The sequence below is a fragment of the Vibrio sp. Vb1554 genome, assembly GCF_033344235.1.
This window is the reverse complement of record NZ_JAWPOJ010000009.1, coordinates 1-115,343: the sequence shown is the minus strand read 5'-3', so window position 1 is coordinate 115,343 and position 115,343 is coordinate 1. Positions and strand designations below refer to the sequence as shown.

At 44.3% G+C, this 115,343-nt stretch carries 99 protein-coding genes (1 of these 99 running past the window's edge); 47 read left to right on the top strand and 52 right to left on the bottom strand.

Features of this window, described 5'->3' with window-relative positions:
• Positions 1 to 22, top strand: partial view of an extracellular solute-binding protein gene (locus tag R8N28_RS10005; RefSeq protein WP_025766646.1) — the 3' portion only. 1,016 nt of this gene lie to the left of the window's left edge; the window shows 22 of its 1,038 coding nt (coding positions 1,017–1,038); its start codon lies off the left edge, out of view; its stop codon occupies positions 20 to 22.
• Positions 23 to 110: 88 nt separating this feature from the next.
• Here R8N28_RS10005 and cobB read toward each other — a convergent pair whose 3' ends face one another.
• Positions 111 to 842 carry a Sir2 family NAD+-dependent deacetylase gene (gene cobB, locus R8N28_RS10000; RefSeq protein WP_065274535.1) on the bottom strand — a complete coding sequence of 244 codons (732 nt, stop codon included), beginning with the start codon at positions 840 to 842 and terminating at the stop codon, positions 111 to 113.
• A 118-nt stretch (positions 843 to 960) separates the two neighbouring features.
• On the opposite strand from cobB, the gene R8N28_RS09995 reads away from it, so the two are divergent.
• Complete coding sequence (locus R8N28_RS09995) at positions 961 to 1,134, top strand: hypothetical protein (protein WP_005377524.1); 174 nt, start codon at positions 961 to 963, stop codon at positions 1,132 to 1,134.
• Positions 1,135 to 1,166: 32 nt separating this feature from the next.
• Here R8N28_RS09995 and R8N28_RS09990 read toward each other — a convergent pair whose 3' ends face one another.
• From R8N28_RS09990 to R8N28_RS09935, 12 genes are all read right to left on the bottom strand, one after another.
• Complete coding sequence (locus R8N28_RS09990; RefSeq protein WP_053307100.1) at positions 1,167 to 2,387, bottom strand: ammonium transporter; 1,221 nt, start codon at positions 2,385 to 2,387, stop codon at positions 1,167 to 1,169.
• A gap of 322 nt (positions 2,388 to 2,709) precedes the next feature.
• On the bottom strand, positions 2,710 to 3,591 hold the full coding sequence (locus R8N28_RS09985; protein WP_065274534.1) for an immunity 49 family protein: 882 nt from the start codon (positions 3,589 to 3,591) through the stop codon (positions 2,710 to 2,712).
• A gap of 16 nt (positions 3,592 to 3,607) precedes the next feature.
• Entirely contained in the window at positions 3,608 to 7,987 is a 4,380-nt protein-coding gene (locus tag R8N28_RS09980) for an RHS repeat-associated core domain-containing protein (RefSeq protein ID WP_318183352.1), read from the bottom strand.
• 423 nt (positions 7,988 to 8,410) lie between these two features.
• On the bottom strand, positions 8,411 to 8,827 hold the full coding sequence (locus R8N28_RS09975; protein WP_005377532.1) for a membrane protein: 417 nt from the start codon (positions 8,825 to 8,827) through the stop codon (positions 8,411 to 8,413).
• Positions 8,811 to 9,863 (bottom strand): formate dehydrogenase subunit gamma, encoded by a 1,053-nt coding sequence (locus R8N28_RS09970; protein WP_065274532.1) that lies wholly within the window; start codon positions 9,861 to 9,863, stop codon positions 8,811 to 8,813. Before R8N28_RS09970 ends, R8N28_RS09975 begins: the two co-directional genes overlap by 17 nt.
• A gap of 14 nt (positions 9,864 to 9,877) precedes the next feature.
• Entirely contained in the window at positions 9,878 to 10,486 is a 609-nt protein-coding gene (gene fdh3B / locus R8N28_RS09965; RefSeq protein WP_005377536.1) for a formate dehydrogenase FDH3 subunit beta, read from the bottom strand.
• 11 nt (positions 10,487 to 10,497) lie between these two features.
• Positions 10,498 to 13,353, bottom strand: a complete 2,856-nt coding sequence (locus R8N28_RS09960) for a formate dehydrogenase subunit alpha (protein WP_065274531.1) — start codon at positions 13,351 to 13,353, stop codon at positions 10,498 to 10,500.
• A gap of 10 nt (positions 13,354 to 13,363) precedes the next feature.
• Positions 13,364 to 13,564 carry a twin-arginine translocation signal domain-containing protein gene (locus tag R8N28_RS09955; RefSeq protein WP_005377542.1) on the bottom strand — a complete coding sequence of 67 codons (201 nt, stop codon included), beginning with the start codon at positions 13,562 to 13,564 and terminating at the stop codon, positions 13,364 to 13,366.
• Between the two features lie 73 nt (positions 13,565 to 13,637).
• Positions 13,638 to 14,264: a molecular chaperone gene (locus R8N28_RS09950; RefSeq protein WP_017820684.1), complete on the bottom strand. Its 627-nt coding sequence runs from the start codon at positions 14,262 to 14,264 to the stop codon at positions 13,638 to 13,640.
• Between the two features lie 9 nt (positions 14,265 to 14,273).
• Positions 14,274 to 15,935 (bottom strand): 4Fe-4S dicluster domain-containing protein, encoded by a 1,662-nt coding sequence (locus R8N28_RS09945; RefSeq protein ID WP_005389512.1) that lies wholly within the window; start codon positions 15,933 to 15,935, stop codon positions 14,274 to 14,276.
• A gap of 308 nt (positions 15,936 to 16,243) precedes the next feature.
• Positions 16,244 to 16,873 carry a DUF3306 domain-containing protein gene (locus R8N28_RS09940; RefSeq protein WP_005389513.1) on the bottom strand — a complete coding sequence of 210 codons (630 nt, stop codon included), beginning with the start codon at positions 16,871 to 16,873 and terminating at the stop codon, positions 16,244 to 16,246.
• The gene (locus tag R8N28_RS09935; RefSeq protein ID WP_005389514.1) at positions 16,863 to 17,327 is read right to left on the bottom strand and encodes a DUF3305 domain-containing protein; all 465 of its coding nucleotides are present in this window, start codon (positions 17,325 to 17,327) and stop codon (positions 16,863 to 16,865) included. The genes R8N28_RS09940 and R8N28_RS09935 overlap by 11 nt, the downstream gene beginning before the upstream one ends.
• Before the next feature lie 323 nt (positions 17,328 to 17,650).
• On the opposite strand from R8N28_RS09935, the gene R8N28_RS09930 reads away from it, so the two are divergent.
• Positions 17,651 to 18,475, top strand: a complete 825-nt coding sequence (locus R8N28_RS09930; RefSeq protein ID WP_005377552.1) for a formate dehydrogenase accessory sulfurtransferase FdhD — start codon at positions 17,651 to 17,653, stop codon at positions 18,473 to 18,475.
• Positions 18,476 to 18,715: 240 nt separating this feature from the next.
• On the opposite strand, the gene R8N28_RS09925 is transcribed toward R8N28_RS09930, so the two are convergent.
• The 3 genes from R8N28_RS09925 to R8N28_RS09915 all read right to left on the bottom strand — a co-directional run bounded on the left by R8N28_RS09925 (position 18,716) and on the right by R8N28_RS09915 (position 24,005).
• Positions 18,716 to 20,308, bottom strand: a complete 1,593-nt coding sequence (locus tag R8N28_RS09925) for an ABC-F family ATPase (protein ID WP_025766654.1) — start codon at positions 20,306 to 20,308, stop codon at positions 18,716 to 18,718.
• A gap of 216 nt (positions 20,309 to 20,524) precedes the next feature.
• Positions 20,525 to 22,564: a cache domain-containing protein gene (locus R8N28_RS09920; RefSeq protein WP_017634912.1), complete on the bottom strand. Its 2,040-nt coding sequence runs from the start codon at positions 22,562 to 22,564 to the stop codon at positions 20,525 to 20,527.
• The gene (locus R8N28_RS09915; protein WP_017820677.1) at positions 22,554 to 24,005 is read right to left on the bottom strand and encodes a sigma-54-dependent transcriptional regulator; all 1,452 of its coding nucleotides are present in this window, start codon (positions 24,003 to 24,005) and stop codon (positions 22,554 to 22,556) included. The genes R8N28_RS09920 and R8N28_RS09915 overlap by 11 nt, the downstream gene beginning before the upstream one ends.
• A gap of 334 nt (positions 24,006 to 24,339) precedes the next feature.
• On the opposite strand from R8N28_RS09915, the gene R8N28_RS09910 reads away from it, so the two are divergent.
• The 6 genes from R8N28_RS09910 (at position 24,340) to R8N28_RS09885 (ending at position 29,314) form a co-directional block, all read left to right on the top strand.
• Positions 24,340 to 25,158, top strand: a complete 819-nt coding sequence (locus R8N28_RS09910) for a substrate-binding domain-containing protein (RefSeq protein WP_005389522.1) — start codon at positions 24,340 to 24,342, stop codon at positions 25,156 to 25,158.
• A 6-nt stretch (positions 25,159 to 25,164) separates the two neighbouring features.
• A complete protein-coding gene (locus R8N28_RS09905; protein WP_005389524.1) occupies positions 25,165 to 25,863 on the top strand; it encodes an ABC transporter permease in 699 nt (232 codons plus the stop codon).
• A 50-nt stretch (positions 25,864 to 25,913) separates the two neighbouring features.
• Positions 25,914 to 26,633 (top strand): energy-coupling factor ABC transporter ATP-binding protein, encoded by a 720-nt coding sequence (locus R8N28_RS09900; protein WP_065274530.1) that lies wholly within the window; start codon positions 25,914 to 25,916, stop codon positions 26,631 to 26,633.
• Positions 26,611 to 27,198: a molybdenum cofactor guanylyltransferase MobA gene (gene mobA, locus R8N28_RS09895; RefSeq protein ID WP_065274529.1), complete on the top strand. Its 588-nt coding sequence runs from the start codon at positions 26,611 to 26,613 to the stop codon at positions 27,196 to 27,198. Before R8N28_RS09900 ends, mobA begins: the two co-directional genes overlap by 23 nt.
• Positions 27,195 to 28,973 carry a bifunctional molybdopterin-guanine dinucleotide biosynthesis adaptor protein MobB/molybdopterin molybdotransferase MoeA gene (locus R8N28_RS09890; RefSeq protein ID WP_065274528.1) on the top strand — a complete coding sequence of 593 codons (1,779 nt, stop codon included), beginning with the start codon at positions 27,195 to 27,197 and terminating at the stop codon, positions 28,971 to 28,973. The genes mobA and R8N28_RS09890 overlap by 4 nt, the downstream gene beginning before the upstream one ends.
• Positions 28,974 to 29,047: 74 nt before the next feature.
• Entirely contained in the window at positions 29,048 to 29,314 is a 267-nt protein-coding gene (locus R8N28_RS09885) for a DUF2960 domain-containing protein (protein WP_005441547.1), read from the top strand.
• A 226-nt stretch (positions 29,315 to 29,540) separates the two neighbouring features.
• Here R8N28_RS09885 and nagK read toward each other — a convergent pair whose 3' ends face one another.
• Together nagK and R8N28_RS09875 are read right to left on the bottom strand one after the other, a co-directional pair.
• Positions 29,541 to 30,449, bottom strand: a complete 909-nt coding sequence (nagK, locus tag R8N28_RS09880; RefSeq protein ID WP_005377586.1) for an N-acetylglucosamine kinase — start codon at positions 30,447 to 30,449, stop codon at positions 29,541 to 29,543.
• 175 nt (positions 30,450 to 30,624) lie between these two features.
• Positions 30,625 to 31,374 (bottom strand): tRNA-uridine aminocarboxypropyltransferase, encoded by a 750-nt coding sequence (locus R8N28_RS09875; protein WP_005389532.1) that lies wholly within the window; start codon positions 31,372 to 31,374, stop codon positions 30,625 to 30,627.
• Positions 31,375 to 31,514: 140 nt separating this feature from the next.
• Here R8N28_RS09875 and R8N28_RS09870 point away from each other — a divergent pair, with 140 nt between their 5' ends.
• On the top strand, positions 31,515 to 32,330 hold the full coding sequence (locus R8N28_RS09870; RefSeq protein WP_318183351.1) for a sterol desaturase family protein: 816 nt from the start codon (positions 31,515 to 31,517) through the stop codon (positions 32,328 to 32,330).
• Positions 32,331 to 32,433: 103 nt separating this feature from the next.
• Here R8N28_RS09870 and R8N28_RS09865 read toward each other — a convergent pair whose 3' ends face one another.
• The 4 genes from R8N28_RS09865 to R8N28_RS09850 form a co-directional block, all read right to left on the bottom strand.
• Positions 32,434 to 32,652, bottom strand: a complete 219-nt coding sequence (locus R8N28_RS09865) for a hypothetical protein (protein ID WP_005389537.1) — start codon at positions 32,650 to 32,652, stop codon at positions 32,434 to 32,436.
• A gap of 48 nt (positions 32,653 to 32,700) precedes the next feature.
• Complete coding sequence (locus tag R8N28_RS09860) at positions 32,701 to 33,081, bottom strand: hypothetical protein (RefSeq protein WP_053303078.1); 381 nt, start codon at positions 33,079 to 33,081, stop codon at positions 32,701 to 32,703.
• Positions 33,082 to 33,291: 210 nt separating this feature from the next.
• Complete coding sequence (locus R8N28_RS09855) at positions 33,292 to 33,705, bottom strand: NUDIX hydrolase (protein ID WP_025766662.1); 414 nt, start codon at positions 33,703 to 33,705, stop codon at positions 33,292 to 33,294.
• A gap of 270 nt (positions 33,706 to 33,975) precedes the next feature.
• The gene (locus tag R8N28_RS09850; protein WP_065274527.1) at positions 33,976 to 35,994 is read right to left on the bottom strand and encodes a methyl-accepting chemotaxis protein; all 2,019 of its coding nucleotides are present in this window, start codon (positions 35,992 to 35,994) and stop codon (positions 33,976 to 33,978) included.
• 134 nt (positions 35,995 to 36,128) lie between these two features.
• Between R8N28_RS09850 and R8N28_RS09845 the strand changes: the two genes are divergently transcribed.
• Positions 36,129 to 36,623, top strand: coding sequence for an NlpC/P60 family protein (locus tag R8N28_RS09845; RefSeq protein WP_054579488.1), 495 nt, complete (start codon positions 36,129 to 36,131; stop codon positions 36,621 to 36,623).
• 45 nt (positions 36,624 to 36,668) lie between these two features.
• On the opposite strand, the gene R8N28_RS09840 is transcribed toward R8N28_RS09845, so the two are convergent.
• The 3 genes from R8N28_RS09840 to R8N28_RS09830 form a co-directional block, all read right to left on the bottom strand.
• Positions 36,669 to 37,013 (bottom strand): DUF3802 family protein, encoded by a 345-nt coding sequence (locus R8N28_RS09840; RefSeq protein ID WP_005377620.1) that lies wholly within the window; start codon positions 37,011 to 37,013, stop codon positions 36,669 to 36,671.
• A gap of 190 nt (positions 37,014 to 37,203) precedes the next feature.
• Positions 37,204 to 38,166: a GGDEF domain-containing protein gene (locus R8N28_RS09835; protein WP_017634922.1), complete on the bottom strand. Its 963-nt coding sequence runs from the start codon at positions 38,164 to 38,166 to the stop codon at positions 37,204 to 37,206.
• Positions 38,166 to 39,140, bottom strand: a complete 975-nt coding sequence (locus tag R8N28_RS09830) for a response regulator (protein WP_021033872.1) — start codon at positions 39,138 to 39,140, stop codon at positions 38,166 to 38,168. Before R8N28_RS09830 ends, R8N28_RS09835 begins: the two co-directional genes overlap by 1 nt.
• Before the next feature lie 224 nt (positions 39,141 to 39,364).
• On the opposite strand from R8N28_RS09830, the gene R8N28_RS09825 reads away from it, so the two are divergent.
• Complete coding sequence (locus R8N28_RS09825) at positions 39,365 to 40,231, top strand: fructosamine kinase family protein (protein WP_005377623.1); 867 nt, start codon at positions 39,365 to 39,367, stop codon at positions 40,229 to 40,231.
• 253 nt (positions 40,232 to 40,484) lie between these two features.
• Positions 40,485 to 40,679 (top strand): CPXCG motif-containing cysteine-rich protein, encoded by a 195-nt coding sequence (locus R8N28_RS09820; RefSeq protein WP_017634925.1) that lies wholly within the window; start codon positions 40,485 to 40,487, stop codon positions 40,677 to 40,679.
• 75 nt (positions 40,680 to 40,754) lie between these two features.
• Here the strand turns inward: R8N28_RS09820 and R8N28_RS09815 are convergent, their stop codons facing one another.
• Positions 40,755 to 41,366: a riboflavin synthase gene (locus tag R8N28_RS09815; RefSeq protein WP_065274526.1), complete on the bottom strand. Its 612-nt coding sequence runs from the start codon at positions 41,364 to 41,366 to the stop codon at positions 40,755 to 40,757.
• 392 nt (positions 41,367 to 41,758) lie between these two features.
• Here R8N28_RS09815 and R8N28_RS09810 point away from each other — a divergent pair, with 392 nt between their 5' ends.
• A complete protein-coding gene (locus R8N28_RS09810; RefSeq protein ID WP_005377626.1) occupies positions 41,759 to 43,129 on the top strand; it encodes an MATE family efflux transporter in 1,371 nt (456 codons plus the stop codon).
• A gap of 134 nt (positions 43,130 to 43,263) precedes the next feature.
• The gene (locus R8N28_RS09805; RefSeq protein ID WP_065274525.1) at positions 43,264 to 44,262 is read left to right on the top strand and encodes a DUF3080 domain-containing protein; all 999 of its coding nucleotides are present in this window, start codon (positions 43,264 to 43,266) and stop codon (positions 44,260 to 44,262) included.
• 15 nt (positions 44,263 to 44,277) lie between these two features.
• On the opposite strand, the gene R8N28_RS09800 is transcribed toward R8N28_RS09805, so the two are convergent.
• Positions 44,278 to 45,123: a DNA ligase gene (locus R8N28_RS09800; protein WP_053307085.1), complete on the bottom strand. Its 846-nt coding sequence runs from the start codon at positions 45,121 to 45,123 to the stop codon at positions 44,278 to 44,280.
• Between the two features lie 423 nt (positions 45,124 to 45,546).
• On the opposite strand from R8N28_RS09800, the gene R8N28_RS09795 reads away from it, so the two are divergent.
• The 16 genes from R8N28_RS09795 to R8N28_RS09720 all read left to right on the top strand — a co-directional run bounded on the left by R8N28_RS09795 (position 45,547) and on the right by R8N28_RS09720 (position 63,956).
• The gene (locus R8N28_RS09795; protein ID WP_017634929.1) at positions 45,547 to 45,867 is read left to right on the top strand and encodes an STAS domain-containing protein; all 321 of its coding nucleotides are present in this window, start codon (positions 45,547 to 45,549) and stop codon (positions 45,865 to 45,867) included.
• A 26-nt stretch (positions 45,868 to 45,893) separates the two neighbouring features.
• The gene (locus R8N28_RS09790; RefSeq protein ID WP_065274524.1) at positions 45,894 to 46,760 is read left to right on the top strand and encodes an OmpA family protein; all 867 of its coding nucleotides are present in this window, start codon (positions 45,894 to 45,896) and stop codon (positions 46,758 to 46,760) included.
• Positions 46,757 to 48,859, top strand: coding sequence for an SLBB domain-containing protein (locus tag R8N28_RS09785; protein WP_065274523.1), 2,103 nt, complete (start codon positions 46,757 to 46,759; stop codon positions 48,857 to 48,859). The genes R8N28_RS09790 and R8N28_RS09785 overlap by 4 nt, the downstream gene beginning before the upstream one ends.
• Positions 48,859 to 49,545, top strand: coding sequence for an AAA family ATPase (locus tag R8N28_RS09780; RefSeq protein ID WP_005377635.1), 687 nt, complete (start codon positions 48,859 to 48,861; stop codon positions 49,543 to 49,545). The genes R8N28_RS09785 and R8N28_RS09780 overlap by 1 nt, the downstream gene beginning before the upstream one ends.
• Before the next feature lie 11 nt (positions 49,546 to 49,556).
• Positions 49,557 to 49,937, top strand: coding sequence for an Hpt domain-containing protein (locus R8N28_RS09775; protein ID WP_065274522.1), 381 nt, complete (start codon positions 49,557 to 49,559; stop codon positions 49,935 to 49,937).
• A 308-nt stretch (positions 49,938 to 50,245) separates the two neighbouring features.
• Positions 50,246 to 51,772 carry a sigma-54-dependent transcriptional regulator gene (locus R8N28_RS09770; protein ID WP_065274521.1) on the top strand — a complete coding sequence of 509 codons (1,527 nt, stop codon included), beginning with the start codon at positions 50,246 to 50,248 and terminating at the stop codon, positions 51,770 to 51,772.
• On the top strand, positions 51,747 to 52,817 hold the full coding sequence (locus R8N28_RS09765) for a glycosyltransferase family 4 protein (RefSeq protein WP_193837381.1): 1,071 nt from the start codon (positions 51,747 to 51,749) through the stop codon (positions 52,815 to 52,817). The genes R8N28_RS09770 and R8N28_RS09765 overlap by 26 nt, the downstream gene beginning before the upstream one ends.
• 144 nt (positions 52,818 to 52,961) lie before the next feature.
• Positions 52,962 to 54,146 carry a glycosyltransferase gene (locus R8N28_RS09760; RefSeq protein WP_065274519.1) on the top strand — a complete coding sequence of 395 codons (1,185 nt, stop codon included), beginning with the start codon at positions 52,962 to 52,964 and terminating at the stop codon, positions 54,144 to 54,146.
• Positions 54,147 to 54,157: 11 nt separating this feature from the next.
• Positions 54,158 to 55,330: a glycosyltransferase gene (locus R8N28_RS09755; protein ID WP_042522932.1), complete on the top strand. Its 1,173-nt coding sequence runs from the start codon at positions 54,158 to 54,160 to the stop codon at positions 55,328 to 55,330.
• Entirely contained in the window at positions 55,323 to 56,753 is a 1,431-nt protein-coding gene (locus R8N28_RS09750; RefSeq protein WP_065274518.1) for a lipopolysaccharide biosynthesis protein, read from the top strand. Before R8N28_RS09755 ends, R8N28_RS09750 begins: the two co-directional genes overlap by 8 nt.
• On the top strand, positions 56,750 to 58,114 hold the full coding sequence (locus R8N28_RS09745) for an O-antigen ligase family protein (protein WP_005377645.1): 1,365 nt from the start codon (positions 56,750 to 56,752) through the stop codon (positions 58,112 to 58,114). Before R8N28_RS09750 ends, R8N28_RS09745 begins: the two co-directional genes overlap by 4 nt.
• A 115-nt stretch (positions 58,115 to 58,229) precedes the next feature.
• Positions 58,230 to 59,354, top strand: coding sequence for a glycosyltransferase (locus R8N28_RS09740; RefSeq protein ID WP_065274517.1), 1,125 nt, complete (start codon positions 58,230 to 58,232; stop codon positions 59,352 to 59,354).
• Positions 59,351 to 60,784 (top strand): GumC family protein, encoded by a 1,434-nt coding sequence (locus R8N28_RS09735; protein ID WP_065274516.1) that lies wholly within the window; start codon positions 59,351 to 59,353, stop codon positions 60,782 to 60,784. Before R8N28_RS09740 ends, R8N28_RS09735 begins: the two co-directional genes overlap by 4 nt.
• A 221-nt stretch (positions 60,785 to 61,005) precedes the next feature.
• A complete protein-coding gene (locus R8N28_RS09730; RefSeq protein WP_065274515.1) occupies positions 61,006 to 62,124 on the top strand; it encodes a glycosyltransferase in 1,119 nt (372 codons plus the stop codon).
• Positions 62,117 to 63,307, top strand: a complete 1,191-nt coding sequence (locus tag R8N28_RS09725) for a glycosyltransferase family 2 protein (RefSeq protein ID WP_065274514.1) — start codon at positions 62,117 to 62,119, stop codon at positions 63,305 to 63,307. Before R8N28_RS09730 ends, R8N28_RS09725 begins: the two co-directional genes overlap by 8 nt.
• A gap of 10 nt (positions 63,308 to 63,317) precedes the next feature.
• Positions 63,318 to 63,956, top strand: a complete 639-nt coding sequence (locus R8N28_RS09720) for a sugar transferase (protein WP_005377654.1) — start codon at positions 63,318 to 63,320, stop codon at positions 63,954 to 63,956.
• 19 nt (positions 63,957 to 63,975) lie between these two features.
• On the opposite strand, the gene R8N28_RS09715 is transcribed toward R8N28_RS09720, so the two are convergent.
• From R8N28_RS09715 to hrpA, 5 genes are all read right to left on the bottom strand, one after another.
• Positions 63,976 to 64,365 carry an AAA family ATPase gene (locus R8N28_RS09715; RefSeq protein WP_065274513.1) on the bottom strand — a complete coding sequence of 130 codons (390 nt, stop codon included), beginning with the start codon at positions 64,363 to 64,365 and terminating at the stop codon, positions 63,976 to 63,978.
• Between the two features lie 126 nt (positions 64,366 to 64,491).
• Positions 64,492 to 66,072, bottom strand: coding sequence for a BCCT family transporter (locus tag R8N28_RS09710; protein WP_005377659.1), 1,581 nt, complete (start codon positions 66,070 to 66,072; stop codon positions 64,492 to 64,494).
• 362 nt (positions 66,073 to 66,434) lie between these two features.
• Positions 66,435 to 66,950, bottom strand: a complete 516-nt coding sequence (locus tag R8N28_RS09705; RefSeq protein ID WP_065274512.1) for an outer membrane beta-barrel protein — start codon at positions 66,948 to 66,950, stop codon at positions 66,435 to 66,437.
• Between the two features lie 199 nt (positions 66,951 to 67,149).
• Complete coding sequence (locus R8N28_RS09700; protein WP_021033871.1) at positions 67,150 to 67,629, bottom strand: outer membrane beta-barrel protein; 480 nt, start codon at positions 67,627 to 67,629, stop codon at positions 67,150 to 67,152.
• A gap of 182 nt (positions 67,630 to 67,811) precedes the next feature.
• Entirely contained in the window at positions 67,812 to 71,798 is a 3,987-nt protein-coding gene (hrpA, locus tag R8N28_RS09695; RefSeq protein WP_169628671.1) for an ATP-dependent RNA helicase HrpA, read from the bottom strand.
• Between the two features lie 185 nt (positions 71,799 to 71,983).
• Here hrpA and R8N28_RS09690 point away from each other — a divergent pair, with 185 nt between their 5' ends.
• Entirely contained in the window at positions 71,984 to 72,568 is a 585-nt protein-coding gene (locus R8N28_RS09690) for an FMN-dependent NADH-azoreductase (RefSeq protein ID WP_025766683.1), read from the top strand.
• Between the two features lie 94 nt (positions 72,569 to 72,662).
• On the opposite strand, the gene R8N28_RS09685 is transcribed toward R8N28_RS09690, so the two are convergent.
• Both R8N28_RS09685 and R8N28_RS09680 read right to left on the bottom strand, forming a co-directional pair.
• Positions 72,663 to 73,037: a hypothetical protein gene (locus tag R8N28_RS09685; protein WP_031781337.1), complete on the bottom strand. Its 375-nt coding sequence runs from the start codon at positions 73,035 to 73,037 to the stop codon at positions 72,663 to 72,665.
• 77 nt (positions 73,038 to 73,114) lie between these two features.
• Positions 73,115 to 74,419, bottom strand: coding sequence for a MipA/OmpV family protein (locus R8N28_RS09680; protein WP_065275072.1), 1,305 nt, complete (start codon positions 74,417 to 74,419; stop codon positions 73,115 to 73,117).
• Between the two features lie 235 nt (positions 74,420 to 74,654).
• Here R8N28_RS09680 and R8N28_RS09675 point away from each other — a divergent pair, with 235 nt between their 5' ends.
• The 3 genes from R8N28_RS09675 (at position 74,655) to R8N28_RS09665 (ending at position 77,586) form a co-directional block, all read left to right on the top strand.
• Positions 74,655 to 75,005 carry a hypothetical protein gene (locus R8N28_RS09675; RefSeq protein WP_005377676.1) on the top strand — a complete coding sequence of 117 codons (351 nt, stop codon included), beginning with the start codon at positions 74,655 to 74,657 and terminating at the stop codon, positions 75,003 to 75,005.
• Positions 75,006 to 75,014: 9 nt separating this feature from the next.
• A complete protein-coding gene (locus R8N28_RS09670) occupies positions 75,015 to 76,955 on the top strand; it encodes an alkaline phosphatase D family protein (protein ID WP_025766686.1) in 1,941 nt (646 codons plus the stop codon).
• A gap of 190 nt (positions 76,956 to 77,145) precedes the next feature.
• Complete coding sequence (locus R8N28_RS09665) at positions 77,146 to 77,586, top strand: TerB family tellurite resistance protein (protein ID WP_017820644.1); 441 nt, start codon at positions 77,146 to 77,148, stop codon at positions 77,584 to 77,586.
• Positions 77,587 to 77,827: 241 nt separating this feature from the next.
• Here the strand turns inward: R8N28_RS09665 and R8N28_RS09660 are convergent, their stop codons facing one another.
• Together R8N28_RS09660 and R8N28_RS09655 are read right to left on the bottom strand one after the other, a co-directional pair.
• Positions 77,828 to 78,358 (bottom strand): 3'-5' exonuclease, encoded by a 531-nt coding sequence (locus R8N28_RS09660; RefSeq protein WP_005377684.1) that lies wholly within the window; start codon positions 78,356 to 78,358, stop codon positions 77,828 to 77,830.
• An 83-nt stretch (positions 78,359 to 78,441) separates the two neighbouring features.
• Positions 78,442 to 79,983, bottom strand: a complete 1,542-nt coding sequence (locus R8N28_RS09655) for a sensor domain-containing diguanylate cyclase (RefSeq protein WP_005377686.1) — start codon at positions 79,981 to 79,983, stop codon at positions 78,442 to 78,444.
• Positions 79,984 to 80,274: 291 nt separating this feature from the next.
• On the opposite strand from R8N28_RS09655, the gene R8N28_RS09650 reads away from it, so the two are divergent.
• Genes R8N28_RS09650 through R8N28_RS09640 form a run of 3 tightly spaced genes read left to right on the top strand, consistent with a single transcriptional unit; the run spans position 80,275 to position 85,737 of the window.
• The gene (locus R8N28_RS09650; protein WP_005389474.1) at positions 80,275 to 80,907 is read left to right on the top strand and encodes a DUF2760 domain-containing protein; all 633 of its coding nucleotides are present in this window, start codon (positions 80,275 to 80,277) and stop codon (positions 80,905 to 80,907) included.
• Complete coding sequence (locus R8N28_RS09645) at positions 80,907 to 82,871, top strand: Hsp70 family protein (RefSeq protein ID WP_065274511.1); 1,965 nt, start codon at positions 80,907 to 80,909, stop codon at positions 82,869 to 82,871. Before R8N28_RS09650 ends, R8N28_RS09645 begins: the two co-directional genes overlap by 1 nt.
• A gap of 55 nt (positions 82,872 to 82,926) precedes the next feature.
• Positions 82,927 to 85,737, top strand: coding sequence for an Hsp70 family protein (locus tag R8N28_RS09640; RefSeq protein ID WP_065274510.1), 2,811 nt, complete (start codon positions 82,927 to 82,929; stop codon positions 85,735 to 85,737).
• 85 nt (positions 85,738 to 85,822) lie between these two features.
• On the opposite strand, the gene R8N28_RS09635 is transcribed toward R8N28_RS09640, so the two are convergent.
• Positions 85,823 to 86,017 carry a hypothetical protein gene (locus tag R8N28_RS09635; RefSeq protein ID WP_005377692.1) on the bottom strand — a complete coding sequence of 65 codons (195 nt, stop codon included), beginning with the start codon at positions 86,015 to 86,017 and terminating at the stop codon, positions 85,823 to 85,825.
• A gap of 86 nt (positions 86,018 to 86,103) precedes the next feature.
• Here R8N28_RS09635 and R8N28_RS09630 point away from each other — a divergent pair, with 86 nt between their 5' ends.
• The gene (locus tag R8N28_RS09630) at positions 86,104 to 86,790 is read left to right on the top strand and encodes a DNA-3-methyladenine glycosylase I (protein ID WP_005377694.1); all 687 of its coding nucleotides are present in this window, start codon (positions 86,104 to 86,106) and stop codon (positions 86,788 to 86,790) included.
• An 84-nt stretch (positions 86,791 to 86,874) separates the two neighbouring features.
• Here the strand turns inward: R8N28_RS09630 and R8N28_RS09625 are convergent, their stop codons facing one another.
• Complete coding sequence (locus R8N28_RS09625; protein WP_065274509.1) at positions 86,875 to 87,852, bottom strand: Gfo/Idh/MocA family protein; 978 nt, start codon at positions 87,850 to 87,852, stop codon at positions 86,875 to 86,877.
• Positions 87,853 to 87,863: 11 nt separating this feature from the next.
• Entirely contained in the window at positions 87,864 to 88,151 is a 288-nt protein-coding gene (locus R8N28_RS09620) for a putative quinol monooxygenase (RefSeq protein WP_065274508.1), read from the bottom strand.
• A 103-nt stretch (positions 88,152 to 88,254) separates the two neighbouring features.
• On the opposite strand from R8N28_RS09620, the gene R8N28_RS09615 reads away from it, so the two are divergent.
• The 6 genes from R8N28_RS09615 (at position 88,255) to R8N28_RS09590 (ending at position 96,189) form a co-directional block, all read left to right on the top strand.
• Positions 88,255 to 89,133, top strand: a complete 879-nt coding sequence (locus R8N28_RS09615) for a LysR family transcriptional regulator (protein WP_053350570.1) — start codon at positions 88,255 to 88,257, stop codon at positions 89,131 to 89,133.
• A 426-nt stretch (positions 89,134 to 89,559) separates the two neighbouring features.
• Positions 89,560 to 90,903, top strand: a complete 1,344-nt coding sequence (locus R8N28_RS09610; protein WP_065274507.1) for a sodium/glutamate symporter — start codon at positions 89,560 to 89,562, stop codon at positions 90,901 to 90,903.
• Positions 90,904 to 91,107: 204 nt separating this feature from the next.
• A complete protein-coding gene (locus tag R8N28_RS09605) occupies positions 91,108 to 91,599 on the top strand; it encodes a prepilin-type N-terminal cleavage/methylation domain-containing protein (RefSeq protein ID WP_065274506.1) in 492 nt (163 codons plus the stop codon).
• 271 nt (positions 91,600 to 91,870) lie between these two features.
• Positions 91,871 to 93,610, top strand: a complete 1,740-nt coding sequence (locus tag R8N28_RS09600) for an ABC transporter transmembrane domain-containing protein (protein ID WP_065274505.1) — start codon at positions 91,871 to 91,873, stop codon at positions 93,608 to 93,610.
• 3 nt (positions 93,611 to 93,613) lie between these two features.
• The gene (locus R8N28_RS09595) at positions 93,614 to 95,389 is read left to right on the top strand and encodes an ABC transporter transmembrane domain-containing protein (protein WP_065274504.1); all 1,776 of its coding nucleotides are present in this window, start codon (positions 93,614 to 93,616) and stop codon (positions 95,387 to 95,389) included.
• 251 nt (positions 95,390 to 95,640) lie between these two features.
• Positions 95,641 to 96,189, top strand: coding sequence for a hypothetical protein (locus tag R8N28_RS09590; RefSeq protein ID WP_005377712.1), 549 nt, complete (start codon positions 95,641 to 95,643; stop codon positions 96,187 to 96,189).
• Positions 96,190 to 96,231: 42 nt separating this feature from the next.
• Here the strand turns inward: R8N28_RS09590 and R8N28_RS09585 are convergent, their stop codons facing one another.
• The 8 genes from R8N28_RS09585 to R8N28_RS09550 form a co-directional block, all read right to left on the bottom strand.
• The gene (locus R8N28_RS09585) at positions 96,232 to 98,454 is read right to left on the bottom strand and encodes a TonB-dependent siderophore receptor (RefSeq protein ID WP_318183350.1); all 2,223 of its coding nucleotides are present in this window, start codon (positions 98,452 to 98,454) and stop codon (positions 96,232 to 96,234) included.
• A gap of 200 nt (positions 98,455 to 98,654) precedes the next feature.
• Positions 98,655 to 100,631, bottom strand: coding sequence for a Fe(3+)-hydroxamate ABC transporter permease FhuB (gene fhuB / locus R8N28_RS09580; protein WP_065274502.1), 1,977 nt, complete (start codon positions 100,629 to 100,631; stop codon positions 98,655 to 98,657).
• On the bottom strand, positions 100,628 to 101,512 hold the full coding sequence (locus tag R8N28_RS09575; RefSeq protein WP_005377718.1) for an iron-siderophore ABC transporter substrate-binding protein: 885 nt from the start codon (positions 101,510 to 101,512) through the stop codon (positions 100,628 to 100,630). The genes fhuB and R8N28_RS09575 overlap by 4 nt, the downstream gene beginning before the upstream one ends.
• A gap of 11 nt (positions 101,513 to 101,523) precedes the next feature.
• Positions 101,524 to 102,288 (bottom strand): ABC transporter ATP-binding protein, encoded by a 765-nt coding sequence (locus R8N28_RS09570; RefSeq protein ID WP_005377721.1) that lies wholly within the window; start codon positions 102,286 to 102,288, stop codon positions 101,524 to 101,526.
• A 324-nt stretch (positions 102,289 to 102,612) separates the two neighbouring features.
• On the bottom strand, positions 102,613 to 102,831 hold the full coding sequence (locus R8N28_RS09565; RefSeq protein ID WP_005377723.1) for a hypothetical protein: 219 nt from the start codon (positions 102,829 to 102,831) through the stop codon (positions 102,613 to 102,615).
• Between the two features lie 87 nt (positions 102,832 to 102,918).
• Entirely contained in the window at positions 102,919 to 104,043 is a 1,125-nt protein-coding gene (locus R8N28_RS09560) for an HD-GYP domain-containing protein (protein WP_053303104.1), read from the bottom strand.
• 274 nt (positions 104,044 to 104,317) lie between these two features.
• Positions 104,318 to 105,523 carry an aromatic amino acid transport family protein gene (locus tag R8N28_RS09555; RefSeq protein ID WP_033905238.1) on the bottom strand — a complete coding sequence of 402 codons (1,206 nt, stop codon included), beginning with the start codon at positions 105,521 to 105,523 and terminating at the stop codon, positions 104,318 to 104,320.
• Positions 105,524 to 105,684: 161 nt separating this feature from the next.
• Positions 105,685 to 106,878 carry an iron-containing alcohol dehydrogenase gene (locus R8N28_RS09550; protein WP_065274501.1) on the bottom strand — a complete coding sequence of 398 codons (1,194 nt, stop codon included), beginning with the start codon at positions 106,876 to 106,878 and terminating at the stop codon, positions 105,685 to 105,687.
• A gap of 629 nt (positions 106,879 to 107,507) precedes the next feature.
• Between R8N28_RS09550 and R8N28_RS09545 the strand changes: the two genes are divergently transcribed.
• The gene (locus R8N28_RS09545; protein ID WP_065274500.1) at positions 107,508 to 108,773 is read left to right on the top strand and encodes an HD domain-containing phosphohydrolase; all 1,266 of its coding nucleotides are present in this window, start codon (positions 107,508 to 107,510) and stop codon (positions 108,771 to 108,773) included.
• 54 nt (positions 108,774 to 108,827) lie between these two features.
• On the opposite strand, the gene R8N28_RS09540 is transcribed toward R8N28_RS09545, so the two are convergent.
• Both R8N28_RS09540 and R8N28_RS09535 read right to left on the bottom strand, forming a co-directional pair.
• Positions 108,828 to 109,430, bottom strand: a complete 603-nt coding sequence (locus R8N28_RS09540) for a 2OG-Fe(II) oxygenase (protein ID WP_065274499.1) — start codon at positions 109,428 to 109,430, stop codon at positions 108,828 to 108,830.
• A gap of 160 nt (positions 109,431 to 109,590) precedes the next feature.
• Positions 109,591 to 110,361, bottom strand: a complete 771-nt coding sequence (locus tag R8N28_RS09535) for a TerC family protein (RefSeq protein WP_065274498.1) — start codon at positions 110,359 to 110,361, stop codon at positions 109,591 to 109,593.
• A 411-nt stretch (positions 110,362 to 110,772) separates the two neighbouring features.
• Here R8N28_RS09535 and R8N28_RS09530 point away from each other — a divergent pair, with 411 nt between their 5' ends.
• A complete protein-coding gene (locus tag R8N28_RS09530) occupies positions 110,773 to 111,711 on the top strand; it encodes a LysR family transcriptional regulator (RefSeq protein WP_005377737.1) in 939 nt (312 codons plus the stop codon).
• Positions 111,712 to 111,730: 19 nt separating this feature from the next.
• Here the strand turns inward: R8N28_RS09530 and R8N28_RS09525 are convergent, their stop codons facing one another.
• The 3 genes from R8N28_RS09525 to R8N28_RS09515 form a co-directional block, all read right to left on the bottom strand.
• Entirely contained in the window at positions 111,731 to 112,612 is an 882-nt protein-coding gene (locus tag R8N28_RS09525) for a YjjW family glycine radical enzyme activase (RefSeq protein WP_065274497.1), read from the bottom strand.
• Between the two features lie 22 nt (positions 112,613 to 112,634).
• The gene (locus R8N28_RS09520) at positions 112,635 to 114,179 is read right to left on the bottom strand and encodes a YjjI family glycine radical enzyme (protein WP_065274496.1); all 1,545 of its coding nucleotides are present in this window, start codon (positions 114,177 to 114,179) and stop codon (positions 112,635 to 112,637) included.
• A gap of 211 nt (positions 114,180 to 114,390) precedes the next feature.
• On the bottom strand, positions 114,391 to 115,014 hold the full coding sequence (locus R8N28_RS09515) for a LysE family translocator (protein ID WP_005377741.1): 624 nt from the start codon (positions 115,012 to 115,014) through the stop codon (positions 114,391 to 114,393).
• Positions 115,015 to 115,343 lie beyond the last annotated feature (329 nt).

Genomic DNA, 115,343 nt, shown 5'->3' with positions numbered 1-115,343 from the left:
AAAGCTAAAAGTGAACAACTAATTCGTTAGTTTTAAAGATATGAAAAAGCGGCTCATGAGCCGCTTTTTTGTTCTTAATGACAAGACAAAAACTCTTCCTGTTGAAGTTATTACGCTCTTTCTTTTCCTTCTAGAGCCAGTATCTCGTCAACTAATTTTGGAACCTCAACGCTTGCTTTTCCGTAGCGTTTTTCCTCAAATTCACTTTCTACCGCACTAGGTTCTAGGTTAATTTCAATGGTATGTGCGCCGTGCATTTTTGCATCATGAACAAAACCTGCTGCGGGATACACAACGCCAGAAGTCCCAATAGAAATAAACAAATCTGCTTCTTCTAATGACGCGTAGATATCACCCATTCGCAGTGGCATTTCACCAAACCAAACAATATGTGGTCGCATTTGTGAAGGGATCTGACAACAGTGACAAAGTTCGCCTGTCTTAATGTCCTCATTGTGCTCTACTACTTGGTTAGATTCACTACAGCGCGCCTTGAGCAACTCACCATGCATGTGAATCACATTCTGACTGCCGCCTCTTTCGTGAAGGTTGTCTATATTTTGAGTGATGACCGTCACTTTACCTTCTAACTCAGCCTCTAAACGACCTAATGCTTCATGCGCTGCATTAGGCTTTATCGCATTATCTTGAAGTTTCTTGCGGCGTTGGTTGTAAAAGTCTTGAACAAGGTCCGGATCGTGAGCAAACCCTTCAGGCGTTGCTACATCTTCGATACGGTGATTCTCCCATAGGCCATCTTGCGCACGAAATGTTTGAATACCAGATTCGGCCGAGATACCTGCACCAGTAAGTACTACAATATTTCTATAAGGGAAATTCATAACTCATCCTTGCTGTTTTTTCATTAGCTTAACACTGAAAGAATAGCAACAGTAGTAATATGGATTAGACCATAGTCGTAATGGTCACTATTAGAATTACAATTTAAGAGGAACAGCAATGAGACAAGTATCTCTAACGTTTACATTGCTTCTGACTTTGGCAGGCTGTCAACTTACCAATGTTGAAGGCGAAGTCGATGATGTAAAGGTAAGAGTCAGCACCAATGATGATGACCATCGAGGTAATGGTAATTTCTGTCCTCCGGGCCAAGCCAAGAAAGACAATTGCTAAAAGAGCGGCTTTATGCCGCTCCCATATTGGCCTCAATCCTCGTTGGTCGAAGATATTTTATGAATGGCTAGGTCAGCGCCATTGAATTCGTCTTCTTCTGAAAGCCTCAGTCCCATACTGGTATTAATCGCACCGTAGACTACAAGTGCACCAAGCGCTGCGATGGAAAGGCCCAAAAGCGTTCCTAGAAGCTGAACGATAATGCTCACGCCACCTAGCCCACCCAATGCGCTTTGACCAAAAATCCCAGCGGCAATACCACCCCAAGCGCCACATACACCGTGTAAAGGCCAGACACCCAGCACATCATCAATCTTGGTTTTGTTTTGTAGGTGGGTAAAAAGATAAACAAATAGCACGCCAGCAATCGCACCTGTCACTAAAGCACCGATAGGATGCATTAAGTCTGAGCCCGCACATACAGCAACCAAGCCAGCCAGTGGGCCGTTATGAATAAAGCCAGGGTCATTCTTACCAGCCAACAATGACGCGACAATGCCTCCGACCATTGCCATCAATGAGTTCATAGCCACCAAGCCACTTATGCCTGACACAGTTTGAGCTGACATGACGTTGAAGCCAAACCACCCCACACATAAGATCCAAGCTCCCAAGGCCAAAAATGGAATATTCGAAGGTGCAAAGTTGGTGTGCTTTCCTGCTCGAACTCTGCCTTTTCTCATGCCCAAAAACACGACGGCAACAAGCGCTATCCAGCCGCCAACACCATGCACAACGACTGAACCTGCAAAATCGTGGAAGCCATAACCAAAGGTATTTTCAAACCAAGCTTGAACACCAAAGTTTCCGTTCCAGATCATTCCCTCAAATAACGGGTATACGATGCCGACAGTGAAAAATGTTGCGATTAGAATCGGATAAAAACGAGCTCGTTCTGCAATACCACCAGAAACAATAGCAGGAATCGCTGCAGCGAAAGTCAGCAAGAAAAAGAACTTCACCAACTCGTAACCATTGCCTTGAGATAACGTCTCTGCATCGGCAAAGAAGGTGCCGCCATAAGCGACCCAGTATCCAATGAAAAAATACGCAATGGCGGAAATACCGAAATCGGCCAAGATTTTAACTAAAGCATTAACTTGGTTCTTTTGGCGCACGGTTCCTACTTCAAGAAAAGCAAAACCAGCATGCATCAAAAAAACCATGATTGCGCCAAGTAGTAAGAAAAGTGTGTCGGAACTTTGCGTGAGAGTTTGTACAGCGCCGTGTACCTGATTGGCAGTTACACTCATTATGATTGTCTCCGTTGATCTGTAGCGCACTTATCCTGTGCATCAAAGTTAGGCTCATCACCAATTTGGTGAACTTAATTTATAGAGCGTCTAACAGAGCAATTCTCATTCCACAATTTACATTTCTAACACTTACACTTTAATTTATTGTTTTGTATGAACTTTAATAAAACTACGCATTCTTGAAATGGTGCTTAACACGCTAATAAGTGCACCAATATGGTTTTAGTGCACCAACATAATGCGCACCATATAGCTCAACAAAACGTAAAAGCCACCTCATGAGAGGTGGCTTATATACTGAATTGCTAACTAAAGGGGTTTATCGAGTGATCTTCCCTGCTTTTACATCTTCTAACCAACGTCCTTCGACAAGATAGGGAGGAAGCCAACCAGTTTCAACAGATAGACGGTTGCCTTTGTCGTACCACATGCAAGCCATGCCAAGCAGAGGGAAGTTGATAAAAGTTCTGATGCCTATCCTATCTGGTCCTAATTCTCTAAGATGATATTTCTCTTGGAACTGTAGGTTTTTAACGAGCGCTTCCTCAAAATCATAACCAATATTAGTAGTGAGCGCTGCGAAGGTTTCTAGGATCCCCATCGCAATTTCCAACGCCCAGTTATCTCCTTGAGCTACCGCCGCGTCCATTGCTGAAACCAGCTTATCAGGATAATCTGATGTGCGATTGTGGAACGACTGAATGACGTCTACTAGCATATAAGACAGCTCACCCGCTTTGGTAGAGCTCTGTCTCATCAAAGAAATAGGAAAGTTTGCCAATACGTCCATGCTAGCTTTGTCACGAACGATGACAGAGGTAAAATACGCATCTAGCCACATTGAGGGGCAAATGAAACCTGTTTTTAAAATACCTTCGCCTTTCCAAGTTATTTCAGGATGATCAGGTACCTTAACCGTCAAAGAGCTTTCAGGTTTTTGAGCCAGTCGATGATAGCTAGCTTGCATTATCGAGGCTTCAAATAGACGCAGCGTTCCTATTCGGTCATTTAGTTCAGACACTGGAAATAAAGTATATAACCTAACTTGCTCCCAAACCCCGTCTGTTAGATATATCAAGTTTTCTCGCTTTATTGTGATACGATGTTTTCTTTTCTCTAAGTTTTTTTCTATTTGTTTTGTATAGTAATTAAGTTCCTCAGTATTCAACTCGTAGGCTGCTTTTCTATTTATCTTTTTCATACTAACTTTACTTCCCTTAACCTAATTCTTCGAGGCTAATATCAAACTCTTTTACATTCACTTTAGATACGCCATCTGAAGCATCAATTTCTGCTTGGGTATGTAAATACCTGACTGGAATATCATCTTGCACTGCTGATGTAATTTCGTCTGCAGCAGCTCTTTCTGTTGTACCAGCTTTTTGTTCAGACATTAATTTAACGATTTCCGCCGCATATTTGCTTGTCCCTTGTTGATATGCTTCATTGCCAATTTTACGGCTACCGAGCGAACTGCTGCCACCTTTAGCCTCAACAATTATAATTTCGCCTGGTGGTGGCTCTTCCACCTTGTAAACCATATCAAAGTCGCCCGGCTTCGAAATTGAGGTTCCAATATCTTTGGGATGAAGCAGCTTAGCATTAGGACGTTTACTCCGGACAAAGTCATCCGCGGCCAACTCACCTATTTTTGCAGACTGTTGGTTAATATTACCAGTTTGAGCGTTATATCCCTCTTCGCCAGATCGAGCGTCCATTGCCTCTTGACGCTCTTTCAAGCATTCATCAATTTTTGCTTTGTTTCTTTCTGTTAGCTCATAATCACTCATATTGAGTTCTGAGTTTTCTTTATACTCTGCTTTATTCAGCACAAGATCTTCAGTGAAGATCGTGCAACCTTCCTCTCCACCAACTTTCTCTGAGTCAAAAACATGCGCATTTACAAACTCCTCAATCCCAACAACATACTGCACTTCGTGTCTGGTGCCATCTGAATGATTGATATGACGATAAAAAGTAATCTCGTTTCTCTCGCAATCAATATGGTCTAAATCGTATTCATATCGAATATGATTTTTACCTTTGGGTTTTCGGATTTTGACTTGCGATCGAACGCCATCTTCTCCGACGGATGACTCTTTTGCTGCTTCTAAAATCTGATCGCAAACCTCTTGGGGAACATCGCTTTGCGCCTGATACTCTGCCAACATTTGACCCAAGCGTTTTAGCCCTTCTTCACAAAGGAAACCTGTTGGATCAATCCACTGGATAGGGTTGACTGCATATTGGTAATGATTAATACCACCAGCAATAGATATCGGATCTTGTTGGATAAAACGTCCTAGTTTAGGATCGTAATACCGAGCGAGGTTGTAATGTAAGTTGGTTTCTTGATCGAAGTACTGTCCTTGAAAACGCAGTGGATTTGCTACATTTTCAATATGTACATGAGCAAAGCCGTTAGCATCGTAGCTGGCACTCCATACAACATTCCCTTCGCAATCGATCAGTCGCTCTGGTTTACCAACTTGATCGCACTGGTACCAATAAGTAACGTCATTTTCTAGCAGTGCCACTGGCGTGTAAGTTTCGGGTTGATATAGGTACCAACGGAAAGCACCTGAAGAGCGTTCACCAATTAAACGTTCACCTTCCCACAGGAACTCCGTAACGCCTTTTTGTGTAATTTTTTTCGTTCTGCGCCCTAATGCATCATATTCATATTGACTGATACCATCGTCGGTGTGAACTTCAATGAGCTGATTTAACGCATCAAATACGCGAGTCTGAACGTGTCCTTGCCCCTCACGTTTTGTCTGGTTTCCTTGCGCGTCATATTTGAACCTGACACCATCGTGTACTTCAATACGATCAGCGAATACCTCTGAAGTTGGCAAAGTAGGATTGCCAAAACTATCGTATTCAAATTTAGTCACATCTCCGGAAGCATTGACTCGTTTAAGTTGCCCTAAGGCATCGTACTGATAGTGTGTTGCTCCTGCCGTATTATCAATGATTGATGAAATACGGTTTTGCGCATTGTAAACGTACTTTTTCTCTCTATCTGGCCAATGCTGTTCAACCAAACGACCAACACCATCATAAATGATGCGCTCATTAAAATATGCCGTTTCAATTTGGGAAACTCGTCCCATTTCATCGTAATGAAATTTGATTTGAGGTAAATCTAGGTTTCCAAACCGAATCGCTGAAAAACGCCCATATCGATCATAAGAGAAGTTCAGCTCCGTATTATCTGGCAGTACCTGAGATACGCGTTGGCCAACTCTGTTAAACTCCTGCGTTATCTCAAACTGGCCTTGAATGCGCTTTGTTAAATGCCCGAATGAAGAGTATTGGTATTGCAATGTGTGATGGCGATTGGATGCGAAAGTAAGTCGCCCACCAAGCGTATAATTGAAGTGGTTCTCTACAATACTGCTACCATTTCCTGCTTTGACGTGCTTGAGATAACCCGCAGCGTCATAGCGATACAGCACCGTCCTATCGGCGACTTGCTTACGATGGATTCGCCCCATATGATCATAATCAAATTGGCTTTGTAGATTATCAAACCCGACAGTTCCTGACAGCTGGCCTTCATCGTCATACAGGAATTCGAACTCTAAGCCGTCACTCCGAACTAATTTAGTCAGGTTACGTTGTTGATCGTATTCGTAAGAAATATGGCTGCCATCGGGAAAGATGACTGCTTCTTGTTGCGCGAGTGCTCCCCATTGATACGAGGTAATGCCTGCTGGCGTTCGAATCTGAGCAACACGGCTGTGCTCATCGTAAGAATATTCTTCGCTATAACCGACTTTGTCTTCGTCGTTAAAATAACGAACTGATGTACGCCTGCCAAATTGATCATAAGCGAGTTGAGCAATACACCCATCGGGATAAGCAACGCCATTCACTAAATCTTCTTCATTGTAGCTATAACGAAGTAATGTACCGTCTATTTCATTCGCGATAAGTCTTTGTTGTTCATCCCACCACCACTGACTTTTCTTACCATCTTCAGACTCTTTTTTGACGACTTGCCCGTGTTTATCGTAATCATATTCCGTGACACAGCCAAACTGGTCGGTATCCCAAACTCTTTGACCGAGGCTATTGTAGTAAGCCTTCTCGATATCCCCATCTGGCGAAACCGTTTTAACTAACTTACCTAAGCCGTCATAACCATATTGAATTTCTTTGCCAGAGGAATGAAACTTAGAAACTAATTGACCATGCTGATTATATTGATAATTGACCGTTGACTGATCAGGATAGATAGCTTGCGCTTTTCGCCCTAATTCATCATATTGCCATCGCCAAGTTTTACCTGTGGGGCTTATTTTCTCGAGTAAGTTACCCTGCTCGTCATGCAAGAAAGACCATTGATGATCTAACGAGTCAGAATAAGAAGAGTGATTTCCTTGATAATGGAAGCGATAGTCATAAATTCCTGCGTCCCCAACGTTTCTGATGCATTTCGCTTTTGCACCTTCGCCATCCCATTCAAAATAATGAGTAAAGCCAGTTGGTCGTACACGTTTAACAATTAAATGCCCGCGGTATTGATACTGTTCCTTTAAGCCTAAATGATTAGTTGCACTGACCAAATCATCGTGCTCATCATAGGTATAAGTTGTCAGAACTTTTTGGGACTTTGCATTTAGCAGTTCTACAAGGCGTCCTTGCTTATCATATTGACATTCAAGAACCGGACGCTTGTTGTATGCAATCTCGATCAATCGATGGTTTCGAGAATACTGCAGTTGAAACGTTGAAAACGTGCCATTTCTGACTTGTTTAACAACCCAACGATCATCTTTCTGTTCAAATCGATATTGATGCCCATTCGCGAGCGTTACAATCCGAGTTGTTGAGCTCAGGAAATAACAGCTCGCACCAGCGTATATTTGATAACTTGTTGCTCCAATATCTACTGGCTCAAATTCTGTGATATCGGCCTTATCGTCAACAAACTCCCAAGCGATAACATTGTCTTTCTCGTTCGTCTTTTCGCGTAATTCAAACTGAAATGCATGTCGCCAACCAAAGCCCATTCCATGATTTACATCCGACTGCGAAGAGCGGTAAGTACGCTGCCAAGTAGTACCTTGTTGTAGCTCGATATCATAGAGTTCGAGAATTTCTTCACCCGTCACAAGTGATACAGGATCACCGGCTTTCTCATGTTTTTCGCTGCTTTGTTGCTGAGGCTTGGCGGATGCGGCACTTCTGCCACTCTTTTTATTCGACTTCCCCTTTCCCTTCGATGGTTTTGCATTGACGGTATTTTGAGTCGGTGGAGGCGTAACCGCTGACGAGAGTGCGTAGTTTTCGCCGGTAGGTACAATTCGAGCGACACGCAAGTCACCGTTCACCAAAGCATTGGCAAACGTTGAATTATAGTGCTGGGAAGTAAGCTCACCGTCAGGTATGTTTGGCTTGAATTGACCAATCGCATAGAACAAGTCCTCGACAGAGCGAAGGTCAAGCTCACCAAAGCTCTCAAGAAACTCTATTGCCTCTTGTTTGGTCACGAATGTTTTAGGTTCGCCGCTAGTAAGTAACTGACCAGAGAAGTGATAACTTTCGCCAAAGCGATTCGTGATAGGAATGACGAATTGAGGGATCATAGCCGTAACGTGTTTGTCCTTTTCTTACCTTGCCGCATCATTTAATGCTCGTTTCGCTCTTTTTATTTGTGAGAGCAAGATGCCTTAATCAAACATCCTCCGATAGAGATTCCTCTGTATGCGTAGACTGAATGTATTGATGGCAATTTTCACGTATGCAACTCTTTGAATTTCTGAGCGCAGCGTACTTTAACGGGACGATGAATCCTGAGTAAATGAACAATAGCGTGAGTGAGACTAATGTCTCATCGTGACGCGATTTTTTTACATGTTTCTTACTTAACTATGATTTTCTGCCCAGTTACGTAAATTCACTCAATAAGTTGCATCAAGTATCACCACTGCGACTCAACGCTTCATATTTGAGACAAAACAGCAACAAAAAAACCGCCTATTACGGCGGTTTTGCTTAAAGAATACTGATTAAAGGTTTGGACCTGTCGATGGTCTGTGTGGTTGGTTATTGAGCAGTTGCTGCATCCCTTGAAACATTCGCATAAACCACACCAAGATGGCTAATGCAGCAAACACCATCCCTACCCAAGGAATAAAGTAAGCGATGGTTTCAAGCAAAGTACTATGCAACCAATAATCACTCACGCCAACGAGTACACCGTTAGAAGTCGCGACGGTGACGATCAACACAACAAAAAACGTCAGGTAGAGAAAGAAGGTGCGAATTAAACCGTAGTAATGAGAAATCACTACGTCGCTGTCTTCTCCCTTATCTAATCGGTAACCCGCATAGATAATTGCGATAACGCCTGAGATCAGAAACGTAAACGGGGTCAGACAGCTCAGGATGTACGCAACCCAAATCCCGTTATGAGGTTTGTTCATTCGCTTTCGCTCCTTTTACTTCCGTTTGTGCCGTATCTGTTTCACCCATCGCTTCTTTGGACTTCACTTCCTCATACCAAAGATCGTGATGCTCTTTCGCCCATGTTTCATCAACTTCACCTGTCACCATGCCTTCTAGCGCACCTTCCATTCCGAATAGACCAATATAGATGTGGAAGATAAAGCCACAGATTAGAATCAGCGCCGAAATCGCATGAACTAAGTTAGAAAGCTCCATGTCACGGCGAGTTTGGCCAAAGATAGGAAAGTCCAGAACTAAGCCACTCACTGCCGCGATAGCACCAAAGAAGATTAACAACCAATAGATTGCCTTCTCACCACCGTTTGAGAAACCAGCTGACGGATGTGTGCCTTTGTGTTTACCAACCATACCGCCCATTTTCATGAACCAACGAACATCAGTCATGTTTGGAATCGACTTGCGCCACCATTTAAAGAGCACGAGCATCAGCAAAATGAAGAACAATGGTCCCATGTAATTGTGGTACTGCTTCGCCAACATGACGATAAAGCCCCAGAACTCAGTAGGAACGTACGGTTTTAAGAAGTGCTTACCGTAAACCAGCATCAAACCACTGAATGCCAACGTTAAGAATGTAAACGCCATACTCCAGTGAAGCGCGCGGTCTAAACGAGACCAACGCTTCATCTTTTTACCAGTACGCGGCTTGCTAAGCATCAAAGGACCAACGAATACGTAAGCCATGATAACCATCGCGATACTGCCGAAAATCGCGACAGCACCAGCAGGAGACATCCATTTCTCTTTTAGAATGTACCAAGTCTCACCAGGTTTACTGATCAATACGCCATGTTCTGGCGATTGGGACGTGGTGTAGCCTTCTTGCCCCTCTCTGACTTCGCGCCAATAGTCTGCCCCGGCGAGTTGCGTGATCTCCTGTTGAATAACTTTAGAAGATTGTTCCTCTCCTGAAGCAGGCATTGCGAAAGTCAGCAGCAATGCCGTCATCATTGACAGCATTGCTAAAGATGCACGTTTAAGCGTGTTTAACATGTGCCTCTCCTTACTTAGCTTTTCGTCGCATCGTAAGAAAGATCGTTTCCGTCTGTCCAACCTGCGTTTTTCGCGCCGCGTTCTACCACACGTTGACGGAAAATGTCAGAGACTTTCTCTGCGTCACCCGCAAGCAGCGCTTTGGTTGAACAAAGCGATGCACACATCGGTAACTTGCCTTCTGCGATACGGTTCGCACCGTATTTTTGACGTTCTTCCTCAGAGCCAGGCTCTGTTTCTGGGCCGCCCGCGCAGAAAGTACATTTATCCATTTTGCCACGTTCACCAAACGCTTCTTGTTTAGGAAATTGAGGTGCGCCAAACGGACAAGCAAACAAACAGTAACCACAACCGATACACAGATCTTTATTGTGAAGAACGATGCCGTCTTCGGTATGTTCGAAACAGTCTGCTGGACAAACTGCCATACAAGGTGCATCGGTACAGTGCATACAAGCAACAGAGATAGAGTTTTCACCAGCTTCACCGTCGTTTAGTGTTACCACGCGACGACGTTGAATGCCCCATTCAAGCGCATCGTCGTTTTCGTTCTTACATGCAGTAACACAGCCGTTACACTCGATACAGCGCTTGGTGTCACATAGAAATTTCATTCGTGCCATTGTCAGACTCCTTACGCTTTACGAATGTTACATAGAGTTACTTTGGTTTCCTGCATCAAGGTAACCGGGTCGTAACCGTAAGTGGTTGCCGTGTTAGCCGATTCGCCAACAACGTAAGGCTGTGTACCTTCTGGGTATTTAGGACGTAGGTCTTCACCTTCGAACTTACCGCCAAAGTGGAACGGAATGAACGCCAAACCAGGTTTCACACGACGTGTTACCATCGCTTTCACCTTGATTCGTCCCTTCTCTGCACCTTCAACCCAAACATCATCACCATCTCTGAAGCCAAGATCGTTCGCGTCTTTCGGGTTCACTTCAACAAACATTTCTTGTTGAAGCTCGGCAAGCCAAGGGTTTGAACGCGTCTCTTCACCACCACCTTCGTATTCAACCAGACGGCCAGAAGTCAGAACGATTGGGTACTCGCCCGATTTGTCTTGTTCTTGAATGGATTTATACAACGTAGGTACACGGAAGATGGCATCTTTGTCTTCCCAAGTCGGGTAATCCGTTACAAGGTCACGACGTGGTGTGTAAAGTGGTTCACGATGCAGTGGCACACGGTCTGGGAACGTCCAAACAATCGCACGCGCTTTCGCGTTACCAAATGGAATACAACCGTGCTTTATCGCGACACGCTGAATACCGCCAGAAAGGTCAGTCTTCCAGTTTTTACCCTCTGCTGCCACTTTCTCTTCAGCAGTTAGATCGTCCCACCAACCAAGTTGTTTCAATAACTTGTCAGTGAACTCTGGGTAACCGTCTTTGATCTCACAGCCTTTCGAGTAACTGTCTTCAGCAAGTAGGCTCTTGCCTTCAAATTCCACACCAAAGCGCGTACGGAAGTTACCGCCACCTTCTGCAACCGTCTTAGACGTATCGTACAGAATGTGCGTGCCTGGGTGTTTCATTTCTGGTGTACCCCAACATGGCCAAGGTAGACCGTAGGTTTCACCGTTGACAGGGCCACCTTCCGCTTCCAATGTGGTTTTGTGGAACGTATGCCAGTTTTGTTGGTGCGCTTTCAAACGCTCTGGGCTTTGGCCTGTGTAACCAATCGTCCACATGCCTTTGTTGAATTCACGCGTTAGGTCTTCAATCACCGGCTGGTTGTTTTCAACACGGATGTTTTTGAACAGAAGATCGGAATAGCCCAGTTTCTTCGAAAGCAGGTACATGATTTCGTGGTCTGGTTTTGATTCAAACAAAGGTTCAATCACCTGATCACGCCATTGTAGAGAGCGGTTAGATGCGGTAACGCTGCCGTGTGTTTCAAACTGTGTTGTTGCAGGAAGCAGGTAAACGCCGTCGGTACGGTCGTTCATTACCGCAGCAACCGTTGGGTATGGGTCCACAATCACCATCATGTCCAACTTCTGCATCGCTTTTTTCATCTCAACACCACGTGTTTGAGAGTTCACTGCGTGTCCCCAGTAGAACATTGCACGGATGTTTTCGCGTTGACGAATGTTGTCTTTGTTTTCCAGTACACCATCAACCCAACGAGATACAGGAATACCTGCACTGTGCATTGGTTTCTGACCGCTATAAGCGTTGTCATCGAAACGACCTTTGATCCATTCGTAATCGATTTCCCACACTTTTGACCAATGACGCCAAGCGCCTTCAGAAAGGCCGTAGTAGCCCGGTAGCGTGTCAGAGAGCACGCCAAGGTCGGTTGCGCCTTGTACGTTATCGTGACCACGGAAGATGTTTGCACCGCCGCCTGATTTACCAATGTTTCCAAGCGCTAGCTCAAGCACACAGTAAGCACGTGTGTTGTTGTTACCAGTAGTATGCTGAGTACCACCCATACACCAAACAATACAGCCCGGGCGATTTTCAGAAAGCAGTTTTGCTGTTTGGTAAACGTCTTCTTCGCTTACGCCTGTTACGCGCTCAACTTCTGCTGGCGTCCATTTCGCCACTTCAGCACGGATCTCATCCATACCGAATACACGTTGACGGATGAACTCTTTATCTTCCCATTGGTTTTCGAAGATGTGCCACAACACACCCCAAATGAATGCTACGTCAGAACCAGGACGAAGTGAGACATAGTGATCCGATTTTGCTGCCGTACGTGTACGACGAGGATCCGCTACGACGATCTTACAGTTGTTCTTCTCTTTTGCGATCAGAATGTGCTGCATCGCTACTGGGTGTGCTTCAGCTGGGTTTGAACCAATGAATAGCATCGACTTACAGTTGTGCATGTCATTGAAAGAGTTGGTCATCGCACCGTAACCCCAAGTATTCGCTACACCCGCCACGGTTGTTGAGTGACAAATACGCGCTTGGTGGTCAACGTTGTTCGTACCCCAAAGTGATGCCATTTTTCGGAACAAATACGCTTGTTCGTTGCTGTGCTTTGCGCTTCCCAAGAAGTAAACCGAATCAGGGCCGGACTCTTTACGGATGTCCATCACCTTGTTACCGATTTCTTCGATCGCTTGATCCCAAGAAAGCTTTTTCCACTTACCGTTTTCAAGCTTCATTGGGTATTTAAGACGGCGCTCACCGTGACCATGTTCACGCAGTGCTGCGCCTTTTGCACAGTGACCACCCGCGTTAAATGGGTGGTCGAATGCAGGCTCTTGACCCGTCCAAACACCATTTTGAACTTCTGCGTAAATACCACAACCCACTGAACAGTGAGAACAGATAGTACGTTTTACTTCTGTTTTCGCTTCTGGCTCGACTGATTTTGCTTGCGCTTTTTTCATCATTCCCGGTGCGAATAGACTAGCACCAACCACTGCGCCACCAGCGGCAAGCGAAGTGTTTTTCATGAATGCACGACGAGATACGCCAAGCTGGTTCGTTTCTTTGCTCACACTGTCGGAGCGTTTGACAAGTTTCATCCGTTATCTCCTAAAGTGTGTCGTAGTAATCGCGAATGTGTTGAGTTTCACGATACCCTTTCTTCTTCACGTCGTTTTCAGAAGGCTCAACCGTTTCTGAAGCAACGGCCACTTTCGTGGTTCCCGCAACAACAGCACCGGCAACGGCAGCGGTTGTGAAGCCTTTTAGGAGATCCCTACGGCTTGTGTTTATTTCTTTATTATCTTTCATCATTGCTTCCTTACCTTACGGTAGATCTTTGGAGACTCATGCCTCTCTATCGATATGACCAAGTACTGCTCGATTACTCGTAATCAGTGACGTTTTTCACATCAATTTTTAATTTGTTCTTACTGCTTTTGGTGTTCACGCTAAAGCGGACTTGCTCTAAAGTTAAAAATGCATCGCAAAGCTGTGCAGCTGGCTTGTAGAAGTTCACGCTTTCTGCGCTCTCTAGTTGGCGCGTAAAAGATTGGAACCAAGGGGCAATGTGTTTGTTAAACACCGCTTGTTGAAGTTCTTCCTCTTCACCTGTCAGCATTGCCATCACTTCGCACAGTGCAGAAATATGGTCTTCAGGCTCTTTCACGTTCTCTTCTCGTTCGATGCCTAAAAGATCCAAATCGCGACGAATTTCCGCTAACGGTTTTTCCATCATCGAGCCAGTACGATGCCAAGATCCGAATGGCACAACTTCACCACGTCCAATGCCAATAAACAGATCTTGATATTCTTCTTCTAACGCTTCTCGCTGCGCTTCGTTCGCGGCTTGTTGCAGTGCGAGCCAAGCTTTTTGCATCGCGCTCTCAGACGGCTCAATTTCTAGCGATTTCAGGAACGCCAGCATTTCATCACTAGGCGCACTACGAAAAAGTGCGGATAAAACGAGATAAATGTCTGTTCTCAGTGTTTGTTCTTGTTGTGTGTCCACTGCTAGCTCCTAGTATTTCAGTTGTTTCATTGGGTCTTCTGCCATCGACTCAAACATGTCGATCACACGGCAGTCTTCACACATCGCGATACGATTGATCGCCGCTTCATCAGAGAAATGAGAGTGACCGCGTAACTTGTTTTGTAGCATGTCGATCATAGACTGAGGTGCGAATGGCTTATGACAGCGAATACATTCCGCTGCTTTCTCTTCGTGAATCACAACCGCTTTTTGGCGCTCTTTTTTCACCCAGTTCATACGAGGCGTAAGCGTCAGCACTTTCTCTGGACACGCTTTCTCGCACAGCCCACATTGAATGCAGTCTTGCTCGACGAATTTAAGTGACGGAGATCGACCGTCCGTATGCAATGCACGTGTTGGACACACCGCCACACAGCTCATACACAACGTACAATCTTTACTTTCACAAGAGACTGTGCCGTAAGGTGCGTTCGCTGGAAGTTCAACAATGTTCTCAACTGGAATACGTGATGCGGACAACGCATCCAACGCCGTAAATAGACGCTGACGTTTGTTGCCTTGCAAGTCTCCTAATGCCAAATCAAAAGACTCGGTACAAAGTGTCGGAGCACCTTCACGTAGTGACTCTAGATACAGAATGTCGATGGTTTCTTTGGCGATACCAAGCTGACCGAGCAGCTCTTGAGCAATACCTACTTCGCTATTAAGCACACGAATAATGGTTTGAGGCATAAAACGTGAAGCCGCAAACAGCACCTGAGTAGCACCATTCACAAGCGCGGCGAACCAAGTATCAATACCAACCGAAGGCAGTTCTTCCACCACAATTGGAATCACATTATCTGGCAGTGCTTTTAGTGCCATCACGTTGTAGCTCTCGTGGCGAGAACTGCAAATCAATACGATAGGATCTAAACCACCCGCTTGCTCATAGTTGGCGAGCGTACGTTCAATAAACTTTTGCGTATCTTCAGGGTTTGGCAGTGCGTAATGAATCGCTTCTGTCGGACACGCTGTAGCACAAGTACCCACGCCTTGACATAGGTATGGGTTGATCTCGATGCGATGGCCCGTTTTGTCGCTGCCTTCACTCGATAGTGCCCCTGCCGGACAAGCATCCACACACCGTTCGCAACCTTTTACGCCACGAGAGCTGTGTGCACATAAATCGGTATCTAAACGGAAGAATTTCGGTTTATCGAACGTCCCCATTAAGGTTGGAATCTCTTCCAACGCTTCAGCCAGTTTCGGATAGCCACGACCTACTGGGTAGTAGCCTGGTACTGGGACTTCTTCCGACATGCAGCTGTTAAGGCAAAGATCGAGTACGATATCGAAACAATCGCTATTGATCGCGACCTTGGCAAGATTGTTGGTCGAACCATGATTTTCAATCAGAACTTCAAACGTACCTAAGAACCCTGAAACCTGAACCGAATTGGCGTAATAAAGCTCGGGATTTGTGCCCTTTTCGCCATCGGTAGAAAGCAGCGTTAGGCTGTTCATTTGCGACAATTGCGCTGCCGCACTTTCGATGATTGCTGTTGGGCCCACAATCAAAGTATTACCGCCGCTTTCATAGCTTACGGTTGGTGGAATAAGATTGGTCAACTCTACGGTATTTTCGAAAGCGTACAGCCTCGCTTTACCGTTATTGGAAGTTGCTTGTTCTAATAATTGTTTCAGCATTGCTCAATTCCATTTATGAACATGGATAGTCTTTTCCATCTCTTAGTGTAGTTAGCGCCGGAGATTCTGCTGATTAACTTATCAATGAGCATTCTTATTCCGCCATCTATAGGCGATGAATACTACGCAGTGCGTCCGTACTAACTTCAACCAGATTGGTATTGAGCAACAGATAGCAAGTGTCATGCCAATAAAATATCAACTAAAAATCAATAGGTTATCAATTTTACTGACAAATAGTAGGGATAAAAAAACCGGTTGAGACATTTTGTCTCAGCCGGCTCATTGAGTGTTTAGTCAAAATGTACCTATTCTTTGTGTGGTATATTTTGTCTCACCTCGTTAGGCGGTGATTCTTCAGCAAAAGTATCACTTTCGCCAAGCACTGTATTTATATACAGTTCATTTTCATCTTGAGTAATTTGGGCATTTTTGTCGGTGTTTGACTCTGCGTCTTCAACTACCTCAGATGCGATATCGTTAACATTAAGCTCAGACCCTTGCGCAGTTTCAGCGTCTGGTTCGTCTTCCACTTTGTCTTTAACCCAATCACGCAGCGTCTCAGCGACGTCTTGAGAAAGTGACTTTAAGTTACTGTAATCATCATCGTAATCATCTAGGCCGTCACGCACGTTAAATTCTTCGGACAAGAACATTTTGCGCAGCGCGGCTTTCTTAACGCTTTCTGAAGCTTCAGAAACCAGCAGTTGCGCCACAGACATTTCTTCGGTTTTTTCAGTCTCTACACTCGCGGTAATGTCTGGAGCCTGACTATCCTCATCGATGTTCAAAGCATCTGAGCTTTCGTCAGCGTTTGAAAGCGCTGTGACATTATCTTCGGATTGCTCCGTCTCTGCTATCGGCGTAATCTCTTCATCATGTTGGGAAGATTCTTCTAGTTTACGTTTCGACCAACGGCTTAAAAAACTAGTTGCCATTTGCTCTGCCTGCTCCTTTGCGTTTCTTGCGTCTTACTTCTAACAACTCACCGTGACGACCAATAAAGGCTTCCATCCAAGCCTGAACGGCTAACGGCATATCGTTGGATAGTACAAGGTTATCACCATCCATATATTGCGCCGCAACAGATTGTGAGGCCGTCAGTAGCTGTATCGCTGGTTTTTCACCAGACTCGACGTTATCCATCACTAAAAAGAGTTTAGGTTGCTGAGAGCTTAAGTTAAAACGGTAGTCTGTACGCTCGTCTTTATGTAATTGCAACAGACAAACATCTGGAGTCTCTTCCGTCGGATTCAGCGCAAATCCTGTCAACTGCCATTGGGTTGTCACCCAAATCCCTGTACTGATCTCATGCTCAACAAGCTCTACGCCGATTGGCCATGTATCCTCAGTCTTTTCGTAATTTTTTTCGAAATCTTTCTTATCCGACATAACTCACCCAGTCTTTATATTTTTGGTCTGAAAACACACAGGACATTTTGCCCCCGTTTTCGACCATTTTTATTGTCTTCGAAGCAATAAACGCGCCAAGCTGATATAACTTAGTCTATATACTCCCTCAGGCTATAAGTACCAAACTAGACGAAACTCAAATGTATTGATGTGTCATTACTGCGAACTCGCAGTTTTAATGCATTGTTGACATAAAACCTCGCAATTTCTGTGGGAACCGCTATTTTGGAATGAGATTTGCTAGCCACTTAAAAAGCTAAAATGCGTAGCAACCTAACGCTCTTAATCACTAGGACACGACTGTGCTGAAACCAAACATTATTAAAACCAGTGAAAATCCCCTGCAAACCATTGAAGTCGATGTGTACGACGAGTACGGCGAAAAACTGACAAAGCAAATCGCGTGCGAGCGTCCTCTTACGGTCATGCTGAACTGGAAAGAAGTGGTCACGCTCATGACGCTAGGTTCGCGTCCAGAAGCACTAGTACTGGGTTATTTAAAAAACCAAAGCTTCCTGTCCGATCCAGCCGCGATTGAATCCGTTATTATTGACTGGGAAACGCATTCCGCAGCGGTGATTACTAAAGAAAACACTGAACACTTAGAAGGCGCCCTGAAAAAGAAAACCGTCACCTCAGGTTGTGGCCAAGGCACTATGTATGGCAACGTGATGAAGCAGCTTGAAAATTATCAAGTGCCTCAAGTTTCTCTTAAGCAGTCAGAGATTTATTCTGCGCTGGAAGCGTTAACTCATTACAACGACACCTACAAAAAAGCGGGCGCAGTACACGGCTGTGCGGTTTGCAAAGGTAATGAAGTGTTGTCATTTGTGGAAGATGTCGGCCGTCACAACGCAGTGGATACACTTGCAGGTGAGATGTGGCTCAAAGAAGAAACAGGTGAAGATAAAATTTTCTACACAACTGGTCGCCTTACATCAGAGATGGTGATTAAAGTGGCTCAAATGGGCATTCCTGTTCTGCTTTCTCGCTCTGGCGTTACTCAAATGGGGTTAGATCTAGCGAAGCAATTTGGTATTACGACCATTGCGCGTGCGAAAGGTTTGCGCTTCCAAGTTTTTACAGGAGCCGACAAGGTTGAATTTGATGTAAAAGGCAACCAATAACACCTTTTCAGTGTAAACTAAAACCAATAATGCGGATTCACAGAGGATGTGGACTATGAATAATGACCAATTGTGGAATTTTCTGCTTACGCCCAGCGGTATCATGCTTTCTATGATTATTACCTTTGGCGTAGTCGGGCTCTATGCGTATATAACAGGTCAGTTTAAGGATTAAGGCCAAATATCAAAAAAGCCTCGCTAAATAGCGAGGCTTTTGCTTTTTAAACGCTTTGCGAGTAATTACGCGTCAACACCACGAGATTTTAGGAACTCAGAGTAAGTGCCTTTAAAGTCTGTGATTTTACCATCGCGGATTTCGATAATACGCGTTGCTAGTGAGTCTACGAATACACGGTCGTGAGAGACGAAGAACAACGTGCCTTTGTATTGCTCAAGCGCCGTGTTCAAAGATTCGATCGATTCCATGTCCATGTGGTTGGTTGGTTCGTCCATTAGCAGCATGTTTGGCTTGTGCATCATTAGCTTACCAAGCAGCATACGACCTTGCTCACCACCAGACAGTACTTTTACTGACTTCTTAATGTCATCTTGACCAAATAGCATACGACCAAGGAAACCACGAACGACTTGCTCGTCATCACCTTCTTGACGCCATTGACCCATCCAATCCGTTAGGTTCATGTCTTCTGCAAAGTCATGCGCGTGGTCTTGCGCGTAGTAACCGATGTTTGCATTTTCAGACCATTTGAACTCACCAGCACGCGGTTCAAGTACACCAGCAAGCGTGTTTAGAAGTGTTGTTTTACCCACACCATTTTCACCGATGATCGCAACGCGCTCTCCCACTTCAAAAATTGCATTGAAGTCTGAGAACAAGTCCTCTTCAAAACCTTGGCTCAGGTTTTCTACAATCAGAGCGTTACGGAACAGCTCTTTAGACTGTTCAAAACGAATGAATGGGTTTTGACGGCTAGACGCTTTCACTTCGTCCAGTTTGATCTTGTCGATTTGCTTCGCACGAGATGTCGCTTGTTTTGCTTTCGATGCGTTTGCAGAGAAACGTGCAACGAACGTTTGTAGCTCAGCGATTTGTGCTTTCTTCTTCGCGTTGTCGTTTAGTAGACGTTCGCGAGCTTGAGAAGCCGCCGTCATGTACTCGTCGTAGTTACCAGGGTAAACGCGTAGCTCACCGTAGTCCAAGTCAGCCATGTGTGTACATACTGAGTTTAGGAAGTGACGGTCGTGCGAAATGATGATCATTGTGCAGTTACGCGCGTTTAGCGTATCTTCCAACCAACGGATTGTGTCCATGTCCAAGTTGTTGGTAGGTTCGTCAAGAAGCATCACATCTGGGTCTGCGAATAGAACCTGCGCTAGAAGCACACGAAGTTTCCAGCCTGGTGCTACTTCACTCATTAGACCGAAGTGTTGCTCCATTGGGATACCTACAGCAAGAAGAAGCTCGCCCGCTTTGGCTTCTGCCATGTAGCCGTCCATTTCAGCAAACTGAACTTCTAAGTCAGCCACTTTCATGCCGTCTTCTTCGCTCATTTCAGCAAGTGAGTAGATGCGGTCACGCTCTTTCTTCACTTCCCATAGCTCTTTATGACCCATGATAACGGTATCGATTACAGTAAATTCTTCGTAAGCGAACTGGTCCTGGTTCAGTTTTGCAACGCGCTCGTTTGGATCGTAGCTTACGTTACCACTGGTTTGCTCAAGCTCGCCGCTGAGGATCTTCATAAAGGTTGATTTACCACAACCGTTAGCTCCAATTAAGCCATAGCGATTGCCTTCGCCGAACTTAACTGAAATGTTTTCGAATAGCGGCTTAGCGCCGAATTGTTGAGTAATATTCGCTGTGGAGATCAAAACCTTTACCTTAGCAATTGGGGTGTATTTAGAAAAACCGGGCAACGGTACTTGTTCATGCTACATACTGCAAGTGTTGTTTTTATTAATTCACTCCAAGTGAAATCATTGTAAGGTTTCTAAGAAGCAAAAGCGTAAACATAAATGCGTCATTAAATACAAAAAAGAGCCACTATCGTCAGTGGCTCTTTTTCCATTAATACTTCAAAAAAGTGACTAAGCGATGTTCGTCACCTCTAGGATCAGTTCGGCTTTTTTAGGTAAATAAATACTGAATTTACTGCCTTTTCCCCATTCAGACTCTGCTTTTAACTCACCACCCGTTTGGCTGAGAATACTTTGGGAGACCGATAGCCCTAACCCTGTGCCTTCTCGTTTAGTTGTGTAAAATGGCGAGAAGATTCGACTCAAGTTTTCTGGTTTAATACCGCAGCCCTCATCGATAACATGAATCGCGGCTCCTTTCACTTCGCCCTCTTCAATCCAGTCTTCACTGACTACTGTTAAAGTTCCTTTACCGCTCATTGCGTGAATGGCGTTCATTTGCAAATTAACTAAGATTTGTAGCAAGTGGTGACGGTTTATCTCAACGGACGTATGCGCTTGTAGGTCAGTCACAAACTCAACGTCGCGTTTCTTGGTGCCAGTTTTAACCAAGGTGATGCTTTCATCAATGATAGGATTGACATGTTGCCAAGTGATTTCATCTTGAACACCGCCTTGGCGACTGTATTGCAATAAACTGCGCGTGATATTGCGGATACGATCAATTTGCGCGTGAATCGCATCAATCTCCTCTTGTACTCGACTTGCATCGTCACCCAATTCAAAATGGATCAATTCTACGTTGCCAAGAATCACGGCGGTTGGGTTATTAATTTCGTGAGCAATCCCCGCGGTGAGTTCTCCCAATGCTGCCAGTTTTTCATGAACAACGAGTTTGTCGCGGGTTTGGTTGAGCAATTGAATATGCAGTTCAAGATCTTGGGTTTTTTCTCTCAGGCTTGCCGTACGCTCTTGAACTTTGCATTCAAGTTGAGCTGCGGAGTTTTTCAGTTCAATTTTGCGCTCTTCTAGCGCGTCTAACATATCATCAAACTGTCTGGCTAACTGCGCAAGTTCATGATCGGCATCTAATCCTAACGGGCCAATCCGTTTTTCTTTACCTTGTTGGACCTGCTTCACCACTTTATGAATGCGTTCGATCGGTCGAAACAGATCATAAGAACCGCGATATACCATCACGCCGGAAACCAGCAATAACATAACCGTAATCAAGCTGATTTCGGCAATGTTCGTCATGTAGGCTTTAACGAATGGCCACATGAGGTAACCGGTATAAAGCATACCAATAACATTGTCGTATTGGTCTTTGATTGGTTGATACGCCGTAATATACCAAGCGTCATACACATAAGCGCGATCAACCCACTGTTCACCCTTAGAAAGTACTTGGTTATACACTTCTGCGCTCACGCGAGTGCCTATAGCGCGCCCTAGTCTATGATCGCTGTCTAGAGGAACGTTGGTACTCACACGCAAATCATCGAGAAATACCGTCAACGTACCCACAGGGCGAAGGCGGTCGTTATCACTTAAGTAAATGAGATCGCGGATTTGATCCACCAGCACTGTGCTGTTGTTAAGGAGCAAACCACCATCAAGAAAGCCGATCAAATCGTTCGCTTGGCTGTATACCGGAATCACGGTCCGACTGACTAACCCACGCACCTCCCTGTCACCATCAGCAAGAATAGGCACTTCTGCTCGTTTGGCGAGTTCAGGATCGAGGCGTTCGAGTTCTTCTTTATTGAGTACATCAAAAAACGATTCGCGCTTGGTGAGATCCATAAAGCGGAATTTGTTTTCCATGGAATTAACGCGTTGGAAAGAGAGAAAATCTAAAGCATATCTTTTCTTCTGCTCTGTGACCCACTTTTGCAGGTCACCTTGTGGCGTTCCTTGATTAATGCGAATACGGAAATCGTACGAATCGGCAAACGCCCGCACGTAATTGGCTTGCTTTTGCTGTAACAACGTTACGCTGTTATTTGCAACACCAAGACGCTCCGAGACATCAAGCAGCGCATTTTGCCACGTGTAATGAATAGACCAATAAATGGTAATGCCGATCAGAGCTAACAACGTGAGGAAAATCGGCGCAGAGGTTAAGAATAACAAACGATAACGCACCATGGTTTTAAAACGGTGCGTCCATTTTGACAATCCTTTGTGCTGTGGGCCGTTAGTCGGCATATTCCTCATCCTCAGAATCCCATTCTTTGTACTTACGTTCTAAGGTCTTGCGAGCTACGCCCAAGTCACGAGCAGCAGCAGACTTATTGCCTTCATGCAAGTTAACGACTTGTTTAATATGTGCTTTCTCGACTTCTTTTAACGTCCAGCTGTTTGGATAGCCTTCGCCAGTAAATTCTTTGCCTTCTCTAAAGGTTGGTAACTCAGCAGAGTGAGAAACAGTAATCGATACATTAGGCAGTGAATGCCCGCCATTCAGCTCTCGCCAATAGTGTGCAGGTGGTTTGCCAAGCAAGATACAACGCTCAATCAAGTTTTTCAGCTCACGAATGTTTCCCGGCCAATCGTACTCACTCATGGCTTCCATATCCTCGTGAGCCCATTTGGGCGCAGGCATACCGAGCTCGCGCGTCAGCATATTGCTGAAAAATGGCACCAACTCAAATAAGTCGGTTTTGCGCTCTCGCAGCGGACACACTTCAATTTTCAGAACGTTTAAACGGTAATAGAGGTCACTGCGGAAATTACCTTGATTGACCTCTTCTTGCAGGTTTCGGTTGGTTGCCGCTACGATACGGACATCAATACTGATCTCTCTTTCTGAACCGACAGGGCGAATCGTACGCTGCTCTAACACACGTAATAATGATGCCTGCATTGCAAGTGGCATCTCCCCGATTTCGTCAAGAAATAAGGTGCCACCGTTCGCAACACGGAACAAACCTTCACGCGATTTTTTTGCACCGGTAAACGCGCCCGATGTATGACCAAACAACTCACTTTCTAAAAGCTCTGGTGCAATCGCGCCGCAGTTGATTGGCACAAACGGGCCCGTTCTCCCACTCGCCTGGTGGATACCTCGTGCAACTAGTTCTTTACCCGTACCCGACTCACCTTCCACCAAAACAGAAGCGCGTGATGGTGCAAATTGGTTAATAAGTTGCTTAAGCAGACGCGTTTTTTCTGAGCCGCCGATGATCTCTGAGGTATTGTGACGTTGGTAATCGCGTGTCATGGCGTACTGCATGCGTTCGTTCAAACGGCGATCCATACAGCGACTGACCGCTTTTAACATCTGCTCAAGGTTGAATGGTTTGAGGATAAAGTCGGAAGCACCGAGCTGTAGCGCTCGAATGGCAATTTCTAAATCCGCATAACCCGTCATAAAAATCACATCGGCACGTTTGTCATCATCTTCAAACGCTTCTTCCCACTCAATTCCAGAACGCCCTGGCAGATTAATATCCAGTAAGATCAGATCATAATGTCGAGAATTACGCAGTTGTTCTGCTTCTTCGATGCTACCAGCTGTATCGACATGTGAAAAAAGCTTACCCAATGCCTTTTTCAAGATGGCTTGCATGCCTAATTCATCATCGACGACCAGTACGGAAAAGGCGCTATATTGTTGGTTTGTACTAAGATGGGATTGAGTAGACATATTTACCCCAGATGGATTTCGATGGGACAGAGTGTACCAAGTTTAAACAGAGATACCCTACAAAAAGTGCGACATTTTGTACCAACGCAAACTTTTATGCAAATAACCCCATGATTTAGTGCATAAACCAAGCACTTTAAGCTTGTAAAAGGTTGGCATCTTGTTTGCTATAAGGTGGATACGGAGCGCATTTAAGTGATCTCAGGATGTTGATGTTTGCTTATTCCAACACCCTAAGACAACTTGCGTATTACGCTAATCGCTCTCGTCCAAAAAGGCTTCTCCCTAAAACCTGGAGAGATTCCAAAGAATCATTGGAAAGGAACACATAAAAATGAAAAAAATTGCGCTAACTCTGGCTGCAACGTCTATCACGCTTGTAAGTTACTCTGCGTTTTCTGCTCAAGACGGAGAACATGTTCGCCTTGCAACCACAACCAGTACTTACCATTCAGGTTTACTTGATTACCTGCTTCCACAATTTGAAAAAGACACGGGCTACAAAGTCGATGTTATTGCTGCAGGTACTGGTAAAGCCTTAAAAATGGGCGAAAACGGTGACGTAGATTTGGTGATGACACATGCACCAAAAGCTGAAGGCGCATTTGTTGAGAAAGGCTACGGCGTTTTACCTCGCAAGCTAATGTACAACGACTTTGTGATTGTAGGCCCGAAAGCTGACCCAGCAACAATCAAAAATGACGAAGGCGTGTTAGATGTATTCAAAGAGATCGCAAACAAAAACGCAACGTTCATCTCTCGCGGCGATGATTCTGGTACGCACAAAAAAGAAATGGGCTTCTGGGCTCAAACTAAAATCGAACCGAACTTTGGTGGTTACCGTAGCGTAGGTCAAGGTATGGGCCCAACTCTAAACATGGCGTCTGAAATGCAAGGCTACACCATGACGGACCGCGGCACATGGCTGGCTTACCAAAACAAATTGGATCTAGAAATTCTGTTCCAAGGCGATGAAAAACTGTTTAACCCGTACCAAGTTATTCTTGTTAACCCTGAGCGTTACCCAACGATTAACTACCAAGGTGCGAAGGCATTCAGTGATTGGTTGGTAAACCCTCGCGGACAGGAACTTATCAATGGTTTCCGCCTAAACGGTAAACAACTGTTTGTTGCGAATGCTGAGAGCAAATAACGCAATATGAATCTTGCTGATACAACACTGGAAGCGCTTCGCTTACTGGTGAATTTTGATGCAGACCTATGGGAGATCGTTGCGGTCTCCTTTAGTGTTTCTATCACGGCAATATCCCTAGTGGTATTGCCGGCTATTTTGATGTCCTTTGTACTGGCGTATACCGACTTTCGCGGTAAATGGTTTTTGTTGTCGATCGTAAATACGCTGCAAGCGGTCCCTACCGTGGTGATTGGCCTGTTGCTGTACATGTTGCTGTCGCGTGCTGGCCCTTGGGGAGACTGGCAAATGCTGTTCACTCAGAAGGCAATGATCTTCGGCCAAATGGTGATCTGCTTCCCTGTTTTGGTATCGATGATGCATGGTGCATTACAATCTAGCGACCGTCGTGCAGTGGAAACTGCCATCACGCTGGGCGTCTCCATCCCGCGCTTGGCAGCTACGATGATTTGGGAAACCCGCTTTCCTCTACTTGCGGCTATCATTGCAGGGTTTTCACGTATCGTGACCGAGGTGGGCTGCTCAATGATGGTTGGTGGGAACATTATGGGCGTGACGCGAAATATTCCCACGGCTATCGCAATGGAAAGCAGTAAAGGTGCTTTTGCGCAAGGAGTTGCATTAGGAATTGTATTACTATCTTTAGCGTTGGCTCTAAACTTCTTCTTATCAAGCATGAGAGGCAAAGGCTACCTCAGAACATAGAACATGAAGCAAACAAACGACTCACCATTAACCCCATGTCGAGGCGAATTATGACTATAAAAATCACCGCCGAACAGTTATCCATGCGCTTTAAAGAGCGTGTGCTTTTCCACATCCCTGAGTTAGCCATCGGCCCAAATGATGCCATTTATCTCAAGGGTGACAATGGTGTGGGCAAAACTACCCTACTCAAAATCCTTGCTGGCTTGCTCAAACCCTCTACTGGTGATGTTGTTGCGCCAAAAGATACGTGGCTGAAAAGACTGACGCGTCGCAATGGTCGTGTCGATGTGATTTATCTCCATCAATCCCCTTACCTTTTTGACGGCACTGTTTATGAAAACGTCGTTTATGGAGTTAAATATCAACAAGACACGGCAAAAGATAAGCGAGCTCAAGTTATTAGTGCGCTACGCATGGTAGGGTTAGAAACCTTAGCCGACGAACACATCTCTGTATTGTCCGGCGGTGAAAAGCAACGCGTAGCAATGGCACGAGCTTGGATCTTAAAACCATCGATTTTGTTGATGGACGAACCAAGTGCCTCTCTCGACCAAGAGTCGATTGAACGTCTGGTTATCATGGCAAAAGATCTGCTTGATCGCGGCTCTAGTATTGTCGTGACCAGTCACCAAGCCAACGCGTTGACGGATTTATGTAAAAAACAGTGGTGGATTAAAGACAAGACTTTGGTAGAGTCTCCACTCTTGTATGTCATACCAAAAGAAACATCCCAAGAGAACGCATATGCTTCAGCCAACACAAACTAGTTGGGTCATTTTGGCTGGTGGTCAAGCCAGCCGTATGGGTGGAAAAGACAAAGGTCTGATCGAACTGAATCAGAAGCCACTCATCGAACACGTTATCGAACGTTTATCTCCGCAAACACCACGCATTCTAATCAATGCGAACCGAAACCAAGACGCCTACCGTGCGTTTGGTTTCGTCTTCAGCGATCAATTTAAAGATTTCCCAGGTCCGATGGGCGGTATCCACGCGGGCTTGGTTCATGCAGAAACCGATTGGGTTGGCTTCGTCCCTTGCGACAGCCCACAAATCAACACTGATCTTGTTAAACGTTTCTGCAATGCAGTAAAAGAAGACACCGATATTTTGGTTGCTCATGATGGCGACCACCAACAGCCTGTCTTCACGCTTTACCACAAGCGCGTACTGCCAAAGCTGACCGCGTTTTTAGAACGTGGCGATCGTAAGATCATCCTACTCTACAAAGAGTGCAACACCAGTTACGTTGACTTTAGCGACTCACCAAACTGTTTCGTCAACTTAAATACGCCTGAAGAATTGGCGCAATTTGGACAACTTGAATCATGAAACACACGCTAAACATCCCTATTCTTGGTTTTGCTGCCTACTCTGGTACAGGCAAAACTACGCTACTTGAAGCATTACTACCAAAGTTGACCGATGCGGGTTTACGCATCGGTATGCTAAAGCACGCACACCATAACTTCGATGTCGACCAACCGGGCAAAGACAGCCATCGCCTACGTAAAGCGGGCGCATCGCAAATGCTGATCTCTTCTCGTAACCGCTTCGCACTGATGACAGAAACACCAGAGTCAGAATCGGAGTTTGATTACCTACTGACACGTTTCGATGAAGACAAGCTAGACGTAGTTCTAGTGGAAGGCTGCAAAAACATTGCCTTTCCTAAGATCGAATTGCACCGTGAAGAAGTCGGTAAGCCTTGGCTTTATCCAAACGATGAAAACATCATCGCGATTGCTTCAGACAGCGGCGAATTGGACTCTGAACTGCCACAAATGAACATCAACGATCTTGAGGCGATTGCCCAGTTCGTTATTCAGTATGTTCAAGAAGCGAAAGCGCCAAAGAGTAAAGAGAAAGAAGCCGCTTGCTGCGATACCCTTTCTCCAGCTTTCCTTTCTGTGGTTCAAGGACAAGAAAAGATCCTTTCGTTGGTAAACACGGTTTCTGAAACCGAAGCATGCAAGATTGAAGATGCATACGGTCGTGTGCTTGCAGATCATGTTGTGTCACCAGTGAATGTTCCGCAATACACAAACTCAGCGATGGACGGTTACGCGATTCGCGGTGATGACGTCGAGCGTGAAAGCTACCAAGTGGTTGCTGAAGTGATGGCGGGTCACGCTTACGATCAGCCTTTGGAAGTTGGTCAAGCGGTTAAGATCATGACGGGCGCACCAACACCTATCAATGGTGATACCGTTGTTATGCGTGAACAAGCTTCCCAAGACGGCGATACAGTCACGTTCAATGGTGCAAGCATCAAGACCGGTCAAAACGTTCGCCAAGCGGGTGAAGACTTAGCAATTGGTAGCGATGTCTTTACCGCAGGCACTCGCCTAGCCTCTCCTGAGATGGGCATGATTGCTTCTCTTGGTTTTGGCGAAGCGAACGTGTTCCGCAAGTTGAAAGTAGCCGTGTTCTCTACCGGTGACGAAGTTCAAGCGCCAGGTACAGAACAGAAAGCGAATTCAATCTACGATTCAAACCGTTTCACTATCATGGGCATGTTAGAGAAACTAGGTTGCGAGATCTTGGATTTCGGTATCCTAGAAGATAACGAGAAATTGATGATTGACGCGCTCGAAAATGCTTCTGCGCAAGCCGACGTAGTGATGACTTCTGGCGGCGTTTCCGTTGGCGATGCCGATTACATTAAGCTGGCATTGGATAAGCTGGGACAAATTGATTTCTGGCGTATCAACATGCGCCCTGGTCGTCCGCTTGCGTTTGGTCAAATCAACGATAAGCCTTTCTTTGGTTTGCCGGGTAACCCTGTGGCGGTGATGGTTTCATTCATCAACTTTGTTGAGCCTGCGCTGCGTAAGATGCAAGGTGAACAAGGTTGGAAGCCACTCAAAGTCAGTGCCATTGCGACAGAAAATCTGCGCTCTCGCCAAGGTCGTACCGAGTTTAGCCGTGGTATTTACGAGCTAGACGAAACAGGTCGCCTAACCGTTCGCACAACAGGCAAACAAGGCTCTGGCATTCTACGCTCTATGAGTGAGGCGAACTGTTTGATCGAAATCTCCCCTGCTGTTGATACAGTAAAAGCGGGAGAAAGCGTGACAATTATCCCACTTCAAGGCAGAATCTAAGCCGATTCAGAATTCAAAGGTCAGCGTGTCTGACCTTTTTATTGATAACAGAAAAACTTTTCAGAGAGACAGCTATGGCTCGCACCATTCTTTACACTTACAAAGACCAAGACAAAGAACTGACGTTCTCATACCAGCAACACCGCAACATTCAAGAAGCAGTTGCAGAGGCGGAAGGTATCGATATCACTGAGTACCTAAAGATGGAGCAGCAAATCGAAGCAGTATCTGACACCAAGGCTGTGCGCAACTACCGCGATAATCATTTCAGAAAACTTGGCTTTAGCAAAATCACTCTAGCTCAAAAAGAAAACTTGGGCGTAGGCAAAAAGAAAAAATAAGCCAAGCTAAGCAGACCAAAACAAAAACTCGCGATTCGTCGCGAGTTTTTTATGCATGCTACTTTTGTTCATGATCCATACCCGAGCATACCGAAATTACTTAGGTATATGAGTTACTTGGGTATACAAGTTACTTCGGTATATAAGTAAAAGCCCCGTTTAACCTTGAAAGTCTAAACGGGGCTTTAAATTTCTTCTTACTTTATATCGAGTAAGGTTTAAGTCATTACTTGATGTTTAAGAACGCAGCGCCGCGTACACCACCTGAATCACCGTGTTTTGCTTTGATGATCTTAGGACACTTAGCCACAGACAATAAGTGTTTAGGGATGCGTTTTGGCATCTCTTCGTAAATCAATTCGAAGTTAGATAAGCCGCCACCAAGTACAACGGTGTGTGGGTCTGTTGCAGTAAACAGGTTTGCAAAGCAGATCGCTAACAGCTCCATAAAGCGCTCGACGTGCTCTACTGCTTTCTCTTCACCCTCTGCGTGCGCTTTAATAATGTCGATCGCTTTCTTCTCTTCGCCGTAGTAATGCGCGTAAAGAAGCTCGAAACCACGACCAGATAGGTAACTATCTAAACAGCCTTTGTTGCCACAGCCACAGCCAAGTAATGGTGCGTTTTCGCCCAGGTGGAACCATGCGTCGATAGGAAGACGTGTGTGACCCACCTCACCCGCTACGTGGTTGCGGCCAGAGAATACTTTGCCTTCGTAGATAAAGCCGCCACCAAAACCAGTACCAAGGATCAAACCTAGTACAGATGGTTCATCTTGAAGATCTTCATCCCAGGCTTCAGAAAGCGCGAAACAGTTTGCATCGTTTTCAATTTTTACGCTGCGACCGATTTTAGCTTCTAGATCAGCACGAAGTGGTTTGCCTTTTGCCGCAGGAACGTTAACTGTTAGTACCGTTGCATCATCGGCGTCTTCCATACCTGGTAGGCCAAGACCAATCGTACCTTCGCAGCCAAACTCTGTATCGTATTTATTCACCAATTCCGCAATGGTATCAACCAGCAGCTCGTAGTTGTCTGTTGGTGTAGGTACACGTTCCGTCGCTACACGCTCAAGCTTCTCGTTAAATGCACCAAATTCAATTTTAGTGCCACCGACATCAAAGCCGTAATACATGTATTTCTCTCCTAAAAAATGCTTCAAACGACTCTCAAAAATGGCTAGAGTCAAAAGTATAAACTGATGGCATTATCCATATCTGTACGCCTGCAAACCGTGACCGAATGCAGATTTATCCCCTCACCGAAGCCAGTTGAACAACATACCATCAACAAAAGCTCATTCCTTAGAGTCAGCTCTCGGTTTTCATCCACTCTTTGAAACGTTTCAAGTGTGGCTGGTTAGGGTCGCTTTTGACTCGAGTCTTGCTCAGCATGTAAGTTTCTCTGAAGGCTTCAAACCACAATTGAAGGCATTCCGCAGCTTTAGGCTCACCAGCTTGTTTTAAAACTAATGTCGCGACTTCGGCGGTTGAAAGATGCTGATCATTCTCGGAGCGGCGCATGATGTATTCAGACAGAGATTCCGGCTCAATGGAAAGCACAGGCAAAGATTTAAGAAAATCAGAACGACGGAATATCTTTCGTGCCTCACGCCAGCTACCATCAATAAAGATCAGCAACCATTTTTTGTTCTCGACATCTTCTTTTACCAATCGCCCTGGCTCTAGATCTTCAATTAAACGAGAGGGATCATCCACATAGTCTGCAGGAAATACAATCACCGGTTGGTAACTGTCATCCTGTAGTAGCGCTAGCATCTCTTCAGACGGTTCTGTTCGGTTCCATTGATACACGTAAGTCTCTTGAATCGTATCAGCGATTAGACGACCGGTATTACTTGGCTTAAATACTTCGTTTTCAGAAACAATCAACATACATGCAATATTAGCCTTAATGTTTGGCTGAAGGTCGCACAAACAGTGTTGCTCAGAAACCTGGCAATATTGGCAACGAACCACTTTACATCCACGCGCGTTGAAAGGCTTGGTTGAGATAGATTGTCGGTACTGATATAAACGGTGGAAAGCGTGAATTCTCATGGTAAGTAATGCCAAGTAAAAAGTAGAGCGCGATTCTACTGATATTATGGTTTCGCCTCAAGATAAGCCCATCAGCAGTGTGTTGAAATAATTTCACACTTATCTCGGTCATAGATAAAGAAATAAATAAGGGAATGACAGTGACAGAAACGACATTTCAAGAACCCTCATGGCTCAGATTAGGCTTTTTCCTTGGCGTATTATTGCTTTGTGCCATTTGGGAGAACAAATTGCCTAGAAAAACACTGACCGCTTCGCGCAGGTTTCGCTGGGTCAATAACTTGTCATTGGTTGCTTTTAACAGCCTAGTTATTGCTTTAATCATTCCTATCGCCGCCTTTCAAGCTGCGGTCATAGCTCAGGAGCAACAATGGGGGCTGCTGAATATTCTGTCCCTCCCCGATTGGTTAAACATTTTCCTAACCGTCATTTTGCTTGATTTCGTCATTTACGCTCAGCATGTTGTCTTTCATCATGTAAAACCGCTGTGGAAGATTCACCGAATGCATCACGCCGATCTCGACATAGACGTCACTACAGGCGCACGCTTTCATCCCTTCGAAATAATCATTTCAATGGGAGTAAAAATTGCAGCCGTGTTTATCTTAGGTGTTTCACCTATCGGAATTGTGGTATTTGAAATTGTGCTTAATGCGAGCGCGATGTTTAATCACAGTAATGCAAAACTGGCTTTATCTATGGACCAAAAACTGCGAAACGTCATCGTTACACCAGACATGCATCGCGTGCACCATTCAGTGATAGTAAAAGAGACCCACTCAAACTTTGGTTTTTTCCTTTCAGTTTGGGACCGCTTTTTTGGGACATACCGAGCTCAGCCTAAGTTGGGTCATGAAGATGTTGTTATTGGTGTGCCGGAAATTAGAGACGAAGAAGAGCAAAGATTAGATAAGCTGTTAACGCAGCCCTTTCGCTACAATAAAGAGAAGAAGTAATGGTTGAAAAAATATTGTTGGATGAAGTATGTCAACAAAACGAATAGACCAAGCCTAAACCCCAGTTAAACACTACTTCATCCTCATGATGTGTAAGAGCAGATTAGTTTTCTGCTAGCTGACGCTTTTTGTTTAGCTGAGTAATACCAACAAATAAACCAACAACACCAAGCACTGCACATGCCAAAGCATTGGTGTTCATTACTTGCTGTGCCTCTATTGAGCTGTATAGAAAAGCAAGGCTGAAGAAAGTGGTGGCAAAGCTCAAACCTGTCAGTACGCTGAAACCAGCAAAACTGGCCAAGTCTTTAAAATCGTTCATAACGAGTCCCTGTTTACAATCCTTAATCGAGTGTTGTGAAAATAATAATTAACGAAATATTTGGCGCGATTGACTATGTTTTCGCGCATTCCATAACCAGATAGATACCCCAAATGAGAACCCTAAAAACAGTGTCTTCATTTGTAGGGCGACGTTGTTATCTAATATTTCTAATGTATAGTGAGCGTGGGAACTAAAGATAACATTGGTTATAAGAATCAATAACATAACGACTATGCCAGAGCGGTGATGCTTGACCAATAGATACGCTGCTAATAAGTCCAATAGTCCCAAAGCGCTCCAATACATATTCAACCAGCGTGGCGCAAAATCGTAAGGTAAAAAGCCACCAACAATGTTGTCATAAAGATGAACCACTCCGCCAACTGTCATAAAAAGGCATAAGAGAAACAAGACGAATTTATCCATTACCGTTTCCTTATCTGAATGAATGAGCAAAGCATATAGAAGTCACTTAAACATTTGTAATCTCATCGCCATTTTTGAGATCGACAGTGCCATTATCAACACGATGAGAACAGTAACGGCTACTCTACCTTCTTTATTTGCTTCTAGTAGAAGCATAGTGTTTGCTTTGTCATTGTCCCAAATCCGCCAATGCAACGACAGAATCCTCCTTTAAATCACGCCTTGGTTTAGCAACTCTCGTACCTTTTCCAGCCCGCGCTGAAACACAGTATGTGCATTCGCGGGAAGGCCGCTCTCGACATCGTGCCAGAAGAACGCGAAATCATGTCCACCATCGTCTTGCGTATGAAACAGCCATGAATTAGCGAGATCAGCACACTCACACAAAACAAAATGCCATGCTTGATTTTGAAAGCCACTGTCCCATGAGCATAAATATCGTGCGGAACGAACATGTGTGATACCAGACTCCTCAGCGAGCTCCCGCTTGGCCGCTATGATGTAACTTTCATCAAACACTTCAACAGTGCCCTTGACGAGCTGAACACCCGCCAACGGATGTTTAAAAAGTAGGATCTCTTGATTTTGATTACGTAGAACGACGGGGCAAACTTTATCGATCACAAAACCACTCCTTCTTATGGCTTTAGCTTTCTCTGGATATAAAAAAATCGCATGAAGCTGCATGATTCATTCCTTTGAATTCTGGCGACATTCTAGTCAACGAGTCCCTCGAACAAAGCATTAACATCACGTTGTGATAACTAAACCCTTTAGAAATGAACGAGATGAGATGTAACTCACTTTTGCAATGCAAATAGGAGCCATTAAATGAGTAGCCGTAACAAAAAAGCAGAACCGAGGTTCTGCTTTTAGTCGGTGGAAACATCTCATTTACTTAGTCTGATGAAGCTCATACTTGTGCAGCATTGCTTGCTGGTGCCCAGCAATTTCCGCCACTTGCTCAGAACTCTCAACCATAGACTCAAGCTGCAGCTTTGTGCGTTCGCCAAGATCAGAAATATGTGTGATGGATTGAGATACATCTGCCGTCGCTCGTTCTTGTTCTTCTGTAGCAACTGAGATTTGCTCAACACGTTCTTGAATGTACTTAACCGCGAGGTTGATATCAGAGAATGTCGATTTCACTTCATTGCTGGACTTTAGCGCGTGGGTCATTTCTTCTCTTGAATCATTAACTGCTTGGCGCGAACGCTCTGCGGCAGTAATAAGCTCGCTCATCATTTCTCGGATGTTCGTAGTTTGTTGAGAGGTATCACTTGCAAGTTTGCGAACTTCATCAGCGACAACCGCAAATCCACGCCCTTGCTCACCAGCACGGGCAGCCTCTATTGCTGCGTTGAGAGCAAGTAAGTTGGTGTTGTCCGCGATCCCACTGATCATATCGACCATTTCACGAATCTGTTTTACACGCTGGTCTAGCTCTAACATTGACTGTTCATTTACATCCAAAGAGCTTTCTAATGACTCCAAACGTTCGCGGTTTTGTTCCACGACTTGAACCCCTTTTTCAGTGTGCTGGGTTGCAAGGAGCGAGTCCTGTGAAGATGCATTTGTCACCATTGCTATTTCACGAATAGAGGCTTCAAGCTCCGTTATGGTCGTGATCATACTAGACAACGCTTCATTTTGTGTTGCCAACCCATCACTTGTTTGTTCGGCTGCACTGTGACTTACTTCTGCCGTCTGATAAAGCGTTTCACAATTGCGCGTCACCGTTTGAATGGAGTCGTGTGTGGAATCGATTACTTGATTCAACTTTCGTGCTACTTCTTTCAGCTCATAAGGGCCGACTTCTTCTGCCTTGTCACGAAAATCATGTTCGGTAAGTGCTGAAAGACGCGTTAGTACATTCCTTAACCCTCGGTTTGTCCATGACTTGAGACTAAACCAAGTAACCAGAATAATAAAAGAAATCACACACGCCGCAAACACGAGCACAACGCTCACCGATTCAATGGTCTCGTTGACCACCCGCTCTTTTTCATCGATCAACTGACCAGCGGTTTGGGAGATTTGATCAAGTAACCGCATGGTTTCATCCGCAAGCATCGAAGCCTGTTTAAACTCTGAACGTTGCAATTCCCCTTGTTCTAGTTTGGCGAGGATCAAACGCAGCACGCCCTTTTCACTAAAGCCTTGTTTCACCATCTCATATGGTGCGGTTAAGCTTGCATATTCACTTACTTCAGGATGAAAAGATTGGAAGTCTTCATAGGCGAGTTTAATACCTGCTATGCGATTTCGCATTTCTCGGTATTCTTTTTCGGCTTTGTTTAATTCTGAGTGCATCATCATGACTAAGAACGTACTTTCCATTGAGCTTGCAGAAGCAATGAAACGGTTAGCGGCATCGCTCGACTCAGGATTATCAGCACTAAGGAACGAACTGATTCGATTCATTTCCGGACCGATAGAGCTAAGCCCATAGCGAAAACCACCAACAGCGGCATCAATATCCATTTGAATTTGTATCACCGAAGATTGCTTCAACAAAATGGACTGCGTGATGTTATGTAAACGCGCTAGTTTGGTGTCTAACTCCTCCGAGAGTTGCTGAGCTACACCAGACGCTTTCACAACCAAAGTTGTGCTTTGAGTTGCAAGAGAGTCGATTTGCTCTTTTACGAGAGGCAACTCTTTCGGCTCAGTAATCTGCATACCATGGTTGAGTAGCTTAACCATCTCCAATACATTCCTGGTTAACTTTGCGTTTGCCATCGCGATTGGTAATGCTTTTTGCGACAAGTCTTCAAATTGTTCCCCTACCTGTTCCATTCCTTTGAAACTTGAGACAGAAAGGGCTATAACAAGAGCAATGATAGTTAAAAATGTTGCACTGACAGCCTGAATCAGTGAAAGTGATGTGCGTGAGCGTTTTCGCTTTGCCATAATCAATTTTTATTCTTTCTTAAGGTTGAATCGGTTCTGCAGTGATTCCGTCACATTTGTGAGACAAAACCGTGATTTGCAGCCCATACTATGGATTGGTTATGACACTAATATTTCAGTTGTGGGTCATAGAGATGACAGGTGGTGATTTGCGTCGAGTATATTTTCCTTTGATAATCAGTGTGCTACTAAGCGCCTGCTCTTCTGGGCCTGAGCCTAGTGAGCAAGCACAGGTGACAACACCTACAAATCAGCTATTGTCGGACAACCCTGACTTGTTCGACTTTTACACAGAGTGGCACGGCACGCCTTATCGCTTAGGCGGGACACAGAAATCTGGAATTGATTGCTCAGCATTTGTACAAAAAGCGTTTGTTGAGGCTTATCAGCTCTCGTTACCGAGGACAACTAGGCAGCAATCAAAGCAAGGTGTGGAGTTAAGTTGGACAGATGCCAAGCAAGGGGATCTAGTGTTTTTTAAAACAAGACGTACAACTTATCATGTCGGAATTTACTTGGGTAACAAGCAGTTCATGCATGCATCGACGTCTAGAGGTGTGATTATTTCAAGAATCGACAACCCATACTGGGCATCTAAGTTTTGGCAAATAAGAAGAGTTACAATGTAACTCCTCTCACTCTTTAACCGGACATTGCTGTAAGTTAAAACAATATCAGTCGTAAGTCGCAACAGCATTATCGAACAGATTTTTGACCAGAGCGATGTATTCATCAAGGAACGTGATCTGTTCATTGGTCGCTTTTTTATGCCATACCCCAGCCAATATCTCACCAAGATCTTCAACAACTGCATCAGCCTCTTTCAACAATTTGAAGCGTACGCTCGAGTGAAGTTCTGGATTTTGCTCAAAAATCGCCATGATGTTTGAAGCCACCATATCGGTGACAACATCTTCGATGCTTTCGGATCCAGTGTCGCCAATTTCGGTCGTAAAAATATCTAGATTTAGAGACAAGTGCTCGATAAGAGCGAGATATCCATCGGTTTCTAAAACCACTGTTTTTCTCCGTTTATTGCAAGCCTTCGAAGCTGAAAGCAGAATAGTTTCAATAGTAAGACATGCCGAGAAAATTTCATTAACTTATTTCATATTAACAAACATTCACGAACCAACTGGATGATTTTCAAACAATTGAGCTTTGCTTCACTGAATTCGGATACAGGGTTTCTTCAAACCTTTTTATATTTCAGCCATTTTCATGCAAACAGGTTTGGTTACGACCATTTTCTTTTGCACGATACAGCGCAGCATCGGCACTCTTTAACCATTGAGTGTGAGTTTCAAAATAAGGCTTATACTCGCAAACACCAATACTTATCGTGTAATTAATCAAAAAATCTTCCACTTTCACGATCTCTTGCTCAATTCTTTTGCGCAAACGCTCTGCGAAATAGCAAGCTTGCTCCTGGTTTGTGTGAGGAAGTAGTACCGTAAACTCTTCACCACCAAAACGACCGCAGATATCACTGCTCCTTGCTGTTTTTCTCAACAATGCAGAGGTTCGACGAATGACTTCGTCCCCTGTCGGGTGACCATAAGTATCATTCACCTTCTTAAAGTGGTCGATATCGAATATTACTAATGAGCATGGTCCGTCGATAACTTTTAAGTGAGCAAACTCATCTTTCAATGATTGCTCCCAATAAGCGCGATTAAATAAACCTGTTAAACCATCTTTGCGACTGATTTCCGACAAATGTTGATTTGTTTCTTTCAAATGAATGCGATTTCTCGCAGTTTCAGAAACATCATTGACTTGAATCGCTATGTGGCTGACCTCTCCTGAAAGCCCAATTAACGGCGTGATCACGATATCTTGATACATAAAATCACTGCTGTTTGAAACCGGAGAAAAATTGTTGAACTTAAAAAGGTACGGTCGGTTTTCCCAGCTAGAAAAAGAACGAGTTTCCAGATCGGCGGCAGCTTTTATCTTGGTTTCTAGCCAAGTTCTTGGCAGCTCTTCAAAATGCTCAAATAAACATTCACCAAGAATTTCTTGTGATAGAACGCCACTGTATGACTGCATAAAACTGTTCCACACACACACTTTATACTCTTGATCCAAAACAATAAGCCCTGAATCCATCGTATCGAGAATTTGTGTGACCCAATGAAAGTCTGCTATGTCCAGCGTGATATCGGACATTAGATTAGCTCCATGATTTCATAGATTATTTCTACGGATGGCTTATCAATTAAAAACAGTACCTCGCACTCGAAATCGAGCGCTTCTGCCATGTAGGTGTATTCGATAGTAAAGAGCTCACCCAACTCGCCTTGCTCTTCACAATAAGGTGTTAAGGTATCCACAATGCCTGGCTGACGAAGTGAGAACTGCTTGTCGAGTTGATCGCCCAATGATGTGAGAAATGACGAGACCAGTAGGTTAGAGATATTCAAGATGATTTCATTATGAGGCGTAAACTCAAGGAGGTAACCTAATTTTTCCCCAATCTGATTGATATCCCTACCACGTAAGCACACCAGTGCCTCTCCGTGAATACCACCACCGACAAACCTCTGCGCTACCGCAACGGAACTGTCACGCCCAACCACATCAACCAGTGTCATATGAAGCTCGCCGTAGGACAACGGTCCAACATGAGGAACAGGAAGTTGGATGAACTCATGTAAATGGTCAGCCATAATCGCAGCCCCTTTACCAAGGGCAATGTTCGCAATTTCACGGAATTTGGCTAGTAAGGAAAGCTCTTCGCAACCCTGGTTTTTAGAATCAACCGAATGACTAGGTTTGAACGCATAATGCAGCCCTAATTGTTCGTATAGTGGGAGCACCTGCTCTTCTGTCAGAGGCTTAGCGATAAAAGCTTGAGCACCAAGATCGAGACAGCGCTGTTTTGCCTCTTGTTGAACATCTCCAGAAATAATGACGATTTTGGTCGGGTACTGACTAACAGGTAATGATTCGAGGACCTCAAAACCATCCATTATGGGCATCGTTAAATCGAGAAACAAAATATCGATATTTTGCTCAGCAAGAATATTAAGCGCCTCATAACCATCTTGCGCTTCAATAAGATGCAATGATGTATCTTGTACGATAGAACGCGCAATAAGCTTTCTTGCAACAGCTGAGTCATCACATATCAGTATTTTCATGCCACCAATGGAACTAACGTCAAAAAAATCATAATACCTGTTGTAAACGTTCATCTCCATATGCTAAGCCAACAAATCAGAGGCTTATAAGCGATTTGATTCACATTTATACAAATTGACTACACTAAGAGGAAGGTTTCTTTACTAAGTATGCTCAACATAGCGCCAACTCCCTGCTATTTATCCTAAACTATTGGTGGTCAAATAGATTCGCGAGGTTTTGTATGTGGCAAGCAATATCGCAACAGCTTTCTGATACTTTATTGTTCGATTACCAGATCACGGAAAAAGTAAGGCTGTCTGGTGGGGATATCAGTGAAAGCTACATGATCAATGATGGCGAGCAACGTTATTTTGTGAAAATTAACGATCGCGAGTTTTTGTCGAAATTTGAGGTAGAAGCTGAAAGCCTGCATCTTTTGCGTGAAACATCCACCCTATTTGTACCTGAGGTGGTATTGGTTGGTAAAACCAAAAATGCCTCATTCTTAATTCTTAACTACCTTCCAACGAAACCATTAGAAGATGGTCCCAACAGCTTTAAATTTGGGCAGCAATTAGCTCACCTACACCAGTGGGGCGAGCAAAAAGAGTTTGGTTTTGATACCGACAACTATCTCGGTTCGACTCTACAGCCCAACAAATGGCACAAGAAATGGTGTGTATTCTTTGCTGAGCAACGCATAGGATGGCAATTACAGCTCCTTAAAGAAAAAGGCGTCACCTTGGTTGATATCGATGACTTTATCGATGTCGTAAAACAGCGGCTAGCAAACCATGCTCCGGAACCTTCTTTGTTGCATGGCGATTTATGGAATGGAAATGCGGCACTCACTGCATTCGGTCCTATCTGTTACGATCCTGCGTGCTATTGGGGGGACAGGGAGTGTGATATTGCGATGACGGAGCTTTTTGGTGGATTTCAACCAGAATTTTATCAAGGCTACGAATCGGTTATGCCACTTTCTTCAAGCTATGAAGAGCGTAAAGATATCTATAACCTTTACCATGTTCTCAACCATTGTAATTTGTTTGGCGGCCATTACTTGGAACAGGCTCAACTGGTTATTAATAAAATCATTTCTTATTAATTTGGAAGCCACTGCATATTTCAAGATGTAAAATCTCGAGGCACATCACTACAGAAGATCACCCTAAGCTCAAGGTTGAGTTTGGGGTCAAGTTTTGTACTTATTTCGACTCAATTAGCAACAACTCGACCTAATATCAAAGGAGACTTAACTTTGGATTGTGCCTATTTTCCTTGTAGGCAAAGTAAGTAAAGGGCTGTGCTTCCTTGATGAATAGTGTGTTTAAAAGCCCTGCGAGATTAGGAGTTGTTGTATGAAAAATTATACCGAAAGGTATGTAAAGTGCCCGCATTGCGGACACTCTATCGGCATTACATTGGATGCAAGCAATGGTGACCAAGAGTTTTATGATGATTGCCCAGCTTGTTGCCACGCTATCCACCTAAATATGCGAGTGGATGAGTTACAAGATAAGGTCGAACTATTTATCGATGACAATTACGAATAGCAGCTCGAGCATGTGAACATCAGAAATATAAAAACGCTTAAATGAAAAAGGAGCACTAGGCTCCTTTTTCTCATTCTAAAGCTGTTTTGCTGCAAGAACGCGCTCAACAGTATCAACAATTGCTTGAGTCTGAGGATCAAACTCAATATTAACACGCTCCCCTACTTGTCTCACTCCGAAAAGAGTTCGCTGCAAGGTTTCTGGAATTAGATGTACTGAAAAACGACACGCTTCAACTTCACCAATAGTTAGCGAGCAACCATCTAAACCGATGTAACCTTTCGCTAATACATATTTCATTGATTCTTGCGGCAGTTGGAACCAAATCGTGCGGTTATTGGGCGTATTGATGATATCGACAATATCTGCCGTCAAACTAATATGACCAGACATGCTATGCCCGCCTATTTCGTCACCAAACTTAGCCGCGCGCTCAATGTTTACGCTATCCCCTTCCACCAGCTGACCTAAATTAGTAAGAGCCAATGTCGCTTGCATTAAATCAAAACTGATAAGGTTGCCTTCGATCTTAGTCACAGTTAGACAACATCCGTTGTGTGCAACGGATGCACCAATTTCTAACCCTTTACAAAGTTCATCGCTTAACTCGACAACGTGCGTTTGAAAGCGTTCTTTTTTATCAATTTTAACGACCTTCGCCGTACCCTGAACTATTCCTGTAAACATTTCTTTTTACCTATTGATTTAATACCAACTGTAGTCGAAGACTAAGCCCTAAACACTGCGCTACAGGTCGGAAATAAAGACCGCAGACGATAAAGCAACGGCTTAATGAACACTGGTTTGTTCTCATGCATGCTTCAACATTACCATGATTCGCTGCTGTTCTCAGTAAAAGCGTATCCTTAGCGTGGAGAGCGTCCAGTCACTGTTATCGACTATTCACTACCTAGCTATGGAATATAAACATACAATTGTTTATCATTTGCGCGGAGTTTCTCCGAGGCATTTTTTCACCTTATCGTGACTAAAATCAACCATCAGATCCGTTCACCACATCTTTTGCCCTCGAGTACTCTCATTCTTTCAACTTATTGTTCCGCTCTGGAGTATTTTTCGTGCATCGCTATAAAGAAGAAGCATCAAGTCTTATCAAATTGGCGACCCCGGTATTGATCGCATCTGTCGCTCAAACTGGTATGGGGTTTGTTGATACCGTAATGGCTGGCGGCGTTAGCGCCACCGACATGGCTGCGGTTTCTGTCGCTTCAAGTATTTGGCTACCATCCATTTTGTTTGGGGTGGGTTTATTAATGGCATTGGTCCCTGTTGTCGCACAGTTAAATGGCTCTGGTCGTCGAGTGAAAATACCGTTTGAAATTCAGCAAGGCGTCGTTTTGGCATTGCTGATCAGTGTGCCGATAATTGCAGTCCTGCTTCAAACCCAGTTTATTCTCGGGCTGATGGATGTTGAAGCACTGATGGCTGAAAAAACGGTGGGATACATTCATGCCGTTATATTAGCAGTACCCGCTTTTTTACTTTTCCAAACGCTTAGAAGCTTTACGGATGGTATGTCATTGACGAAACCGGCAATGGTTATTGGCTTTATCGGTTTGCTGCTCAACATTCCTCTAAACTGGATTTTCGTGTACGGCAAGTTTGGTGCACCTGAATTAGGCGGTGTTGGCTGTGGTGTAGCAACCACGATTGTTTACTGGGTCATGTTTGCCATGCTATTGCTGTATGTGATGACATCAGAGCGATTGAAAAGCATCAACCTATTTGGAGAATGGCATCGCCCACAATGGAAAGCGCAAGTTCGTCTATTCAAGCTCGGCTTTCCTGTTGCAGCAGCGCTGTTTTTTGAAGTGACACTGTTTGCTGTTGTTGCACTGCTCGTTTCACCACTGGGTCCTATCATTGTGGCAGCGCATCAAGTCGCGATTAACTTCTCCTCGTTGGTATTTATGCTACCAATGAGTATTGGTGCAGCAGTAAGCATTCGTGTCGGCCATCGACTTGGTGAAGAAAACGTAGATGGCGCGCGCGTAGCGTCACGAGTCGGCATTATGGTTGGTCTAGCTTTGTCCGTTCTCACAGCGATTTTAACCGTCTTGTCTCGCGAGTGGATCGCCGAGCTTTATACTAGCAACCCAGAGGTCATCACTCTGGCGATGCACCTGCTCGTGTTTGCCGCTGTTTATCAATGTACGGATGCGGTTCAAGTGATCGCAGCTGGTGCATTACGCGGCTATAAAGACATGCGAGCCATCTTCAACCGTACTTTTATTGCTTATTGGATTCTTGGCTTGCCAATTGGTTACGTCCTTGGCCGTACAGACTGGATTGTTGAGCCAATGGGAGCACAAGGCTTCTGGCTTGGTTTTATCATCGGCCTATCTTCTGCGGCCTTTATGTTAGGCGTCAGAATGCGTTGGATGCATCGCCAAGAGCCAGAAGTGCAATTGAACTTTTCAGTTCAATAAAAAGTAAAAAAAGCCAGCATCCGCTGGCTTTTTTGATCGAATAATCACACGGTTGAGTATACTTATAACAAGATTACGAAGCGGTTGATTTTGCTCTCTAGACAACGGATACGAAGTTATAAAAAAGGATATTTGTGCGGTCTATTTTATTGTTCTTAATCTTGATTCTTAATGGTTGTGATAACTGGTTCAATCCAGAGAACGCCATGTTTGATAAGTATCATCAACGTGTAGCCAATGTATTGGACGTTCCTGCTATTCCAATAACATTACAGTCTACGGTAACGATTCCTGCGAAACGCGTTTTGTTCGAGCCATTGCCAAGGCTATCTATTGGCCTGCTAGAGAGCTATCAATTACGACAGTGCGGACTCTTCAATTTACTTGCTGAGAAAAACTCGCAACTTGGAAAGGTGCAGGATGCCTTTCATGATTTTGATTATCAAACTACCCTTTTAAGAGTCATGCATCGATGTTTATCCGAATTTCCACTTAGCGATGAAGAACGCGCGACATTGACAGAGCTTTACTCAACCAAGTGGCAACATTTAGACATTCATCTCGACAACTTACTACTCGTAAGTGACGCCATGCAAAAGCAACTAACTGCCTCTGATTGGCTATCTCAAAATACGACGAATGATATTGCACGCATTAACGATGTCTATCGTATTTTCAGCGAAATATATGATTTACCCCACCGCGCGGTCTCACGTCTACCCGATGTGGAAGTTACGCAATATCAAGAAGAGTTAGAGAAATCTCGTTTACTCGGACGACTTTACTATTCAATGGTAAACACATCCCTTTGGTTAAAAGCGACAACTCAACTACTTGAGCAGAACCAGAGCAATGTATTGTGCGGGCCGAACAGAGACACCACTCAGTTCCGCTACTTAAGAAATGTCTTTCAATCCATTTACGTTGAAGAAGTGCAACCTTATTTGGCTTATTTAGACAGTACCTATCAACAACTTAATGATGGTGCCACTTTGGTGGAGAACCGTATGCAACTCCATGGTCACCAGTATGGCATCATTGAGGCACATAGGACATTTAGGCAAGAAACCCTAAACCACGTTCAGTTTTGGCAGGGTCTCTTCAAACGATGTGGCGTAACCGTTGGCAACTAGTAAGTGCAGAGCGTTCTATTCCTTCAACCTTTCACGCAAGAATCGAGCAAAACGTGGTTTACCAGTATGTGTAAAACCGTTATATCTAAATGTAATGGTTGAACCAATTTTCGGAGGCTGGCGACGCACTTCATCGGTAAATCCGCTACCGATGTAAAACTCAATGCCATTTGGTAAGCGAACTAACATTGCTCCCATCATACCTAATAAGCGCCCTGTTCCTGGCTTATAACCCACAACTAACGCTTCATCATCTGCGTATCGTTTAAGTTTAAGCAAATCACTACCGCGTCCAGCCTGATAGCGGCTTGATACCTTCCGCAACATCACCCCTTCACCGTCGGATATTGAAATTTTATCCAACTGTGTAAACAGATGAGCTTCATTTTGAATGGCTCGGTGCTCGACATATTTGATATGAGGCTGGTCGACTTCAAGCACTAAGTCTTTGATGTTGTAATAACGCTTCCGATAATCACCAGCGGAATATGGCATATCAAAGATCATAAAGTCGATGTGTCGCCAAGCAGACTCTACAGGAGTTTTATCTAATACCGTTTGCTGAACAAGATGGAAGTTACCTCTCCCAGCCCAAAGTTCACCGTCCAACGGATAATCAGGCAAAGGTCCTGTAAACCAATCTGGGGCGTAGATTCGATTACCATTTCTCGTCACGAGATGTTGCCCAGTCCAATAAGCGCGAACACCATCAAGTTTTTCGCTATACCAATATTCAGACACATCAATGCCATCCTGATAGCTTTGTGCAAGAGAAACTGGTGGTGCGAAAGACGTATCCGCTTGAGGCTGTGAAGACGCTGCCATAACAGCCAGCGCAATTAATGTCATTTTTAATGGCATAAGAAGACCTTGTACAAAAAATCGCCTTTATTGAAACGTAAGTCCTCTCGATGACCTATTTATTACTAGTTATTCTTCGACTCATAACAATCAACATTAGTAATAATTTGCAAAGATAATCATAAACTTTAGACAGGTTTTGCATTTAGTCGTTACACATTATTCTCGTATGGCGGATGGTTCGTCAATCGAGTTGGAATCTAATCATGACGTGCCTCCCCCGGTCTAACGACTTCTTTCGGCTCAAAACCTCTTATAAGCAAACCATTTCTCTGTGCGTTTTTGATTCTCAATTTGAGAATCAGTCCTTTCTCAAATTGAACAATATAATTAACAATATTTAACTGTTTGATTTTTCATTAATTTCAAATTGGCACGTTACCTGCTCTATATCCAATTAGAAAAACAAACGGAGACAGAGTCATGGAATTACGCAAACTAGAAATCAATCAAGACAAGTTAGCCATTGAGTTTTTTGGTGACTTAGACGCAAGTGGCTGTCGACAAGCACAACATCACATTGATGAAGTAATTCACAACAATCATCACAAAGAAGTCGAAATTAACCTACAGCACGTCCAATTTCTTGATTCTTCAGGGATTGGTGCCATTGTTTACTTATATAAGCGTCTAGTTGAACGTGAAAGAAGCATGAGTATTGAAAACGTATCAGGCCAACCTTTAGAAATCATGAGCTTGCTTCGTATCAACCATGCCATTCCCGTTAACTCAAAAGGACACTAAAAATACCGGTTTAAACGGAGGTTGGCATGGTAAATCTTATACGACGATATGCAGTAAGCGGTCTTGTTGTCGGCATGTTTGGTTGTTCGTCGTTTGACTACCCAGAACACGGGAAAGGTGGCTTGGCGGAAAGCTATCAAGATATCTCGATCGAGAATTATCAGTTTTCCCCAGTAATGCCTGACGAGCCTTTAGGTCCAGAACATGGGTTAAGGTTTGATTGGCAATTGACCAAGTTACATCTAGACGCACTAATCCAAGAGGGCGCGCGCTGGTGTTTTCCTGCGGCAGTTGTTCAGGCCCTTGAAAAACAAAATAGAATTGCGCGCGAGTTAGAAGGTGGGCTTTTACTCGACGCTGCCAACGACCTTGTGATTCAGCGTCGACGCTTAAACCAGCTCGAACAACAACTCGACTACGTACTGAGCCAAACCACTTGCACACCGCCCGATGATATTGAAGCTCTACGTAGCGACCTAAACATAGTCTCGGATATCTATGCACTACTTAATATCGACAACCAGTTTGCTGTCGATTCAGCAGAAATCAACCCGAAGTACATGGGACATTTGGCAGAAGCAGCCTACATTTTACGTGACCACCCCAACCTATCTCTTGTAGTAACGGGGCATGCGGATGCAACTGGAACACCCGATTACAACCAGAAACTTGCTCAAGCGCGTGCGGAACAAGTAAAGCGTTACCTAACCGTATTTGGTATCACTTCAGAGAGAGTCACTACCAAATCTGTCGGAGATAACCTGCCACTCTATGAAGGTGAAACATCCGCCGTGCGTTTAACTAATCGTCGAGTAAGCATCGAGGTTATTAGCCCTAATTCAGATAGCGATAGCTCAATAAACCGCAACCCAACGGCAGGAGGCGCGCTATGAACACGATGAAACCATTTATCCTCTTAATGTTGTTGTGTCTGGTCGCGTGGGTACCTTCTTCCATAGCGGATGAGAGCAATACTGTTAAGGTCGGTGATTTAATACAGATTAACTTACCTGGAGAGGCGTCGTTAAACCAAGGGTTTCAGGTTGATCGTCGTGGACGAATTAATTTACCAGAAGTCGGCCCTGTATTAGTGGCCGGCTACAATGAAAAACAACTCCAAGACGTGATTATCGACAGGCTAAAGACCGTGTATCGTGACGTTAACAACGCTCGAGTTTTTATTAAACAGCAACAGTTGTTAGTGTCCGTTCAAGGCTACGTGGTCAAACCCGGTGAATATACCTTACCTTCTGGGTCCAACATTCAAATGTTTGTGTACGAAGCTGGCGGCCTGCGCGCTGGGGCTCAGCTTGATAAAATGATCGTGAAACGTGGAAATAAAAACATTGAATTTGACTACAAACGCTTCCTTGATACGGGTGACAATAGCCAACTGCCAAAACTAGAATCACTGGATGTCTTATTTGTCCCCGCTTCCCCACTCGTAGGGAATATTGAGCAAGAGTTTGATGCAGCAAAACTCGCGAATTCAGGTGACAGCGCAGATTCCGCTCGTGCAATCAAAGTCTTTGGTGAAGTCAACGCACCTGGCTCGTTCTCATACAAGCCAAACACCACGCTAGTTGATGTCGTAATGCGAGCTGGCGGCGTGACACGATATGCCAGTGTTGAGCAAATTCGCGTGATAACAAACAATAACCCAACCATGTTTAACCTGAAAAAGTACCTTGATACTGGAGACCAAAGCCTACTGCCAGAGATCCTGCCAGGTGCCACCATCTTTGTCCCAAAACAGGAAGAAGAAATCAAAGCAGGTGCAAATGTGGTTTACGTGATGGGTGAAGTCGCCCATCCTGGGGCATACGAAGGCAAGCAAGGCGCTAGCTTCATGGATATCCTCGCCAACGCTGGCGGGCCCACTCGCTACGCAGAATCTCGCCAAATTCGCGTTATAAAAGCCGATGGCAAAGTCATCAAATTCGATCTTACCGCGCATACAGAAGGACTATCTTCAACCAGACCACCAAATGTTGGACCAGGAGACGCGATTTTCGTACCGGAGAAAACCGATTTCAATGAGAAGTCTTGGTTAAAAGTAGCACCTAGTCGAGCGGTCGCAGTGATGGGAGAAGTTGTTCGCCCTGGACGCATCGAGTGGTCAGACGAAATGGATTTGATTGATCTGCTTGCACACGTTGGAGGCCCAACTCGACGAGCTGATACCACCAAAATTGAAGTCGCCAATAACGGTCAAATGACACAATTTGACTTAGACCAATACATTCTGGATGGCTCACCAACATCAAGCCTACCTCAAGTTTCCGCTGGTACAGTCGTAAGGGTACATGCATTGCCTGACGACCCATCCGATAATAAATCGCAATGGGTAAGCCAAAGCTCTGACGCATCGATATACGTTTTCGGGCAAATCAATGCACCTGGGCGCTATCGTTTCACTGAAGATATGCATTTTCTGGATATTTTGTCTGCCGCCGATGGACCGACAATGGATGCAGATATTCACAACATCCGTGTCACACACCGAGGCCTAGGTTATGCCAAAGTGAGTAAATTGAATTTATCGATGTACTTTGAAACAGGTGATGAATCAATTCTGCCCCACGTTCGTCCTGGTGATACCATTTACATTCCAGAAAAAAACAAAAACTGGTTAGATCGTTCAAAAGAGTCCACGGTACGCGTATTAGGTGAAGTAAGAGACCCAGGGCGATACGTATTCAATGACAACATGACTGTGCTTGATCTGTTAGCGGAAGCAGGAGGACCAACTGACAATGCCTACCTTGAAAAGATCAGTGTGGTCAATATGTCTTGCTGCCAGGGCCAAGCCCGAACATTTGATTTGGTGAACTTTAGTAAAACAGCCAACATTTATGAGCTGCCAGTCATTCGCGCAGGCGACACGATTTACATTCCCCATAAAGACGAAAGCTTTGTTGAAAAAGCGAGGGCCGGATTAAGAGATATTTTACAAATCACCACAACCATCGTGTTAATAGGAGCGTTGTAATGACTATTCCTGCAACTCACGCTGAGATTGAGCAAATTTATCTTCAGAGTGAACAGAAAGGCCACAAAACGATTTGTGTTGTGGGTTGTAAATCTGAAGATGGTGTCACTTCCGTGGCTTCATCTCTTGCAGAGCGCTTGGTTTTAGCAGGCCACAATACTTTGTATGTAGACCTTAACTTATTCAAACCCGCTTATCACACTGTTCACGAATTTGATGATGACGAGAAGGTTGGCCATTTGATCACACGAGAGAATACACACCAAACTTTAGTCGGCCTCCCTGCTCCGTCTCTCGCCAGTACTCAGTTAGCGTACCGAGACCCAACAACGCTGAAACAAAACATTGCACAATGGTTAACGCAGTACGAGCGCGTCGTGATAGATACATCACCACTTCTTAGTGTCAACCGAAGCAATATTGCGCCTCAAGTGATTGCTGGCGTATGTGATGCTACTTTGTTAGTAGCGCATTATGGCTCTACGACTGCAACCCAGCTCGAGCAAGCCAAAAAGCTACTCGATGCTAGCGATGCGAACTTGATTGGTTCTGTACTGAACATGAAGCACACTCCAAGCCTGAAAGATGAGTTAATCCGCCAAGTTTCCAAGCTGCGTTTCTTACCAAAAAAGTGGAAAGAAAAACTGTCTCAGCAAATTAAAAAAAGCGAACTGTTTATGTTATAGGGAGCGCTATTATGACGATAAATAATACATTGACTATCGAGCAAGAATTAGTGGATGAGCATATTCTTCAGCAAATAATCAAAGATACGTGCGCCGAAATCATCCCTACCTTGATTGATCACTATGTCGAAGAGTCACGCGATCGCATGGAGAAAATAGAGCAAGCATTAAGCACAAAAGACCTTCAAACATTAGAGTTCGAGGTTCACACACTGGGCAGTTCTGCTCTCGCTTTAGGCAATCGAACGCTTTCAAGACAAGCAAGAATGATTGAGAAGTACTGTGTCGAAGGAAAAATACCAAAAGCATTGGAGCTTTGTGAAACACTTCCGCAACTCGCCAATGAATCGTTTGATGCGTTAGAAAAGCGAAAAGCTCAAGGGTTTGAGTAGTATTAGTGTCTTACTCCCTAGCGAAGCATCGCGTTTGATAAAGCGCGATGCCGACATCATCTCAGAAATTTAGGCTCCAAATTCAATCACCCTCGCCAAGCCACACACCTTGAAATTATTTGGGCATAACTTAATCAATTAAAAAGTATGGATTTTTCGCAAATTTCCTACCTTGTGCTAATACTTAAATAACGCTTTTCTCAAATTGAGAATTTTCAGCACTAGAGAGCTATAAACCACTCATAATGCCAAATAGTAGTGCTGACAAAAATCATAAAAAATGAAACAAACTACGTTGGGATGGGACTATGAGACCAAGGGTGTTACTGGTAGAGGACTCTACTTCACTAGCCATACTTTATAAGCAGTATGTGAAAGACGAACCTTATGACATTTTTCATGTCGAGACAGGTCGCGAAGCGATTCAATTTATTGAAAGAAGCAAACCTCAGCTCATCATTCTCGATTTGAAACTGCCCGACATGTCTGGCGAAGACGTGTTGGATTGGATCAACCAGAATGACATTCCTACGTCCGTTATTATTGCTACGGCACACGGCAGCGTCGACTTAGCCGTTAATCTAATTCAAAAAGGTGCGGAAGATTTCTTAGAAAAGCCCATAAACGCTGATCGCCTAAAAACATCAGTCGCATTGCACCTCAAACGCGCCAAATTGGAAGATTTGGTGGAAAATATTCAGTCCAAGTTTGATCGCCACAACTATCACGGATTCATCGGTTCAAGCCTCCCGATGCAGGCGGTATACAAGACCATTGATGCTGTTGCGCCAACTTCTGCCAGTGTGTTTATTGTGGGAGAAAGCGGCACAGGTAAAGAAGTTTGTGCTGAAGCCGTCCACCGCCAGAGCGACCGTAAAGACAAGCCTTTTATTGCAATTAACTGTGGGGCTATTCCACGAGATTTGATGGAAAGTGAGATTTTTGGTCACGTTAAAGGGGCCTTTACTGGAGCAACAACAGATCGAAAAGGTGCGGCGACGCTGGCACATGGTGGTACGCTTTTTCTTGATGAGCTGTGTGAAATGGAACTTGAGATGCAAAAGAAGTTGCTCCGTTTTCTACAAACGGGCACTTACACCCCTCTTGGTGGCACTCGAGAAATGAAAGTAGATGTGAGAATCATTTGTGCCACTAACCGAGATCCATTAACAGAAGTAGAAGAAGGTCGTTTTCGTGAAGACTTATACTACCGTGTGCACGTTATACCTATCGATATGCCCCCATTACGTGAACGAGGAAGTGACATCGTCACGCTTGCCAAGCACTTCTTGACCACTTACGCCAAACAGGACAAAAAGAAATTCTCAACAATCGACAGTGAAGCTCAACATATCATCAAGCATTACGAATGGCCGGGTAATGTAAGGCAACTACAAAACATCATACGTAACATTGTGGTGCTTAATAACGACGAAAAAGTCACGGTGAGCCACCTACCCGCTCAACTTACTAAAAAGTCTAAAGTGACGAAAACAACGACGCCTGCGCATGTTGCTCAAGAGTCAACAAACATTGCACCAATCACACCACCACCTGTTTATACTGAGGAACTTTCACCTTCTGCGGTCGAACCGTCGATTACCGCAGCGGAGCTGCCTGGTACACCGTCCTCTGCTGCTACCTCACCGTACTTTAACGCTGATGGAACCATTCGTCCTATGTGGCAAGTAGAGCGTGAAGCAATTCAAAACGCAATCGCGTACTGTGATGGCAACGTCCTCAACGCCGCTGTCATGCTGGAGTTAAGCCCATCTACGGTTTACCGAAAAAAACAAGCGTGGGAAGCGGATGAAATTAATCTCGAACAATCTTGATAAACCTGCCATTGGTGAAATTTGGATCTTGCTTGATAGCCGTCTATTCGGCGGCATTGAAAGTCACGTTATCGAGCTAGCTCGGGGATTAATCGCCTTTGGAAACAAAGCTCGAGTTGTGCTAACCACTGAGTATTCGCCAGCCGCTCAGATTGTACAGAAGGCAAAAGAAGCCGCGATCCCTGTGAGTTACTTAAACTATTTGTCTGGCGAGCCCAATAAAGCTTTAAAAATTAAGCACCTAACAAGCGCCGTCGCCAATCACCAACCCTCAGTGGTTCACTCCCATGGTTATAAAGCGTCGATTTTGTCGCGCTGCGCCAAACTGCTCACCCGAACGTTTCCTCGTTTGATTTCAACTTATCATGCTGGTGAATCGTCCTCAGGGAAGCTATGGCTATACGATTGGCTTGATAGAAGCTCAGGCAGCCTATCTGACCATTGCTTTGCTGTCAGTCCAAGTATTCAGCGCAAAGTTTTTTGTTCTTCAGAACTGCTGAATAACTTTGTTTCGATTCCCAACAGTCAACTCAACTATCAGGAAATCGCTTTTGTCGGCCGATTGAGTCAGGAAAAAGGCGCCGATCAATTTATTGAGGTAGCGAGGCTCTGTCCAACATTACAGTTTAGTGTGTACGGTGATGGCCCAGAAAAAGAGTCGCTTAATCAAACTGCCCCTTCAAATGTGACTTTCCTAGGCCATCAAACCGATATGGAAGGTGTTTGGGAAAATATCAGCGTACTTATTATCTCTTCTCGTTATGAGGGTCTTCCAATGGCGGCGCTTGAAGCCATGTCGAGAGGCATTGCCGTGATGAGCTTACGTGTAGGTCGTCTTCCAGATATTATCCAAACGGGTAAAAATGGTTTTATCGTCGAAGACATTCCCTCTCTTGCTAAATGTCTTCATGACTGGATGTCGATTGGTGAAGCGCAACAATCACTCATTCGCCAGAATGCTCGACAAACCATCATTGATGATTTCTCAGCGCAAAGTGTGATTCCCGTATTGCTACAAAAATATCAAATTGAAACGGATCACTAATCCATATTGGTTCTCAATATGAGAATGATGAGTTCCAAACATAAATATCATATAAGATTCAATCACATAAACTAATGGCATATTTTGGCATCTCTATTGCAGCTCAGCAGTTAACGCAGATTAATGATGAGACAGAGGTGACTTATGACTACGCCAAAACGCATTCTATATGTTCATTATGGTGATAATTGGATTCGCGGCAGTGAAGTAGTGCTTCTGGATCTCATTTCTGGAATCGACCGCAATAAGTTTGAGCCATTCGTATGGTCAAACTGCCAACCACTAATCGATAAGTGCCAATCGCTCGGAATTGAAGCGGAACATTCATCCTTCAATTTGGTTGGTGGTTGGAGCGCTCCACGCTGGGATATTAGCGGGTGGAATAGCCTTATCAAACAAGGCTCAGCTTTGATCGAAAAGCACAGCATCGACTTGGTACACGTCAATAGCGGCGGCCCTTGTCAATGGATGTGTTTGGCTGCTCGCATGAATCATATACCACTTGTCACGCAACTTCATTGCCATTATACATTGCGCGATCGCTTCTCTCTCGGACTTCACCTCTCTCCAAAATTGATTTGCGTTAGCAAAGATGTTGGACGCGAAATTCTTCAGGACGGCTACCCGCAAAACCAACTTCATGTCGTACACAACGGCGTGTCACTTCAAGGCGTGGATACACCCATCGAAATTAAAGATCGCCTCGGAATCCCATCACAGGCCTTTACCTTTCTGTCGGTGGGTTCGCTGATTAAGCGCAAAGGGTTTGACCGCCTTATTCGGGCAATGCGCATGCACAACTACCACCACCACAACCCTCACCTTGTTATTGTTGGTGACGGCGAAGAAAGAGAAGCATTGCAACAGCTTGCCGCAGATCTTGGTATCCAAGAACGAGTGCACTTTGTCGGAGAGCAACACAATGCTGGAGCGTGGATGTGTGGTAATGCAGACGCTTTTATTAGCGGCGCCTATGAAGAGGCCTTTGGTCTCGTGCTCGGGGAAGCGGCTTTAGCTCAACTGCCTATCGTGGCTCCTAAAACGGGAGGCATTCCTGAGTTGTTCGAGCATAATCACTCTGCATTGCTGTACCAGAACAGTGGAATGGCGAGCCTGTTAAACGCGATTCAACAAGTCATGCAAGACGCGGCATTAAGAAACAAGCTGGCGGAAAACGCTTACCTACATGCTAGCCAGCACTTAACGACGACTGCATCTATCAACGCTATTGAACGTATTTACGAAGGTGAACTTAATAACAACGCCATTACACCAATGCCAATGACTCACTGCATGAAGCCTCTTTCACGCTGGTTGAGCATCAATTGAGGAGCCCGGTCATGAAACGTGTATTGATGTTCGACGCCATCCCAATGCAAGGTGGATCCAAAATCGCGAATGCAGAGCTCCTTAAGCAGTGCGATAAGCTGAACGTGATTGGTTATCTACTCACTACAAATCCAGAGCATTGGGCGTCACTGCTTAGTGGTACACCGCATGTGCAAGTTATAAAAATAAAACCGTCACCATTTAACTCGACTCATGGCCTGACCTACTGGTTGATGAACGCTTACTACTTTCTCCAACTTCTCTACGCGTGCATGAAGCTTCCAAAGATAGATAGCTTTTTGGGCCTATCTTGCCCAAGTAATGATATGCCTTTGTACTTACTACGATTAATTAGCAAAAAGCCTGTGGTACAGATGGTTCATGGCCCTATTGGACGATCGAGATCTGCTGGCTACTGCTTAGTAAAAGCATCGGCAATTTACTACTTGGCAAACACCCGCGAATCAATGGTAGAAGCATTACAGGCCTACCTCAAAACAGAGAAGCCAGCCACCGAACGCTATTGGTGTGGTTTGAATACATCTACGTTTGTTAATGGATTATCGAAAGATCGCTGGCCAAAACAAGCGAATCCGATTTCAAGCCGCGTTTTCTGGGCAGCTAGCTTACTAAAATGGAAGAACATCGATCTTTTGCTTGATGCTTTAACACTTGATGAGTCGAAAAAGATCAAATCCACCGTGTGTTACATCAAACCTAACGTGGCAGGTGTGGAATATTCAACACCGGACTTCAACACACAAGGTGTTGAATGGCATGAGTGCCCAAACAACTTAGATGAATTGCGTTCACAGTGTGGTGTGTTTGTTTCCACCAGTATCAACGAACCTTTTGGGTTATCTATTTTGGAGGCTCTCGCTGCAGGTATGTGTGTCGTCATTCCACATGATGATAGTTATTGGGACCGCGTGTTAACTCACGGCCGAAATTGTATTAAATACACGCCTAACAATGTGGCTTCGCTACACAACGCAATTCGCCTTTTGAATGAATCGCCGTGGATGAAAGTAACGATGGGTATCGAAGCACTCAATGTTTCTCAACTATACACAGCCGAACGTTGTTATTTGCCAATCGCCCAGCACCTTGCTGCCGAAATTGCTACCAACAATGATTGCACACTCAAGACACCGCGAGACATCAAAGGATATGATCATGTCTAAAGCAATGACCAACATGACGCTATTTGCTATCGCCTTAGTGATCAATAAAAGCATCAGCCTAATCATGCTGCCTGTATTGCCCCACTTTCTCTCACCAGAGCAAATGGGCAAGCTTGAGCTTCTAACAACCTTTGGTGTTGTTACGACCTTGTTTGTCAGTTTCGCTTTGCATGAAGCGCTTTATCGATTCGTCGGCGTTGAAAAGGATCAAAATACGCGCACAAGCCTACTAAACCAGCTGTACTCACTTGCTTTACTCATCGCTGGCGTCGTCGCTCTTAGCTTGCTCACTATCATTTTAATCGCCCCCATTCCCGCGCCTTTTACGCGAGTCGAATTTGCTATTGTTATGTTTGCCATCGTTCTAGAGGGCAGTATTGCAATCGGCACTGCCTGGTTAAGAACACAAGACGACAAAGCAAGAACACTGCTTAACGTCATGGTCACTACCACCATTTTTCAGGTCATTTTTATCGTCGCGGCGCTGTCTGTTCATCCCCATGTTATTTCTGTTTTGTGGGGGGGCTTGTTGGCTGCTATTACTCAATTTGTTTGGCTGCACATCGTTAACCGTTACAATGTCACCCTTCCTAAGCTGACATTGGCAAAACAATACCTAAACTACTGCCTACCAATGATGATGGCTGGATTGGTTGCGTTCTGCCTCAATGGCGCTGAGCGCTGGTTCATTGGTGCCAACACTTCTCTTGCGACGTTAGGGATTTACGCGATAGCGGTAAAATTTGCAGTGGGCATGTGTATTTTAGTGCAGCCATTTGGCATGTGGTGGATGCCACGTCGATTTAATTACTTAGAAGGGCGCAAGAACACTGAAGCAGTGCGCATCACACACTTAGGTATGATTTACATTACAGGTTTGAGTGTAGTGGTCGGCACATTAGCAATGGTGATGATCACCTACTTACTGCCAGAAACCTATCATGAGGCGGTACTATTCAGCTTATTCTTGCTGCCTATCGCCATGTTAAAAGAATGGAGCGAACTCATTAATATTTCCATTTTGTACAAGCGTCGTACTCGCTGGCTACTGGGTATAAATGTCGTCTCTGCGTGCGTTGCGATTGCTTTGCTGTTTGGCTTATCTTCTCTGGGTATTTATGGGGGGTTCATTGCGCTTTATTACGCACAACTGTGTAAGCTGGGCCTGACTTATGTAGTAGGCCAACAATGTATGGCGTTGCCTTTCCACCTAAGTCTGATGGTTTTATTACAGATTATATCCGGTGTGGCACTGTTCCTGCTTCACTCTTCACAATCAATAGGCATCGCCATCGCAATTTGCATTTTGACATGCAGTTTGCTGGCAGGGATAGCCACTCGCTACATGAGTAAAGAGACGCTAAATGCTCTCACTCGATACATAGTGAAAAGGCGTGGACAGGTGAAGAGATACTCGTTATGAATGAAACCAAGGTGAGAACAAAACAGTCCATCGCAGCACTGACGATTACAGTCTGTATCGGCCTGCTTTGGATTGTTATGCCTCATCCCATTTTGATTGTTGCGTTGTGTTTCGCACCACTCGCGTTACTGTTTGTTCTCAATCAAACGTTTTGGCTTGTCACACTGTTCGTTATTTTTTCATTCTTTCGTATTCACGAAGCCTTTCCTGTTATCTATAACTTCAAGATCCCATTACTGTTATCACTGGGGGCACTCGCCGCACTCGCCTTTCACCTTCTTATAAGCCGCCAGATTACAGCTTTTTGGCACCCTTCATTAAAGTGGCTGTGTATATTTTGGGGTCTGGTGATCATCGGAATAATATTCGCTTCCAGTCGTGATATCGCAATAACGGTGTTCAAAAATACCTATTGGAAAATCATCATTATGACGTTGGCCATCACCTGGCTTATTACTAAACCTTCACAGCTCGCTCAGATGTCAAAAGCAATTATTTTCGCCGGATTATTGATTGGCTTAGTGGCATTACAAAACGCTGCGAATGGCATTGATTTAGTCGAAGGAACGCGCGTGTCAATAGGACGATCCATAGGTTCAGTACTTGGCGATCCTAACGATTTGGCACTAGTGCTGATGTTTCCCCTTGCCTTTACTGTTAGTCAATTGATGGAGAAGCATTCCCCCAAGCATCTCAGACTCTTTGCCCTTATCACCTGTTTGGTTTTGTTCTTTGCGATCATTGAGACGCAGAGCCGCGGGGGGTTACTAGGTTCACTGTCTGTATTTGCCTACTTTGCTTTTAAACACATCAAAAGCAAAACATTAGTCTTGGTATTAGGCGCTATCGCAGCGATCGTACTCTACGCATTCGCTGGTATTTCAGGACGAGAATCGGGGGGAGCCGCTGAGGATGGTATAGATGCCTCTGCGATGGGGCGACTTTATGCGTGGGAAGCGGCATTTAAAATGGCGCTGCATCATCCGTTGACTGGCGTAGGTCTAGATAACTTCTATTTTAATTACTATTTCTACAGCCCACACTGGGATGGTATCAACCACGCCGTCCATAGCACTTGGTTTGGCGTGTTAGCAGAAACGGGTTTTGTCGGGCTCGCGGTGTTCATTACTTTAATTGTGTCATTGATCCGCACCTCTTTGCATTCCATCTCATTGTTGACACCAAAATCAGATTACACCCTCTCTGTAGGAGCAAACGCCGTGTTAAGTGGGCTTATCGGTACCATCGTATCAGGCACTTTTCTGACTCAAGGTTTCACTTGGCCAATTTACATTCTAGCGGCGTTAACAGTTGTCGTTAGCCGAATTGTTCAAAGTGACTGTCAAAATGAGAAATCCTAGTTTCAAACATAAACAAAACCCATAACTCACTGTTTTAAGATGGCTAATTCCTTGGCACGCATTGTGATTACTCACTTAATTAGTAATCAAATAACCAAGACTCAAGGAGAGCCACATGACGGACATCGTAGTATTTGGAGAAGATTTTGGTGGGTTACCCTCTTCCACTCAGCATATTGTCAAGCGACTAGCAGCGAACCATCGAATCCTTTGGGTGAACTCCATTGGCCTTCGTCAACCTAAGCTGGATTCTAAAGACATACAGCGTGCGTTAAACAAACTCACTCGTGTATTTCATAACGTAGGCTCACACAAGCCAACATTGGACTCTGAAACAAACCCAAACATTCACATCATCAACTTGCTCACCATTCCTGCCCCTAATTCTGCATTAGCAAGAAAAGTGGCCGCTAAGATGATGAAACACCAACTCAACAAACAATTACAAGCTCTTGGTTTTGATAAGCCTGTATTTTGGACGTCGCTCCCGACTGCTGCCGATGTTTGTGCAGAAATGAACCCACGTGGACTGATTTACTATTGTGGCGATGACTTTAGCGCTTTAGCTGGTGTTGACCACTACACGGTAACAAAGCACGAACGTACTCTTGTTAATGCGGCCAACGTTATCTTTACGGCAAGCGAAACACTCTCCACCAAGTTTCCATCACATAAAACCGTCACTTTGCCTCATGGTGTCAACGTTAGTCTGTTTTCTGAGCCAGCACCGAAGGCCAAAGACTTGCCTGATAACGGCCGCAAAGTGCTGGGCTTTTATGGTAGTTTGTCTGAATGGTTAGATTACGACTTAATTGCCCAAGTCGCAGACCAAGCGCCTGACTGGGATCTCGTGTTCATCGGCCCTAACGAGTTCAGTGATAATCCACTTCCACAAAGATGCAACGTATACTACCTGGGCCCGAGAGCGCATCACACTCTGCCACGTTACTCCCAACACTGGGATGCCAGTTGGTTGCCCTTTGTTGATAACGCTCAAATCAAGGCATGTAATCCGCTTAAACTTCTTGAGTATTTGGCAACAGGAACCCCTGTTATCAGCACACCATTTCCTGCATTAATGCCCTACAAACATATGCTTCATGTGGTTCAAGATGTCGAAGACGTGCGTGCCAGTCTCGATCACCTGATCCCACCCCCGGCAAACTCAAAGCAATATGTTCAACAGCAAAGCTGGGAAGCAAGAGCCAACCAAGTTGATAAATTAGTGAGGGCGCTATGAACGATTTAAGAGAAAACCTCAGCGTACTGTTACATGGAGCTTGGAGACGTCGCTACATGATCGTTATTCCTATGCTTGTATTGCCTGTGCTGGGTTTCATCGTAAGTAAACTGGTTCCGACGACTTATGTTGCTCATACCAGCATGCTTATTCAAGAGACAGCGAAAATGAACCCGTTCCTTCAAGACCTTGCCGTCTCAACAATGCTTAAAGACCGATTGAGCGCACTCAGTACTCTGCTAAAAAGCCGACACGTTTTGTATTCTGTCGCAAAAGAACAATCGCTGATCAATGACGAGATGAGTGCAAAAGAGCAAGAGTTCATCATAAAAGATCTTGCGTCGCGCCTGTCTGTTCAGCCACTCGGTAAAGACTTCATTCAAATTCAATTGCAAAGTGGTAAATCAGAAGGAATGGAGTCGATGCTGCTGTCTGTCAGAGAGCATTTTGTCGAACAGCTTTTGGCTCCTGAGCGTTCTTCGATTAAAGATTCGAGTCATTTTTTGACTATCCATATCAACAAACGCAGGGAAGAACTAGACAAGGCTGAACAAGCTTTTGCAGAGTATAAAAATACTTACTCAGACGCGACACCCGAAATGCAAGCTCAAAGCCTTACTCGCCTTGCTAGCCTCAAACAAACGCTAGCCGAAAAGGAGGCGGAGCTTGCTGGTGTTTCACGAAGTCTAGGCAGTTTGGATCAACAACTATCCAAAACGAACCCGGTTATCGGTAAACTGGAAGAGCAAATCATCGACATTCGTAGTGAACTTACCCTGCTTCGCGCTAAATACACAGAGGCGCATAGTTTAGTGCAAGGTAAGTTGCGAGAATTAAACCGGTTGGAGCAGGAACGCTCGGTACTCTTGAACTCTAAACAACAAGAACTAAACAGTGCTCAACTATGGGATATCGCGAGCAATACCACAGTAAACAGTCTTGGCGAAGCACAGCCTCTACTTGTCTCCCAACTACATCAATTACAAATGATGCGCGGACGTTTTGAAGCACTTACGGAAGAAACCAACAGCTTGCGAGACATGATCCAAGAATTAGAGCGAAATGCGCACCAATTTGGGAGCACAGCAACAGAAATCAACCGCTTAGCTCGTGACGTCGCAGTGAAGAGAGAAATGTATGATGAACTCGTCGAGCGCTATGAGATGGCCCAACTAACGGGTTCTTTGGGAGAGTTTGAAGAGAATAAGCGCGTAAAAATCATTGATGAGCCGTTCACGCCAACGATTCCAACTAACTTACCTAGTTTTGTATTTGTCATTTTAGGATTTATTGGTGGCGCTGGTTTAGGCATTGGATTAGCGACGATACTAGAGTTAGCCGATAACTCTATCCGCTCTAAAAGAGCATTAGAAAAACACCTTGGTGTTCCTGTCATCACCACTTTACCTAACGTAGTGTACGGAAACTAACCGCCATAAGAACTCATTTACAAGCACTCGGTCGGCGAGTGCTTTTCTTTTACTACTGCCTTATACAGTCTCATAGCATGTCCACTAATATGAATCTCAAATTGAGAATAAACATAAAGCCTCACAAACATCAATATTAACTTATTGTTTTTAAATGATTAATTTTTTGGCACGCAGTCTGCAATTCCTAAATAAACAAAGAACTAAACGAGGGTTTGAAAATGGAATTCAGACAAAAACACAATAACACTAAGCACAGCAAAAAAGTGATATTACACGTCGTGCAACACTTAGCTCCTGGTGGTTTAGAAACGCTCGTACTAGAAATGCTTCGTTTTGCGCAGCCCAACCATTCCGTTTTTGTCGTGAGCTTAGAAGGAAGCAAAGAACATGCACTACAAGGCTGGCAAAAACTATTGTCCTACCAAGGCCAACTGCACTTTCTTAATAAGAAACCTGGATTCAGCGGAAAAACCATCAGTACGCTGACTTCCATGCTCAAAGGACTTAAGCCTGATGTGGTCCACACTCACCATATCGGACCACTCTTATATGGTGGGATTGCGGCACGTTTAGCGCACGTACCTGTAGTTATTCATACCGAACACGACGCATGGCACCTTAATAACAAAAAATCAGCTCGACTGCAGTCCCTACTGCTAAAAATGATTCGTCCACATGTGGTTGCCGATGCGAACTTTGTCGCCGAACAAATCCAGACAAAACTGAATTACCGCAAAGTCTGCACCATTCACAATGGAATCGATTGCCAGAAGTTTAAAAGCGGTGACCAAACGGCAACAAGACACTTGTTTGAACTTCCAACCGACAAAATCGTGATTGGCGTTGCCGGGCGTCTAGAAGCAGTTAAAGGCCATAAAGTGCTTATCGAAGCCTTCTCTCATCTTACGCCAAACACACACCTAGCAATAGCCGGTGATGGTTCTCAGCGAACTCAATTGGAAGCACAAGTTAGAACGTTAAAACTTGAAGATCGAGTAACCTTTTTAGGTTTGGTGGACGATATGCCCAGCTTTTACCAAAGCCTAGACTTGTTTTGCTTACCATCACTTCAAGAGGGCTTTCCTCTCTCAACCCTCGAGGCTCAAGCATGTGACATTCCTTGCGTCGCGACGGATGTTGGCGGCGTGAAAGAGACGCTCTGTCCGAACAACAGCACTCTGGTTGAAGCAAATCGCGTGTTTTCGTTGGCCGAAGCGTTATCACAACAACTGGAATCATCACACCGCTCTCCTCGAACTTTTATTCTCAAACACTTTGATATCAGAGACATGGTGAGTCGCTACTCACGTTTGGCCAAGGAGGCTAGCTATGAATGATTTACTTTGGATTATAGGGTTTGGTTTATCCGCATTTTTGATTGTCTATCATCACGTTGGGTACCCACTGCTCCTTAAATGGCTTCCTTTAAAACAGCAAGACGAAACCAAAGCACCATTTGTAGAGCGAGCTTACAAAGCCTCCAAAGCAGATAACCAGCTACCCTCTATTACTGTCATCGTGCCCGCCTACAATGAAGAACAATGGATAGCAGAGAAGATCCGTAACCTTGCGAGCCTAGATTACCCGAGGGATAAATTAAGGGTAGTGATCGCATGTGATGGCTGCACAGATAACACAGCCGAGATTGCTCAAGCGACAATTCAAGAAGCAATCTGCTCTGATACTCTGTTCATTATTAATGATCACCAAGTCAATCGCGGTAAAGTTGCCCTACTCAACGAAGAAATGCGTCATGTTAGCTCGGACATTACCGCACTGAGTGACACGTCGGCATTGATTTCTTGCGATTCTCTGTTGCTAGCTAGTCAGCATTATCAAAATGAGAACGTTGGAGTGGTTAACGCAACATATCAAATAATGAGCACTGATAACCAAGGTGAAGCGGCGTATTGGCAATACCAGTCTCGAGTAAAGCACCAAGAATCCTTGTTAGGTTCAACGATTGGTTCCCACGGTGCGTTTTACACTTTCAGAACTCACTTATTTGAACCACTGGAAGTTAGCACCATTAATGACGACTTTATTCTCCCTATGAAAATCGTTTTGCGAGGCTATAGCGCTATTTACGAGCCAAACATGCTGGCGCTTGAGCTCGAACAAAGCTCAGATGACGCAGATTTCAAACGACGCCTAAGAATTTCAGCAGGTAACATGCAGCAGCTCATGCAATTAAAGAAATTACTGCTACCTCGCTATCGTGGCACTGCCTTTGCATTTCTATCGGGAAAGGTACTGCGCTTAGCAACACCCTATTTGATGATTGTTTGCTTTATTTGCTCACTACTACTGGCACACAATCCGCTGTTTCAAGTAATGCTGTTCGCACAAGTTGGTATTTATAGCATCGCGCTTATCACTTACTTGATGCCAGCACTTAACACAATTAAACCTTTTAAGCTGATTAGTTACATCGTCATTGGTCATCTCGCCAACTTTATCGGCGGTATGAAATATTTACTCGGAATGGAAAATGGACGTTGGAAACGCGTCAACCAATAAGGAAAGCATCATGAAAAACTCACGCTACGATTCAAATGTATGCCACGCGAAAAGAACGTTTGATGTACTGGTTGCAATGCTTATTTTGGTCGTCACTGCACCACTTTTCCCATTTATCGCGCTAGCGATCAAAACCACATCGAAAGGCCCTGTGATTTATCGCCAATTGCGAGTAGGACGCTGCACACCAGAAAAAATGGATCTTTTTCAAATCATGAAGTTTCGCACCATGTATATTGATGCAGAGCAACGCTCTGGCGCAGTATGGGCAACTGAAAATGATCCCCGCATCACGCCAGTAGGACGCTTTTTACGCAAAACACGTTTAGATGAACTACCTCAACTGTTTAATGTGTTGAGAGGTGAAATGTCGATGATTGGGCCGCGCCCAGAACGCCCAGCTTTCTACCAGAAATTAGAAGATGAAATCCCCTATTTTGTAGAGCGCACATATGGCGTGTTACCGGGTATCACAGGCTTAGCTCAGGTTAACCAAGGCTATGATGCATGCATTGAAGATGTAAGACGCAAAGTTGGGTTTGACCACAGTTACGCACTAAGCTTAGGTTCGTTTTACTCTTGGATTTCAATGGACCTTTCAATCATGAGCAAAACATTCGTTGTGATGATTGACGGACGAGGTCAATAACTTCCGGTTCTGGTAACGGTCACTCTTGCCACTGGCGTCGCATCTTTTCTATCGTCGCTGGTGGCACATCATGAATGCTTTGATACGCTCCGTGGCACACTTTAATTTCCACCTCGATGCGCTTCTTCATGCAGTAGTCCATGTAACGCTTCATCTCCCAATGTCGAACAAACGTATTGCTCACAATCACGACTCTCCCTTTGTTCAACCACTTTCTAGTTTGCTGAAAACACCACTCATGCGCTTGAGGTAATTGAACTGGTTCAAAGTGATAATCACCTTCATCATTTTCAAAATACATGTCAGCTTCAAAATGCTTAGCACCAAGCTCTATCGCTAGTTGTTTTGCTAAGGTTGTTTTACCTGAACCCGGAAGTCCACGAATAAGAATGAGTCTAGCCAGTGACATAATGCAGTTTAATGAGGTGGGAATAAGCCTAAACTGTAACGAAATTATTGGAAAAGAAAAGTAGAAATAAAAAATGCCGAGCACATTAGGCTCGGCATTTAAACTCAATCATGGATCGTGTTGTATTTATTTGTAAGCTGGCAGTTCTGTTCTTAACCCTTTCACCAAACTTACGCACATCAACAGCAGAACAAAAGTAAACGGTAATCCTGTTGCAACAACGCCTGATTGCAATGCTTGCAAGGCTTCTTTACCACCAACCCAAAGCATTACGGCTGCAATTGCGCCTTCAATACACGCCCAGAAAATGCGTTGCGGTACTGGTGCATCAATCTTACCACCGGCGGTAATACTATCGATAACCAGCGAGCCAGAGTCTGACGATGTAATAAAGAATACCAGAATCAGCACGATAGAAAGCATTGAAATCACTGAGCTATACGGAAGCGCATCGTAAACATGGAACAGAGTCAATGAAATATCAGTGAGACCATTTGCACCTAGCTCACCAACTTTATTCACCACTTGGTCAAGCGCGATACCACCAAACACAGACATCCAAATCAAAGTAACAACTGTAGGAATAACGATGACTGCGAATAAGAATTCTCGAACCGTACGACCTTTAGACACACGCGCGATAAACATACCAACAAACGGTGACCAAGATACCCACCAAGCCCAGTAGAATACCGTCCAGCCGTGCATCCAAGTTTCATCTTCACGACCGTGAGGGTTACTCAATGGAATAATATTTTCAATGTAAGCCATTGTTGTGTCGCGTAGCGAGCTCCACGCCGTATCAAACGTGATGAAGGTAATGAAAATAAGCAGCGCAAACGCAACCACCATATTGACGTTACTCAGTAGCTTAACACCACCATCAATACCACGAATCACTGATAACACCGCGATAAAGGTAACGAAGGTGATCACAATCATTTGTGTACCAATGCCGCCTTCTAGACCAAAGACATGATTAATACCACTGGTCGCCTGCTGAGCACCCAGACCTAGCGACGTTGCAAGACCAAATAGCGTCGACAAAACGGCAAGGATATCAATAACGTGACCTAACCAGCCCCATGCACGGTCACCAAAAATTGGATAGAACGCCGCGCGCAATGAAAGTGGTAAACCTTTGTTAAAGGCAAAAAACGCTAATGCTAGCGCAACGAGTGCGTAAATACTCCAACCATGTACACCCCAGTGGAACATAGTGGCACCCATCGCGAGGGATTTTGCTTCTTCGGTGTATGGTACTGCGTTAAGTGGCATTCCCCACCAATCAGTGAAATACGCGGTCGGCTCAGCCACACTCCAGAACAGAAGACCAATACCCATACCCGCGGCGAAAAGCATCGACAACCAAGAAACGGTTGAGTGATCCGGCGTTGCTTCTTTGCCTCCTAAGCGGATTTTACCTAGCGGAGAAAAAAGAAGAGCAACGGCGAACAATAAGAAGAAGTTTGTCGACCACATAAAGAACGCATCAAACTGTTCGATAATTCCGTTTTTTAGACCGTTTAATACGTCTCGAGCAGTGGTTGGCTCAACAAGAAGAAGTGAGATCAGACAGAAAACAACGAGCCCCGCACTAATGCCAAAAACCGGGTTATGTATATCGAATCCCCACTTTTGAACGTTATCCTGTCCAACCTGATAATCGGTTGTATCAATACTATATTTTTTAAATGCATTATCCATAAATACAAATTTAACGTGAATTTGAAACGCCCCTCAGGTGAGAAGAACTCCAATACCGCCCTCCATTAATTTGAACTCTAAAGTTTTAAAGCGGGACGAATTCTAGCAGTAATCACACATTTTTGCAAAAAGTCGTGATTTATTGCACTTTAAGCTCAATTCGAAGCATATGCGAGAGAAATAATATTAATATAAAAATTAAGAGGTCTAATGATTGACTCTATCGTAGTTTGAAAACTAGAAGGGGCATAAGGAGTACTTGAGTTCATAGGCTGTCACCGCGCAAATAGAGAAGACCTGCGCTGATTTGGTTTCACAATTAACGACGAAACCAAATCAGCAAACCTTTCATCCAGCGAGCGTTATAAGAAATGGAAGGTGATGTTCCCTGTTACGCTGCTAACGGTATCGCTATCGCCTTCAATATCCACGCCAAACGCTTGATAACTCGCGCCCACAGAGACATTGTCAAGCAAGAAGTATTCGGCACCAATACCATACATGTAAGAGACGCCATCATCTTTGTCTAAGTTTCTCAATCCGCCGTCATAATCAACGTTGAATGCATTGATGCCGCCTTTCGCGTAAACGTGTAACGGGCCGAAGTCGATACTAGGTTTCGCCGCTAAATAGAATGAATCAAAATCAGCACTACCCCTGCTGCCACTCAAAGATAAATCCACTTTGCCGTGGTTAAAGTAGCCAGCCTCAATGCCAATGAATGGCAAAATACCAGTACCGACATGAATACCATAAGTTGTATCATTTTCGCTGTCGATATCGGACTGACCAATTTGGCCACCAGCGTAAATCCAAGAGTCAGCCATTGCTGACGTTGAGCACAACGTTAGAGCGAATAACGAGAGTGTTTTTTTCATACTATCCCTTCCTGATCGATTCCTAAGCGAAACATTACGCAAACATGCGCATTTAATCGCCACTATATATTGGAAAGCATAGGCATTTTAAGACTCTAAAAGTGAATAATTTATGTTCAACTTTTGTTTTGTGACTTCCAGACAAAAAAACACCGACATAAAGCCGGTGTGTTTCATATGGTGTTAGAAAGCTTGACGCTTATAGGAAATGTAGTGTTGCGTTAACAGAGAACGTGCTGATATCGTCTTTACCAGCAGTGTAGTTCATGTAGCTAGCACCAACAGACATTGGGCCAAAAATGAAGTACTCAGCACCCACACCGTACATTAGGTCCAAATCGTCATCGTCTTTGCCGCCTTTCACTTTTTTGTCCCACTGATGGAAACCACCTTTTGCGTACACGTGTAGCGGACCGAAGTCGATACTTGGCTTAAGTGCTGCGTAGTAAGAAGTTAGCTTAGTGTCTTGACCATTTACGTTGAACTCACCGTGTTGTGTTACACCAGCTTCAACACCAATGATAGGTAGAATGCCTGTACCAACGTGAACAGAGTATGATGTGTCCGTCTCACCTTTGTAGTCAGACTGACCTACTGTTGCACCACCGTAAATCCAAGAATCCGCCATTGCCGCAGAAGATGCGCCAAGTAGCGCCACTGCTAATAGAGTTTTTTTCATCATCTACCTTTACTCTTTATTATTCCCACGTCTGCATAACTCAGTCGTTGGTACTACAAATAAAGGGAGGCGAACTATTGCCTCCCAGAACTAAAAAATAATGCTTATTGAGTTACTAGCAATTAGTGTACCAGCAACTTCTTAAGCGATAATTACAAATCTGACACTATTTTACTGGTTGATTAGCAAGCATCAATCGCGTTTTTGACTCGTTTATCAGAAACAGGATAAGGAGTGCCTAATTGTTGAGCAAAGTAACTCACGCGAAGTTCTTCAATCATCCAACGCACTTCTTTTACATTTTCAGGAATGGCCACACCTTTCGGGATCTTGTTCAGCAACTCTTTATAGTCTTGAGTCACAGATTCAATCTTCAGCATATGTAAACGATCTTTGTTTGGATCGATTGGCAACTTCTCCATACGACGCTCTATCGCGCGCATGTAGCGAAGAATATCCGGCAAGCGTTTCCAGCCACATTCCGTTGCAAAGCCTTTGAAGATCAAGCCTTCAATTTGTGCTTTGATATCGGACAGAGCAAACGCCATTGTGAAGTCGATCTTGCCTTTTAGCTTCTTATTGATGCTAAACGCCGTGGTCAGAATAGTCTCAACCTGTTGAGCGATCTCTACAACGGTGTCACCCAATTCAGCACGAACGTGTTCTTTCAACGCTTCGAACTTCTCTGGCTCCCAAACTAAACCACCCTGCTCTTCAATAAGCTTATCGACACCACAGGCAATGCAGTCATCTATCAGATCAAGCACTTTGCCGTATGGATTAAAGTACAGACCCAGCTTCGATTTGTTCGGTAAGTTGGCGTGCAAATATTTAATTGGCGATGGTACGTTCAATAAAATTAAGCGACGCTGACCAGCACGCATTGCCGTTATCTGCTCGTACTCCGTTTCGTAGAGTTTGATTTCAACGCTGTCTTTGGTATCAACAAGCGCCGGATACGCTTTTACATCGTAGCCGCCACGTTTTTGTTGATACACTTTCGGCAATTCGCCAAAACTCCACGTATGCAGACCTTGCTGTTCGATATCGTCATCCGCAACTTTGGAAAGCGTTTCTTGAACTTTGTCTTTCAAACTTTCTTTCAGTTCATGAAGGTCTTTGTTTTCCTTCAGTTTACGATTTCGGTGATCAACCGCACGAAACGTGACTTTCAAGTGCTCAGGTACTTGTTCCAAGTTCCAGTCTTCACGCAGCACTTCTACGCCCGTCATGCGTCGCAACTCTTTCTCCAATGAATCTAACAGCGGCGCTTCCATTGGCGTAACGCGCGCTAAGAATGCATCGGCATAGTTCGGCGCAGGCACAAAGTTCTTACGAATTGTCTTTGGCAACGATTTAATCAAGCTAACCACAAGCTCATGGCGTAAACCTGGGATCTGCCAGTCAAAGCCCGCTGGTTCAACTTGGTTTAAAATCGGCAACGGCAAATGCACTGTGACACCGTCACTATCATCGCCTGGTTCAAATTGGTAGCTCAATTTGAGCTTCAAACCATTTTGATGCCAGAAGTTCGGGTAATCCAAATCGGTCACATGGCTAGCATCACCCTTGAACAGCATCTCTTTTTCAAAGTTCAGCAGTTCCGGATTTTCTTTAGATGCCTTTTTCCACCACGTATCGAAATGCTTACCAGACACCACTTCGGTGCCAACGCGTTGATCATAGAAATCAAACAGCTCATCATCATCCACCAAGATGTCACGACGACGAGATTTATGCTCAAGCTCTTCCACTTCTTGCAGAAGCTTACGGTTTTGCTTAAAGAACGCGTGTTTGGTTTCCCATTGACCCTCAACCAATGCACTACGAATGAAGATTTCGCGACTTACGGTCGAATCGATACTGCCGTAGTTGACCAAGCGTTTCGGTACGATTGGTACGCCGTAAAGCATCACTTTTTCGTGCGCCATCACCGCAGCGCGTTTCTTCGACCAATGTGGTTCGCTGTAACTACGTTTAATAAGGTGTTTAGCTAACGGCTCAATCCATTCTGGCTGAATCTTTGCGATGATACGACCCCAAAGTTTTGAGGTTTCCACCAACTCAGCAGACATGATCCACTTAGGCTGTTTCTTGAATAGACCTGATGCAGGGAAGATATGGAAACGAGCATTACGCGCGCCTTGATATTCATTCTTTTCTTGGTCTTTCATGCCGATGTGCGACAGCAAACCAACCAAAATGGCACTGTGTACGCCATGGTAAGAAGCGGGCTCATCGTTAAGCTTGAACTCCATCTCACGCATCGACTGATGAATTTGGAAGTACACGTCTTGCCACTCGCGAACGCGCAAGTAGTTCAAATAGTCTTGCTTACACTGTTTGCGGAACTGATTGCTAGACAAGGCTTTTTGCTGCTTTTGGATGTATTCCCACAAATTCACAAATGTCAGGAAGTCCGACTCTTCATGGAAGAAGCGACGATGTTTATCGTCTGAAGATTGTTGTTTGTCGGAAGGACGTTCGCGTGGATCTTGAATCGACAAGGCAGCTGCGATGATCATCACTTCTTTAAGCGCACCATATTTTGGCGCTTCCAATACCATACGCGCCAAGCGCGGATCGATTGGCAAACGCGCTAATTGGCGACCAATGGAAGTCAGGCGTTTTTTCGGATCTTTTACCTCAGAGTTAATCGCACCAAGCTCTTCCAGCAAACGCACGCCGTCTTGGATGTTACGTTTATCCGGTGCTTCCACAAACGGAAACGCTTGAATATCACCCAAACCAAGTGCCGTCATTTGCAAGATAACCGACGCTAGATTGGTACGTAGGATTTCAGGATCAGTAAACTCTGGGCGTGACTCAAAATCTTCCTCTGAGTACAGACGAATACAGATACCCTCTTCCACACGACCACAACGACCTTTACGCTGGTTCGCACTCGCCTGAGAAACTGGCTCGATTGGAAGACGCTGAACCTTAGTACGGTAACTGTATCGACTGATACGCGCCGTACCCGGGTCGATAACGTACTTAATGCCCGGAACAGTTAGCGAGGTTTCTGCCACGTTGGTTGCCAGTACAATTCGGCGACCAGTGTGAGGTTGGAAAATCTTATTCTGCTCACCTGCCGACAAACGCGCGTAAAGCGGCACAATTTCCGTGCTCTTCAGATTACGTTTGGACAATGCATCTGCGGTATCACGGATTTCACGTTCACCGTTCATGAAAATCAGGATGTCACCTAAACCTTCATCGCACAGTTCATCTACCGCTTCGAAGATGCCTTCAAGCTGGTCACGATCATTGTCGTCATCACCGCTTAGTGGGCGGTAACGTGTTTCTACTGGGTAAGTACGACCCGATACTTCAATGATTGGTGCATTGTTGAAGTGTTTTGAAAAACGCTCAGGGTCGATGGTTGCCGACGTGATGATCACTTTCAAGTCAGGACGACGTGGTAGCAACTCTTTCAAGTAACCCAAGATGAAATCGATGTTCAGGCTGCGCTCGTGCGCTTCATCGATAATGATGGTGTCGTATTGATTCAAGAAACGGTCATGCTGAATTTCAGCCAACAAGATACCATCCGTCATCAATTTGATTTGGGTATTTTCAGAGATCTGATCGTTGAATCGAACCTTGTAACCAACAAACTCACCAAGCTTGGTTTCCATCTCTTCGGCAATACGGTTAGCAACCGAACGCGCTGCAAGACGACGAGGCTGAGTATGACCAATCAGACCAAATTTACCGCGACCAAGCTCAGCACAGATTTTTGGTAGCTGAGTGGTTTTACCAGAACCAGTTTCACCCGCGACGATAACCACTTGGTTTTCTTCGATCGCTTTCGCAATATCGTCGCGTTTTTGGCTTACAGGCAGGATTTCTGGGTATTCAATCGTTGGTTTGTAGTTGCTGCGCTGCTCTGCAACCATCATGGATTTTGCGATGTCTAATGCGATTTCGTCGAACACAGCATTACGCGCTGCGTCCTTCTTAATTTTGCTTGCACCAGAAATACGTTTACTCAAGCGGAAACGGTCGCGCATCATGCACTGATTCAGCGCTTTACGCAGAGATGCCGCGCTATTCACTTGAGCCTGAGGTGTTTGAGCTTGTTTCGCTGTCGCTTTTTGCGCACCATTTGACGGTGTCGCTTGCTCTTCAGCTAGATTCTTTTTTGGGGGCTGTGACGAAGTCAAAGCGTTTCCTATTCTTTTCATTACAAAAACTGCGCGGATTGTATCACACAAGATCTGTAACAAGATAACCGAAAGCTCATTCAATTTTTTCGAACATGTTCAGCGAATCGCTAGGCTTTTGAACTCACTTACGTTGCTTATAATGGCTCCCATAGTCGAAAGCACTTATTTAAGGAATAACCATTATGTCTCGTGTACTAGCTCTAAAATCAAGCATCCTTGGCGATTACTCTCAATCAAACAAATTGGTTGAAGACTTCATCAAAAATGTAGACCAAGACAAGCTTACTGTTCGTGATTTGGCTGCAAACCCGCTACCTGTTTTGGACTTCGCCGTTGCGACTGCACTGCGCGCTACGGAAGACCTTTCACAAGAACAGCAAGCGGTGGTCGACTTGTCTGACACCCTTATTGAAGAAGTAAAGGCCGCAGACACTTTGGTTATTGCCGCTCCAATGTACAACTTTACCATCCCAACTCAGCTTAAAAACTGGATTGATTTGATTGCTCGTGCAGGCGTGACATTCAAATACACAGAAAACGGCGTTCAAGGTTTGATTGAAGGTAAAAAGGCGATTGTAATAACGACTCGTGGTGGTATTCATAAAGATTCACCAACTGACAACGTTACGCCATACCTACGCACTGTGCTGGGTTTTGTAGGAATCACTGATGTGGAATTTGTTTACGCAGAAGCGCTAAACATGGGTGAAGATGCGGCTGCAAAAGGCATTTCAGAAGCGCAAAGCCAACTTGCAACAATGGCGTAAGTTAGAAGAAACCAGAATACAAAAGGGATTGGTTCGCGCCAATCCCTTTTTGGATCCTTATGCCTTGATCGTATTTATAGGGTCTCTTACATCGTCAAAAACGATTCACTTTCTCCAAGTTGCGTATTGCATCGAGGTAGACTTTTTCTAAAGACCGCTCAGCTTCGCTTATCATATTCTCGATCATCGCATTAAACGCGACATCGCTACGGATTTCTATATTGTCTCCCGCCTTAACGTCAAGAGAGTTGACGTACAGCACCAACCATTCATCGCCCTCCAAGTGCCCTTCTCCGTGAATTGCAAAAAAGCGTTTGGCAAATTCAGCGTTGGTACAATTTATCGCTTCAATTTGAAGATTGAATGAGGAGTCGATACTCATGGTGCTTATGCCATCCGATTCATCAGATGCATCACAAACAGCCTTAACTCTGGCACGATATACGAAATTTCTCGTTGAAAGCAGCATAGTATTATTCATCATTACTCATAATGGGCGATAAATAAGTCAGTTGCAAATCCGACCTATATGCATCTCGTGATGCGCTAAAACTCGAACTGGAAATAAATAGTATTGTAGTTGCTCCCACCTTTAATTCGCCCAAACTGCGAAGCGCTTTCAAAAATCGCCGAGCGGTGATGCAATGAATAGCCCACCCACATATTGTTCCAGCTCTTTTGGTTGAAGAGATCGCCTACATTGACATCAAACGAGAAATCTAGGTAGTTGAGCAACTTGCTTGGTGTATAACCCTTGTCTTCCATTTCTGTGCCTTCAATATAGGTAATGCTATCAATGTATGACACACCTTCCGCTACACCAAATCGCCAAGTCGTAGGCCAATTAACCGTATAATAAGCCTTAATCGCCATGACGTATTCTGTGCTCGCAGACTGAACACTGGACGACCAGTGATGAACCAACCCTGGCGTTAAATAAATATCAAGAGGAAAACCAAACAGCTCATCCGTTAATGGATGCCCATAAAACAATGAAGTAAGTTGATTGTCGTATGGGTCTTTTTCTCTCTCAAAGCTAAATATTTCACCGATGTTCGAAGGCGTCGCCCAACCATGCGCAATACGTAGATATGCTTTATTGCTCAGTGTCGGTTTCGGAGCTTTGCTTTTATCGTTGAAAAAGCCAAAACCGACAAACACTTCTCCCTGATATCGATCTTCTACAAGCTGACTGTTGTAGGCGTTATCATCTAAGCGAGTAACACTCGTCTCACCCAATAAATACAAATTTGAAGTTACATGGTAACGCGCTTTAATACCAAGATTGGTGTCAAGCCCAGCTCCAATTCTCTCGCCAGTAATATCCTTAAAGGAATAATATTCACTATTGAAATCAGCGTCTTTGTATCGAATCGTAATCGATGGCTCTAATTCCCAATCACCAAATACATAATTGGCAGCAAGGCGGTAATTAGAGTGAAACTGGAGTTCGTCGTCCGTCATCAACTCTACTTCTGCGCGCCAAGTGTCGTTAATGCTATAACGCACTTGCCCACCGAAATCGACTCTGTCCCCTTCATTAGCATTTTGTAGCGACATGGGAATATCGACAAATCTCAATCGCATGAGTGCGCTCGCGCGCCAGTCGGAATCACTCTCGTTATACAAAAAAGCGCCACCTTCAATGCCATTGATATACACATGTTCGTTTTCAAAGAACATCATTGGTACAAATGTACTCACCGTAGAGTCATTATCGGCGGTATAAAACGGAATCGATGCTGTGCGATACATCGCAGCAATCCCCCACGTTTGTTCTTCTGAACCATGCGCAGAAGAAACTGCCGCAGCTAAAGGTAAAGCGAGTGTTGTTAGAATTAATCTCTTCATGAGTTCGAAAAATGTTGGTTGAGAAGCAGGCAAACATCAATGATTTGCCATTAAAAGCTTATGTTCTGCTGATGATAGCCGTTACAATGGCAAATGTTGTCATCCTCGTGACAGTTTGAGTCCCAAGATCATATTAATATTGCACGACTAGGTGAGCTTGTTTGCGAATATTTTACCATCACAACAAGCGCTTAAACTCTAGCTTAGTTCTAAATCAAACATAATGAAGTAAAAAGTGAAAGCATCAGAACTCATCTCTACCTTGAATCATTTACCCGCAGATACAGACCCAGACATTGTGATGGGAGAAGCATGGCTGCCAGAGAGGTTGATAGGGACTCAACTCGATGGTGACATGTTGTTTTTGCACTTTGATAATGCACCAGAAGATGGTCAAGGTGACGAAGAAGGGCGTGGCTTCGTCGAACACGAAATCGACCTAATTAGAACTCGGCTTCAGCAAATTTTGGATGAAGACAGTGATAACGCGTCAAAAGCCGATGCGATGCTTGGTTTGTTCCTTATGGGACATGAACTTAGTAGCTCGCAAGTTATCGAAATATTAGAAGAAGAAGCTGACACATAAGGAGCCGTTTTGCCAGCATTGATGAACACGACTGAAATTTCTTCACTTCCTCTTGTCGTTGCAGGTCCGATCCTACGTAAAGTGACCGCAACTGAAATCAATATTTGGCTAGTCACCACCCAACGCTTGGAGGGTATGGTGCAAATTACGGATGAAAATGCCTCCATCCTTTATCAAGCCCCTTTAAGTGAACAAAAAGAACAGCTTCAAATCGGCCTCAATGCGTGGTGTTGCTTACTTAAATTAGAAGGCGAGTTTCCAACCCATCAAGCGTTACGCTATCAAATAAAAACGCAATATGGCTTAGTGACGGAACTGCTCCCTCACCTAACTTATGAGCGAGATAATACGCCAAACTTGGGTATTGAGTTCCTCGTTAGTGAAAAAGCGGATTATCTCTTACATGGCTCTTGCCGTAATCCCCATCACTTCAGTGATGATACATTGGTCGCTGCGGATCATAAAATCGCGTCTCAATCCATTGAAGAGAGACCAGATATGCTCATCATGAGTGGTGATCAAATCTATGCAGACCATGTTGCAGGCCCCACTCTCGATGCCATTGAGCAAGTCATAGCTTTATTGGGTTTGCCAGGCGAAGAATTCGATCAAGCTCCGATAAAAAATACCAATGAGCTCTACCAACACCCTGCTTGCTATTATGGTCGAGATAAATTGTTGCCTCATTATGTGAGTGATGACAGTTTACTAAGTAAGTTTTTTCCACACCGAGGGACACCAATATTCAGCGCCAAAGAGTGTGAGAATCACCTAATAAGCTTTGCTGAGTGCTTTGCAATGTACTTATTGGTTTGGTCTCCGACCTTGTGGAAGCTTGTTCGAACGGATCGTTTGTTAGAAAACGAATTTACTGTCGGCGGAGAAGTTCTTGAACCCAAATGGCAGCAGCAATGGCGCGAAGAAAAAAAGCAAATTGATAAATTCGTCGCAGGTCTGGACAAGGTTCAACGCTTACTCGCTCACATTCCAACCTATATGATTTTTGATGATCACGATGTCACCGACGATTGGAATCTCACCATAGGCTGGGAACAAGCCGCATACAGCAACACGTTTGCAAAACGCATTATCGGTAATAGCTTGATTGCTTACTGGCTTTGCCAAGGTTGGGGAAATGCGCCAGAAAAATTCAATGATGAATTTATGAGCCTCGCTCAACGCTTTATCGATGAGCGAACCTCGCAAACCCAAGATGCATTTATTCAATATTTGTATCGCTTTGAGAATTGGCACTACACCATTCCTACGACACCAAAAGTTGTCGTGCTAGATACACGAACCAGACGCTGGCGTTCTGAGTCTAAAATGAACAAACCTTCTGGCTTAATGGACTGGGAAGCGATGATTGAGTTCCATCAGGAGCTCGTGCATCAAGACAAGGTTGTTATTGTTTCTGCCGCGCCAATGTTTGGTGTGAAATTTATCGAAGCACTACAACGTGTGGTGACCATGCTTGGTAAACCATTGATGGTTGATGCTGAAAACTGGATGGCTCACCCCGGAAGTGCGAATACTCTTATTAGTATTTTCACACACACAAAGACACCAACTAACTTTGTTATTCTCTCTGGCGACGTGCACTACTCTTTTGCATACGATATTAAGCTCCGCTATCGAAAAAACAGTCCGAATATCTATCAAATCACCTGTAGTGGAATTAAAAATCAGTTCCCTACACAACTGCTCAATATGTGTGATGGCCTAGATAGACTGCTATACAGCCCTCGCTCACCTTTAAACTGGTTCACAAAACGTAAACGACTCAAGATTTACAAACGCGCACCAAGTACGCACAACTTTTATCGCTTGGTTAACCATAGTGCCATTGGTGAGCTACGCCTTGATGATGAAGGCAAACCAAGTCAAATTAGTATTCTGACGAGTGATGGTGACGAAGTTCATTTTCCACCGACACGTGCTGAAAGCTGAGTATCAATCCCAAAATGACTTGCCCTTTGTAAGAGGCAAGTCACCTTGAACTAACTCAGGAGTTTAGGTTTTTTTGGGGAGAAAGTGGCCGTTCTTAAATGTCAACGGCGTGCTAAATTTGGTATCGCACCTTGAGATCTTCCGTATTTATTACCATGTTAACCAAATAAACAATAGCTCGGTGTTCATTATGTTTAATTCTCTCACATCATTATTTAAACAACTCATTGATGGCTCTGATTTAAGCCAAACCAACACACTTTCCCCTAACATGGCTATCGCGTGTTTGCTTTGTGAAGTTTCTGGTGCAGACCATAGTGTCGATGATAGAGAACAAGAAACAAAGCGCTCTTTATTGATGAAACTGCTGTCGTTAAATGAAGAAGAATCAAATACTTTGTTAGAGCAAGCGCAACAGAAAATAAAAGATTCCGCTTCGCTGTACGACTTTACCTCTCAACTAAGAGAACTGACTCAAGAAACTCGTTACAACTTAATCAAAAGCATGTGGGAAGTCGCTTACGCAGACGGCGAAATTGACCCGCTAGAAGACGCGGTGATCCGTAAAACAGCAGAGCTACTCTATGTTGATCACAGCGAGTTCATTCGAGCGAAGTTACAGTCTCAGTAAAGTGACGAGATGAGTATATAAGTCGCTGGCTAACTCTAAGCTACCCCTAGGATGACAACAGATATCGCTTCTGTAGCCATAAAAAAACGCGCACTCTGCGCGTTTTTCAATAAGCCAACGACATTGTTATTAAAATACTGGTCAAGGTATGTGTTTAGCTCTTTCCACACTAAACAGACTGCATGACAAAACAACAATGGTTGGATGATTATTTAATTACAAGCTAGCTAGGTTCGAATAACTAAAACATGGTCAAAGCAAGCTTAGCTAAGTTATATGCATCTACATAGCCAGAGTGTTGACGCCCTTCCCAGTCTATTCCTTTTGCTTCTTGAGCGGCTCGATGGCCTATACGTTTATCTTTAAGACGATTTTGAATACGGTAGAGTGTCGCTAAGTTGATGAACTCTGTGAACGGTGCTTCAATACCTTTTTGCTTACACTCTTCTAGAAGAATGAGGTCATCTCGCCCCCAAGATGCAAAGATTTTGTTGCGACCACCGAAGTTCTTAACCATGGATTTAAGCACTTCTTCTAGTGGGCGTCCTTGTTTTTCAATCTTACGTGGTGTGATGCCCGTTAACTCAGCGCAAAACAGAGACACTTCATCGTGTTCTGGTTTCACGTAGTATTGAGCACGCTTGACTATCTCACCTTTAGACAAATCTATTTCAGCTAACCCCACTTCGATAATTTCACCCGTGCTGCCGACGCCATTTTCGTTCCAGCAACACATTTCTAAATCGAAGCATACAATACGGTTATGGTTCATAGTTTGCCTTGGTTCCTAACATAAAAATTTAAAGCGTGCGATTCTATCGTAACACGGCGTAAAACTCGAATTTGTGCGCCCATTTAATCGCCGATCGACACATTATTACGGCCGTTTTTTTTACTCAAATAGAGTTGACTATCCATTTTGTGATACAAGCTCTCAGGATCTTCTTCTTTATGGATAACCGCACCGATACTCAACGTACAGATGATTGACGCATCACCATAATCAAAAGCCGTACTTGCCACAACACTCCGTAATTTTTCTAGGTAAGCTTCTAGCACTGCTCTATCAATGACTTTAGAAATAATACAAAACTCGTCACCACCAGCTCGGTAAAACTTATCTCCCGGTTTTAAATTAGCACTGACCAGCTTAGTGACATGTTGTAACGCTTCATCTCCACCTAAATGGCCGTGTTTGTCATTAATCACTTTGAAGTGGTCGATATCAAAACCAACCAAGGCGAAGTTAACACCTTTGTTTATCTGATTAAGCAAATGATCGTTGAATGCTCGGCGATTCAGTAGTTGAGTTAGAGGGTCTCGCTCTGCCATTCTTTTTAATTCAACGGTTTTGAGCTCCAACATGACCGCTAAGCGCTCTTTTTCTCGAGACTGTAAATTCACAATCCAACTGATCAAAAAGGCGATTACCAATCCGGCTAGTGTCGTGCCCGCTAAAATAGAACGTTCCCAAGCTGAGACTGCGTCAGAAAGCTTAAAGTCAATACGCCATTCACGGTTAGGCAGTTGAATGGTCCGGCTTATAACCGTTCCTCGAATGTTGTCCCAGCTCGCACTTTGAAAGAGAACAGGGTCATCTGCTGCGTCGAATCCCAAATCTTCTACGCGCACCGACATATCGAGCTCCGTCGCGGTTTTCGTAATCAAATCCTCAAAGTAGACCGTACTTCGGATAACACCGGTCACTACTCCTAATAAATATTTGTTCTCGAAGTCGAACACTGGATGGAACACCAGCAACCCAGTCTTAGGTATGGACTTGTCATAACCATCTTGCAGCAAGCGAACTTTATCCGAGACATTCGCTCGCCCATTTTCGGAAATATCATCCAAGATTAAATCGAAGCGTTTGCGCGAAAAATAGAAACCCAATAGAGAAAGGTTTTCCGGTGTTCTTGGGTAGATATCCGACGCGATGAAAATTGGCTCATTGTGTTCAAAAATGTACCCGTAGGTTTTGGGACCATCTTTAGGAACGGTAAACGGTTGGAAGTTTGGAAATTTTTGACGGGTCTTTAAAATATGTTCATCAAGATCTTCAAATTCGACCTTTTGCATCCATTGAAGTCCAATGAGACTTCGCGAGCTGTTAATCACTTGTTCTGCATACATCGGAAACGATGGCCAATAGCTTCGCTCAATCGAATGGAAAAAGTTTGCGCCCGCACCAATGAACTTTAGATCATTCTCGACGTTTGCTTTAAGTGATTCTGCTTGTCGGTCGGCTAAAGTATCAAACGTCGTCTGTGTATACCGTTGCTGCATTGTATAAGCAGCACCAACTACACCAGCAGTGACACATAAAGTCGCCAAAAAAGCTAAAATAGAGTCTGAATGTCGTTTTATAAAGCTCTTATGAGCGGTGCTTTGTGTCATATCGTAATTTTTGATACTTCCGTAAGTTAAACTTCGGGATCTATTGAAATACTGCGTTAGCAATGCACAAACATCAAGCAACAACCTATATTGGGGAGTCTGATCGTCGATTTTTCACGCTGTTCGTACGGTATAGTCACGAATTATTACAGCCTTAAGCCTTGAATATGCTACCATCCGTCATCATTTTAATGTCTAAACTTGGTGCAAGATCGCAAAGACGATCGTTTTAGTGAACAAATATGAGCCAATACTGAGCACCAATAAATCAATAGAAAGAGAAAAAACGTCATGAACATTGATTTGAACCTAATTCCTCAAACGTTCGATATGCTTCACGCTGGCCTAACCGCATCGAGCGTTTTGCTTCTTCTAGTTGCAGTGTCGCGCAAATCAAAAGTGGTCGAGAAAGTGGTAGAAAAACCAGTCGAGAAAATCGTCGAGGTTGAGAAACCAGTTGAGAAGATCGTTGAAGTAGAAAAAGTAGTGGAAGTAGAGAAAGTCGTTGAAAAAGTGGTGGAAGTTGAATCAAAACTTGCAACCGCGTCAACGGACTCTGCAATGCAGCTGCTTTCTATCATGCAACAAGAAGCTCGCCTGATTGACTTCCTAAAAGAAGACCTAACGTCATTCTCTGATGAAGAAGTAGGCGCAGCCGCTCGCGTAATCCACACTGGCGGTCAGAAAGTACTGAACGACTACGTGACGCTAGCGCATGTTCGTAACGAAGACGAAGAAACTCGCATTACGGTTGAAGAAGGCTTCAACCCACAAGAAATCCGCCTAACTGGCAACGTAACAGGCAGCGCGCCATTCAACGGCACGCTAGTTCACAAAGGCTGGAAAGCAACATCAATGACGTTGCCTAAACTTGCTGAGAACTACGATGCTTCTGTGATCGCTCCAGCTGAGGTTGAGCTGTAATGGAACACATGAACCAAGAAAACCATTCTCAAGAAGCGTCTGTTGAAACTCAACAGACACCTAAATTCAGTGTTGGTATCGACTTAGGTACAACACACTGTGTCATGTCTTTTGTTGATACACACAACGAAGACGCTCGCGTTGAAGTGATGCCAATCCCGCAGTTGACTGCGCCGGGTACGGTAGAGACTCGCAGTCAATTAGGCTCTTTCCTTTACCAGCCGCACGAACACGAAATGAACCCGCAATCACGCGTTCTTCCGTGGTCGAGCGAGCCAAAAGCTCTAGTTGGTGCAATTGCACGTAACCTAGGTTCAAAAACACCAATTCGTCTTGTTGCAAGTGCGAAATCTTGGCTTTGCCACGCAGGTGTGAACCGTCGTGATGCTTTCCTGCCAGCAGGTAGCCCAGAAGAAGTGGAAAAAGTATCCCCTCTTCGTGCGACAGAGCTTTACCTAGAGCACCTAAAAGACGCTTGGAATCACGCGAACCCAAATCACAACCTTGCCGATCAAGACGTAACCATTACGGTTCCTGCTTCTTTTGATCCTGCTGCTCGCGATCTAACTGCAGAAGCAGCACGCAACGTTGGTTTTGTGCACCTAACACTTCTAGAAGAGCCACAAGCTGCACTTTACAACTGGATCGATAACAGCAACGACAAATGGCGCGACGAAGTTGAAGTTGGCGACATCGTGCTTGTGGTCGATATCGGTGGTGGTACAACCGACCTTTCTTTGGTTGAAGTAACTGAAGACGACGGCAACCTAACTCTGAACCGCATCGCGGTAGGTGAACACATCCTACTTGGCGGTGACAACATGGATCTTGCACTTGCGTACCGCTTGAAAATGAAGCTAGCGCAAGAAGGCAAAGAGCTACAGCCATGGCAAGTTCAGGCAATGACACACGCATGTCGTGACGCGAAAGAAGCGCTATTGAACGACAGCGAGCTTCAGTCAGTGCCAATTGTAGTACCAAGTCGTGGTTCTAAACTGCTTGGCGCAACGCTGAAAACAGAACTGACTCAAGAAGAAGTACAACAAACACTGGTTGACGGCTTCTTCCCTCAAGTTGCGATTACGGACCACCCTGTTCAACGTAACCGTGGTGCACTAACGCAAATGGGTCTGCCTTACGCACAAGATGCAGGCATCACTCGTCACATTGCTGCATTCTTGTCTAAGCAAGCTAATGCCCTTTCTGCTTCAGGAAATGGCGCAGAAGCAGCAGCTCAAGATTTCAATCCATTCGCGAACATGCCTGGTATGCCAGGTGCGGATGCAGCCCAATCAGCTGACTTCATCAAGCCAACCGCAATCCTATTCAACGGTGGTGTTCTGAAATCGAAACTTCTAGCAACTCGTCTAGAAGACACGATCAACGAATGGCTAATTGAAGCAGATGCTGAAATGGCAAAACGCCTAACAGGTGTGGATCTAGACCTTGCAGTTGCTAGCGGTGCGGCTTACTACGGCTCTGTGCGTCGTGGACAAGGCGTTCGTATTCGTGGTGGTATTGCTTCGGCGTACTACGTGGGTATCGAAAGTGCGATGCCAGCGATTCCCGGCATGGCGCCTCCAATGGAAGCACTGTGTGTTGCACCATTTGGTATGGAAGAAGGTTCAAGCGTTGACGTACCAAGCCAAGAGTTTGGTTTGATCATCGGTCAGCCGGTTAACTTCCAATTCTTCGGCTCAACCGTTCGTCGTGATGACCTAGCGGGTACTCACCTAGACTACTGGGCACCAGAAGAGCTTGAAGAGCTACCAGAAATTCAAGTAACGCTGCCTGTATCTGAAGGTCGCCGTGAAGGTGAAGTGGTTCCGGTAACCCTAGCCTCTCGCGTGACAGAGCTTGGTACGCTTTACTTAGAAGCCATTGCCGCTGATAACGGTCAAAAATGGCATGTTGAGTTCGATGTGCGCGAAGACGCGAAAAGCAACTCAAACAAAGAAGAATAAATAGAAATCAAACGGCATCCAATCGGGTGCCGTTTTTAAATACACGAAGGTTTGTATGGCATCTCCTCGTTTTCTTGTTGGTATTGACCTTGGCACCACAAACACTGTGGTGGCGTATTGTGAAATCACCGACAACCTTGAACAATCCGAAGTATCCCTATTCGACATCGACCAATTGATTGGTCCGGGTGAAGTGGTTCGTAAACCATTGCTGCCCTCTTTCCGCTATCACCCTGCAGTTGGTCAAATCTCCCCTTCTGACCTAACACTTCCTTGGGAAAACGAACCGGTATCTGGCGACATTAGTAATGTGATCGTGGGTGAATGGGCTCGTGAATTAGGCGCTAAGGTGGAAGGACGTCAGGTATCCAGTGCTAAAAGCTGGCTATCACACCAAGCAGTGGATCGTAGCTCAGACATTCTTCCTTGGGCTGGTGCGCAAGACGTAGATAAAGTCTCACCCGTTATTGCCAGCGCAAGCTACCTCAACCACATTCGTCAAGCATGGAACTACCGTCACCCTAGCAATAAGCTAGAAGACCAAGATGTGGTTGTGACTGTTCCAGCGTCGTTCGATGAAACCGCTCGTAAGCTCACGCTTGAAGCCGCTGAGTTGGCAGGTTTGAAAAAAATCGTCCTGCTCGAAGAACCACAAGCCGTATGTTACGACTGGTACGCACGCCACCAGCAAACCGCAGCTGATGAACTCAAAGAGTTACCGCTGATTCTGGTGTGTGATGTGGGCGGTGGTACTACCGACTTGAGCTTGATTGAAGCCAGTTTCTCTTCTCAAGATGAACTAGCCCTTGATCGTATTGGTGTTGGCGAACACTTGATGCTGGGTGGTGATAACCTCGACCTAGCATTAGCACACCTTGCGGAGAGCCGCTTCAACCAAAGTAAGAAGCTCACTGCAGCAAGCCTGACTAAGCTGATTCAGCAAACTCGCAAGGCGAAAGAAAACCTGCTTTCAGCGAATGCACCTGAAGAAGTGAAAATCACCATGCTGGGCAGCGGCTCGAAACTTCTTGGCGGAACAAAGAGTATTGGGCTGAGCAAACAAGAAGTGCACCAAATCGCTTTGGATGGCTTCTTCCCACTTTCTGATTTCAGTGAAGTACCAGACAAACGTCGCAGCGCGGTTGTCGAGTTTGGTCTTCCATACGTTGCTGACCCAGCAGTGAGCAAACACGTTGCTGAGTTCTTAACTCAGCACCAACAAGTTGCTCGTGCCGCTCTCGGCTTTGAAGACGACAAACAAAATGCCATTCCGGTAGGTTTGCTACTTAACGGTGGTGTGTTCAATAGTGAACTTGTGACTGAGCGTGTCACTACCCTACTGTCCGATTGGCGCGGCGCTCCGGTTACGGTATTAGATAACCCACATCCAGATTGGTCTGTTGCATTAGGTGCTGTTGCGTTTGGTAAAGCACGTCGTGGTGCACAGCTAAAAATTGGTGGTGGTGCAGCGCGTTCTTACTTCTTGCACCTTCAAGAGAAGAACAAGATGGGCAAAGCGCTCTGTTTGCTTGCAAAAGGTACAGAAGAAGGACACGAGATCCGCTTAAGTGGTCGTCGTTTCTCGCTTACCCTAGGTGAACCCGTTCGCTTTAACCTGCTGACGTCTACCCACGACACCTTAACCAATAACACCGCTATTCAAAACGGTGTGATGGTGGACGTTGATCCTGACTTATTTGCCCCTCTTCCGCCTTATATCACCACCCTTGAAGGTGAAGGTGCCGAACTGCAAGCCAACCAGAAAGAGCGTGTAGAAGTACAACTGGCATGTCAGTTGACTGAAGTCGGCACACTTAAGATGGAATGTGTCAGCGCAGAAGATGACAGCAAACGTTGGGAACTGGAGTTCGAAGTTCGTAACAAGCAAACCGACGACAGCGAGCAAGTTAAGCTCCACCCTAAACTGAACGAATGTAAGGAGCTGATCGCTCGCCTTTACAGCGGTAATAAGAAAAGCGCGGAAAGCAAAGAGATCAAAACCTTAGCCAAAGATCTTGAGAAGAAACTGGGCAAACGTGACGAGTGGGATTTCACTACCCTACGTCAACTGTTCGATACCTTTGCACAAGGTCGTAAGCGTCGTCGCCGTTCTGAACAACACGAGAAAAACTGGCTTCGTTTGGCAGGTTTTGCACTGCGTCCGGGTTTTGGCGATCCAACCGACTCATGGCGTATTGAGCAAGTTTGGGGTCTCTACCAACAAAACATTCAGTTTAAGAACCATCAAGGTTGGACCGACTGGTGGGTGTTCTGGCGCCGTATCGCAGGTGGCTTGAGCCAAGAGCAACAAGAAACCATCTTGGCGGACATCGCGAAATATCTGCACCCTGGCGCGATGAAAAACCCACAATCCGCTAAAGCGGCGCAAGACATGGGTTACGAGTCGATGGTACGTTTGTCAGCCTCTCTGGAGCATTTAGAAGTCGAAGACAAAGTTCTATTGGCAACGTGGTTCTTGAGCAAAGCCATCAACCATAACCAGTTCGAACAAGCGCACTGGTGGGCTATGGGTCGCTTGGCATCGCGTACGCCTTTATATGGCAGTCAGCATAACGTTGTTCCTCGTGAACAAGCGGAACAATGGTTGCCTAAGCTGTTAGAGCAGAACTGGCAGAAAGAGCCAATGATCGCGTTTGCAGCCGTAATGATTTGTCGTAAGACGGGCGACCGACTATTCGATATCTCGGACGACTACCGTGAGCAGGTATTGGCTAAGTTGAAGCAAAGCAAGGTGCCTGAATCTTGGGTATCACTGGTTGAAGAAGTCAAAGAGCTATCTGAGAGCGAATCGAAGCGTATCTTTGGTGATGCACTCCCAAGCGGTCTGACGCTGGTAAATAACTAAGCTCTCATGCTTATAAGCGCAACAAAGCCCTTCGAGTGAAGGGCTTTGTTTTATCTGATTCTACTTGCTGACGAACGACGACTCGTTAGTTCATTTCCGTATTGATCACCACATCACGCGTTTCATTATCCATATCACTGATGCCGACCACTGAGATTTCACGGTCAGATAAATTCTCAATCATGCTGTCTTCTAACCCACCGTCCGTCATCCACGCATAGAATTTTTCTGCAATACGATCCGAACCTTCCCCGACAAACGTTAATGTGACCTTCTTCATTTGTGACACTCCATCAATTTACGATTCAGTCACTTAAGCGTAGTATGTTTCACAAATATCGACATAAACTAGGACTAACTTCTTTTATGAGTATCGAAAAATTTGACGCGATTTATCAGCGCGCTGCTGAGCGTAAAGGTGGTGAAGATCAACTTGAAGCGCTTTTGTCTCATCCACTAAGCAAAGAGGAACTCGCTGCGATTCCAGATGACCGTTGGTTGGCCGCTTTTTCGATGAAGGTATTCCAAAGTGGGATTTCATGGAGCGTGGTTCGCAACAAATGGCCGAACTTCGAAGAAGTGTTCTTCGGATTTAAGATTGAGCCGCTGTTGATGCTGTCAGACGAGCAATGGGAAACCAAAGCAACCGACAAACGCATCATTCGCCACCTCACTAAAGTCATGTCGATTCCAGCCAACGCTCGTATGATCCACGAAGCAAAAATCGAATACGGCTCGTTTGGCAAAATGGTTGCCGATTGGCCGCAAGAGAAAATCACCGACCTATGGGCGTATTTGAAGAAACGCGGTAATCGCCTAGGCGGAAATACAGGCCCTTACACACTGCGTCAAATGGGCGTTGATACCTTCATCTTGTCTAGCGACGTTGAAGCTTACCTGCGCAATTGCAAGATCATTGAAGGTGGCAAAGATACGAAGAAATCGCTCGATGCTACCAACAAAGCGTTTGTTCAATGGCAACAAGAAAGTGGCAGAAGCCTTTCTGAGATCAGCCAAATCATTGCGTTCAGCACCGGTGATAATCGCATTTAATCCAGACTGAACACAAAATAAAAACGGCGCACCAAATATTGTATTTAGTGCGCCGTTTTTATGTTCATTGGTTCAAGTACAGACTTACTTTGAAGCTAGTGATTCCCACTCAGTCAGTAGCTGCATAATACGGTGAGAGTCTTCCCATGTTGCACAAGGGTTTTCTAACGAGGTACGCCCTGCTTCAACCGCTTGGCGAATATTGCGCACTTGATAGAAGAAAGCGTCCCCTGCAGCCGGTACAGACACTTCACGCTTCGACGTCTCGTAAATTTCCACACTAAACTGGTTTTCTTGCGCTGGTAGCCATGGGTTTGAATCTAGCGTAATACAGCCTTTGCTACCCAGAATGGTGAATTGGTGTTTCAATCCGTGATCTTCGGCAGTGTGAACGCTCGCTGTTTGTTGCTCACCAAATTGCATCATCAAGCTCGATTCACAGATATTCCCATCGTTACCTTGTCGACCAATCGCTGTCATTGAACGGTTCTCAAAGGTTTGTTCACCCAACATGGTTTTCACCACCAAATGCACCAATGACATTGGGTAACAACCTAAATTATACAAAGCACCTTTACTGTCTGGATTCACAAACTGCGCAATCGACGCGATATAAGACGTATGGATCGAGCGAAGCTCACCAATCTCTCCCGATTTCAGCACCGAAACCAACTCGCGGATCAACGGGTGATGTAAATACATTAAGCCTTCAGCAAAGAATACCTTGTGCGCTTCTACTGCTTGAAGTGCCAGCTCGGTTTTTTCCATATCTACCGAGAGTGACTTTTCACACAGGATCGCTTTCCCCTGCTCTGCCGCTTTGACGATAAAGTCATGATGAAGGTGATTTGGCAATGCGATATAAATAATGTCGACTTGCTCATCAGCAATCAACGCATCGTAATCGTTGAACGTATTCTCGATGCCATATTGCTCAGCGAATGCCTGTAAGTTCTGCTCCGAACGCCCAGCAACCGCGTACAGTTCACTCTTGTCATCGCCTTGGATTGCCTCAGCCATGACTCCTGAGATAAAGCTTGTGCCTAAAATGCCCCATTTCATGTTCACGCCTCCTATTGAGCTTGGGTTTCGAATGCTTGGACTAACTCTGCCATTTCAGCTGCAATGAACGCTTGTGTATGCGGCATAGCAAAATGCACTTCAATCGCGGTGCGGTTTTCATATCGCTCCCAAAGAATCACACGTTGTGGATCTTTAGAATCGTAGGTCGCATTCGCTTGCAAGCACCCCGCTTCGCTTTGCATATCAAGGCAAAATTGTTCAATGGCTTCAACCACTTGTTGTCTTGGCTTATCGGCATTCATTTTCAGTTCGGCGGTAACAAAAATCGTCTCGCTCATGATGGATCTCTTTCTCCATTCTTAATCATACGCCCACTGTAATTAACCTCATTTGATTGATAAACTCTGCTTTAGTTATTTCTTTATCAACTCTGGGTGTGTAATGGATAAATTAACAAGCATGAAAGTTTTCGCTTACGTGGTCGAACACGGCAGCTTTCGTAATGCAGCACACCACTTTGATATTTCACCGACCATGGTTGGCAAGCACGTGAGCTTTCTTGAGCAAAGCTTAGGTACACAGCTGATTCATCGCACCACGCGCAAACAGTCCCTGACCGAAGCTGGCAGGCTCTATTATCAAGAGTGCCACCGCATTATTGAAGACATCACCAACGCAGAGAACCTAATCCAGACGCTGATCAACCGTCCAACCGGAACAGTAAAAGTTAACTGCCCTGTCACGTATGGCAAAAAGGTCATTGCTCCTATCGTGGCTGACTTCTTAGCTGAATTTCCCGATTTGAACGTTGAGCTGATGTTGGACAACAATTTGATTGACCCATATCGAAGCGAAGCTGACGTGATTATTCGAATCGGTGAATTGGTCGATTCGTCGTTAGTCGCGAGAAAGTTGGGTGAATACCACATGACTTACTGCGCCTCACCCTCTTACCTTGAGCAACATGCCCCTATCCAATCGCTTGATGACCTTGAACACCATCATTGTTTGGGGTTTCAGTATCACCAAGGAGAAAGCCAACAAGTGGTGAACATGCCATCTAATACCTTTGGAAACAGCAACACCCGATTAACGTCTAACAATGGTGATGTGCTTAAGTTTGCTGCGTTAAAAGGCTCTGGTGTTCTTCTGCAACCAAAGATCTTAGTTGAGCAGGAAATCCAATCTGGTGCCTTGGTAGAAATTCTCCAGCAACATGCTCCCAAGCCAAAACCGATCCACCTGCTTTACCGTTCAAAACAGCTTTCCCTTAAAAACCGTACCTTGGTCGATTTTATTCTTTCTCATGTGAATCCATGACGTCACCCCATAAAGCGGCGACAATTTAACCATTTAATTAACTTTTATTGTCGATATGACAAATATTATTGCTTGTTAATTGTCTTTATTTTTCATGTTGTTAGTCAGAGACACCCATTAACTAGGCATAATTTATTGATTCACACCAATTGCATTGCTCTGACAAAGTGACTAGGATTGCCGCCTTTCCTGAGTGAACTATCAAAAAAATATCGAGAAATTTAATCTAATTTCTCTTCCTGTTCGTGTGCAATCACAACATTTACACTCATTTCAAATTGCATAAGCACATTCCTTTGCTTATGAAAACGACATTGATTTCTCAACGCTTTTAGTCACGTATGTGACTTTTTGGCTTGAGAGAGATTTTTATTCAAGGTAGGTCACAAGGACGCTACCCCTTGACTGCATTTACTGGAGGATAAGATGCCTAAAGGTCTAATGCTGACTGACTTAGCCATCGCTGGCTTACTATTGATTTTGGCAAAAGTCATTCGCGTTCACGCGCCATTACTACAGCGTATGTACATTCCATCGGCGGTTCTCGCAGGATTATTCGGTCTAATTTTTGGACCAGCCCTGTTAGACGTACTGCCTTGGACCGATACGTTTACCGCTAACGCAAGCCTATTAACTGCTGCACTTTTTTCTGCGTTAGGTCTGGCAACGGATGTTCCATCACCTAAAGCCGTCGCACAGCGTGCTGGCTCATTGTGGGCGTTTAACCAAATCGCTTCTGTTTCTCAGTGGTTGTTTGCGGCAATGTTTGGTCTAGTTCTCACAACCTTCTTCTGGCCAGAGATTAATCCCGGCTTTGGTGTGACAATGTCTGCGGGTTTTATGGGCGGACATGGCTCTGCATCTGTTGTTGGTGAAATCTTCACGGGGCTTGGCTGGGAAGATGGCTTCACACTTGGCTTAACGTTCGCAACCGTGGGTATTTTCATTTCAATTTCTGTCGGCATGCTCATGCTGCAATTCGCATTGAAGATGGGTTGGATTCGTAGCTTTACGACATTCGATAGCATGGATGAACACGAACGCAAGGGGCTCGTTAAGCCTGATGATCAAGAGCCGGTAATGAAAGACACCATGTCTTCCCTGTCGGTTGATTCTTTTGCGATTCACGCGGCGTTGGTTGTAGTGGTAACGGCTTTCTCTTATGTCGCCGCCAACTATTTGTCTTCTTTCCACGATAAGGTACAAATCCCTACGTTCGTAACTGGCTTCCTTGGCGGCATGCTTGTGCGAATCATCGCGAAACAAACCAAAGCTTCACGCTATCTTTGTGACGGTGCATTCAAACACGCTGCGGGCATCAGTACCGATTATTTGATTATCTTTGGTATCTCAGCCATCAAGATTACCGTCTTAGCCCAGTATTTAATGCCGATGGTAGTGCTTGCAATCGGCGGTATCGCCTTCACACTATGGCTAATCTTCTGGGTTGCCCCACGTATCATGGGCGAAGATTGGTTCGAGAAAGGCATTTTCTCTTGGGGTTGGTTAACCGGTACGGTTGCCATGGGTATTGCGTTACTTCGTATTGTTGATCCCAAAATGCGTAGCAAAGTACTTGATGATTACGCCATCGCTTATGTCCCTGGCTCAATCACTGACATCTTCATCATCTCTTTGATGCCAATCGCGATGTATAACGGCATGCACTGGCAAGCGCTTGGTGTAGGATTAGGTTACATCGCAATTGTCTTATTTATTTGGCGATTCATTTTTAAACGTAACCGCAGTGCTCTGACACACGAATCTTAGTCGCTTTACTCGGGAGGATTTTATCCTCTCGAGTTCACTCCTTGGTTTTTATCAAAATCACTCCTCATCTCGAAAATAAGCAACTTGTTTTATATTTGAGATTTGCAATCCCGATCTCTTACTATCATTCTTTTTTAATACTTGACCTGAAAGTTTCTATATCAGAATAGTCGCCTATTCGTTTCTAAAACATGGAGAAAGGCTGTGCGTCGCTCTCAAGGATTTACTCTTATTGAACTCATTGTGTGCATCATCATTCTTGGTATTATAAGCGTCGTTGCATTTCCTAAATTTCTTGGCTTACAAAAAGATGCCAGAGTGGCGGTTCTATATGGAGCCAGAGAAGCACTCATGACCGCCAACAACTTTGTCTACACCAAAGCAGTGATTCAATCTCAAGAGACAGTAGATGGCGGCATACAATATAACATTGATCTAGATAATGACGGCCATAACGACCTAATTGGTTACTTTGGATTTATCAAAAATGTTATTCCAGCAAAAGAGCTAGCAGGCTTTGATCCGCAACTCACTATTAACACTTGGTATGGGGTAGATAGCCCAGACGAGCCCTACTTCCTTATTGGTTTTGCAAACAAGCCTGTTGGTCCAGAACATATGTGTTATGTCGAAGTTTACTACCCAGAAACTCCTGGTGGCCAAGTGAAATACAAAATACAAACTGACGATTGCTAATTCCCATATAGAGTGGCAGTAACACTTTTACTTTTGGTGTCTTCATCGTTATTGCAAGGTCATGGCTCCAAAACCACCATTAACAACTATTTCACATAATGTCGTCGCACAGTTAGCTCATAGAGATAAAACCAGTAATTTGCGCCGACACATGGCTATAATTGAAACAATCTATCGTTTTTAAACCCGCCTATAACTTGTGCTTGTAAACTCATCATTTCGCTCAATAATAGTTCTATAACAAATTCAATAATTTAAAGCGGGAGGCGTAATGAGAATATTCTGGCAGCTACGTTGGTATTTCCAACAAAAGTGGAGGCACTATGTCGGATCCATTCTGCTTTTCGCTGTGATATCAGCACTACAGCTTGTTCCGCCCAAAGCAGTTGGCATCATCGTTGATGGCGTCGTAGACAACACTTTAGATACAAATACGCTGATTCTATGGCTCTCAGGGTTAACTGTACTGATCTTTACCATTTATGGGTGTCGCATCTTATGGCGAATTTGGCTTTTCGGCGCAAGCTGGGAGCTCGGGACCATTCTACGTAACCGTCTATATAGGCATTTATCGACACAGCCACCTCGTTTTTTTGAACGTTACAAGACGGGGGATCTGATGGCTCGTGGCACTAATGATGTGCGTAATATCGTTATGACAGCCGGCGAAGGGGTTTTAACCGCCGCAGACTCTTTGATCACTGGTATTGCGGTTTTAATCATTATGGTAACGCAAGTAAGCTGGAAGCTCACCGTAATGGCGCTTCTTCCAATGCCATTTCTTGCCATCATCATCTTCTTTATTGTGCGTATCCTACATCAACGCTTTCGTGTCGCTCAGGAAGCCTTTTCTACCATGTCAGACATGACACAAGAGTCACTTAATGGCGTGCGAATGCTGCGTGCTTTCGGATTAGAAAACCAAGAGCAGCAACGTTTTGAAGAGGTTGTGGATGATACTGGCGAAAAGAACATCGCTGTCGCAAGAGTCGATGCTAGATTTGACCCGGCAATTCAGTTAACCATCGGTCTTTCTTTCCTTCTTAGTGTCGCTGCTGGTGCTTACCTTGTTGATAAAGGTGAGATCACGCTTGGTGATCTGACCGCATTTACGATGTATTTAGGGTTGATGATATGGCCGATGCTGGCATTCGCATTCCTATTTAACATTTTAGAAAGAGGCTCTGCTGCATGGAACCGATTACAAGAGATCTTTGATGAAAAGCCAGAAATTATCAGTGGCAATAAGCCAATAGAAAATAAACCACTTCCGTTAAAAATTGATATCGACGATTTCCATTGGTCTAGTGATTTACCGCCCGCTTTGACGGAAGTAAACATCGAACTGGAACCCGGAAAAATGTTGGGAGTTGCAGGGCCGGTAGGAAGCGGAAAATCGACCCTGTTAACACTACTTTTGCGTCAACATGATTTAGAAAACGGCTCAATTAAATTCGGTGATGTCGAGATCAAGGATGCCCTACTTCCACAGTGGCGAAACCGCTTTGCTGTCGTTAACCAAAGTCCGTTTCTATTCTCCAAATCTATCTTCGACAATATTGCCTTAGGCAACCCTAATGCAGAGAAAGAAGAAGTCTATAGAGCAGCAAAGTTAGCCTGTATACATGACGATATTGAGAAGTTTCCTGAAGGCTACCAAACAGAAGTTGGTGAAAAAGGCATTACACTCTCCGGCGGGCAAAAACAACGTATTGCGATAGCACGCGCTATGCTGCTGAATGCCCAAGTGTTGGTTTTGGACGATGCACTTTCCGCTGTTGATGGACGGACCGAACATCAAATCCTTAAGAATTTGGAAACACACTACCGTGATCAAGCCCTAATCGTTATTGCACACCGCCTCACCGCATTGGAAGCAGCAGACGAGATCATTGTCTTGAATCACGGCCACATTACTGAACGTGGGCAACATAGCGCTTTATTAGCGCATCAGGGATGGTACGCCGAAATGTTCGAGTACCAAAAACTAGAACAGGCGATGGAGGAATAATGAATGAACCAGACCAGCACGTTTAAACGGTTAATGTCTTACCCATTATCTCAACCAAAGCCAATGACTAAAGGACTCGCCTTGCTGTTTATTGCAGCGTTAGCTAGCGCCGGCGGCCCTTGGTTGATTCAATATTTCATTGATGAGCACATCGCTAAAGGTGACTATTCACAAAATGTTCTGATTTCGCTAGCAGTAGGTTATATCGCTCTTCAGATCGTATCGGCAACATTCCAGTATTTTCAGTCATTGCAATTTAGCATTGTCGCGGCTAACACGATCAAAGCGATTCGTAAGCAAGTATTTTCTGGCGTGATTAAGCAGCCGTTATCTGCGTTTGATTACACTCCTGCTGGAAAATTGGTGTCGCGAATCACCAACGATACGGAATCTTTACAGCAATTTTATGAGCTTTTGATCGCGACCGTGGTGAAAAACGTGGTCATGATTGTCGTAATGCTTGGCGTTATGTTTTTCATGAGTTGGAAGCTCACACTCGTTGTGCTTGCATTGCTGCCGATCGTCATCGGCTTTATGTACTTGTTTAAGCAACTAAGTACAGAAAGCTACCGAAAGATGCGTGACCTATTGACCGATATAAATGCGAATCTAAGTGAATCCATTCAAGGGATGAGTGTCATTCAATTAATGCAACAAGAAGAGCGTTTTAATAAACAGTTCAACGAGCTAACCGCAGAGCATCTGGTGGCATCTAAAAGAGTGATTCGGCTAAACGGCTATCTGCTAAGACCATTAATGGACTTGCTCGCTGGTCTTGCGTTGCTTTGCTTGGTTGCGATCTTTGGTTTTAATGGTATTGAGTTGATTGGTGTGGGGGTACTGTATGCATTTATCAGTTATCTTGCGCGAGTTACTGAACCACTAATTGAGATGACTCAGCAACTTGCTCTACTTCAGCAGGCGTTAGTATCAAGCGAACGTGTTTTTGAATTGATTGATGCGAAAGAACAAACTTACGGGGACGATCATCAACCATTAAGGTCAGGTGCTATCGAACTTAAAGACCTCACATTTAGCTACGATGGTAAACAGGACGTATTAAAAGACATTTCGTTGAAGGCCAACCACCAAGACTTTATCGCGCTTGTCGGGCATACAGGAAGCGGTAAAAGCACATTAGCGTCACTGTTAATGGGCTTTTATCCAACGCAATGTGGTGAACTGCTCATAGATGGTCGTCCACTTAAAACATTAGGGAAAGACGTACTTCGCAAAGATGTGGCAATGGTCCAACAAGATCCACATATTCTCCCTGCTTCAGTCAGAGAAAACATCTCTCTCAGTCGGGCGGTTGATGACAATCAAATATGGGATGCGTTAGACAAGATAGGTTTGGCAGAACAAATTCATCGTTACCCTAACGGACTAGACACGCAGTTAGGTCAAGGCGAAACTAATTTATCTGCGGGTCAGAAACAGCTTTTGGCGTTAGCACGTGTGCTTGTGGTAAAACCTAAGATATTGATATTAGATGAAGCAACCGCAAATATTGACTCAGGAACAGAGGCTTTAATCCAAAAGAGCTTGGCGGTACTCAGACAAGACATGACGCTCGTTGTTATTGCTCATCGGCTTTCAACTATCCTAGATGCAGACCAAATCATTGTTCTTCATCATGGGGAGTTAGTCGAAAAAGGCACACACAAAGCACTCTTAACGCAAAATGGTCGTTATGCTCAAATGTATCAGTTACAGCAAGCAAACCGACATCTACAACAGATTGAAGAAGACACCAAGCAACTCGAAGAAGCGGTGTGATTTTATGCCCGTGCCTTCTTTTTATTTAGTCGGCCTGGGCATAATTCGTGTAACTTCAAAATTTAACCTTGTTAGCTTCCAATTTCTTCATAATGTGAACTAATTTTCTATTTCTTACCTATTATTGACATAACCCCTCGCTATATCACGCAAGGTCGTTGTAAAATCGTACGGTACTTAAGTCTACTGCCTGTGGCATTGGGCTGAATTCCGCTTTCTAATTATGCACATTAATCTCATGACACAAGTCCATGGACAAAGATAAGTTTACTAACATCTATCGCTTGCCTGGTTCGATTCAAATTCGTATCGGTAAATGGCAAAAGACGTTCCGCGGCACCTCTGATTTAGTTTTACATCAGGCGCTAATGGAGCGTAATAAGCAATTTAAGAAGCCAGACTTTTTACCTAAAGGCTGGTGTGTCACTCCTATTGATGAAAACGACATTACCATTACGCATCACGGTAAATATATCCAAACCGTTATGCGCACAATGCTGGACAGAAAGGTCTCATACAAGCGACTGTTCCTATCTCGGATGAGTCTCGAAGATGGTGAAAAAGTGCTCCACAATTACAAGCTGGAGTGGGTAAGAAAACATAACCAGATCGCCAAAAAGTACAATCAAATTAAAAAGAAACAATATATGAACTTTGCAAGAGAAGAAGAGGAAACCCTCTACCCTTCGATTCCAAAGGGTGAGTTTGACAAAACATTATGGAACAAACTTGTCGTATCATCGTTTGGTCCGCAGAAAAAGTACAAAAACCCGCACTTTGTCCGTAAAGCCGATTTCTAAATAAACACCCCTAAAGTTAGGGGTGTTTATTTATACGTTAACTCACCAGTCGTAAGTTAAACTTGCAATAACATTTTGTCGGTCGCCATACCAACAAAAGCCATCACATGTCGCTATGTACTTTTTATCCGCGATGTTTTTAGCTGCGACTTGTAACTTGTAATCGCCGATTCGATAACTGACCGTCGCATCCATTAAGAAATAACTTGGTACTTTTAGTCTCTCTTCATTGTCTCCGTATGACTCACCTGTATAGCGCGCGCCTAAGCCAACAGCAAAGCCATCAAGAGGTCCATCAAAGAAACGATAATGTGCCCAAGCTGATGATACGGTATTCGCCACTTGGGAAGGTGTTTTGCCAACCCATGCCTTATTGATGTCTTCTTTTATCTCTGCATCAACGTACGCAATGTTCCCGATCAATGTTAAGGATGGTGTCACATTAGCTACAGCTTCAAACTCAACGCCGTTATTTTCTATTTTTCCTATTTGCGTTAATTCACTCAAGTAGATACGAGCCAAGTTTTCTTTTGTTGCCCGATACGTTGCAATATTGAAATAACCATCAAATGAATCCGGTTGGTATTTCATACCGATTTCAAATTGATCACCGATTTCAGGCTTCGCTGGCTTACCATTGCTGTCTTCTTGAATAATTGGATCAAAGTACTGAGAGTAACTAAAGTATGGCGTGAAGCCAGAATCAGAAATATAAGCCGTTCCCACGCTAAACGTCCACTCTCCATTATCGACTTTCGAGCGAGCACCCGTGGTAACATTATGTACTTCATTACTTGTATCGTCGTAACGTGCGCCCAATAACATCGCCCATTTATCGTTGATCAGCATATGATCTTGAAAGTAGACGCCGAGCTGCTGATTATCGATTTTCGTTCTTTGCTTATCGGTTTCGCTCAATGGTTGTAGCGTATTCGGATCGAGTAACATTATGTTATCCGAATAAGTAGGATTAAATACATTAAACCTAGGATCGGGCAAAGCTCCCATTGGTGTGTTTAATAATGCATTACCATTAGCAACGATAGGGTCATTGGCAAAATCTTTACCATCGATACTGATCATTTGAAAATCTATGCCCAACATCAAGTTATGCTCAACACTTCCCCAATTTACTTGGTGCATCAAACGATTATCGATATTAAAAGCATCAGATGACCCATCTTCTGTTGAAGCACCCCGAAGTATGGTTTTGCGTTCATTTGATGGGTCCAAAACCGGCCCCAACGCAGGCACATCAGCCGAGTAAACGTACGAATACATTTGTCTTAGCTTAACATCCATTTCGCTGTAACGAGCTGCTTGAATAAATGAAGTGGTATCATTAAATGCATGAGAAAACTCATAGCCTAAAGACACCTGCTCACGCTCAAACGTCTCCCAGTTAGGATTGCCTATCGCTAAACTATCACTGATCTTTCCATTTTTGTTTGGCGTTAACGTTCCTTCAACTGGCAAAAATTGCAGATAAGGATCTGAGTCGTCTTTTTGATAGCTCGTTAGAAAGGTAATTTCAGACGCCTCATTAAATTTGTACGTCATCGATGGAGAGAGAAGAATGCGCTCTGCTTCTACCCCACTAATTCTCGTCCCATTTTTTCTCGCTAACCCTTGAAAGCGGAAAGCTAGCTGCTCACTCACCTCAGAGTTTACGTCAAGAGAAAGTTGTTTACGGTCTTCAGAACCGTACTCCAAAGATACAAGTCCTGACCCCCCATCAAATTGAGGTCGCTTACTGACAACATTGATGACCCCACCAGGAGGGTTTTGCCCATAAAGAACAGACGCTGCACCACGTAAAACTTCAACCCTCTCTAACGCAAACGGATCTATTTGCCAACTATAGAAGCCAGAAGAATATAAACGGGTACCATCTTGATACAACCCACTGTTCGCCTGTTTAAAACCACGAATAATAAACCAATCTTGCTTGTTATCTTCGCCGAAATAATTAGTTTGAATGCTTGGTGTGTACTGTAGTGCGTCAGAAATGCTAATAGAGGCACGATCATCCATTTGCTCTCGCGTAACAACAGACACCGCTCTTGGAGTCTCATTGATAGCAATATCAGTTTTCGTCGCTGCCCGACTCTTCGCTCCGAGATAACTAAAATCAGGACCAACTGCACTGTCTTGCTGCTGTCCAATCACAACTATATTTTCATCTTCCTGAGCCAAGACATTTGGCGTTGATAAAGCTAATACAACCGCCATCGACGTTGGTGTCAGCATAAACTGCCGAGTCATATTCTTCTCCTTTTTGTCGGCAGCCAAACCAACCCTTCATGACTTCAGCGACCGCTGAAAGAAAAGCGAGTTACGGCATCGCCAGTTGTTTCCGTAAAAGACAAACCAGAGGTTTTGCATAAAGCACTCGCATAGGTTACGAATGCCACTACGAGTGCTTATTTGTATAAGTACTTTCTTGGTTGAGGCTTAGCTCATTTCTATAAGCGGCGTAAACCCCACATTAAATACAAACCGCCAATGAGAGACGCCATAAGCCCTGTTGGTATTTCTTGCGGGTAAAGGATCTGTCGTCCCAACCAATCAGCCAACAACATCACCCCTGCCCCCAGTATCGCGGCGCATAACATGTGTTGTGACGCTTTGTTAAAACCAAATAAGCGAGCTAAATGCGGAGCCAACAACCCAACAAAGCTAATCGGGCCAACAACCAATGTCGCACTGACCGTGAGACAAGCAACTAAAAGAAGCAGTATTGCGCGTGAACGATCAACTCGAATTCCAAGTGCTTTAGAGGAAGCGGCACCGACAGGAAGAATATCTAGCCATCTTACGCAGAGAAAACTCAACCCTATAAAGACAAGCGCAGATAAAGACAATGGGAGTAACGTTTCAACCGAAACATAGTAGGTAGACCCAGACAACCAAGCCAATGCTTGATAACTTCTTGGGTCACCAGTGGCTAGAATAAAGCTCTGTATTGCATTCATCAGTGCGGTTATTGCAATACCAGTCAACAAAATACGCTCCGGCTGAAAGCCTGACTTACGGTTTAGCAGCACAATGACTAATACCGTCGCTAATGCGCCTACGAGCCCGCCTAGAGAAAGAGTGAAAATTGACGAACCAAACCCAGTAAACATCGCGATGATCAATCCCATCGCTGTCCCTGAACTGATACCGATCACTTCAGGACTTGCCATTGGGTTTCCACTTAGGCGTTGAATCATGGTTCCAGCAATCGCTAACATTGCCCCCGCAATTGCTGCTGCAAATAATCTAGGTGCGCGCCATTCCAAAAAAATCCAATTTTGGCTAGCAAATAAATTTGTCCACCCTTCATTTTGCACAGCAACCGTGGCAAAAAGAACAACAGAAATTAACGTGCCGATCAACGCCAATGAGATCGCTTTAGGGTTTAGCCTGTAAACATGTTGACGGTGTCGAGTTAACACTGTTTGAGTATGGCTCTGCGTCTTTTGTGATAAGCGAGGTAACAGCCATAACAGTAGCGGAGCGCCCAGTGCAGCGGTTGCTGCTCCCGTTGGTATAAAACTCGCCATTAGCCCCGGCAGTTGCTGAATAACCAAATCGGTTAAAGTCAATAACATGGCACCAATCAGCATTGATACCCAAAGCTTATGCTGGATTTTATTGATACCTATCAATCGAGTAATCGCTGGCGCCGCTAACCCGATGAAACCGATGATTCCTACGGCAGAAACCACCCAAGAAGTGATTAACACCGCAAGCCCAAGACAGACAAAACGCAACTTAGCTAGCGAGACACCTAAACTCTTGGCACCTTGCTCGGAGAGTTCCAACAGACTTAACGGCTTTGCAATCACAAACGCAACGACCGTAGCAAGTGCGATTCGAGGGGCAAGATACGAGAAATCTCCCCATCCACTCTGAACAAGCGAACCGGCTCCCCATATCATTAACCCATTCAGCTTTTCGGTATTCATCATCAGAATAACCGTACTTAATGATGCAAAGTACAGGTTTATCACTAACCCAGAAACGACGACAACCGTTGGAGATAACGCTCGTCGCCATGACAACAGCATCACCAACCCCATCGATATCACACCGCCGATGAGAGCAACCAAATTAGGCGCGATATCCAACATCCAAGGTGCGAATAGCGTAGCTAACATCAAAGCAAAACTTGAACCGCTCGCCACACCAAGTGTCGTGGGTGAAGCGAGAGGGTTACGCAGCACTTGCTGCATCAATACCCCAGCAACCGCTAATCCAGCACCAGATATAATCGTGGTGAAGACTCGAGGCCACCAGCTAAAGTGAAGTAAAACAGAATCGATAGATTGAAAGTTAGGCTCCCATAAACTGCTTAGAGCCAACGAAAATGAGCTTACTTGGTACAATTGGAAAGCACCAATAGAAAAGGTAAATGCCGAAAGTAACACCACAAAGCTTAAAGGCATCGTTTTCATTGTGTTAACTCCTCGACCTTACTCGCCGTAACTAACTCTGCGAAACGGAGGGCTGAAGGCATAGAACCAAAACTCCAAACGGGCGCGACTTGCATGACCTTTTCACCAGATTGTTGAACAACATATTGCCAAAATGGGTCTTGAGAGAGCTGCTCCGCTCCACCATAAGGTAATGGCTCTACGATAACGATTTGAGCTTTTATGCCAGCTAACTTGTCGATGCCAACTAGGCTGAAGCCCCAGCTATTCGTCTTTTCATTCCATGCATTACTCAGCCCAATCTTTTCGATAGCCTGGGAGTAAAGACTATTTTGACCAAAAACACGTACGTGCTTTGTATCCATAAACTGAATCATTAGAAGTGGCGGCTGGCCTTTATTTATACGCTGTTTTAATAAAGACAAACGTTTTTCATATTGTTGGATAAGCGCCTCTGCTTCCGCCTCTCTTCCCAGCTCTTCACCAAACCTCCGAGTGAAACTGGTAAGTACCGACCAATCCGTAATCCCGCTTTCATATAAGTCAATCGTGGTAACGGGGGCAATATCGACTAAGCGATGCTTCATTGAGGAGAAGTACGGGGCAATAAAAATACGGTCAGGTCTGAGCTCGTAAATACGCTCTATATTGGGTTGAGTTCTTAACCCTACATCCTTAGTTTGAGGTGGTAACGGTGGCGATTTTACCCAAGCATCGTAATCTTGCCCTTGAGCAACGCCTACAGGTACGACCCCTAAAGCCAACATCGTTTCAGTTTGTGTCCAATCAACCGACATCACCCGAGGTGATGCGTCAGCTAGTGCTTGAAAAGAACTGACCAAAAGCGCACTAAGTGAGAGAGCGAAAGAGAAATGTTTAAGTCGAGTGTTTGTACTGCTCATTATTCCAACCTTTAGCTTGGCATCGCCACCGGATAACCCGCGGGGTGGTCAGAGATCATCATCTCTATCCCATATATGTCCCTCAACTTAGGTTCAGTAAACACCTGTTCAACATTGCCTTGTGCAATCAAATCACCTTGATGTAATGCAACGATGTAGTCGCAAAATCGTGCAGCCAAGTTGATGTCGTGTAATACGATAATAACGCCCAAACCCAGTTCTTGACTGAGTTTAGAGATAAGCTTCAACATATCGACTTGATGGCTGATATCTAGCGCAGACAAAGGCTCATCAAGAAGCAAATACTCGGTTTTTTGGGCTAACAGCATAGCTAGCCACACACGTTGACGCTCTCCTCCAGATAACGTGTCCACTAAGCGATCTGCGTATTTTAGTGTGCCTGTCATCGCCATTGCTTCTTCAACAATGTCGTGATCTTTCTTACTCAAACGTCCAAGTAAACCATGCCATGGATAACGACCAAAACCGACTAAATCTCGACCTAAAATACTGTCGGTCACTGGAAGATGCTGAGGCAAGTAGGCAATGTGTTGGGCAAACTTTTTCGCTGAGAGATCGTTAATGCTCGTTCCATGCAGAACCACGTCACCAGCGGTGTATGGCTGTTGCTGTGCCAGCAACTTTAACAATGTGGATTTTCCTGAACCATTGTGTCCAACAAGAGCGTATGTTTTTCCGGGTTCAAATGTCACATCAAACGCTTTTAGCAATGACTTGCCTTCAATCTCAAACTGGAGTGCTTTAGCTTCCAACATCCCTACTTCACCTAATAGCCATTTACGAATAACAGTTATTCAGAGCTCTCATTCGTTGATCACGTTTGCCGTTCTTATTCAACAGAACGATTAATAAGGGAGGTTTTATATAACAACAAAGATACAAATGCAAACCGTTGTCATTATCATTACATCAACAAGATCATTGAGAGAATTGCTAAGTGTTAGTGATAATTTGCTCTGCTGAACTTCATTAGTAAATTATAGGCAGGTCAACGAGAGCAGCGGTCTCCCACTGCTCTCGCATAAATTTGAACGAATACTGCAGCGTATGAAGAAATGAAAAATGCCGCAGTGAATACATTAATGACGAGCGTCAGCGCCAAACTCTACTTCTTTATAGATATCGGCCAGCGACTTTTTACCTTGTTTGTCTTTGGCTGAACGCTTTTTCTTAGTTTGATAATGGTATTCTTGCTCCTGAAGTGCTTGTTCGTGCTCTTTTGCTGACTCAACAAACTCAGGATTTGCAAGTGCTTGTTGGCGTAAGCGGTTTACTCTTTCAAGGGTTTCCCACAACATACTTCACCTCCAAACTTATTACTGTATATAAAAACAGTATTGTTTAAATATTCCTCCTCGTCAACATTTCAACTTTGTTACTGCTCTTCACATTAACCCCAAGCCTGTATAGTGCTCGGGATATTTGTGGATGATTTGCTTTATATAACCTTGATGCTCTCGCAGAGCATCAACACATTCTCGAGATAACCATCCCTGATATACCCATTTTTCAAGTTCTAACAATGCGTATGGGATGGACCACGCTTGTCTGTACGGATGGTGCGTCGTCATAAAATCAAAGGCATTCGCGACAGCCGTAATTTGCGCGGCGATTGGTATATCATCATTGGTTAAACCATAAGGATAACCAGTGCCATTTAAGTTTTCGTACTGATAAGTAACCATCTGCAAAAACAAAGTCACACTCGGGTGAACCGGATTTCCGATACGGGCAACTATGTCATCCGCTGAATCGATACAACGCTCAATATGTTGAATCAATATCGCCTCTTGTTCTTGAGAGTAATTTGTTCGGCGGCTAGCAATTTCAACTGGCAGCTGACTATCACCGAGCGCATGGAACTGAGCAAAAATACCAATATCTTCGACCATTTCGTCATTCAGGTGATAACGATCCGCTAACTGCGTTGCGATAATTTGACTGTAGTACTTCATGCGTTTGGTATGCGCGTAATACTCAGGTGAATATCCTGGCATCATACATTGCATTCGGTTCGCTAGCGTTTCTATCGCATTGACTACTTGAGTTTCTGATTCAACCGCAAATCGAATCATTTCGAAATAAGGTTTAAGACCATTCAGCGCTTCTAAACTAAACGCATCACGTTGAGTGGAGTTCAAAAATACAAAACCAGTAAAAGCTTTATTGTCATAACAAGGAATAGCAGCCGACGACTGATATCCGTGTTTGAGTAAAATTTGAACCCGAGGACAGTGCTTAATATCATGAAGGTCTTCGACGATACGAGGAACCGCGTTTTTAGAGGCAATATTGAGGTGGTGGAGTTTACGGAATGCTGATTCGTGATGGGCTAAACACCAAGTGTCGAACTCACTTTCTGCAAATGATTTGAGCACATCTTGGTCTGGGTGATATTTTGCAAATGACACCCTATCAATACATGGCAAGTGCGCCTGCATCCTGCCTTTTAGCGTTTGCAGTTGCTCGTTAAGCGGTTTTGCAAACGGGTAAAAACTCCGGTGCGCCATGCTTCACCTCCACACCAAAGCAGAGAAACAAGAAAAGCTCATTGTGTTGCAAATTCAATGGTATTTTGAGCGGTTTTCTCCACTTAAATTATCGATATACCACAACTTAAGTGTACGAAATAAAAGCACATTTCTACCAATTTTTTCACCGGATATCTTACGGTAATTTGATCCAGATTAAAAAAGCCAACGAGCGAAACTCGTTGGCCTAACAATACTGATTGATTACGATGGATTCAGTAACTAGAAGTTATTCAAAGAACGTTCTAAACAACTAGCCTAGAGCAGGAAGAACACCCAGCGTAATTAACACCTGAGCGAATACGATGCCAGTGCCAGCGATGCCCGTTATCACTAACGCACCTTGACCACCTGCGACGCGGTACTCCCCAGTAAAATCATCCGATTTACGAACCTTGATCACCATAACCAAAGGCAAAAAGATGGCTAAAATCGCTAAGGCAATCGCTGCATAGCCCAAAGCCATAATAAAGCCTTGAGGATAGAAAAGTGCGAAGCCTAGCGGTGGAGTAAACGTCACTAGTGCCGCAATCAAACGATTAGGCTTATCGTTACTTCCTTTGATGGTATCACCCAAAAATTCGAATAGACCCAAACTCACGCCAAGGAACGATGTCAACAATGCCAAGTCAGCAAACACACCAACAATGCTACCCAAATTTGATTGGTGTACTGTCTGAGATAGTTGACCAATCAGTGCGCTCAACCCTCCGTTCTCAACAAGCGTACTTTGGCTAACCACACCCAACGTCACGATTTGCCAAAAGATATAAATAACGAGTGGAATCGTCGAACCAATAATAACGGCTTTGCGTAAAGAAGAAGTGTCACCGTCTAAGTAATTCACAATTGCAGGTATACTTCCGTGGAAACCAAACGAAGTAAAGATCACCGGAATCGCCGCTACAACAAGGCCTTGTTCGATTGGCATACTTAACAAGTAAGATTCCGTAACGTTTGGAGCAAGAAAAGAAAGCACCGCAACCATCGCAATGAGCTTCATCGCGAACAGAACTCGGTTTACTTTATCGACCGTACCGGTACCCACTGTCACAACTAAAGTCACAATCAAGGTAAAGATTATCGTTGATGTAGGCCCTGAAATATCGAGGTCAAACCATTGTGCAAGGCGGTCTCCGAACTGAGCACCACCGCCAGCGATATACGCTGCACATAATGAGTAGAAAAGAAACAACATCGCAAAACTTGCCACCCACTTGCCTTTTTGACCTAGGATCTGTTTCGCCAAAGTATGAAGTGTAGCACTACTCTCCGCATGTTGATGAAGCTCAAGCATAAGCAAGGCAGTGAAAGCCATCAGAGCCCATAAGCCTAGCATGATGATAATAGAAGTTGAAAAACCAATGCCGGCAGAGGCAAGTGGAAGCGCTAGCATACCAGCGCCTATTGTAGTGCCCGCAATAATTAGCGTACTACCGAATACTTTAGAACGACTCATTGTATATTAATCTTTACACTTTATTAGAAATTATCAGTATTAGATCGGGCAACGGCGGACCGAAACCAACACCATATTTGTATTTCCGTCGATATTGTAGGATCTTTAGCAGAAGATCAAGCAAAGTGTAAGGATAAAAAACCACACATGTAAACTATAATTTACACCTTACTGATATTTAACAATAACTGTGTGCATTCTTCCCTGTTCATGAACTTGGGAACAGGGTAATTCCAGTGCGCCTCTTTCAGAATTAAATCAACAAGCGCATCAGCATCTTCACGTTGAATGAGCGCACTGGTTTGCTCAATATCAATAGTTGAAAACAAGGACTCCAGATTCGCCAAAAAATGCTGAGCACTTGCGTTACCTAACTGCCCCTCGGCCGTCAACTCATCGAGCTTTCTTAGTTGAGGCTCAATCTCTGATAATGAAAAGCGCAGCACAGGCAACAAGGCTAATCCGTTTGCCATACCATGAGGTATTCCATATCTCGCACCGAATGTGTGAGCAAAGGCATGAACATAACCCAAACTCGCTTTGGTAAATGCTAAACCCGCGTAATAGGATGCCATAGCCATTTTATGACGAGCTTCGACATCATCCCCTTGCATCACAGCCTTAGGAAGATATTTAAAAATGAGTTTAATAGCGGCAACCGAATAAGCCATCGTTTCTTGAGTAGCGTTTTTCGATACATAGGCCTCAATAGCATGGGTTAATGCATCAACGCCAGTATCAGCCGTGATCTTAGGAGGTAAACCAATCATTAAATTCGCATCTAAAGCTGCCATTAGTGGCACCAACTTTGGATCCATTAAAGGGGTTTTAATGTGTGAGGAGGGATCTGACACGACCGCAGCGATAGTAACTTCACTTCCGGTTCCAGCCGTTGTTGGAATAGCAAAAAGCGGCGCTGGCATTCGCCATACCTTCAATAGTCCAGCTAATTTTTTTATTGGCCGTTTATTGGTAACTTTCGCAGCGATGACTTTTGCACAATCCATTGCAGAGCCGCCACCCAAAGCTAATATGCCCTCACAATGAAAACGATGATAAGCCTCTAGACCGCTCTCTACCTGATCATAGGTAGGATCGGGCTTAACTTGCGAGAAAACATCTAACTGTAAATCGAGTTTTGCTGCAGCCTCAAGCACCTTATCTACAATACCGACTTGGACTAACCCTTCGTCGGTAACTAACAAAACGCGTTTAAATCCCAGCTCGGTCATCGATTCTAATAGCTCATTCATCGAACCAGGGCCGGAAAACAAGGTTGGTCTCGGCATAGGAAGGATAAGGGCTGCTATTTTTAACCCTGCGGTGTAAGTCCGATATAAACGATGCTTCAACATACGAAATCCTTTTCATTTAGAGCTATCATTCTAGCTACTTTTACCACCTATGCTTACTTTGCAATCACACATTTTCAATAAACTTATCTCACCAAAAAGGCTAACATCGCTGGGAAGCCGTACCATTTTATTATCTTTCCTCAACAACATGAGCTACAGAGAAAATATTTTCAACGACGCTCTATTGTCATGTTGTTAACAAGCTGCTTTACCTAATACTCTGTTAGTTACAGAGCAAGCCTCGAAGAAGTCTTCTTATTTTTTGCCTTCAAGAACAACAATATAAATTCTGTTAATCACACATCAATACCGTGTGTCTCTGGTTGAGCCCGAACACGATTTACAAAAATAAAAATAAGAATGCGTTACATCATGATTTATTGTCGTTTTCAAATAAGTCAACAAGAGCAACAATAATCTTTCAAAACTTATACTTAGTTCAAATATCTGACTCTTAACCATGAGCTTCAGGTGATATTATTATGCAACTAGGATTATTATCCCGCCCATAATCAAAACTATGTCTAAACGCCCACCTTTTTGGGGTCTATTCGCTGTCGTACCCAATTTTTCCTATCACCTTCTGATTTGGGTTTAGCGTGGGCTAATTAGCAATGTCGGTATAAACCATGAATCATTCTTGCCATTCCCATACGGACATGGGCTTTGAAGTCGATCTGAAACAAGCACTTATCTGGGTTGCTCGAGCACTCGACTATGTAGGTGTTGATGATACGCACCATAACCATCGTGTCGCTTACATCGCTTACCAATGTGCTCGGGTCATGAACTGGGAACCAGAAAAAGCGGAGTTTTGCTACTTCGCAGGGATGATCCACGATTGTGGGGTCTCCGAAACACAAGAACATAAAATGTTACTTGAGGAGTTGGTGCCACAAGATGTAAAAACACATTGCTTAAGAGGATACCGAAGCCTCAAGCAGTGTCGTTTGTTGCGTCAGTTTGCTACACCTGTTCTTTACCACCATACACATTGGAGTGAACTAAAATATCTTGATTTACCGCCTTTTGAAAAAGAGGTCGCTGCCCTACTCTATTTAGCCGACCGTCTCGATTTTATGCGTTCCAAATACGTCATGAACTGCCACTGTGACATTGTCACACTTCATGAAGAACTAATTGCAGAATGCATCATGGCAAACGCTGGAACTTTGTTTAATCCAGACATGGCTAAGGCAATGGTTAGGCTCGTTATGACCGACGCATTTTGGTTCGCGATGGAGTCTGAAAATATAGAAACCATCGGATTAAACTTTAAAAGCATTGATTGGCTTCAAAAACAGCTCACCATCCAAGATATGAATAGTTTGGGCATGTTTATCGCTCGAATTGTTGACGCAAAAAGCCCATTTACTTATCAACATTCGCAAAAAGTGGCGGAGTTATCTCGGTATCTAGCCATCAAGCTTGGGTTCTGTGAGCACGACCAAGAGATGTTATTTATTGCTGGGTTGGTGCATGATATCGGAAAGTTAAAAACACCAGATGAGATTCTTCATAAAGAAGGCTCTCTTAATAAACAAGAGTATACGCGTATTAAACGCCATACAATTGATACTCAGCTCGCATTACACAAAGTGTTTCCCAACGCTAAAATAGCGGAGTGGGCCTCTAATCATCACGAGCGTTTGGACGGTTCTGGCTATCCTTATCATAAAACAAGAGACGAACTCGATGTACCATCGCGTATTGTCGCGGTTGCCGATGTTTTTCAAGCTCTGTCTCAGGACCGTCCCTACCGAGGACGAATGGCTCAAGCACAAATCGCCGCGATTATGGGCGAGCAAGTCGCTAAACAAGAACTTTGTTCTGACGTCTATGCAGTGCTAGAGCGAAACATGACCGAGTGTTACGAGCTATCAACTAATGTTTAATCGATAAAGGGCGTATCTACGCCCTTTGCTGATTTTGTGCAGGTTGCAAACCAATCATTTTGCAATATCAAGTACATTGTCTCGCACACCATTGATTCTGAACCAACCTGCAATGCTGAACCGCTCTGCGTTGGTCGGTAAAACCTCATGCGGGAATTGCTCAGATAAGAATAAAAGTAAGCGTCCTGATTGAGGAGGGATGGTTGCTATCTTATTATCATTTAGATCGTAAACCACCAATTCACCTGCATCCTTTTCCGTCCAAGATTCGTTCATGTAAAAAACGGTTGTCAATCGACGGTTTTCATTGCCCTTAAAACAATCTAGATGCTTTTGGTAGAAATCCCCTTCCTCGTACTTGGCAAAGTGAGCTTCATACTCAAAAAGTCCCAGAAACAAGTGACGGTTCACTTCTTGGCGTATTTCTTCCATCTTATCTAAGTAAGAAGTAACCGCGTACCCCATATTGGGCGATAACCATTGAATTTTGTCACTTCGAATTGACTCAATACGAGTCACATCGTCATTACGACCAATACGCGCTTTTTTCCAGTTACTTGGAATGCAGTCTCGCAATTGATCCACTTCTTGTTCAGAAAGAAAATCATCCCAGATGTAGTAACCATGGGTTGCTAACGCATCGATCATTTTATTCATTATTGTCGTTCACTCATATTAGTTGGGCGGTCTATATAAAAAATCTTCAACCCCACAACAAATGCGATTTTTTGTCGAAACGACAACAAAATAAAAAGAGAGTAAAAATAGGTGATGACGAATATAAAAATGCCGCTCATATGAGCGGCAATATCTTTTATTATTGACGAGCTTCTAATCTGGTTGGATGAACTCGCAACGGACTAAGACGTTTAATAGTCGGGCGTTGTTTGTTTTTTAACTGGATATGACAAAGTTCCAGAATTAAGCCGAATGCCATCGCAAAGTACACATAACCTTTGTTGATATGAATTTCGAAGCCTTCTGCCATCAATAAACCACCTAACAAAACGAGGAATAACAAAGCAAGTGTCTTAAAACCAGGGTAACACGACACCAGGTTATTGATTTTTTCGGCTGTCATGACCATCACGATAGCTGACGAAACAATCGCTGCGACCATAAGTGGGACATCACTTGTCAAACCAACGGCGGTTATCACCGAGTCCATCGAGAATACAGCATCCACGGCAACAATCTGCAACAGAACTACCGCTAAACCAGTACGGGCGTGAGTTGAGTGAGCCGACTCGTTGTGATTTAACCAACTCCACAACTCTTTCAGGCTTTTAGCCAAGAGGAATGCACCACCCGCAATCATGATAACGTCTCTTCCGGTAAACGCATGGTTCGCCAAAGAAAATAGCGGTTGAGTCAGTTGCATGATCCAAGAGATTGAAAACACTAAACCAATACGAGCAATAACAGCAAGACCAATACCAAGGTTTCTTGCCAGCTTACGTTGGTGCAGCGGCAGTCTTTCACATAAGACAGAGATAAAAACGACGTTATCAACGCCTAAGACAACTTCAAGCGTAAACAAAGTGGCGAAAATAGCCCAAGCTTCTGGTTGCATAAAAAGTTCTAGCATGAGCATGTCTCCAATAATAAGAAGACATATGGTGAAGGGTTTTGTCGACTAAAGGGGTCGTCCATTAATTATTTATACCTTTGTTACTGAGGGATCATGAGTAAATCACCAAACAATCAACAAAACAATATCTATTTTAATTAACAAGGAACAAGTTTAATTCGTGTACAAATCAATCAACTCCTCCAAATTGATTAAAATTACATAGAAGCTTTAGAATTGAATAAATGAAAGCATTAAAGTCCAACAAAACTAAGATAAATTTCTAGACTTATAAGCACCATCAACCCTTATGCAACCCATTAAATGCATTGAGCTCAAAGAGAAACAGGCGTGTTTCCGAGATAAACAATAGTAAAAATTTGTTTCATGCTGATATACTGCCAAAAATCATAAGAAACCATGCTATTTATGGACTACATTGCTCTTTCGCGTATAAGCCTTAAACATCTAACTGTTTTACATATGTTGTTAACCACTCACAGCGTCACACTTGCGGCAGAACGCTTGTGTGTAACACCATCGAGCGTCAGTAAAACGCTCGGACAGTTGCGCGAAACGCTAAAGGATGACCTTTTTTATCGTGATGGCACTCGCTTAGTGCCGACAGCATTTGCGCTGCATATAGGCCCATCAATCCATGGCATACTCTCCAGTATGAATGGGTTATTACATCAAGGCTCTTTTAATCCGGCTTACTATCAAGGTAGTTTTTCATTAGCAATGCGTGAAAGTTCGTTTGAGCTCTTTGCGCCAGTTCTACAGCATCTGTCCCAACAACTGAGCAATCACGCGCACTTGAATGTCCATGCGAAAGAGGAAATGAGCTTCGATGCATTAGCAAGAGGTCAAGTGGATTTTTTGTTGCTTCCTCACGATCTCAGCCAACCACCCACACAAAATAAAGACTTGGTCTGGAAAACCATTTTGAAAGACGAAATGGTTTGCTTAATGAGAGCATCGAACCCACTCGCTGAGCAACCCCTATCTGTTGAAAGTTACCTTTGTGCAAGACACATCGGTATTCATGATAAAGATCTGTCACAACCTTATTTTGAGCAAAATCTCACCCAAAGGCATTCAAAGCGAAACTTGGCCATGCGTGTAGCCGACTTTGGTTCAGCTGCGGTGATGTGTCAGCACTCGGATTACTTGTTCACATGCTCCAAGCTTTGGGCAAGAGCGGCAATGCAAGCAAAAGGTTTGGTTGAACAAGCTCTTCCATTCGATTACGGGCAAGTTGCCTACAGCCTCGTTTGGAACAAAGCGAGCTTAAACGATCCCGCTTTAAAATGGTTACAGCAACAATTACTCGACGCCTGCGCCATGTTAGATGCCTGTGATGCGTAAGCATAGATAAACAACGGTACTACGTGAGTACTGTCGGCACTGTGATAGGGTTACTCACGTAGCATCGAAGCTCTGATTTTAAGCGTTCGATATCATGATGAGAGCACATATCCCAAGTTAACGCCTCCCCCACTACTCCGTGATGCTGAAAGGCATTTAAACGGATAAGCACCGATTCAGGAAGAGTACTCAAGTAACGTCCAATTGCTACGATTTCTATATCTAAATCACTTTTTTGGGGAATATGCAGTAAGCGGACCTCGTACAATTTTTCGTGCTCAACAAGGTATTGAAGGGTTTTAAATACACGATGATTATCACGCCCAGTTAGCCACTGATGCGCCTCCGTCTGCCACGCTTTCAAATCGATCATTGCGCCATCCAGAAAAGGTAGAATACGCTGCCAACCAGCAACCGCTAAAGAACCGTTACTGTCGATGAAACAAGAGAGGTGCCGTAATTCAGGATCTTGTTTTATCCCTTTAAACAGCTCAATAATGAAAGGAAGTTGTAAGGTAGATTCCCCACCGGATACAGTAACACCACTGATGAAAAAGCGATGTTTGCGTATCAAATCGAGCATTGTTACTACAGAGTAGTCAGTAATTTTTGGATTAGATTGGTTCTGACATATCTCTATACAATGATCGCAGTGGGTGCACTCCTCTTTAAGCCAAACAACGTTGTTGTTTTCGTCGAACTTCAATGCGCCTGCTGAACATTCACTCACACACTCACCACAATGATTACAATGGTTTATCGTGTGAGGATTGTGGCAGTTCAAACACTGATAGTTACAACCCTGTAGAAAGATGACTAGACGATTTCCTGGCCCATCAACACAAGAGAAAGGAAGGATATGAGTGACTTTTGCCAAAAGGCTTCCACTTCGTCTAGACATCTTGTTCTTTCCTAAACCGAACTTATGCCTGCGTGTAAGTCGGTGTTACTTCATGACTCACCACACGTGGCGAGCGTTCTAAAATTTTGGTATTTTTTGCTGCTTCTGCACCTAGAAACGTCGTGTTGGTTCTCGAACCTTCTTTATCATATTTCGCGACATCTGAAAGTTTGATCATGTAGCCTGTCACGCGAATTAAGTCATTTGAAGTGACATTCGCGGTAAACTCACGATAACCAGCATTTAGTGCCCCTTTACATAAATTGAACATCGCTTCTGGGTTAGATTTCACCGTTTCATCAATCGTCAAAATATCGCTGATACCCGCACGATAATACTGATGATGCTTCGCCGTTGCTTGTACATAAGTGACAGGATCTGGCTCTGCACCATAAGGCAGACGTACACCTGGCGTAACATCATGATCTAAGCTAATGCCGCCTTGTGCATGTAAGAGCGCTTTGCCATCTAAACCATATTTCACCGGGGTTGAGTCCACCAGCTTAGCCAGTGTTGCTGAAACATCATGAGCAAAAGTATTTGCTCGATCATTTTTTCCGTATCGCCCTATTTGCCCTTCTTTTTCAAATAGAAGGTTTACCGCTTCGGCCATGCCATAAACGCCATACATTGGCGCGAAATAGGACTCTTTTATCAACCCTTCTTGCGTCAAAAAGCCTTGAAAGAAGTTCGATTTTTCATGCAAGTGCGTGCTTCTTGCGTTTATGAGCTCGACCATTAATCGATGGTAAGAAGGCAACGCACTGTTTAAGAAGTCGTTACAGTCTGATGCTCGTTTTGCAACTTCTTTTAAATTCATTCGCACCAATGTGTTCGAGCCACCTGCTAATGGAAGCGAGTTGTAGCAACTTACAATACCAAAGCGTGAGCCGTTGTAGGCTTTCGCGTGCATTGGGTAATTGGCAATATGCGGTTTACTGCATTCACAAATGTTCTGTGTCGCTTGACGAAGTAAGTCATCAGGCGTAACTGTCTCGTCGTACATAAAGGTGAGATTCGGTGCGATCTGCTTGAGCTCCGCATCTACTTTTAAAACAGTGCGACAAATAATGTTGTCTGTCGGTCCGACATTCACATGCATAAACGCATCTGGCAATGTGCGATCCAGCATGATCCAAAAATGTTTTAACTTTTTGTAAATCTGGCTCTCTGTTAGGTCGCCTATGTAAGGCAACAAGACATCATCTAACTGACCTAAGTAAACCGGAATGTTCGTTACCGAAGGAACATGATGGTAAATGATGGTAAGCATATTCAGCGCATCATCGAAATCATCAGCCGGAGACAACTCTAAATAGTCTGAGCCTTGCGATAGAAATTTAGCGTAATCAGGCAACACGTAGCGAGGTTTAAACGGTGCATGACCTTCAAACATATCGCAGATGATGCCTTCATCCATTGCTTGTCTCAGTGATGAAGATACGGTCATGTAAGGAATGCACGCTTCCGCCTCTAAAGCTAAAAAACTCGACTTCTGTTTTGGAGAAAGACGGACGTCGGTCGCGATATCTAGAAAACGTTGTTGTAGTTTAGAAAGGCTTGTCATCTAAGATATTCCTACAAAGTAACCACAAGCCCACAAGACAAAATACGAGCTCTACCCCTAAAGAGTAACGTGATTTTACTCCTGCTTGGCTGTTGCCACTAATGAAAATAAACAAAACGCCTATTTCCATTCTGGAAATAAGACAAAGCTAAATTAGCGCATTCCAACTTACTATATGGGAAACCTAACTGCGTACCGAAGTCTGTCTTATTTATCGGTTTGCCGTCGACAACATCACGCCTGCACCAATAAATACTCCACCAGTCAAACGATTAAACAACTTCGCTCTTCCAGCGACAAACAACCAATCGGAGGCTTTTACCCCTAACAATGCATAAAATGTTAGCCAGCTAAGCTCAAAAACCACAAATGTAGACGCGAAAATCGCGTATTGAGCCAGTAGCGGTGCGGAAGGTTCAATGAATTGAGGAAACAAAGCGGTGAAAAAGACTATCGCTTTGGGGTTACTAGCGCCAACAATGAAACCACTAGTAAACGCGCTGAACGCTGTCGCGGAACTTTGAGTCGTTGCCGTTTTATTAAAATCTGTCTGAGATGAGCGCAACGCTTGAATACCTAACCAGATTAAATAAGCGGCACCACACCATTTGATAATATTAAAAACTAACTCAGATGAAGCAATGACAACTCCCAGCCCGGTAAATGAGAGCGTAAGGATGATCGTAATCGCAGACAAACTGCCAAGTGCAGTCATGAAAGCAATACGAAACCCACTACTCACTCCTTTACTTAAACACAACAGTGAGCTTGGTCCTGGTGAAGCTGTGAGCACGAGAATGGCAAGAGTGTAAAAAATCCATGTATCTATTTGCATTGGCATCCCTTCCAGCAAAATGAGGTTTATAGCCCATTGTGTATAGAACTATTTTATCGCCCGGTTTCTATCCATGAAGCCGAGGTCTTAATCACCATCTTGCATCTAAATAACTTAGAAAAAATTAATAGATAGTTATGCAAATAAAATACGATCTACATGCAAGGATGTAAAGCCTGTTGTATAAGCTTATCTATTTCTCTTAATCATAAAAAGGCTTAGGATCGATCTCTAACGATGAAGGCGCGATCGCAGGGAAAATTCATGACGGCCATTGATTTTTAAGAGTTTTTATTTTTACGATTCTACCTAAGAGAAAAAATAGTCTG

Bases quoted from the DNA above. Each gene is read 5' to 3' on its own strand.
- cobB (WP_065274535.1), bottom strand. From the start codon at position 842: ATGAATTTCCCTTATAGAAATATTGTAGTACTTACTGGTGCAGGTATC.
- R8N28_RS09995 (WP_005377524.1), top strand. From the start codon at position 961: ATGAGACAAGTATCTCTAACGTTTACATTGCTTCTGACTTTGGCAGGC.
- R8N28_RS09990 (WP_053307100.1), bottom strand. From the start codon at position 2,387: ATGAGTGTAACTGCCAATCAGGTACACGGCGCTGTACAAACTCTCACG.
- R8N28_RS09985 (WP_065274534.1), bottom strand. From the start codon at position 3,591: ATGAAAAAGATAAATAGAAAAGCAGCCTACGAGTTGAATACTGAGGAA.
- R8N28_RS09980 (WP_318183352.1), bottom strand. From the start codon at position 7,987: ATGATCCCTCAATTCGTCATTCCTATCACGAATCGCTTTGGCGAAAGT.
- R8N28_RS09975 (WP_005377532.1), bottom strand. From the start codon at position 8,827: ATGAACAAACCTCATAACGGGATTTGGGTTGCGTACATCCTGAGCTGT.
- R8N28_RS09970 (WP_065274532.1), bottom strand. From the start codon at position 9,863: ATGTTAAACACGCTTAAACGTGCATCTTTAGCAATGCTGTCAATGATG.
- fdh3B (WP_005377536.1), bottom strand. From the start codon at position 10,486: ATGGCACGAATGAAATTTCTATGTGACACCAAGCGCTGTATCGAGTGT.
- R8N28_RS09960 (WP_065274531.1), bottom strand. From the start codon at position 13,353: ATGAAACTTGTCAAACGCTCCGACAGTGTGAGCAAAGAAACGAACCAG.
- R8N28_RS09955 (WP_005377542.1), bottom strand. From the start codon at position 13,564: ATGAAAGATAATAAAGAAATAAACACAAGCCGTAGGGATCTCCTAAAA.
- R8N28_RS09945 (WP_005389512.1), bottom strand. From the start codon at position 15,935: ATGCTGAAACAATTATTAGAACAAGCAACTTCCAATAACGGTAAAGCG.
- R8N28_RS09940 (WP_005389513.1), bottom strand. From the start codon at position 16,873: ATGGCAACTAGTTTTTTAAGCCGTTGGTCGAAACGTAAACTAGAAGAA.
- R8N28_RS09935 (WP_005389514.1), bottom strand. From the start codon at position 17,327: ATGTCGGATAAGAAAGATTTCGAAAAAAATTACGAAAAGACTGAGGAT.
- R8N28_RS09920 (WP_017634912.1), bottom strand. From the start codon at position 22,564: ATGCCGACTAACGGCCCACAGCACAAAGGATTGTCAAAATGGACGCAC.
- R8N28_RS09915 (WP_017820677.1), bottom strand. From the start codon at position 24,005: ATGTCTACTCAATCCCATCTTAGTACAAACCAACAATATAGCGCCTTT.
- R8N28_RS09910 (WP_005389522.1), top strand. From the start codon at position 24,340: ATGAAAAAAATTGCGCTAACTCTGGCTGCAACGTCTATCACGCTTGTA.
- R8N28_RS09905 (WP_005389524.1), top strand. From the start codon at position 25,165: ATGAATCTTGCTGATACAACACTGGAAGCGCTTCGCTTACTGGTGAAT.
- R8N28_RS09900 (WP_065274530.1), top strand. From the start codon at position 25,914: ATGACTATAAAAATCACCGCCGAACAGTTATCCATGCGCTTTAAAGAG.
- mobA (WP_065274529.1), top strand. From the start codon at position 26,611: ATGCTTCAGCCAACACAAACTAGTTGGGTCATTTTGGCTGGTGGTCAA.
- R8N28_RS09890 (WP_065274528.1), top strand. From the start codon at position 27,195: ATGAAACACACGCTAAACATCCCTATTCTTGGTTTTGCTGCCTACTCT.
- R8N28_RS09885 (WP_005441547.1), top strand. From the start codon at position 29,048: ATGGCTCGCACCATTCTTTACACTTACAAAGACCAAGACAAAGAACTG.
- nagK (WP_005377586.1), bottom strand. From the start codon at position 30,449: ATGTATTACGGCTTTGATGTCGGTGGCACTAAAATTGAATTTGGTGCA.
- R8N28_RS09875 (WP_005389532.1), bottom strand. From the start codon at position 31,374: ATGAGAATTCACGCTTTCCACCGTTTATATCAGTACCGACAATCTATC.
- R8N28_RS09865 (WP_005389537.1), bottom strand. From the start codon at position 32,652: ATGAACGATTTTAAAGACTTGGCCAGTTTTGCTGGTTTCAGCGTACTG.
- R8N28_RS09860 (WP_053303078.1), bottom strand. From the start codon at position 33,081: ATGGATAAATTCGTCTTGTTTCTCTTATGCCTTTTTATGACAGTTGGC.
- R8N28_RS09850 (WP_065274527.1), bottom strand. From the start codon at position 35,994: ATGGCAAAGCGAAAACGCTCACGCACATCACTTTCACTGATTCAGGCT.
- R8N28_RS09845 (WP_054579488.1), top strand. From the start codon at position 36,129: ATGACAGGTGGTGATTTGCGTCGAGTATATTTTCCTTTGATAATCAGT.
- R8N28_RS09835 (WP_017634922.1), bottom strand. From the start codon at position 38,166: ATGTCCGATATCACGCTGGACATAGCAGACTTTCATTGGGTCACACAA.
- R8N28_RS09830 (WP_021033872.1), bottom strand. From the start codon at position 39,140: ATGAAAATACTGATATGTGATGACTCAGCTGTTGCAAGAAAGCTTATT.
- R8N28_RS09825 (WP_005377623.1), top strand. From the start codon at position 39,365: ATGTGGCAAGCAATATCGCAACAGCTTTCTGATACTTTATTGTTCGAT.
- R8N28_RS09820 (WP_017634925.1), top strand. From the start codon at position 40,485: ATGAAAAATTATACCGAAAGGTATGTAAAGTGCCCGCATTGCGGACAC.
- R8N28_RS09815 (WP_065274526.1), bottom strand. From the start codon at position 41,366: ATGTTTACAGGAATAGTTCAGGGTACGGCGAAGGTCGTTAAAATTGAT.
- R8N28_RS09800 (WP_053307085.1), bottom strand. From the start codon at position 45,123: ATGCCATTAAAAATGACATTAATTGCGCTGGCTGTTATGGCAGCGTCT.
- R8N28_RS09795 (WP_017634929.1), top strand. From the start codon at position 45,547: ATGGAATTACGCAAACTAGAAATCAATCAAGACAAGTTAGCCATTGAG.
- R8N28_RS09790 (WP_065274524.1), top strand. From the start codon at position 45,894: ATGGTAAATCTTATACGACGATATGCAGTAAGCGGTCTTGTTGTCGGC.
- R8N28_RS09785 (WP_065274523.1), top strand. From the start codon at position 46,757: ATGAACACGATGAAACCATTTATCCTCTTAATGTTGTTGTGTCTGGTC.
- R8N28_RS09780 (WP_005377635.1), top strand. From the start codon at position 48,859: ATGACTATTCCTGCAACTCACGCTGAGATTGAGCAAATTTATCTTCAG.
- R8N28_RS09775 (WP_065274522.1), top strand. From the start codon at position 49,557: ATGACGATAAATAATACATTGACTATCGAGCAAGAATTAGTGGATGAG.
- R8N28_RS09770 (WP_065274521.1), top strand. From the start codon at position 50,246: ATGAGACCAAGGGTGTTACTGGTAGAGGACTCTACTTCACTAGCCATA.
- R8N28_RS09765 (WP_193837381.1), top strand. From the start codon at position 51,747: ATGAAATTAATCTCGAACAATCTTGATAAACCTGCCATTGGTGAAATT.
- R8N28_RS09760 (WP_065274519.1), top strand. From the start codon at position 52,962: ATGACTACGCCAAAACGCATTCTATATGTTCATTATGGTGATAATTGG.
- R8N28_RS09755 (WP_042522932.1), top strand. From the start codon at position 54,158: ATGAAACGTGTATTGATGTTCGACGCCATCCCAATGCAAGGTGGATCC.
- R8N28_RS09750 (WP_065274518.1), top strand. From the start codon at position 55,323: ATGTCTAAAGCAATGACCAACATGACGCTATTTGCTATCGCCTTAGTG.
- R8N28_RS09745 (WP_005377645.1), top strand. From the start codon at position 56,750: ATGAATGAAACCAAGGTGAGAACAAAACAGTCCATCGCAGCACTGACG.
- R8N28_RS09740 (WP_065274517.1), top strand. From the start codon at position 58,230: ATGACGGACATCGTAGTATTTGGAGAAGATTTTGGTGGGTTACCCTCT.
- R8N28_RS09735 (WP_065274516.1), top strand. From the start codon at position 59,351: ATGAACGATTTAAGAGAAAACCTCAGCGTACTGTTACATGGAGCTTGG.
- R8N28_RS09730 (WP_065274515.1), top strand. From the start codon at position 61,006: ATGGAATTCAGACAAAAACACAATAACACTAAGCACAGCAAAAAAGTG.
- R8N28_RS09725 (WP_065274514.1), top strand. From the start codon at position 62,117: ATGAATGATTTACTTTGGATTATAGGGTTTGGTTTATCCGCATTTTTG.
- R8N28_RS09720 (WP_005377654.1), top strand. From the start codon at position 63,318: ATGAAAAACTCACGCTACGATTCAAATGTATGCCACGCGAAAAGAACG.
- R8N28_RS09715 (WP_065274513.1), bottom strand. From the start codon at position 64,365: ATGTCACTGGCTAGACTCATTCTTATTCGTGGACTTCCGGGTTCAGGT.
- R8N28_RS09710 (WP_005377659.1), bottom strand. From the start codon at position 66,072: ATGGATAATGCATTTAAAAAATATAGTATTGATACAACCGATTATCAG.
- R8N28_RS09705 (WP_065274512.1), bottom strand. From the start codon at position 66,950: ATGAAAAAAACACTCTCGTTATTCGCTCTAACGTTGTGCTCAACGTCA.
- R8N28_RS09700 (WP_021033871.1), bottom strand. From the start codon at position 67,629: ATGAAAAAAACTCTATTAGCAGTGGCGCTACTTGGCGCATCTTCTGCG.
- R8N28_RS09690 (WP_025766683.1), top strand. From the start codon at position 71,984: ATGTCTCGTGTACTAGCTCTAAAATCAAGCATCCTTGGCGATTACTCT.
- R8N28_RS09685 (WP_031781337.1), bottom strand. From the start codon at position 73,037: ATGCTGCTTTCAACGAGAAATTTCGTATATCGTGCCAGAGTTAAGGCT.
- R8N28_RS09680 (WP_065275072.1), bottom strand. From the start codon at position 74,419: ATGAAGAGATTAATTCTAACAACACTCGCTTTACCTTTAGCTGCGGCA.
- R8N28_RS09665 (WP_017820644.1), top strand. From the start codon at position 77,146: ATGTTTAATTCTCTCACATCATTATTTAAACAACTCATTGATGGCTCT.
- R8N28_RS09660 (WP_005377684.1), bottom strand. From the start codon at position 78,358: ATGAACCATAACCGTATTGTATGCTTCGATTTAGAAATGTGTTGCTGG.
- R8N28_RS09655 (WP_005377686.1), bottom strand. From the start codon at position 79,983: ATGACACAAAGCACCGCTCATAAGAGCTTTATAAAACGACATTCAGAC.
- R8N28_RS09650 (WP_005389474.1), top strand. From the start codon at position 80,275: ATGAACATTGATTTGAACCTAATTCCTCAAACGTTCGATATGCTTCAC.
- R8N28_RS09645 (WP_065274511.1), top strand. From the start codon at position 80,907: ATGGAACACATGAACCAAGAAAACCATTCTCAAGAAGCGTCTGTTGAA.
- R8N28_RS09640 (WP_065274510.1), top strand. From the start codon at position 82,927: ATGGCATCTCCTCGTTTTCTTGTTGGTATTGACCTTGGCACCACAAAC.
- R8N28_RS09635 (WP_005377692.1), bottom strand. From the start codon at position 86,017: ATGAAGAAGGTCACATTAACGTTTGTCGGGGAAGGTTCGGATCGTATT.
- R8N28_RS09630 (WP_005377694.1), top strand. From the start codon at position 86,104: ATGAGTATCGAAAAATTTGACGCGATTTATCAGCGCGCTGCTGAGCGT.
- R8N28_RS09625 (WP_065274509.1), bottom strand. From the start codon at position 87,852: ATGAAATGGGGCATTTTAGGCACAAGCTTTATCTCAGGAGTCATGGCT.
- R8N28_RS09620 (WP_065274508.1), bottom strand. From the start codon at position 88,151: ATGAGCGAGACGATTTTTGTTACCGCCGAACTGAAAATGAATGCCGAT.
- R8N28_RS09615 (WP_053350570.1), top strand. From the start codon at position 88,255: ATGGATAAATTAACAAGCATGAAAGTTTTCGCTTACGTGGTCGAACAC.
- R8N28_RS09610 (WP_065274507.1), top strand. From the start codon at position 89,560: ATGCCTAAAGGTCTAATGCTGACTGACTTAGCCATCGCTGGCTTACTA.
- R8N28_RS09600 (WP_065274505.1), top strand. From the start codon at position 91,871: ATGAGAATATTCTGGCAGCTACGTTGGTATTTCCAACAAAAGTGGAGG.
- R8N28_RS09595 (WP_065274504.1), top strand. From the start codon at position 93,614: ATGAACCAGACCAGCACGTTTAAACGGTTAATGTCTTACCCATTATCT.
- R8N28_RS09590 (WP_005377712.1), top strand. From the start codon at position 95,641: ATGGACAAAGATAAGTTTACTAACATCTATCGCTTGCCTGGTTCGATT.
- R8N28_RS09585 (WP_318183350.1), bottom strand. From the start codon at position 98,454: ATGACTCGGCAGTTTATGCTGACACCAACGTCGATGGCGGTTGTATTA.
- fhuB (WP_065274502.1), bottom strand. From the start codon at position 100,631: ATGAAAACGATGCCTTTAAGCTTTGTGGTGTTACTTTCGGCATTTACC.
- R8N28_RS09575 (WP_005377718.1), bottom strand. From the start codon at position 101,512: ATGAGCAGTACAAACACTCGACTTAAACATTTCTCTTTCGCTCTCTCA.
- R8N28_RS09570 (WP_005377721.1), bottom strand. From the start codon at position 102,288: ATGTTGGAAGCTAAAGCACTCCAGTTTGAGATTGAAGGCAAGTCATTG.
- R8N28_RS09565 (WP_005377723.1), bottom strand. From the start codon at position 102,831: ATGTTGTGGGAAACCCTTGAAAGAGTAAACCGCTTACGCCAACAAGCA.
- R8N28_RS09560 (WP_053303104.1), bottom strand. From the start codon at position 104,043: ATGGCGCACCGGAGTTTTTACCCGTTTGCAAAACCGCTTAACGAGCAA.
- R8N28_RS09555 (WP_033905238.1), bottom strand. From the start codon at position 105,523: ATGAGTCGTTCTAAAGTATTCGGTAGTACGCTAATTATTGCGGGCACT.
- R8N28_RS09550 (WP_065274501.1), bottom strand. From the start codon at position 106,878: ATGTTGAAGCATCGTTTATATCGGACTTACACCGCAGGGTTAAAAATA.
- R8N28_RS09545 (WP_065274500.1), top strand. From the start codon at position 107,508: ATGAATCATTCTTGCCATTCCCATACGGACATGGGCTTTGAAGTCGAT.
- R8N28_RS09540 (WP_065274499.1), bottom strand. From the start codon at position 109,430: ATGAATAAAATGATCGATGCGTTAGCAACCCATGGTTACTACATCTGG.
- R8N28_RS09535 (WP_065274498.1), bottom strand. From the start codon at position 110,361: ATGCTAGAACTTTTTATGCAACCAGAAGCTTGGGCTATTTTCGCCACT.
- R8N28_RS09530 (WP_005377737.1), top strand. From the start codon at position 110,773: ATGGACTACATTGCTCTTTCGCGTATAAGCCTTAAACATCTAACTGTT.
- R8N28_RS09525 (WP_065274497.1), bottom strand. From the start codon at position 112,612: ATGTCTAGACGAAGTGGAAGCCTTTTGGCAAAAGTCACTCATATCCTT.
- R8N28_RS09520 (WP_065274496.1), bottom strand. From the start codon at position 114,179: ATGACAAGCCTTTCTAAACTACAACAACGTTTTCTAGATATCGCGACC.
- R8N28_RS09515 (WP_005377741.1), bottom strand. From the start codon at position 115,014: ATGCAAATAGATACATGGATTTTTTACACTCTTGCCATTCTCGTGCTC.